General features: G+C 45.1%; 82 protein-coding genes and 1 rRNA gene (1 of these 83 only partly in view). 55 read left to right on the forward strand and 28 right to left on the reverse strand.

Annotated features, from left to right (window positions below; genetic code table 11):
- Together N6H06_RS19925 and N6H06_RS19930 are read left to right on the forward strand one after the other, a co-directional pair.
- Nucleotides 1–40 carry the end of a TetR/AcrR family transcriptional regulator gene (locus N6H06_RS19925; RefSeq protein ID WP_062750061.1) on the forward strand. The gene continues 551 nt to the left of window position 1, outside the view, so 40 of the gene's 591 nt are visible here — the last part of the coding sequence; its start codon lies beyond the left edge, outside the window; it ends in the stop codon at nt 38–40.
- On the forward strand, nt 37–1389 hold the full coding sequence (locus N6H06_RS19930) for an MATE family efflux transporter (protein ID WP_062750060.1): 1353 nt from the start codon (nt 37–39) through the stop codon (nt 1387–1389). The genes N6H06_RS19925 and N6H06_RS19930 overlap by 4 nt, the downstream gene beginning before the upstream one ends.
- Before the next feature lie 144 nt (nt 1390–1533).
- Here the strand turns inward: N6H06_RS19930 and proC are convergent, their stop codons facing one another.
- The 5 genes from proC to phnD all read right to left on the reverse strand — a co-directional run bounded on the left by proC (nt 1534) and on the right by phnD (nt 5833).
- The gene (proC, locus tag N6H06_RS19935) at nt 1534–2334 is read right to left on the reverse strand and encodes a pyrroline-5-carboxylate reductase (RefSeq protein WP_082808415.1); all 801 of its coding nucleotides are present in this window, start codon (nt 2332–2334) and stop codon (nt 1534–1536) included.
- Between the two features lie 83 nt (nt 2335–2417).
- The gene (phnE, locus tag N6H06_RS19940) at nt 2418–3221 is read right to left on the reverse strand and encodes a phosphonate ABC transporter, permease protein PhnE (RefSeq protein WP_062750059.1); all 804 of its coding nucleotides are present in this window, start codon (nt 3219–3221) and stop codon (nt 2418–2420) included.
- The gene (phnE, locus tag N6H06_RS19945) at nt 3218–4006 is read right to left on the reverse strand and encodes a phosphonate ABC transporter, permease protein PhnE (protein ID WP_263707807.1); all 789 of its coding nucleotides are present in this window, start codon (nt 4004–4006) and stop codon (nt 3218–3220) included. Before phnE (N6H06_RS19945) ends, phnE (N6H06_RS19940) begins: the two co-directional genes overlap by 4 nt.
- A complete protein-coding gene (gene phnC / locus N6H06_RS19950; RefSeq protein WP_062750403.1) occupies nt 3975–4775 on the reverse strand; it encodes a phosphonate ABC transporter ATP-binding protein in 801 nt (266 codons plus the stop codon). Before phnC ends, phnE (N6H06_RS19945) begins: the two co-directional genes overlap by 32 nt.
- Before the next feature lie 119 nt (nt 4776–4894).
- Entirely contained in the window at nt 4895–5833 is a 939-nt protein-coding gene (gene phnD, locus N6H06_RS19955; protein WP_062750057.1) for a phosphate/phosphite/phosphonate ABC transporter substrate-binding protein, read from the reverse strand.
- A 514-nt stretch (nt 5834–6347) separates the two neighbouring features.
- Here phnD and N6H06_RS19960 point away from each other — a divergent pair.
- From N6H06_RS19960 to N6H06_RS20000, 9 genes are all read left to right on the forward strand, one after another.
- Nucleotides 6348–8381: a HelD family protein gene (locus N6H06_RS19960; RefSeq protein WP_263707808.1), complete on the forward strand. Its 2034-nt coding sequence runs from the start codon at nt 6348–6350 to the stop codon at nt 8379–8381.
- A gap of 734 nt (nt 8382–9115) precedes the next feature.
- Nucleotides 9116–10834, forward strand: a complete 1719-nt coding sequence (locus N6H06_RS19965; RefSeq protein ID WP_263707809.1) for an ABC transporter ATP-binding protein — start codon at nt 9116–9118, stop codon at nt 10832–10834.
- Between the two features lie 2 nt (nt 10835–10836).
- A complete protein-coding gene (locus tag N6H06_RS19970; protein WP_062750054.1) occupies nt 10837–12714 on the forward strand; it encodes an ABC transporter ATP-binding protein in 1878 nt (625 codons plus the stop codon).
- A 77-nt stretch (nt 12715–12791) separates the two neighbouring features.
- A complete protein-coding gene (locus N6H06_RS19975) occupies nt 12792–14045 on the forward strand; it encodes an ATP-binding protein (RefSeq protein WP_062750053.1) in 1254 nt (417 codons plus the stop codon).
- Between the two features lie 128 nt (nt 14046–14173).
- Complete coding sequence (gene glpK, locus N6H06_RS19980; RefSeq protein ID WP_062750052.1) at nt 14174–15676, forward strand: glycerol kinase GlpK; 1503 nt, start codon at nt 14174–14176, stop codon at nt 15674–15676.
- Between the two features lie 277 nt (nt 15677–15953).
- On the forward strand, nt 15954–17612 hold the full coding sequence (locus N6H06_RS19985) for a glycerol-3-phosphate dehydrogenase/oxidase (protein ID WP_062750051.1): 1659 nt from the start codon (nt 15954–15956) through the stop codon (nt 17610–17612).
- A 3-nt stretch (nt 17613–17615) separates the two neighbouring features.
- The gene (locus tag N6H06_RS19990) at nt 17616–18158 is read left to right on the forward strand and encodes a glycerol-3-phosphate responsive antiterminator (protein ID WP_062750050.1); all 543 of its coding nucleotides are present in this window, start codon (nt 17616–17618) and stop codon (nt 18156–18158) included.
- Nucleotides 18159–18284: 126 nt separating this feature from the next.
- Complete coding sequence (locus N6H06_RS19995; protein ID WP_062750049.1) at nt 18285–19673, forward strand: alanine/glycine:cation symporter family protein; 1389 nt, start codon at nt 18285–18287, stop codon at nt 19671–19673.
- 115 nt (nt 19674–19788) lie between these two features.
- A complete protein-coding gene (locus tag N6H06_RS20000) occupies nt 19789–21123 on the forward strand; it encodes a polysaccharide biosynthesis protein (RefSeq protein WP_263707810.1) in 1335 nt (444 codons plus the stop codon).
- Between the two features lie 40 nt (nt 21124–21163).
- Here N6H06_RS20000 and N6H06_RS20005 read toward each other — a convergent pair whose 3' ends face one another.
- Nucleotides 21164–22696 carry a glycoside hydrolase family 10 protein gene (locus N6H06_RS20005; protein ID WP_404830368.1) on the reverse strand — a complete coding sequence of 511 codons (1533 nt, stop codon included), beginning with the start codon at nt 22694–22696 and terminating at the stop codon, nt 21164–21166.
- Nucleotides 22697–22879: 183 nt separating this feature from the next.
- Complete coding sequence (locus N6H06_RS20010) at nt 22880–24490, reverse strand: gamma-glutamyltransferase family protein (RefSeq protein ID WP_062750046.1); 1611 nt, start codon at nt 24488–24490, stop codon at nt 22880–22882.
- Between the two features lie 285 nt (nt 24491–24775).
- On the opposite strand from N6H06_RS20010, the gene treP reads away from it, so the two are divergent.
- The 9 genes from treP (at nt 24776) to N6H06_RS20055 (ending at nt 36103) form a co-directional block, all read left to right on the forward strand.
- Nucleotides 24776–26209 carry a PTS system trehalose-specific EIIBC component gene (treP, locus tag N6H06_RS20015; RefSeq protein WP_062750045.1) on the forward strand — a complete coding sequence of 478 codons (1434 nt, stop codon included), beginning with the start codon at nt 24776–24778 and terminating at the stop codon, nt 26207–26209.
- Nucleotides 26210–26311: 102 nt separating this feature from the next.
- A complete protein-coding gene (gene treC, locus N6H06_RS20020; protein WP_213029363.1) occupies nt 26312–27982 on the forward strand; it encodes an alpha,alpha-phosphotrehalase in 1671 nt (556 codons plus the stop codon).
- A gap of 9 nt (nt 27983–27991) precedes the next feature.
- Entirely contained in the window at nt 27992–28705 is a 714-nt protein-coding gene (gene treR / locus N6H06_RS20025; protein ID WP_213029362.1) for a trehalose operon repressor, read from the forward strand.
- A gap of 135 nt (nt 28706–28840) precedes the next feature.
- Entirely contained in the window at nt 28841–29326 is a 486-nt protein-coding gene (locus N6H06_RS20030; RefSeq protein ID WP_213029361.1) for a glutathione peroxidase, read from the forward strand.
- 52 nt (nt 29327–29378) lie between these two features.
- Entirely contained in the window at nt 29379–30455 is a 1077-nt protein-coding gene (locus tag N6H06_RS20035; protein ID WP_062750041.1) for a nitric oxide synthase oxygenase, read from the forward strand.
- Nucleotides 30456–30481: 26 nt separating this feature from the next.
- The gene (locus tag N6H06_RS20040; protein WP_263707811.1) at nt 30482–32365 is read left to right on the forward strand and encodes an ABC-F family ATP-binding cassette domain-containing protein; all 1884 of its coding nucleotides are present in this window, start codon (nt 30482–30484) and stop codon (nt 32363–32365) included.
- A gap of 155 nt (nt 32366–32520) precedes the next feature.
- Nucleotides 32521–33285, forward strand: a complete 765-nt coding sequence (locus N6H06_RS20045; RefSeq protein WP_062750402.1) for a DeoR/GlpR family DNA-binding transcription regulator — start codon at nt 32521–32523, stop codon at nt 33283–33285.
- Entirely contained in the window at nt 33282–34202 is a 921-nt protein-coding gene (gene pfkB / locus N6H06_RS20050) for a 1-phosphofructokinase (RefSeq protein WP_213029358.1), read from the forward strand. The genes N6H06_RS20045 and pfkB overlap by 4 nt, the downstream gene beginning before the upstream one ends.
- A gap of 8 nt (nt 34203–34210) precedes the next feature.
- Nucleotides 34211–36103 (forward strand): PTS fructose transporter subunit IIABC, encoded by a 1893-nt coding sequence (locus tag N6H06_RS20055; protein ID WP_263707812.1) that lies wholly within the window; start codon nt 34211–34213, stop codon nt 36101–36103.
- A 134-nt stretch (nt 36104–36237) separates the two neighbouring features.
- On the opposite strand, the gene mreBH is transcribed toward N6H06_RS20055, so the two are convergent.
- Nucleotides 36238–37245 (reverse strand): rod-share determining protein MreBH, encoded by a 1008-nt coding sequence (mreBH, locus tag N6H06_RS20060; RefSeq protein ID WP_213029571.1) that lies wholly within the window; start codon nt 37243–37245, stop codon nt 36238–36240.
- Nucleotides 37246–37835: 590 nt separating this feature from the next.
- Between mreBH and N6H06_RS20065 the strand changes: the two genes are divergently transcribed.
- From N6H06_RS20065 to N6H06_RS20075, 3 genes are all read left to right on the forward strand, one after another.
- Nucleotides 37836–39203, forward strand: coding sequence for a sodium-dependent transporter (locus tag N6H06_RS20065; RefSeq protein ID WP_213029356.1), 1368 nt, complete (start codon nt 37836–37838; stop codon nt 39201–39203).
- A gap of 39 nt (nt 39204–39242) precedes the next feature.
- Nucleotides 39243–39563: a hypothetical protein gene (locus N6H06_RS20070; RefSeq protein ID WP_263707813.1), complete on the forward strand. Its 321-nt coding sequence runs from the start codon at nt 39243–39245 to the stop codon at nt 39561–39563.
- 188 nt (nt 39564–39751) lie between these two features.
- Nucleotides 39752–40048: an AbrB/MazE/SpoVT family DNA-binding domain-containing protein gene (locus tag N6H06_RS20075; protein WP_062750035.1), complete on the forward strand. Its 297-nt coding sequence runs from the start codon at nt 39752–39754 to the stop codon at nt 40046–40048.
- Nucleotides 40049–40252: 204 nt separating this feature from the next.
- Here the strand turns inward: N6H06_RS20075 and N6H06_RS20080 are convergent, their stop codons facing one another.
- Together N6H06_RS20080 and N6H06_RS20085 are read right to left on the reverse strand one after the other, a co-directional pair.
- Complete coding sequence (locus N6H06_RS20080) at nt 40253–40504, reverse strand: hypothetical protein (RefSeq protein ID WP_062750034.1); 252 nt, start codon at nt 40502–40504, stop codon at nt 40253–40255.
- Between the two features lie 179 nt (nt 40505–40683).
- Nucleotides 40684–40824 carry a hypothetical protein gene (locus N6H06_RS20085; protein WP_193754525.1) on the reverse strand — a complete coding sequence of 47 codons (141 nt, stop codon included), beginning with the start codon at nt 40822–40824 and terminating at the stop codon, nt 40684–40686.
- A 68-nt stretch (nt 40825–40892) separates the two neighbouring features.
- Here N6H06_RS20085 and N6H06_RS20090 point away from each other — a divergent pair, with 68 nt between their 5' ends.
- From N6H06_RS20090 to N6H06_RS20115, 6 genes are all read left to right on the forward strand, one after another.
- Nucleotides 40893–41492, forward strand: coding sequence for a ribonuclease H1 domain-containing protein (locus N6H06_RS20090; protein WP_062750033.1), 600 nt, complete (start codon nt 40893–40895; stop codon nt 41490–41492).
- 73 nt (nt 41493–41565) lie between these two features.
- The gene (locus tag N6H06_RS20095; protein WP_213029355.1) at nt 41566–42927 is read left to right on the forward strand and encodes an aldehyde dehydrogenase; all 1362 of its coding nucleotides are present in this window, start codon (nt 41566–41568) and stop codon (nt 42925–42927) included.
- A gap of 12 nt (nt 42928–42939) precedes the next feature.
- Nucleotides 42940–44244, forward strand: coding sequence for a lysine N(6)-hydroxylase/L-ornithine N(5)-oxygenase family protein (locus N6H06_RS20100; RefSeq protein WP_213029354.1), 1305 nt, complete (start codon nt 42940–42942; stop codon nt 44242–44244).
- 426 nt (nt 44245–44670) lie between these two features.
- Nucleotides 44671–46137, forward strand: coding sequence for a catalase (locus tag N6H06_RS20105; RefSeq protein ID WP_062750030.1), 1467 nt, complete (start codon nt 44671–44673; stop codon nt 46135–46137).
- Between the two features lie 282 nt (nt 46138–46419).
- On the forward strand, nt 46420–48180 hold the full coding sequence (locus N6H06_RS20110) for a M3 family oligoendopeptidase (protein ID WP_263707814.1): 1761 nt from the start codon (nt 46420–46422) through the stop codon (nt 48178–48180).
- 134 nt (nt 48181–48314) lie between these two features.
- Nucleotides 48315–49112: a hypothetical protein gene (locus N6H06_RS20115; protein WP_062750028.1), complete on the forward strand. Its 798-nt coding sequence runs from the start codon at nt 48315–48317 to the stop codon at nt 49110–49112.
- A 79-nt stretch (nt 49113–49191) separates the two neighbouring features.
- On the opposite strand, the gene N6H06_RS20120 is transcribed toward N6H06_RS20115, so the two are convergent.
- The 3 genes from N6H06_RS20120 to N6H06_RS20130 form a co-directional block, all read right to left on the reverse strand.
- On the reverse strand, nt 49192–50229 hold the full coding sequence (locus N6H06_RS20120; RefSeq protein WP_062750027.1) for a cytochrome d ubiquinol oxidase subunit II: 1038 nt from the start codon (nt 50227–50229) through the stop codon (nt 49192–49194).
- Between the two features lie 16 nt (nt 50230–50245).
- On the reverse strand, nt 50246–51583 hold the full coding sequence (locus tag N6H06_RS20125) for a cytochrome ubiquinol oxidase subunit I (RefSeq protein ID WP_062750026.1): 1338 nt from the start codon (nt 51581–51583) through the stop codon (nt 50246–50248).
- A 283-nt stretch (nt 51584–51866) separates the two neighbouring features.
- Entirely contained in the window at nt 51867–52037 is a 171-nt protein-coding gene (locus N6H06_RS20130; protein WP_011246139.1) for an FbpB family small basic protein, read from the reverse strand.
- Nucleotides 52038–52294: 257 nt separating this feature from the next.
- Between N6H06_RS20130 and N6H06_RS20135 the strand changes: the two genes are divergently transcribed.
- The 3 genes from N6H06_RS20135 to N6H06_RS20145 all read left to right on the forward strand — a co-directional run bounded on the left by N6H06_RS20135 (nt 52295) and on the right by N6H06_RS20145 (nt 53877).
- Nucleotides 52295–52444, forward strand: coding sequence for a hypothetical protein (locus N6H06_RS20135; protein ID WP_193754524.1), 150 nt, complete (start codon nt 52295–52297; stop codon nt 52442–52444).
- 105 nt (nt 52445–52549) lie between these two features.
- Nucleotides 52550–52900, forward strand: a complete 351-nt coding sequence (locus N6H06_RS20140; RefSeq protein WP_062750025.1) for a hypothetical protein — start codon at nt 52550–52552, stop codon at nt 52898–52900.
- 173 nt (nt 52901–53073) lie between these two features.
- Nucleotides 53074–53877 carry a YfkD famly protein gene (locus N6H06_RS20145; protein WP_062750024.1) on the forward strand — a complete coding sequence of 268 codons (804 nt, stop codon included), beginning with the start codon at nt 53074–53076 and terminating at the stop codon, nt 53875–53877.
- 214 nt (nt 53878–54091) lie between these two features.
- Here the strand turns inward: N6H06_RS20145 and yfkAB are convergent, their stop codons facing one another.
- The gene (gene yfkAB / locus N6H06_RS20150; protein WP_263707815.1) at nt 54092–55201 is read right to left on the reverse strand and encodes a radical SAM/CxCxxxxC motif protein YfkAB; all 1110 of its coding nucleotides are present in this window, start codon (nt 55199–55201) and stop codon (nt 54092–54094) included.
- Nucleotides 55202–55371: 170 nt separating this feature from the next.
- Between yfkAB and N6H06_RS20155 the strand changes: the two genes are divergently transcribed.
- Nucleotides 55372–56019, forward strand: a complete 648-nt coding sequence (locus N6H06_RS20155; RefSeq protein ID WP_062750022.1) for a histidine phosphatase family protein — start codon at nt 55372–55374, stop codon at nt 56017–56019.
- Nucleotides 56020–56164: 145 nt separating this feature from the next.
- Here the strand turns inward: N6H06_RS20155 and N6H06_RS20160 are convergent, their stop codons facing one another.
- Together N6H06_RS20160 and N6H06_RS20165 are read right to left on the reverse strand one after the other, a co-directional pair.
- Nucleotides 56165–57532: a hemolysin family protein gene (locus N6H06_RS20160; RefSeq protein WP_213029350.1), complete on the reverse strand. Its 1368-nt coding sequence runs from the start codon at nt 57530–57532 to the stop codon at nt 56165–56167.
- 425 nt (nt 57533–57957) lie between these two features.
- On the reverse strand, nt 57958–58779 hold the full coding sequence (locus tag N6H06_RS20165; RefSeq protein ID WP_062750021.1) for a DUF368 domain-containing protein: 822 nt from the start codon (nt 58777–58779) through the stop codon (nt 57958–57960).
- Nucleotides 58780–58919: 140 nt separating this feature from the next.
- Here N6H06_RS20165 and pdaA point away from each other — a divergent pair, with 140 nt between their 5' ends.
- Nucleotides 58920–59699, forward strand: coding sequence for a delta-lactam-biosynthetic de-N-acetylase (gene pdaA / locus N6H06_RS20170; protein ID WP_263707816.1), 780 nt, complete (start codon nt 58920–58922; stop codon nt 59697–59699).
- Between the two features lie 128 nt (nt 59700–59827).
- On the opposite strand, the gene N6H06_RS20175 is transcribed toward pdaA, so the two are convergent.
- Nucleotides 59828–60724, reverse strand: a complete 897-nt coding sequence (locus N6H06_RS20175; protein WP_263707817.1) for an NAD(P)/FAD-dependent oxidoreductase — start codon at nt 60722–60724, stop codon at nt 59828–59830.
- 66 nt (nt 60725–60790) lie between these two features.
- Entirely contained in the window at nt 60791–61210 is a 420-nt protein-coding gene (locus N6H06_RS20180) for an Rrf2 family transcriptional regulator (RefSeq protein ID WP_213029347.1), read from the reverse strand.
- A 399-nt stretch (nt 61211–61609) separates the two neighbouring features.
- Here N6H06_RS20180 and N6H06_RS20185 point away from each other — a divergent pair, with 399 nt between their 5' ends.
- The 5 genes from N6H06_RS20185 to N6H06_RS20205 are packed head-to-tail and all read left to right on the forward strand — an operon-like array spanning nt 61610 to nt 67079.
- On the forward strand, nt 61610–62422 hold the full coding sequence (locus N6H06_RS20185) for a sugar phosphate isomerase/epimerase family protein (RefSeq protein ID WP_263707818.1): 813 nt from the start codon (nt 61610–61612) through the stop codon (nt 62420–62422).
- On the forward strand, nt 62397–63197 hold the full coding sequence (gene surE / locus N6H06_RS20190; protein WP_062750017.1) for a 5'/3'-nucleotidase SurE: 801 nt from the start codon (nt 62397–62399) through the stop codon (nt 63195–63197). The genes N6H06_RS20185 and surE overlap by 26 nt, the downstream gene beginning before the upstream one ends.
- Nucleotides 63194–64270 (forward strand): ABC transporter substrate-binding protein, encoded by a 1077-nt coding sequence (locus N6H06_RS20195; RefSeq protein ID WP_404830369.1) that lies wholly within the window; start codon nt 63194–63196, stop codon nt 64268–64270. The genes surE and N6H06_RS20195 overlap by 4 nt, the downstream gene beginning before the upstream one ends.
- Before the next feature lie 32 nt (nt 64271–64302).
- Nucleotides 64303–66018 carry an ABC transporter permease gene (locus tag N6H06_RS20200; RefSeq protein WP_263707819.1) on the forward strand — a complete coding sequence of 572 codons (1716 nt, stop codon included), beginning with the start codon at nt 64303–64305 and terminating at the stop codon, nt 66016–66018.
- A complete protein-coding gene (locus N6H06_RS20205) occupies nt 66015–67079 on the forward strand; it encodes an ABC transporter ATP-binding protein (protein WP_263707820.1) in 1065 nt (354 codons plus the stop codon). The genes N6H06_RS20200 and N6H06_RS20205 overlap by 4 nt, the downstream gene beginning before the upstream one ends.
- Nucleotides 67080–67628: 549 nt before the next feature.
- Here N6H06_RS20205 and N6H06_RS20210 read toward each other — a convergent pair.
- Entirely contained in the window at nt 67629–67991 is a 363-nt protein-coding gene (locus tag N6H06_RS20210; RefSeq protein ID WP_011246150.1) for a hypothetical protein, read from the reverse strand.
- A gap of 163 nt (nt 67992–68154) precedes the next feature.
- On the opposite strand from N6H06_RS20210, the gene rlmD reads away from it, so the two are divergent.
- From rlmD to N6H06_RS20225, 3 genes are all read left to right on the forward strand, one after another.
- Complete coding sequence (gene rlmD, locus N6H06_RS20215) at nt 68155–69570, forward strand: 23S rRNA (uracil(1939)-C(5))-methyltransferase RlmD (protein WP_263707821.1); 1416 nt, start codon at nt 68155–68157, stop codon at nt 69568–69570.
- A 114-nt stretch (nt 69571–69684) separates the two neighbouring features.
- Nucleotides 69685–70722, forward strand: a complete 1038-nt coding sequence (locus N6H06_RS20220) for a S66 family peptidase (RefSeq protein WP_062749964.1) — start codon at nt 69685–69687, stop codon at nt 70720–70722.
- A gap of 123 nt (nt 70723–70845) precedes the next feature.
- The gene (locus N6H06_RS20225; RefSeq protein ID WP_062749963.1) at nt 70846–71142 is read left to right on the forward strand and encodes a hypothetical protein; all 297 of its coding nucleotides are present in this window, start codon (nt 70846–70848) and stop codon (nt 71140–71142) included.
- 32 nt (nt 71143–71174) lie between these two features.
- Here the strand turns inward: N6H06_RS20225 and N6H06_RS20230 are convergent, their stop codons facing one another.
- Complete coding sequence (locus N6H06_RS20230; protein ID WP_263707822.1) at nt 71175–72077, reverse strand: TIGR01777 family oxidoreductase; 903 nt, start codon at nt 72075–72077, stop codon at nt 71175–71177.
- Nucleotides 72078–72179: 102 nt separating this feature from the next.
- Here N6H06_RS20230 and recX point away from each other — a divergent pair, with 102 nt between their 5' ends.
- Complete coding sequence (gene recX / locus N6H06_RS20235) at nt 72180–73001, forward strand: recombination regulator RecX (protein ID WP_062749961.1); 822 nt, start codon at nt 72180–72182, stop codon at nt 72999–73001.
- A complete protein-coding gene (locus N6H06_RS20240; protein ID WP_062749960.1) occupies nt 73001–73321 on the forward strand; it encodes a YfhH family protein in 321 nt (106 codons plus the stop codon). Before recX ends, N6H06_RS20240 begins: the two co-directional genes overlap by 1 nt.
- Nucleotides 73322–73360: 39 nt before the next feature.
- On the opposite strand, the gene N6H06_RS20245 is transcribed toward N6H06_RS20240, so the two are convergent.
- From N6H06_RS20245 to N6H06_RS20255, 3 genes are all read right to left on the reverse strand, one after another.
- The gene (locus N6H06_RS20245; protein ID WP_011246157.1) at nt 73361–73519 is read right to left on the reverse strand and encodes a YpzG family protein; all 159 of its coding nucleotides are present in this window, start codon (nt 73517–73519) and stop codon (nt 73361–73363) included.
- Between the two features lie 18 nt (nt 73520–73537).
- On the reverse strand, nt 73538–73693 hold the full coding sequence (gene sspK / locus N6H06_RS20250) for a small, acid-soluble spore protein K (RefSeq protein WP_062749959.1): 156 nt from the start codon (nt 73691–73693) through the stop codon (nt 73538–73540).
- Nucleotides 73694–73803: 110 nt separating this feature from the next.
- Nucleotides 73804–74784 (reverse strand): metal-dependent hydrolase, encoded by a 981-nt coding sequence (locus N6H06_RS20255; protein ID WP_062749958.1) that lies wholly within the window; start codon nt 74782–74784, stop codon nt 73804–73806.
- Between the two features lie 174 nt (nt 74785–74958).
- On the opposite strand from N6H06_RS20255, the gene mutY reads away from it, so the two are divergent.
- Together mutY and N6H06_RS20265 are read left to right on the forward strand one after the other, a co-directional pair.
- Complete coding sequence (mutY, locus tag N6H06_RS20260) at nt 74959–76041, forward strand: A/G-specific adenine glycosylase (protein ID WP_213029342.1); 1083 nt, start codon at nt 74959–74961, stop codon at nt 76039–76041.
- Entirely contained in the window at nt 76038–76787 is a 750-nt protein-coding gene (locus tag N6H06_RS20265) for an SDR family NAD(P)-dependent oxidoreductase (protein ID WP_263707823.1), read from the forward strand. The genes mutY and N6H06_RS20265 overlap by 4 nt, the downstream gene beginning before the upstream one ends.
- Before the next feature lie 201 nt (nt 76788–76988).
- On the opposite strand, the gene N6H06_RS20270 is transcribed toward N6H06_RS20265, so the two are convergent.
- Nucleotides 76989–77339 carry a hypothetical protein gene (locus tag N6H06_RS20270; protein ID WP_062749955.1) on the reverse strand — a complete coding sequence of 117 codons (351 nt, stop codon included), beginning with the start codon at nt 77337–77339 and terminating at the stop codon, nt 76989–76991.
- A gap of 15 nt (nt 77340–77354) precedes the next feature.
- Entirely contained in the window at nt 77355–77555 is a 201-nt protein-coding gene (locus tag N6H06_RS20275; protein ID WP_062749954.1) for a hypothetical protein, read from the reverse strand.
- A 106-nt stretch (nt 77556–77661) separates the two neighbouring features.
- Between N6H06_RS20275 and fabL the strand changes: the two genes are divergently transcribed.
- From fabL to N6H06_RS20295, 4 genes are all read left to right on the forward strand, one after another.
- Entirely contained in the window at nt 77662–78411 is a 750-nt protein-coding gene (fabL, locus tag N6H06_RS20280; RefSeq protein ID WP_263707824.1) for an enoyl-[acyl-carrier-protein] reductase FabL, read from the forward strand.
- Nucleotides 78412–78478: 67 nt separating this feature from the next.
- Nucleotides 78479–78631, forward strand: coding sequence for a gamma-type small acid-soluble spore protein (locus tag N6H06_RS20285; protein WP_062749953.1), 153 nt, complete (start codon nt 78479–78481; stop codon nt 78629–78631).
- Between the two features lie 213 nt (nt 78632–78844).
- The gene (gene ntdP / locus N6H06_RS20290) at nt 78845–79372 is read left to right on the forward strand and encodes a nucleoside tri-diphosphate phosphatase (RefSeq protein ID WP_011246166.1); all 528 of its coding nucleotides are present in this window, start codon (nt 78845–78847) and stop codon (nt 79370–79372) included.
- 46 nt (nt 79373–79418) lie between these two features.
- Nucleotides 79419–81167 (forward strand): ABC transporter ATP-binding protein, encoded by a 1749-nt coding sequence (locus N6H06_RS20295; RefSeq protein ID WP_213029341.1) that lies wholly within the window; start codon nt 79419–79421, stop codon nt 81165–81167.
- 23 nt (nt 81168–81190) lie between these two features.
- On the opposite strand, the gene N6H06_RS20300 is transcribed toward N6H06_RS20295, so the two are convergent.
- Both N6H06_RS20300 and N6H06_RS20305 read right to left on the reverse strand, forming a co-directional pair.
- Nucleotides 81191–82264, reverse strand: a complete 1074-nt coding sequence (locus N6H06_RS20300; protein ID WP_318527595.1) for an aromatic acid exporter family protein — start codon at nt 82262–82264, stop codon at nt 81191–81193.
- 81 nt (nt 82265–82345) lie between these two features.
- Nucleotides 82346–83650 (reverse strand): glutamate-1-semialdehyde 2,1-aminomutase, encoded by a 1305-nt coding sequence (locus N6H06_RS20305; protein ID WP_062749950.1) that lies wholly within the window; start codon nt 83648–83650, stop codon nt 82346–82348.
- Nucleotides 83651–83817: 167 nt separating this feature from the next.
- Here N6H06_RS20305 and bcp point away from each other — a divergent pair, with 167 nt between their 5' ends.
- The 4 genes from bcp (at nt 83818) to perR (ending at nt 86207) form a co-directional block, all read left to right on the forward strand.
- Nucleotides 83818–84288, forward strand: coding sequence for a thioredoxin-dependent thiol peroxidase (gene bcp, locus N6H06_RS20310; protein WP_213029340.1), 471 nt, complete (start codon nt 83818–83820; stop codon nt 84286–84288).
- On the forward strand, nt 84281–85243 hold the full coding sequence (locus N6H06_RS20315; RefSeq protein ID WP_263707825.1) for a D-2-hydroxyacid dehydrogenase: 963 nt from the start codon (nt 84281–84283) through the stop codon (nt 85241–85243). The genes bcp and N6H06_RS20315 overlap by 8 nt, the downstream gene beginning before the upstream one ends.
- Nucleotides 85244–85260: 17 nt before the next feature.
- Entirely contained in the window at nt 85261–85557 is a 297-nt protein-coding gene (locus tag N6H06_RS20320; RefSeq protein ID WP_062749947.1) for a cyclic-di-AMP receptor, read from the forward strand.
- 218 nt (nt 85558–85775) lie between these two features.
- Nucleotides 85776–86207, forward strand: a complete 432-nt coding sequence (gene perR, locus N6H06_RS20325) for a peroxide-responsive transcriptional repressor PerR (protein WP_062749946.1) — start codon at nt 85776–85778, stop codon at nt 86205–86207.
- Between the two features lie 72 nt (nt 86208–86279).
- Here the strand turns inward: perR and N6H06_RS20330 are convergent, their stop codons facing one another.
- Nucleotides 86280–86645, reverse strand: a complete 366-nt coding sequence (locus tag N6H06_RS20330) for a YgzB family protein (protein WP_062749945.1) — start codon at nt 86643–86645, stop codon at nt 86280–86282.
- A 372-nt stretch (nt 86646–87017) separates the two neighbouring features.
- On the opposite strand from N6H06_RS20330, the gene N6H06_RS20335 reads away from it, so the two are divergent.
- A 16S ribosomal RNA gene (locus N6H06_RS20335) occupies nt 87018–87233 on the forward strand; the annotation flags it as partial.

Raw genomic sequence — 87233 nt, forward strand, 5'->3', positions numbered from 1 at the left:
CGTTTTTTGGCGAGGAATTATGGCAGGTGAAGACATGTGAGTACACAACATACACAAAATCCTTTAGACACGCAACCAGTAGGAAAAATATTCCTCCGTTATTTAATCCCATCATTAGTTGGGATGATTTTAATGGCTGTCAACTTGGCGGTTGATGGAATTATGGTTGGAAATAAATTGGGCCCAGTTGCCCTTGCTGGCGTTAATATTGCTGGTCCTGTATACACCGTGTTTGTCGCAATGTCCCTTTGGCTTGGTATAGGTGGCGCGACCATGTACTCTCAGAGTATGGGACAAAAAGAGCCGGAGCGTGCCCGGTTTATTTTTACCCACTCCCTAGTCTTAATTGGGTCTGGCACGCTTATCATTGGCTTAATTGCTTGGATGTTCCATGAACCGCTTGTTTATGCGCTAGGCGCAAATAATGAAACGGCTCCGTTTGCCGCCGATTATATGAATGTATTTTTAGTGTTTGGCTTTGTTTTTACATTGGAAAATGCGTTTAGTATTTTTGTACGCAATGACGGCAATCCGAACTTGGCGATGGCAGCGCTTGTGACAACTGCTTGTTCCAATGTAGGGATCAACTATATGATTTTATACGTGTTTGATATGGGTGTTCGTGAAATTGCTTTTGGCACGATTTTGGCGGCAACATTAGGGTTGCTTGTGCTCACTTCCCATTTTTTTACGAAAAAAAGCAATCTCAAACTTGTTAAATTTACATTTGAAAAGCCTTTAATGGTCAAAGCGTTTACGCTTGGCTTCCCAAGTTTTCTTGCTGAAGTAGGCATTTCCGTATTTACCATTTCACATAACATTATGTTTGCCCGTTTGGCAGGCACAGTGGGCGTAGCGGCTTTTTCTGTTTTAAATTATGTTCACGGCGTCATGTTGCTCATGTTCTTAGGGATGGGATCGGCAATTCAGCCGATCATTAGCTACTTCCATGGAGCAGAGGAAGCTGCGAAAAAACGGGCGATTATGCGAATCGCTATAAGGACCGCTTTTATCGCCGGCGCGGCTTGCTTCTTGGTTGGCCAAGTGGCAGCTACCCCGATTGTCCATTTATTTGGGGATTTTCCGACTGAAGTAAAGGAAATGGCTACCCTTGGGATACGTTTGTTTTTCATCGCTTATTTTGTTATGGGTATCAATTTTGTCTTAATGAGTTATTTTCAATCAATTGGTTCTGTGGCAGTAGCGACGTGGATTACCGCAGGGAGAGAGATTCTGTTTATGCTGCTGTTTCTCCTTACAGTCCCGTTTGTGTTTGGCGCCAATGCGATTTGGCTGTCCATTCCGTTCGCTGAACTAGCGGTATTGACATTTATCTTCGTTTATTTAAAGCGGAACCGGATTGTTTTTAGGGAGGATAGAGGACTTTAAAAAGCGCGTATATAAGCGAATGTCATCGTTCAGTCGACGCCATTGGATGTTCAAAAAGAGTGCATAAAAAACGCTGATAACCGTCTTCGCTATCTTAGACGTTATCAGCGTTTTTTCGCTTTCTTCAAGAGATCCGTGGAGTATTTAATTTCGTCTATTTTTTGCGTGGTCTGTAACAGCGTGAACCGCACGTTGAAGCATCGCGGAAAATTGGTCATTGCCAAGGGAAATAAGCCCTGCTTCAGTCGCACCGCCAGGCGTCGTCACTTGGTCGCGCAGTTCTTGCGGGGGAGAGCCCGTTTCCAACATCTTTATGCTGCCAGCAAGCATCGTTTCCACCAAATGTCGTGCTTGTTTATCGGTGATGCCAAAGGATAGAGCCATTTTTTCAAGTTGCAGCGCGAATTCATAGACAAAAGCTGGCGCACTGCCTGTAATGGCGGTCAAATTATGAATTTGCTCTTCCGAAAGCTCTTCCCCTGCTCCGATGGCGTGTACAATCTCTTTCACTAGCAGCTTTTGCTTCCCAGATACGTTTTTCCCGAATGCGTAAAGGCTGATCGATGCGCCAACTTGTGCGGCGGTATTCGGCATAATCCATGCCGCCGCTGTTCCTTCCGGCAATTGTGCTTCCATGTCACTCGGCCCAATCCCAGCGGCAACAGTGATGATTAGTTGGTCGCGAATCATAGGGGCCAACTCGGAAAAGACTTCTCCATGGGCAGACGGGGGCATCGCTAACAGAAGGACATCTGCCTTTGCGGCAATCGATGCATGCTTGTCAACTGGCGTAATGGCATAACGCTGTGCTAGCTCGCCTAGGCGTTCTTTGTTTGTGCGATTGGTGACATAAATTGAGTCAAATGGTTGCTTAGGCTGGCGCAACAACCCGGAAAAAATCGCTTCAGCCATGCGGCCAGCGCCAATAAATAAAATCGATGGCAACGTTTATCCCCCTAAAAAGAATCATGCATATTAGTTAATTTGGCACCGGTCTCAGTCTTGGCTAACAAGCGTCAATCTGAAAATTACACGACTTTTTTGCGCAGTGCGCTAGAAATTAAATCAATAATCAATACAAATACGACTAAGCCAATCAAAATAATGCCGACACGGTCCCAACTTCTGCCTTGGATGGCAAATAAAAGCGGCGTGCCAATCCCTCCAGCAGCTACCACTCCAAGTGTCGAAGCCGAGCGCATATTGATTTCAAATCGATACAATGTCGCAGAAATAAAGCCAGGTAACACTTGGGGCACGACTGCGAACCAAAGGATTTGCAATTTGTTTGCCCCAGCAGCAACGAGCGCTTCTGAAGGACCAGGATCAATCGATTCAATTTCTTCGGCATATAATTTGCCGAGCATGCCAACGGCGCTAAAGCCAAGGGCGAGCATTCCAGCGTACGGGCCAGGACCTACAATCGCAATAAAGAGCAACGCCATCACCATATCAGGGAATGTGCGGAAAAAGCTCAAAAAGGACTTTCCAGATCCTGAGACAATTCGCTTTACGCTCAAGTTTCTCGCTGCCCAAAATGCAATCGGAAAAGAAAGAACAACAGAGAGGCTAATGCCAACAAGAGCAATGGCAAATGTTTCAAGCAAATTTGAGATTAAATCGACTTCGCCTGCACGGTATACATAAGACCAATCAGGGTTTAAAAATCCGTCCATGATCGCGCCTGTAATCACCCAGGCATTTTTCGTAATTCCGCTATAATCAATGCCGCTAAAGCCCCAAATGTAAATGAGTAACAGCCCAAGAATAATCGCGGCTGATTTGATCCGCTGCTTTTTTGGCTTTTCGATTGTGCTTCTTAAATCACTCATATGAGACGCTCCCGAATTTTTAAGCTAATAAAATCGATCAGCAATACAACTAAGAATGTATAAAGGATCAACGCCAATACTTGGTCAAAATTGTAAAAACCGATTGCCTGTTTGTATAAAAGTCCAATTCCTCCAGCTCCAACTAACCCTAAAATGGCAGCGGCACGGACATTAATTTCAAATGTATATAGAACATATGACGTAAATTGAGGCAACACTTGCGGAACGACCCCAAATACGATCCATTGGATTTTGTTAGCGCCAACCGATGTCATCGATTCCAATGGCCCCTGATCGATGTTTTCCACCGCTTCAAATGAAAGCTTGGCGATGATCCCGATCGAAAAGATGCTAAGCGCTACGACACCGGCTAATGTGTTGAAACCAAGAATAGCGGCAAAGATCGCTGCGAGCAACAAATCTGGCACTGTCCGCAGCATATTCAAGAGAATCCGGGCAGGTTGGTAAATCCAAGGCGTATTGACAATATTGTGTGCGCATAGGAATAAAATCGGGATGGAGATGATTCCTCCTATCGTCGTACCAATTAACGCCATCCGGATCGTATCAAGCATCGCCTGCGTCGCATTTATAAAAAAAGTCATGTCCGGTGGAAACATTTTAAAGACGAGTTCAAGCACATTTTGCCACTTGCTTAAAATAATGACCGGGTTTGCATCAATATACCAAGCGCTCGCGCCTATCAGGGCAAATAACAGCAACAATGTCATATAAAGCTTTGTTCGGGGGGGTTTATTGACTGGCAGGTTCGCTTGCTGGCTCATGCAATTCCTCCCCTAAGAGCTCGTCCTCTTGAATCGGACGCCCGTAAATTTCAGCAAATTTCTCGTCAGTTGCCTCTGAGACAGGGCCGTCAAATACGATTTCACCAGCACGGAGGCCAATAATCCGTGTCGCATACTCACGGGCCAAATCGATGAAATGCAAGTTGACAATCGTTGTAATTTTGTCTTCCTTATTAATTCGTTTTAAATCGTCCATAACTTGTTTCGTTGTTAATGGGTCGAGAGAAGCGGTTGGTTCGTCTGCTAAAATGACGCTTGGTTCTTGTGCTAGGGCTCTAGCGATCGCTACACGTTGTTGTTGGCCGCCAGACAAATCACTTGCTCGGGAATAGGCTTTTTCAAGGATATTCACACGGTTGAGCGCTTGCAGGGCAAGCTCGATATCCTGCTTAGGGAACAAATTTAAAACGGTCCGCAATGTTCCATGGTAACCGACACGGCCTGACAGCACGTTGCGCAATACAGAGGAACGTTTTACGAGATTAAAGCTCTGAAAAATCATCGCCGTTCTTTGCCGTATTTGCCGCAATTCTTTCCCTTTTGCTTTCGTAATCGATTGGCCGTCAATGAGAATTTCCCCATCAGAAATTTCATTTAAGCGGTTAACGGAACGAAGCAATGTCGATTTTCCCGCCCCAGATAGGCCAACAACGACGACAAATTCGCCTCGCTCAATCGTTAAGTTAATATTTTTTAAGCCTTTCGTACCGTTTGGATACGTTTTCGATACATTTTTTATTTCTATCATCGGCATCCCAACTCTCTTATAAACTGATATGATAGGGAAATGGCAATACAATACATAAGTGGAGAGCCCGCAAGGCGGACTCTCGCTATGAATAAATGAAAATAAAGTTATATTTATACTTATGGTTGTTGGATTCGTTCCGCATAATCACGGACGACGTCAAAATTGCTGTCCTCTGAACGCTCGTACCCTTCGTGGGAATAAATGTCAAAAATGATTTGGCGACCTTCTGGATCTTCGCCGATATCAATAAAGGCATCAGCAATTTTGTCTCGCCACTCTTGAGACAGATCAGAGCGAACGGAAACCGTATCATTCGGAATATCTTCTGTTAAAGCTACAACTCGGGTTTGCTCCCACACATCAGGGAATTCTTCTTTGATCGTATTACGTGCATCTTGGAAAGTTACGGCTGCGTCGACTTCGCCATTGAGAAGAGCAATAAGCGCAGCATCGTGCCCTTGAAATTCGACGCCATTTACGTCATTTTGCGGGTCAATGCCTGCGTCAAGCAAAGAAGCTGCTGGCCATACGTATCCTGCTGAGGAAGTGGCGCCTTGGAAAGCGATTGTTTTGCCTTCTAAATCTTCAAGCGACTCGATATCAGAGTCTGCCATCACAACGAATTGAGATTTGTACGAGCCAACCAGTTCGTCCGTTGGCGATCCGTCCTCTTCATTTACGCCATAGCGCAATGATTGGAGCAGTACATCTGCATAGCCTTCTTCATTGGCTGTTACATAGGCATTTGGCGGCAAGAAACCGACATCAATCGTTTTTGAACCCATGGCTGTTACAACAGATGGATAGTCTGTCGACACAGACACTTCTACGTCAATATCTAGCCTTTCTGAGAGCAGCTCTTCTAGCGGCGCTGCAATCACATCAAGATTTTCAGCGTTTTGTGATGGAACAAATTGCACTTTTAGAACATCTGTTGGCGAATAGCCGTCTTCACTGTCGCCTCCGTTACCTGCGTTCGTGTCATTTCCGCCGCACGCGGCAAGAACAAGTGCAGTAACAGCTACAAGTGACGAGCCAAAAACTTTCTTTTTCAATGTGATTGTCCCCCTAATTATTCATTAAAAATGTAGCTTTCTCGATAATTGTAGAATTTGTTTGTGAAACCGTCAAGAATCGTTTTTTCGACAATGAGTGCGATTGTGGCGTTAAGAAAGCTGGAGTAAGAGGCATGTAGCCACTTTTTTGGTTGTTCAATGGCTGTTCGACAAGAATACGGCAAAAGTCCTGTTATGTCTGGTATCAGCCTCCTAATCTACATATCTTTTTACAAAAGCAAACCCCATTTCATTATAGAGGAAAAGCAAAGACGGATTTTATAGAATCGATGTTTTTATTGTAAACATGCCTTAAAAAAGAATGGAAGATCATTAGACAACATACAAAAAACCTTCACCAAAAGAGCGAATCTTCGGTGAAGGTTTCCATATAATGGGATATTTATTTTTGGCACTTGAACTATATAAAGCTTACCAAAACGAAAAGAAAAAGTCTATTCTTTTTTTTCGTTTTTCGCGAAAATAGAGAAGAACTTTTATGAGGAGTGATACGATGTCCATATTTGAAGCCGAAGAGACGCAGTTGCAAACAACGCTTGCCCAACTGGATGAATTAGGTGACAAGTTGGAGCAGATGCCGCGCTACCGCGGTAGCGATTTTACGGAACAAGTGCTGGAAGATAGGCGTGAACATCTCCGTACAGCCCTTCATTCAGCTAGACAAGAACCGTATTTTGGCAGGCTCGACTTTTGTGAGTGGGACCAGGAAACAAAAGCGCTCTATATTGGGAAAGTCGGCGTTCACGATGAAGACAGCGGCGATCCGTTAGTGATTGATTGGCGCGCTCCAGTTGCTTCGCTGTTTTATTCGTTTACGGGAAGTGAAGAAGATGTTTTTTATCAATCACCGGAAGGCGTTGTCGAGGGTGAAATTTTGCTGAAACGAAACATTGTCATCCGAAATCGTCTTCTACAGCGTGTTGTTGACAGCTATGGGAAAGGCCAAGAAATGAGCGGCGGGGATGAATTTCTGTTATATAAGTTAAGCGAGCAAAAAGACAACAAATTGAAAGACATTGTCGCGACCATTCAAGCAGAACAAAACGCGATTATTCGCCATGCAATAAAAGAACCGCTTATTATCCAAGGAGCTGCTGGAAGCGGGAAAACGACAGTCGCTTTGCATCGCCTTGCCTATTTGTTGTATGAATTTCGAGAGCAGTTGCGGGCTGAAAAAATGGTGATTTTTGCGCCAAACGCGATGTTTCTCGATTATATTTCACACGTCTTGCCAGAGCTCGGAGTAGGGACGATTGCCCAAAGTACATTTGCCAACTGGGGGTTGTCGGTGCTTGGTTCTTCTTATCGGCTTTCTGACACTAAAAACCGCTTGGCCAATCAATTTGAAGCCAAACTTGATCGGCAGTCAGAAGATGTGCTTGCGTATAAAGGTTCGCTTGCATGTCAAAAGCAACTGCGTCATTTTATCGATGCCTATGTGGGGGAGAGGGTGCCGAAAAAAGATTTTTGCCCATGGGATGGCTGCGTGCTGAACAAAGAAACAATAAAACAGTGGGTTGAGCAAGATTTTGCCGCTTCGCCGCCAATGAAACGGCGAGAACGCCTCCATGCCCGGGCCAAACGATGGATTGAGATCGAAGCAAAGCGCTTTGAAGACAAAAAAGAACAACAGGCTTTTAAGTCAGAGGCGCTTAAGCGTTTGCGCTCCTTTCTTTCCTACTGGCCAAAGCCTGATCTCGCTAAGTTGTACACCGCTTTCTTAAAACAACAGCAACTGCCTGTACCTGCTAGACTGAAAGAGAAGCGGTTAGGTTATGCAGATATAGCACCACTTGTTTATATGCATCAGCAGCTTTACGGTATTGAGCGTGATGCTCGCTTCGACCATGTCGTTATCGATGAAGCACAAGATGTCTCCCCTTTTATGCTAGCTGTTCTAAAAGAGCGAACGCGTTCAGGAGGGTTTACGATTTTAGGGGATCTAGCTCAAGGGATTCACGGGGACGAAGGGATTTCCGACTGGGCTGCCTTTGAAGAGGTATTTACCAATAACGTTTCCTATGTACAGATGGAACGGAGTTACCGGTCAACAATGGAAATTATTGAATTTTCGAACCGGATTCTTCAACAAATGGCTTTCGCTCCTGCGCCCGCAAAACCTGTTTTTCGCAGCGGGCAAGACGTTGTTGTTGAACAGAAGTCCGAGGAACATGTTGCGCAATGGGTAAGCGCGATGCAGGATAAACAAACACACACCATTGCTATTCTTACACGTACGGAAAAAGCAAGCAAAGCCATTTGCAGGCAGCTACAAGCAACGGGTCTTGATGCCCATTTGCTTACAGCGGGAGGAGAAAGGTATGAGGGCGGCATTTCTGTTTTGCCTGTTTATCTTTCAAAAGGGTTTGAATTTGATGCTGTCTTGCTAGCTGATGTGACAAACGACCATTACCCTTGTGATGAACTCCATAAAAAACTATTGTATGTTGGCTGCACACGGGCCCTTCATGAATTGACTGTCTGGTATGACGGTGAGTTGTCCCCGATCTTGGCTACTGGATTGTAAAAAAGCCGACACCTCGTCTTTTTTACTGGATATATTTCAGTAGGAAAGCAGGTGTCTAGCTCATTTTTCGGATGTTCATACACGATTCTCCTATTAGTGGCGACAGCCGTCCTAGTTAAAAGTAAAGAGCTGCCAGTTTCCGAACGTTTTTTGCTAAATTTGGAGACGATAAAGATAAATTTACATAGTTTCTAAGTGCTAGCCGTTGTATACTTAAGAAAAGTGTCAAATAACGTCGAGCTGTTTGGTTAAGCGACTATTTCTTTCGTTCAAAGCTAGATTTGCAATGGGGAGTGACTTTAGTGAACGCAAAGTTTGTGAAAATCCTTTCAGCCGTTTTTGTGGTCGGTGTAGTAGGAGCTGTTTTAATTGCCATGTCGGCAGGGGCATAGTTTAGTAGGCAAAAAAATCTTACCGTTGTTCGTCGCAGCGTAAACTTTCTGTGGGATCTCCCCAGAAAGTTTTTTATTTCTAGGGAGATCGGGCATACAAACAGTTTAGCCAAGTCGAACTTTCGCTTCCTATTCAAGTAACCACACGGAAGATCGGAGGCTATGACAGAGCCAGTACGTTCTGTCTGAGGGGATCTCGAAATACAGATAGGACAAATGAATGGGCGATATTGCTTTCGGCTATAGGATAATATAATAGAACGAAGACAAAAAATAAGCTATGATAGGAAAATAATATAAAATAAGAACTGTGGTGATTGGTGCAGGAAGAGGGGCGTTACTGTGAGAACTGTTTTTTCCTATTTGCTTCCTTATAAAGCAGCAGCAGTGATTGCTTTTGCTTTTATGTTGCTTGAGTTGGCTGTGGAACTCATTCAACCGCTTTTGCTTGCCCGGATCATTGACGACGGGATTATCGAAAATGATTTGCAGACTGTTTTTGTGTGGGGGGGCGTATTGGTCGGCCTTTCGTTATTAGCGTTTGTAGCCGGCGTGCTAAACTCCTTTTATGCAGGTCACACCGGCCAAAGCACAGGGTTTGATATCCGCAATGCGATGTTTAAAACGATCCAGCGTTCTAGCCTTGAAAAGTTACAGCCATTTGAAACATCCTCTTTAATGACAAGGCTGTCCAATGATGTGACACAAATTCAAAATACGGTTTTTATGAGCCTGCGCATTATGGCTAGAGCACCGTTGCTTATTATTGGTGGAAGCGTGATGGCATTTGCCGTCAATGCCCGTTTAGCCTTGTTTTTATTCATAACGATTCCACCGATCATCCTCTTTTTAATGTGGATTTTAAAAAAAGGCGTACATATTTTTAGTGAGGTGCAAGCCAAAGTCGATTCAGTGAACCATGTGGTACGAGAAAATTTGACTGGCATTCGTGTGATCCGCGTATTTGTGCGCAAAGCCGAGGAGGCGAAGCGGTTTTTTCGGGAAAGCAGCAAGCTTATGGACCGGACTGTGAAAGCTTTTCGCCTAATGGAATTAACATTGCCTGTTTTGCTGTTTTTAATGAACGGCTCGATTTTGCTTGTCCTTTGGTTTGGAAGCACTGACATTGGCAGTGGCACCACCCAAGTTGGCGATGTTGTGGCGATTGTCAACTATGCAACGCGAATTACTTCCGCTTTAACCGTTTTTTCAATGATTATCATCGTCTTTTCCCGGGCTAGAGCCTCGGCAACACGAATTGAGGAAGTGCTGCTAGAGCCTGATGACGAACTGAAGGAAAGCGAGGAAAAGCCTGAGCCTCCGGCTATGAAAGGGGAGCTGCGCTTTGAACATGTATCGTTTTCTTATGCAGAGGGGGCTCCCTTTGTGTTGAAAAACATCGATTTCTCTGTAAAGGCGAATGAAACAGTTGCCGTCCTTGGGGAAACAGGTTCTGGAAAGTCTACTTTATTCCAGCTCATCCCAAAACTTTATGAACCGACCAAAGGAACGGTTCGCATTGATGGAACGCCTGTTACGGCGTGGCAAGTTCAAAAGCTGCGCAGGCAAATTGGCTATGTCCCGCAAGCGGTCCGGTTGTTCTCCGGGACGATTCGCGAAAACATTGCCTGGGGCTTTCCAGAAGCATCTAATGAAGAAATAGAAGCTGTTGCTAAAGTAGCGCAAATTCATGAGGCGATTGTACGTTTGCCAGATGGGTATGATACGATCGTTGGCCAGCAAGGCGTCAACTTGTCAGGAGGCCAAAAACAGCGGATTTCCATTGCCCGTGCCCTGCTAGGCAAGCCGAAAATGTTGCTTCTTGATGACAGCACAAGCGCCCTTGATGCGAAAACAGAAGCCCGTTTTCTCGCGGCGTTAGAGCAACAGCCATGTACGACGATGATGGTTACGCAAAAATTGTCAACGGCGATTCAGGCAGACCGGATTTTATTGCTTGAATACGGCGAACTGGTTGGCTTCGGCAGTCACGAAGAGTTGCTGCGGTCATCGCCGTTCTATAAAAGAATTTATAAGTCGCAATATGGCAAGGAGGCGTGAGGATGAGGCTTCGTTCCGCATTAACAGAGCCATTTCGTTATAAAACCATCAATTGGCGCGCGTCCCGCCAGTCTCAGGCAACAGGCAGCCAGCCCCAACATCCACACGCTGCCAGGGCTGGAGGACGGCCGGAGACCGCCAAGGATGGGAAAGGAGCGGCCAAAAGAATTTTCGCTTATTTGGCAAGGCAAAAAGGGGCGCTTTTTCTTGTTATGGCGCTTGTTTTTGCCAGCGCTGTATTGACGCTGGCCGGTCCTTTTTTAATCGGCGTTGTCATTGATGACTATATCATTCCTACTCATTTTGACGGTTTGGAGATCATATTGCTCTTTTTGCTTGGTTCTTACGCCGCTTTAAGCATTTCAACGTTTTTGCAAAACTTTATGATGGTCAAAATCGCACAGGCGACTGTGTTTGCGATCCGTAAAGATTTATTTGCCCAATTGCAAAAGTTGCCAATCGGTTTTTTTGACAAACACAAGCACGGAGATTTGATGAGCCGTATGACAAACGACATTGAGAATATTTCTGCGACGCTGAACTCGTCCATTGTGCAAATCATTTCAAGTGTCGTCACCTTTATTGGCATTCTAGCTGTCATGTTATACTTGTCGCCCTTGCTTACAGTGATCACTTTATTCATTGTGCCATTAATGGTTTTAGGAATGCGTTGGATTACAAAGCGAACAAAAGTGTTTTTTAAAGAGCAGCAAAAAAGCTTAGGGCAGCTTAACGGCTATTCGGAAGAAACCATTGCTGGCCAATCGGTTGTTAAAACTTTTTCACGTGAAGAAACGATTATCCAAGCGTTTGAGGAACATAATGGCGCGTTGCGTCATGCTGGTTTCTGGGCGCAAGTCTATTCTGGTTTTATCCCAAAACTAATGAATGTGTTGAACAATCTCAGTTTTGCCGTTATTGCCGGGATTGGTGGGTTTCTTGCTGTTCATGGAATGGCTGGGGTAACGGTTGGTGTGATTGTCGTGTTTGTCGAGTATTCCCGTCAGTTTACACGGCCGCTAAACGATCTTGCCAATCAGTTTAATGCGGTTTTATCAGCGTTAGCTGGTGCGGAGCGTGTATTTGCAGTAATTGATGAGCAGCCTGAATCGGATCAAGCAGGCGCTATCGCGGTCAAGCAAATAGAAGGAAATGTCTCCTTTCAAAATGTCTGTTTTTCCTATGGCGCTACGGAAACGCTCAAAAACGTCTCATTTACAGCGAGAGCTGGGGAGACGATTGCCTTTGTCGGCCCTACTGGAGCAGGGAAGACGACCATTCTCAATTTGCTGCTAGGTTTTTACCCAGTAAATGAGGGAGCGATTTTCATCGATGGAAACAACCTTGCTAACTTGAAGAAAGACGACGTACGCTCGCAAATGGGCGTTGTTCTTCAGGATCCTTTTTTATTCCAAGGCACCATTCGTGAAAACATTCGTTATGGTCGCCTCGAGGCATCGGATCAAGAAGTGGAAGACGCGGCTAAGCTGGCAAATGCACATGGGTTTATTTCCCATTTGCCGAATGGATATGAGACGATGCTTTTTCAAGATGGCAGTGGCATTAGCCAAGGGCAAAAACAGTTATTGTCGATCGCGCGAGCACTGCTTGCTAACCCTGCGATACTTATTTTGGATGAAGCGACATCCAGTATTGATACCGTGACGGAAATGAAGATCCAAGAAGCGTTAAAACGGTTGATGCATGGGCGCACAAGCTTTGTCATTGCCCATCGCTTAAATACGATTGAAGCCGCTGACCAAATTCTTGTTTTACAGGGAGGCGAGGTCACGGAAGCAGGAAGCCACCATGAACTGATGGCGACAAAAGGGTTTTATTACGAGATGCAACAAACAAAACAAATGGATGCAATCCTGTAAATTTTAGCAAAAAGCAGGATTGCCCCGAAAAGTGTCGAATGAGTTCAGAGAAATGGTGCGAGGGGAACGTGGAATGCATGGTTATTGAAAAGCTTCTTATCAATGTGTTTGTGATTATGGTTCCCTTAATCATTTATAGCTTAAAAGCCGAAGGGGGCTGGAAGATCCAGCGTTCGCTTACGATGTTTCATTTCATGAGTGGCGCTGTTATTTTATGCATGTCCTTTTCCATCCGCCAAGGAGACGTTTTCTGGGATTTGCGCTATATTCCCATTTTGCTCGCGTTTTTGTATGGTGGCAAACGGGCGGGCTGGGGCGTAACCGCCGTTTCAGCCGTTTTTCGGTTGATCATAGGCGGTGACCTTACCGGTTTTGCCCTCGTACATTTTTTGCTAAGTGCCGTGTTGTTTTCGATTTTTACGAGACGGTTTTACCAGTTGCCAAGCAAATGGCCCAGGCTCAAGTTTGTCAGCCTCGTGTCATTATGGCCAGTGCTGATCCAAGTAACTTTATCACTGATCATTATGCAGTGGCTATTCAGAGATAGCTACTTGCCTGCCATGTGGGGAGTGGCCGTTTATTATGCGGTTTTTGGCGTTGGTGCGATGTTTTTAATTACTTATTTATATGAAACGTTGCTTGAGAGAGATCGTGTCATTGCCGAATCGCTGCGTGCCGAAAAGTACAACAGCTTAAACGAACTTGCAGCAACGATTGCCCATGAAGTCAGAAATCCGCTGACCGTTGTGAAAGGTTTTGTCCAGTTGATGGCAGAAGGTAAGAAGAAAAATCAATACCACGCATTAATTGTCGGCGAATTGAACCGGGCGGAAGCGATCATTAATGAATATTTAAGTGCAGCAAAACCTAAAATGGATCAACAACGTGTTTTTTCAGTAGGGGAAACCGTTCATTCCGTTGTCTCACTGCTGAGGCCTTATGCTGCAAAAGGACAGGTCCAGTTGTCGGTCCAAAGCGGCGAAGAAACCCTTTGGGTATGGGCCGACCAAAATAAGCTCAAACAAGCGCTTCTCAATTTTATTAAGAATGGCATCGAAGCAACGCCTCCAAACGGATCGGTGTCGATTAAAATGGATAAAACGGCTAAAAAGAAATTGCTGTTAACAATTGAGGATACAGGGGTTGGCATGACAAAAGAGCAATTAAAACAAATTGGCACTGCCTATTTTACGACAAAAGACAGTGGGACGGGCATCGGAACAATGGTCTCCATTCGCATGATCGAAATGATGGGCGGCCACGTTTCTTATGCAAGCAAACCAAAAAAGGGCACATGCGTCCATATTATGCTCCCCCTTTACGACAAATAAGACTTTGTAGGTTAGTGTAAACGATTTCCAGGAATGAGAATAGACTTGTTTTAACAAGGTAGAAGGCAGGGTAAACAAATAAAAGGGAACATGCAACCGAAAAATCAAGGAGGTCCGAGGATTAACGGATGGAGAAAACATACATTTTGGCAATTGACCAGGGAACGACGAGTACACGGTCGATTTTATTTAACCACGAAGGGGAAGTCGTCCATACAGTCCAAAAGGAGTTTAAACAGTATTTTCCCCACCCAGGCTGGGTGGAACACAATGCAAATGAAATCTGGAATTCGACGCTTTCTGTTATTTCCGGCCTGTTTACAGAGACAGATGTGGAGCCGCGGCAAATTGAAGCGATAGGGATTACAAATCAGCGGGAAACAACGGTCGTCTGGGACAAAGAAACAGGCAAGCCGGTTTATCATGCGCTTGTTTGGCAGTCTCGGCAAACAGAAGACATTTGCAAAACATTGCGTGATGCTGGGCACAATGAAACGTTTCGCAGCAAAACGGGTTTGCTGATTGACCCTTATTTTTCAGGGACAAAAGTGAAATGGATTTTGGACCATGTGGAAGGCGCCCGGGAGCGGGCTGAAAACGGCGAATTGCTCTTTGGCACAATTGATTCATGGCTCATTTGGAAATTGAGCGGAGGTAAAGCTCATGTGACCGACTATTCAAATGCGGCGCGGACGCTTATGTATAACATTCATGATTTGCAGTGGGACGAAGAGCTGCTTCGGATTTTGGATGTCCCCAAGGCGATGCTGCCTGAAGTGAAGTCATCTTCAGAAGTGTACGCCAACACGGTGGAATACCATTTCTTTGGAGAGCAGGTACCGATTGCAGGCGTCGCCGGTGACCAAAGTGCGGCTTTATTTGGACAAGCTTGTTTTGAAAAAGGCATGGTTAAAAACACGTATGGAACAGGCTGCTTTATTTTAATGAACACAGGCAATGAAGCTGTTACATCGGAAAATGGCTTGCTCACGACGATTGCCTGGGGTCTTGATGGAAAAGTAGAGTATGCATTAGAAGGAAGCATTTTCGTTGCTGGTTCTGCGATCCAATGGCTCCGTGACGGCATCAAGCTGCTAGAGAACGCTGGGGATAGCGAAGCATATGCAAAGCGGGTTGAGTCATCGGAGGGTGTCTATGTTGTGCCTGCATTTGTTGGGTTAGGAACGCCTTATTGGGACAGCGAAGCACGTGGTGCCATGTATGGGTTGACCAGAGGAACAACGAGAGAACACATTGTTCGCGCTACGTTAGAAGCACTAGCGTACCAAACGAAAGATGTGATGGAGGCAATGGAATCGGATTCTGGCTTAGAGTCGAAAAAGCTTCGCGCCGATGGCGGTGCTGTGAAGAACGACTTTTTGATGCAGTTTCAAAGCGATTTGCTCGATGCCCCTGTTGAACGCCCAACAATTAACGAAACAACCGCACTTGGTGCAGCCTATTTAGCTGGCTTGGCTGTCGGAGTATGGGAAGACAAACAGGAAATTGCCGACAAATGGAAAATCGATCGTTCGTTTGAGCCGAAGATGGAAAAAACAGAGCGGGAAAAGCTTTATGGTGGCTGGAAAACAGCGATTGAGGCAACAATGGCTTTTAAGCCAACAAAATAAAAAGCCAATAATGTTTTCCATTTAGCAAAAACGCACAGGTGTTTTTTCCTTCGGGGGCCTGTGCGTTTGCTTTTTTCTATGGTTTCAAAGACGCGTTAGTAGGGAACACTGAGTGGAAAACAGCTAAAAGTTTACGTAGCGGCTTAAGTGCGCTATAATGAATGTAAGTTAATGAACGGATCTGAGGATTTGAGGGATCACAGCATTCAATAGGCGCAAAAAAGCCTGTTTTGTTTGTTGTGGTCCCTTTTTCCGTTCAAATATTGGAGGAATCGAGATGGCGTTTTCAGCAAAGACAAGAGAAAAAGCAATCGCAAGCATGGAAGACAAACAGTTGGATCTGTTAATTATTGGTGGTGGCATTACTGGCGTGGGTGCCGCTTTGGACGCAGCAACACGAGGAATCGATGTCGGCTTGATTGAAATGCAAGATTTTGCGGCGGGAACGTCGAGCCGGTCGACAAAGTTGATCCATGGCGGCCTTCGTTATTTAAAGCAATTTGAAGTAAAACTGGTTGCTGAAGTTGGGACTGAGCGGGCGATCGTTTATGAAAATGCGCCCCATGTTACAGAGCCAGTACGAATGATGTTGCCGTTTTACAAAGGTGGTACGTTTAATTCGTTCACAACGTCAATTGGGCTTGCTGTCTACGATCGACTTGCCGGCGTCAAGAAAGCAGAGCGGCGCACGATGATGAAAGCGAAAGACGCGTTAAAAAAAGAGCCGATTTTGGCAAAAGACGGCCTTCGTGGCGCCGGTATGTATGTCGAATACCGCACGGACGACGCACGCTTAACGATCGAAATTGCCAAAACCGCAGCTGAAAAAGGCGCGAAATTGGCCAACTATGTAAAAGCAGAAGGCTTTGTTTATGACCAGGGAAAAATCACTGGTGTCATTGCCCGTGATTTGCTGACGGGCGAAGCTGTAACCATCCAGGCAAAAAAAGTCGTCAATGCAACGGGGCCATGGGTTGACCATTTGCGTGAGCAAGACCGATCAAAGACAGGAAAAACGATCCACTTAACGAAAGGTGTCCACTTAGTGTTATCCAAAGAACGATTGCCTTTAAACCAAGCGCTCTATTTTGACACGCCTTTTGGCGATGGCCGCATGATGTTTGCGATCCCTCGCGGTGAAAAAGTTTATGTAGGCACAACGGATACAAATTATGAAGGCGATAAGCGGGAACCTGGTGTGACGAAAGAAGATGTCGACTATATTATGAAGGCAACAAATGCCCTATTCCCAGGATATCAGCTAACAAATGCCGATATTGAGTCGAGTTGGTCAGGGTTGCGGCCCCTCATTCATGAAGAAGGCAAGAGCCCTTCCGATATTTCACGCAAAGACGAAATTTTTCACTCGGAGAGCGGGCTTATGACAATAGCAGGCGGCAAATTGACTGGTTACCGAAAAATGGCCGACAATATTGTATCGCTCGTCGCAAAAGAGCTTGAACAAGAAACAGGCGCTGTCTATAAACCGTGCCAGACAAAAAACCTTGTTTTATCAGGCGGGGAAGTGGGCGGTTCCGACCAGCTCGACATGTTTAATGCCGCCCATATTGAAGCTGGAAAAATCCTTGGCTTAGAAGAGGCGGAAGCAGCTGAACTCGTCAAACGTTACGGCTCAAATGTCACGCACGTGTTTGCGTTTCTAAATGATGGGGAAGCAGAAAAATATGGGCTTCCAAAAGCGGTATGGGCGTCGCTCCGTTACGCGATGGCTTACGAAATGGCGCTAACGCCTGTCGATTTCTTAGTGCGTCGCTCTTCCTACATGCTCTTTGATATTGACAAAGCCAATGCATACAAAGACAAGATTGTTGAGGCAATGGCTTCTGTTTTAAAATGGAGTGACAAACAGCGGGCCATTTACGAGGGTGAGTTGGCAGAACAATGGCGAATACACACGCTTGAGGATATAGGCTAAGCGATGTTTGGTGGCCAAACGATTTTACCAGCAATTAAGACAATGAAAGATTTCGAGGCCATTATGAATAGCAGCCATGAATATTTTGTTGTCTTGGATTTGCACTTGTCTAAACTAGCGTCAGTGAAAAAAAGCGCACGCGAGGGAAATAAAAAACCGATTCTCCATGCTGATTTAATCCAAGGCTTAAAAAGCGATAAGGCTGCTGCTGAATTTCTTTGCCAAGTGATTCGTCCAGCTGGATTAATATCAACACGGGGCGATATGCTTCGGATTGCAAAAAAGAATGACATTCTTGCGATTCAACGTGTCTTTTTGCTCGACACGCTGGCTCTTGAAACGAGCTATCATCTTGCTGAAACAGTAAAGCCTGATGTGATCGAACTTCTGCCTGGCATTTTGCCTGACTACATTGGCCGTGTCCATAGGAAAACGGGGATCCCGGTCATTGCTGGCGGCTTAATTGAGACGATGGAAGATGCAAAGCAAGCGATTAAAGCGGGAGCTCAGGCAGTGACTGCTTCCAATCAAGAATTATGGCTTTGAAGAAAATGCCCTTTTGGACGAGTCGAAAAAAGTCTAAATAGGGCGTTTTCTTTTAAATAGCAAAAAATGTGATATGATGCTTAAGAAAAAAACCATATTTTTGGGAGAAGCAAAGGTGGAGCTTTTATGGAAGTCGTTCAACAAATCATAAATAGCATCAATGGGATTACTTCCTATTTTCTCGTATTCTCTTTAATTACAGTTGGCCTGTACTTAACGTTCCGGTCAAACTTTGTGCAAATCCGAATGTTTCCTGAAATGTTTCGAGCGGTCACCGAGAAAAAGAAGAAGGGAGAAGTCTCTGCTTTTCAAGCGTTTTGTATTAGCGCCGCTTCGCGAGTAGGCGCAGCAAACATGTCAGGTGTGGCGATTGCGATTACACAAGGAGGTCCTGGCGCTATTTTTTGGATGTGGGTGATTGCGATCATCGGCATGGCTACCGGCTTTATAGAGAGCATGCTCGCCCAAGTGTATAAAGAAAGGCGCAACGGCCAGTTCCGTGGCGGCCCTGCTTATTATATTGAAAAGGCGCTTGGCAAACGCTGGCTTGGCGTCGTATTTGCCTTATTAATTGCTGTCACATTTGGGTTTATTTTTAATTCGCTGCAAGCAAATACGATTACCGTTGCTATGGATGAAGCATTTGGATTAAACCGGCTAACTGTTGGCATTGTCATTGCGCTTGCAGTAGGGGTTATTATCTTTGGTGGCATTCGTTCGATTTCCATCTTTTCTGGAATTGTCGTACCGATTATGGCAGTTGCTTATATTGGTGTCGTCTTTTTTGTCGTTGTCAGCAATTACCAACAAATCCCTCATTTATTTGCTCTTATTATCGGTTCTGCTTTTGGTTTGAAAGAAGCGACAGTCGGCATTTTTGCTGGGCTCCTTGTCGGGGCGCAACGGGGATTGTTTTCCAATGAAGCTGGAATGGGAAGTGTCCCTAATGCCGCAGCGACAGCAGACGTGTCTCATCCTGTCAAGCAAGGGCTCGTGCAATCTTTGGGTGTGTTTTTTGATACGGTTATCATTTGTTCTGCGACTGCTTTTGTTATTTTGCTTACGAATATTTACCAAACCGCTGGAGAAGGAGTAGACGGCGTTGCCTTAACACAAGCGTCCTTGAGTGAGCTTGTTGGCGGTTGGGCTGTGCCGTTTATTGCGATTGCCATTTTCTTTTTTTCGTTCACTTCGATTGTCGGCAACTACTATTACGGCGAAACCAATTTAGCATTCATGAAAGAGGGCACCATTTGGCTGCAAGTCTACCGCTTGCTAGTCGTCGGCATGGTCGTTTTCGGTTCCCTTGCTGCAATCGAACTCGTTTGGTCTTTGGCCGATGTGTTTATGGCCTTTACGACAGTTGTAAATTTAATCGCGATTTTGCTAATCAGCGGGATTTCGTTTGCTGTTATTTCCGATTACCAGAGCCAACGTCAACAAGGCAAAAATCCCGTTTTTAAAAGCAAAAACATTCCCGGTCTGAAAAACGCTAGCACATGGGATGATAAATAAGCAAAACAGGGCTGCCTCTCATTAAGGGAAGCCCTTTTTCGTGCTTTCAAAAACATACCCATATTTTAAAAACTTGTCTCATAGCCTGTATAGAGAGAAAAAGGAGAGATGAGCGGTGAATACGTTTTTTCGAGGGGTTCTCGTGCTGAGCGCTGCGGCGTTTGTAGGGGAATGTTTGGAATTTATGATCAACGTTGTATTGGCAAGAGAGCTCGGCGATGAAGCGTTCGGTTTGTACATGGCGATTTTGCCAACAATGCTATTTGTTGTCGTCCTTGCAAGCATTGAATTGCCCGTTTCGGTTTCTAAGCTAATTGCAGAGAAAGAACCCGTTTACCATTGGCATGTACTCGGCAAAGCGCTGCAGCTTGCACTGGTTTGTGCCCTTGCCGTCATGATTGGTGCCTTGGTTGTATTGCCCCATTTAAGTGTGCTCCATTCTTATCATGCAGGCGTCAAATGGATGTTGGTGCTGCTCGTGCCAATCATTACGTTTTCGTCAGTGGCAAGAGGCTATTTGATGGGCGCCCAGGAAACAGGGAAAATTGCCGTTGCCAATTTATTAAAGCGCTCGACTCAGTTGGCTGGTTTGCTCATTGTGTTTAAATTGTTTTCCTTCGATAGCAACATCGCTATTTTTATGGCGTTGTTGGCATTGAAATTAAGCGAGTTGTTTGTGTTAATTTATTTGGTCATTGTATTTATAGGCAAAATACGAGAGACCAAAAAAGAACATGTCCAGAAAAAAGGCCCCAAAAAAGAGGTTTATCAAAAACTGTTGCAAGTGTCATTGCCGACAACGGGTTTGCGTATTTTTCACTCCGCCACATTTGCGATTAAACCTTTTTTGATTACGAAAGCATTGTCCAATGCGGGAATGATCGAAAGCGTGGCAATGGTCCAGTATGGCAAATTGTCTGGCATTGCCTTTACAATCGGCTTTTTTCCGGCTTTTATTGCCCACGCCTTGCTAGTTGTACTTATTCCAATCGTGTCTGATGCCTATGCAAAACGCGATTACGACGTGCTCCATCATTATTTGCGGTTGTCGTTGCTCGTAACAGTTGTTTATGGTGCACCTGTCGTGCTCGCCTTCTTTTTCTTTGCAGAACCGATTACAACCGCTTTTTTTGGGCCTTCGCCAGCAGCAGGCTATTTGCAAGTATTGATCCCTTATTTCTTATTCCATTATTTTTCAACGCCGCTGCAAGCCTATTTAATTGGCATTGGCTTAGTCAAAGACGCGTTCTTGCATTCGTTATACGCGACAACTGTTTCGTTTTGCCTCATGATTGCCCTTGGCTCGATGCCGACCTTGAAAATGGACGGCATCATATTAGGAATGAATATGGGGGCTGTGCTCCTTACGTTGTTGCATTACGTAACCATTTGCAAAAAGCTGAATTTAAACGCGCTGATGCGTCCAGGAGAAAGCTGGATATTTAAATAAGACACTCCCCCCTTTTTGAAAGCAAAGGGGGAAGCAACCTCTAATTTTGCTTAGCTTTCTTGCCGTTTTTGCTTTCATTATGAAGGCGGTCCAACGCAGTAACGACGTATGTGTACGTTTTATTTGCCGCTGCTTCTTGATCCGTATACGTTGTTTCCTGTCCATCTTTGCGGACAGTGGCGATCAAGTTTTCATTGCTTTCCAAAGAACCGGCTTTTTGGCCGTCAAATCGGTAAATGGCGTAATAAGCCGCATGCTCATTTTTAGGGTCTGAGATGGTGAGCACAGTGCCATTCTTTTGTTTCACCACATCGACGTTTGTCGGTTTTTTCGGTACAGTCCCAGCCAGCCATGGCATTTCTGGAATCAGTGCCGGACGCTGATATTCTGTTTCCGAAAGCCGGTCTTTAACGCCGAGGCGGTTAGCCCGCAAGTCTTTTAAGCTAAAGTGGATGCTGCCTTTTACATCTGGGCGTTCGCGCATGTAAGCAATTTGCCGCGGGTATTCTTCAGGATTATGCCATGCCGGTACATCATTAACACCGACTTTGTATGCAGCTTGCCCGACGTAAAAATGAGTATGGGAGCCAGCTGTTTCTGAAATCCACCAGTCTGTAAGGATGTCAAATGCTGCCGCTTCAAAACCTATATTCCAATAAATTTGTGGAGTAATATAGTCGATTGAGCGGTTTTGGATCCAATGGCGAGTGTCGGCGTATAGATCATCATAGTTTTCGACGCCGGCCCGTGTATTGGAACCAGTTGGGTCGGTGCTGCTGTTGCGCCAGACTCCGAATGGGCTAATGCCAAATTTTACATAAGGTTTTTCGTCTTTGATTGCCTGCTGGAGGGAGGCAACAAGCGTATTGACATTGTTGCGACGCCAATCTCCCCTGTCTGTAAAGCCGCTACCATGTTCCGCATAGGAGTCATCATCTGGGAAGTCTTGGCCGGCGATCGGGTAAGGGTAAAAGTAATCATCCATATGAATCGCGTCGATGTCGTAATGCTGGACGATTTCACTGACAGCGTCTACAAGAAATTGTCGCACTTCCGGCAAGCCTGGATCAAAATAAAGTTGGTTTCCATAGGCGACGACCCAATCTGGATGTTCTTTGGCAGGGTGGCCGTCGGCTAAACGGTTGATGTCTGTATGGTTCATTGTGATCCGGTACGGGTTCACCCATGCGTGGAATTCTAAGTTGCGTTTATGGGCTTCTTCAACCATAAAGGCGAGGGGATCGTAACCGGGGTCTTGGCCTTGTTGGCCTGTCAAATATTCAGACCACGGCCCGTACTCTGATGGATAAAAACTGTCTGCCGTCGGTTTTACTTGGACAACGACTGCATTCATCCCCATTTCTTTTGTTTCATCCAGCATAGATACAAACTCTGCTTGCTGCTGCTCAGCCGATAAGCCAGCACGCGACGGCCAATCAATGTTGTTGACGCTGGCGATCCAAACTGCACGCATTTCCCGTTTCGGCGAGATTTCTTCCTGTGCAAATGTGTCCTCTGTCCCAAAGGCAAGCAGCCCGAGTGTGAAGCAGAAGCCCATTCCCAATTGTTTCATATGATCGCCTCCCCATTTTTTTGCAGCAACCTGCTTACTTTCAAGTGTAGAGCAATGACTAGCTTCTTGGTATTGGGATAATGGGGAGACAACAAAAGACGAGCAAAGAAAATGGGCCAGAATTAGATAAAGCCAGCTGACAACATTTGCGTTTGTCAGCTGGCTAGCTGTTTTGTCAAGGCTTTACCAAGGCGCAACCGCCCCGTCTGTTCTTGACTCGCTTCCTCCTACGTAGGTGCCTTTTTCTTCATCTTTCCAAATGATTTGGCCACGTCCGAACGGCATCGTGTCATTAGCAATTGTAATGGTATGGCCTTTACGAGCCAACGCTTCAGCAATATGGCGAGGGAATGTCGGCTCTAATACAATGTGCTTGCCTTCGACCCACTGCCAACGTGGCGAATCAAGTGCTGCTTGTGGGTGCAGTTGAAAGTCAATTGTATTCATGATGACTTGAACATGTCCTTGTGGCTGCATAAAGCCACCCATCACCCCGAATGGGCCAATTGGTTTCCCATCTTTTGTGAGGAAGCCAGGGATAATCGTATGATAGGTCCGTTTATTAGGGGCCAAGCAATTGTCATGGTTTGGATCCATCGAAAAATTATGCCCCCGGTTTTGCATCGCAATCCCTGTTCCAGGCACAACTAGCCCTGACCCAAAGCCCATATAATTGGATTGGATAAATGAGACCATGTTTCCATCAGCATCGGCTGTACTTAAGTAGACCGTGCCGCTAGCTTTAGGCTTCCCGGCAGTTGGCAGCATTGCTTCATCTGAGATGAGGCGAAGCCGTTCTTTAGCGTATGTATCGCTCAATAAGTCTTCGATTTTTTCACTCATATTGTTTGTATCTGTAATATATTTTTGGCCATCGCTAAACGCCAGTTTGATTGCTTCAATTTGCATATGGTACGTGTCTACCGCTTCTTTATCACCAATATCAACTTGGTTAAGCATATTCAGTGCCATAAGAGCTACGAGTCCTTGGCCATTCGGCGGAATTTCCCACACATCATAGCCACGGTAGTTAACATGTATTGGCTCCACCCACTCTGGCTGGAAATTTTCCAAATCGGTTTTCGATAAGAAGCCGCCATGTTTCTCGAAAAAAGCAGCCGTTTTTGCAGCGAGGTCCCCTTTGTAGAAGGAAGCCCCTTTGGTTTCGCCAATGCTTCTCAATGTATCGGCATGGTGTGGCGATTTCCAAATCTCTCCTGCTTTTGGCAAGTGGCCGTTTGGAACAAATGTTTCGAACCAAGCTTGGAATTCTTCCGATTTATTCTCCGCTTTAAATTTGTCATAGCTTGCTTTCCATTGTCTTGCAACAGTAGGGGAGAGGGCAAACCCTTCTTCAGCATGGCGAATGGCGGGCTGTAACACATCAAGCAAAGGCAACTTGCCGAAACGTTCAGACAACGCTGCCCAGCTTGCAGGAGCGCCAGGCACAGTTACAGGTATCATGCCGTATTTAGGGATTTCCTCAAACCCTTTTTGTTTCACTTTGTCGATGCTAATAGAGGCAGGGGCAGGACCGCTTCCATTTAAGCCATGGAGTTTGCCCTCTGTCCATACAATCGCAAACGCATCTCCGCCGATCCCATTCGAACAAGGCTCGACAACGGTTAAACAGGCAGCAGTCGCAATCGCCGCATCAATCGCATTTCCTCCTTGTTTCAAAATCTCTAGTCCTGCTTGTGCTGCCAAAGGCTGCGATGTCGCCACCATTCCATTTTTTGCATAAACAGGCATTCGAGTTGATGGATACGGATGCAAATGTGGATCATAATTCATTTCATAGTCCCTCCTTATCATAAAGTCGATTGTACCATGGAATAGGAATCTATGTATATTGAGGCTAAACCGAATAGGCGCTGTTTTTTAACCCTTTTAGAAGTAAAATAAACCACTTTTGCTCAAAATAGAAAATGGAATTAGCCAAAGACCAAGTTGAACCCATTGACGAATTTGTATATACAGGTTATCATTAAAGCGTTATCATCCATATTTGTATATACAAATCCTGAGGATACATGGAAAATGGGCGTTTTGAAAACGCTGACAGAGGAGGAGCAACAGATGGCTATTAACTACCGTGAAACGGCAGAACAAATTCTCACCGCTATTGGTGGCGAGGAAAATATTTCTTCGGCAACGCACTGCGTAACACGGCTTCGGCTAGTGTTGAAAGATGAAAACGAAGTGGACACAAGCAGCGTAGAGGCCATTGACGCAGTGAAAGGAACATTTACTGCGAGCGGCCAATTCCAGATCATTCTTGGCAATGGCGTTGTAGATAAAGTATATAAGGAATTGATGGCTCTCACAGGGCGCGAGGAGCAAAGCAAAGATGAGGTAAAAGCGGAAGCAGCCAAAAAAGGAAGCCCTTTGCAACGGGCAATTAAAGTGCTGGCGGATGTCTTTATCCCCATTTTGCCGGCGATTGTCACAGCCGGTTTGTTAATGGGCATTAACAACATTTTAACGGGGAATGATATCTTTTACACAGGGGCGTCGATTATTGACGTCCACCCACAGTGGGCCGATTTTGCCGACATTATCCACGTTATCGCTAATACTGCGTTCACATTTTTGCCGGCATTGATTGGTTGGTCTGCAGTCAAACGTTTTGGCGGCAACCCATTGCTTGGGATTGTGATGGGGCTAATCCTAGTCCATCCTGCTTTGTTAAATGCATGGGATTATGGTGCTGCCCGTGAGGCGGGGGAAATCCCGACTTGGAATTTATTCGGTCTTGAAATCAATAAACTAGGCTATCAAGGGCAAGTGCTTCCTGTGTTTGTGGCATCGATCATTTTAGCGAAGTTGGAACTATTCTTGCGCAAACGGATACCAGACGCTTTCCATTTACTGACGGTCGCTCCGTTAGCATTGCTTATAACAAGTTTCATTACATTTATTGCTGTAGGCCCGCTTACATTTGCAATCGGTAATTGGATTGCTGACGGTTTTATTTGGCTGTTTGCGACACTGCCTTGGATTGCTGGTTTCTTATACGGTATTATTTATGGCCCCCTCGTTATTACGGGGATGCACCATACATTCCTTGCTGTCGATTTGCAACTCGTTGGTTCAGGCAACGGCACGTTCTTGTGGCCAATTTTGGCGCTGTCTAATATTGCCCAAGGTTCAGCTGCGTTTGCGATGTATTTTGTCGTCAAAAACGCCAATTTAAAAGGGCTAGCAGGGACATCAGGTTTATCAGCTTGGCTCGGCATTACAGAACCAGCGCTTTTCGGTGTCAACTTGCGCTTCCGCTTCCCGTTTTATGCGGCAATTGTCAGTGCTGGAATCGCCGGTATGTTTATTACAATGCAAAACGTCATCGCCAATTCGATTGGCGTAGGAGGCGTGCCTGGCTTTGTATCGATCCGTCCAACAGACTGGATCCCATTCTTTATCGGCATGGCGATCGTGATTGTACTGCCATTCCTCATTACGTTGCTATACGGCAGACTCCGTCATCCAAAAAGTTTGCAAGAAGACAATTAAGACAATCTCAAGGAACTGCTTAGCAGTTCCTTTTTTGAACTTGTATATACAAGTGTGCTAAACTGGTGGTAAATAGAGACAGAGAAAGGTGGATAAACACAAATGGAATGGTGGAGAACAAGTACGGTTTATCAAATTTACCCTAAAAGCTTTAATGATACGACGGGAAATGGCATTGGCGATTTGCAAGGGATCATTGAAAAGCTAGACTATTTAAAAGAACTAGGCATCGACGTGATTTGGTTAACGCCTATTTATGCTTCACCGCAAAATGACAATGGCTATGACATTTCCGATTATTATGCGATTCATGAAGACTATGGGACGATGGCTGATTTTGAAAAACTCCTAAGTGAAACCCATAAACGGGGAATGAAGCTAATTATGGACTTGGTTGTCAACCATACGTCGACTGAACATCAGTGGTTTAAAAATGCGAAGCTAAGCAAACAGGCGAAGTACCGTGATTTTTATATTTGGAAAGAAGGCAAAGACGGAGGCGCACCAACAAATTGGCAATCGAAGTTTGGCGGTTCTGCGTGGGAATACAATGAAGCGACAGATGATTACTACTTGCATTTGTTTGACGTCACGCAAGCAGACTTAAACTGGGAAAACGAACAACTGCGCAAGCATGTCTACGAGATGATGCATTTTTGGTTTAATAAAGGCATTGATGGCTTCCGTCTTGACGTCATTAACTTAATATCAAAAGACCAACGCTTCCCTGATGATGATGGGTCAGTAGCGCCAGGTGACGGCCGCAAATTTTATACAGACGGCCCCCGTGTCCATGAATATTTGCAGGAAATGAACCGAGAAGTATTAGCCAAGTATGATAGCTTAACCGTTGGCGAAATGTCTTCAACGACGATTGAAGACTGCATTCGCTATTCCAATCCAAAGCAGCGTGAACTGTCAATGACGTTTAATTTCCACCATTTAAAAGTGGATTATCCGAATGGAGAAAAATGGGCTGTCGCTGATTTTGATTTTAAAGCGCTAAAACGGATTTTATCGGAATGGCAAGTCCGCATGCATGAAGGCGGGGGATGGAATGCGTTGTTTTGGTGCAACCACGACCAGCCAAGGGTTGTTAGCCGTTATGGCGATGAGCACGAATACCATAACCAATCAGCGAAGATGTTGGCTGCGACAATCCATTTCATGCAAGGGACGCCCTATGTGTATCAGGGCGAAGAGTTCGGCATGACAAACCCGAATTTTACAAGCATCGATGATTACCGCGACGTAGAGTCATTGAATGTGTACGATCGCTTAAAAGGAGAGGGCGTGCCTGAAGAACACATTCTCGCGATCCTTAAACAGAAATCCCGGGACAACTCCCGTACACCGGTCCAATGGGATTCAAGCGAGCAAGCTGGTTTTACAACGGGAACGCCATGGATGAAGGTGAGCAGCAATTACAAGGAAATCAATGCCGAAAAAGCGCTCAGCGACCCGAATTCGATTTTTTATTTTTATCAAAAGCTCATTGCGCTGCGCAAAAAGCTGCCAATTGTGACAACAGGTGATTACCGCTTGCTTGTGCCTGAAGATGACCATGTATTTGCATACGTGCGCACGGATGGCACGGAAAAACTCCTTGTCGTTTCAAATTTTTACCCTGTAAATTGCGATTTTGAATGCCCAGAAGATCTGGTATCATTAAAAGCGACACAGTTAATAGGCAACTACAACCAAAAACGAAAACTGGAAAAAACTTTTTCGCTCAAGCCTTATGAAACGGTGGCATTCCAGTTGAAGGAGTAAGAGAAGCACGTGAAAAACAAGTTTCAATCGATTTATCAAGCGCTCACACAAGCAATCAATAGCGGTGTTTATGCTTCTGGCGAGACGTTGCCTTCTGAAAATGAACTGACAGAGATGTTCCAAGCATCGAGGGAAACGATTCGCAAAGCACTGAAAATGTTATCAGAACACGGGTATATTCAAAAGATACAAGGCAGAGGTTCTGTTGTGCTTGATGTCGCACGCCTCGATTTCCCGGTTTCAGGCGTTGCAAGCTTCCAAGAACTAAATGAAAAGCTTGGTTTGCAAGCTAAGACAGATGTTGTCTCCTTTACAGCTGCTAAAGCAGATGAAACCATGGCAAAGAAGTTGGAAATTGAAACAGGAGAGCAAGTTTGGCAAGTGGAGCGAATCCGCTTAATTGATGGGGAACGGATTATATTGGATAAGGACACATTTGTTGCAAGCTTAGTCCCTGGATTAACGAAAGACATTTGTGCGGGCAGCATTTATGCCTACATTGAGAAGCAACTAGGCCTTGCCATCAGCTTTGCCAAAAAAGAAATTGTCGTTGAAGCAGCGACGGAGGAAGACCAGGCCATGCTTGACCTCGATGAGAGTGGCCGCGTAGTCGTTGTTAGAAGCTATACGTATTTTGACAATGCCGTGCCTTTCCAATACACAGAGTCGCGCCACCGTGCTGACCGCTTCCGATTTGTTGATTTTGCCAGACGCAACCCTTAAAAGGAGGGCTGGGACGTCTTAAGCAGTGTTGATAAGGGGTCGATGTAGCAGACAGTTGTCCTTCGACTAGTGAAACAAATGGGTTTCCATTGCCGCAAAACAACAGTATACTAGAAAATAAAGGAGAGAATACATTTGTCTGTTTACGATTATTCGGTTAAGGCGAGTGATGGCCAAGAGGTTTCATTATCAGCTTACAAAGGCAATGTATTGCTCATTGTCAACACCGCCACTAAATGCGGCTTTGCTTCACAGTTTGCAGGGCTTGAAAAACTGTACAATAACTATAAGGAAAAAGGCTTTTATGTGCTCGGATTTCCTAGCAACCAATTTTTGAACCAGGAGCCGGTTGCTGATGAAGACATGGAACAGGTGTGTAAAATCAATTTTGGCGTTACATTCCCTCTGTTTGCGAAAACAGATGTGAAAGGCAAACATGCCAACCCATTGTTCAACTATCTGAAAGCGGCCAAAAAGGGAATGTTGAGCGAAGAAATTAAATGGAACTTCACCAAATTTCTCGTGAACCGTAAAGGCGAAGTCATTAAGCGTTATGCGCCTGCTACAAAACCGGAAACGATTGAAGCAGATATCATCGAAGAACTGAAGGCCGATGCATAGAAAAGGCTGTGCAGCATAGGACGCTGCACAGTTTTTTTAGGAGGATGGCAGTATGGCAAATCGTTTGGAAGATGAGGCTGTTCAGTTTCTTTCCCTTTTTTACGAGGAGCGTCGCTTAGACGGCAAAGAAGCGCGCATTCGCGCTGTTTGCGAAGCGATCCGTACGAACGGCACATACGAGCATACGGCTGAGGAGCTTGCCTTTGGAGCGAGGCTCGCTTGGCGTAACAGCAATCGTTGCATTGGCCGCCTGTTTTGGGAACGGCTTACCGTTATTGATGAACGGGAAGCACATACAGAAGAAGCGGTCGCACAAGCGCTTTTTAGGCATATGGAATATGCAACAAACGGTGGAAAAGTCATTCCGACCATTACGGTGTTTAAACAAGGGGCTTCGATCCGTATTTGGAACGCACAACTCGTTCGTTATGCAGGCTATCGCAGAGATGGCCGTGTAATTGGCGATCCTGCTTCCCTTGAATTAACGGACATTTGCAAGCAGCTCGGCTGGGTTGGCGCAGGTAGCGATTTTGATGTGCTTCCCCTTGTCATATCGGTGGGGACACGTTGTCCTCAACTATTCCCTATCCCAGAGCATCTTATTAAAGAAGTGGCGCTTGTCCATCCTGATAACAAAGAATTTGCTAGATTGAACCTTAAATGGTACGCAGTCCCGTTTATATCAAATATGCGTCTTGAAATCGGCGGTATTTCTTATTATACAGCCCCGTTTAACGGTTGGTATATGGGCACGGAAATCGGCGCCCGCAATTTAGCTGATGATTTTCGCTATAACCGCTTGCCAGAAGTGGCCGCCGTGCTCGGAATCAGCACGGAGCGGGAAGCATCGCTATGGCGCGACAAAGCGCTTGTCGAATTAAACCGTGCTGTTCTCTATTCGTATCAAGAGCAAGGCATAAGCATTGTCGATCATCATACAGCAGCAAAACAGTTTCAACGTTTTATTGAAAATGAAACAAAAGCAGGGCGTGACGTGACAGGCGACTGGACGTGGCTAATCCCGCCGATGTCCCCAGCACAGACGGACATTTTTCACCAATCGTTTGATAACCGCATCGTTTCGCCGAATTACTTCCACGAAAGACCACCCTATTGTGGAAAAGCATAATAGAAGAACATTAAAGGAAGATGCACATGAGTTTACTTCGAGCAGAAGGGTTGACAAAGTCTTTTGGCGACAAGACTTGTTTTGAATCGATTCACTTTAGTTTAGGAAAAGGCGACAGAATTGGCTTGCTTGGCGTCAATGGTACTGGCAAATCGACGTTGTTGAAAGGACTCGCCGGAATCGAAGGGTTTGATGCTGGTGCTTTGTTTCATGCCAATGATTTTACGCTAGAATACTTGCCGCAACAGCTCGACATGCCAGAAAACGAAACAGCCATTCGCTATATCTACAACAGCAAATCGACATTGATGCAAACGGTAGCGAGCTATGAAAAGGCGCTCCAAGACTTAGAGGCCCACCCTCATGACAACAAGCGCCAAGCTGAGCTTTTGAAATGGCAAGAGGAAATGGACCGCGTTGACGCTTGGGAAGCAGCCACACAGGCGAAAACCATTCTTAGCAAACTTGGGGTTGGGGCACTTTCGGCGAAGCTTGGCACGTTGTCAGGTGGACAGAAAAAGCGTGTTGCCCTTGCACGGGCACTCATTCAGCCAGCTGATTTGCTGTTACTTGACGAACCGACAAACCATTTAGACCACGCAACCGTTGAATGGTTGGAAGAACACTTAAAACAATATCCTGGTGCATTGATCGTGATCACTCACGACCGCTACTTTTTAAACCGTGTCGCCAATACCATTTTTGAGTTATCAGAAGGGGCGTTATACCGTTACATTGGCAACTTTGAGACCTATTTAGAAGAAAAAGCGGAACGCAAGGCGCAAGCAGAGCAAGCGGAGGATAAGCGCAAAAATTTGCTCAGGCGGGAGCTTGCCTGGCTAAAGCGGGGAGCAAAGGCGAGAACGACGAAGCAAAAGGCGCGTATTCAACGGGTAGAAGCATTAAATGCCCAAACTGGCCCAAGTGATAACAGACAGCTGGATATGCCGATTGGCCATAAGCGTCTTGGCAAACAAGTAATTGAGCTTCGCCAAGTTAGCAAATCGTACCAAGGAAAGATGCTTTTTTCCGACTTGTCTTTCTTAATGGGGAAAAATGAACGGCTTGGCATTATTGGCGAAAATGGCAGCGGAAAAACAACGTTGCTGAATATGATGGCCGGAAGAACCGCTCCAGACAGTGGGACGGTTGATGTTGGCGAAACAGTGCGGATTGGCTATTACCGCCAAGAAGATGCAGAGCTTGACGGCGATTTGCGCGTTGTTGATTACATTAAGGAAGTTGCTGAAGTGGTTTACACCACAAAAGGGGATGCTATTTATGCCGAGCAAATGCTTGAACGCTTTCTGTTTCCACGGTCGCAACAATGGACCTATATTCGCCGTTTGTCAGGCGGTGAAAAGAGACGTTTGTATTTGCTGCGCGTGCTAATGGGCGAACCGAACGTGCTGTTTCTCGACGAACCAACAAATGACCTAGATGTCGAAACGCTTGCTGTACTAGAAGACTATTTAGACACATTCCCTGGCGCGGTTGTTGTTGTTAGCCATGATCGCTATTTTCTTGACCGTGTCGTTGACCGAATGCTGATTTTTGAAGGCAATCGCCTGTTGCGCTATGACGGCGATTACAGTGATTATATAACAGGCAGAAACGACATCACCGATAAACAGCCTCAGCACGAACAATCGCCAACTCCACAGCCGAAAAAAGAACAAAAAAAGTTGTCATATAATGAGCAGCGCGAATGGGAGCAAATTGACGGACATATAGCAGCGCTTGAAGAAAAGCAGCAGATTCTTGAGCAGGCTATTGCCGACGCAGGCAGTGATTATGGGCGAATTGCTGATCTGCTAAAAGAAAAAGAGATGCTGGACAGTGAGTTGGAGGCTGCTCTTAACCGCTGGACGGAACTGGCTGAGAAAATAGAAGCATTACAGTCGAAATAGATCATACGAACGAGCAAAAACACAGGATCTTCAGGATTGCTGTGTTTTTTGCTTGCCGCCTGCACGGGGCAACAAAACGCTTACTTTTGGATGAAAATGATTGAATTTGAATGTTTTTGGTTGTATACTAAGCAAAGAGAGCTGAGGTGTGCGAAATGCTTACATTGGAAAGGCAAGAAAAAATCCTCGCCCTTCTCGCAAAGAACGAAGTGGTGAAAATTCAAGATTTAATTGTAGAAACTGGCGCTTCTGAGTCTACGATACGACGAGACTTGACGGAGCTTGAGCAGAGAAATAAATTAAAGCGCATTCATGGTGGTGCTACGTCATTGAGAAAAATGCGAGATGAGCCAACAATCGCGCAAAAAACGCTCAAAAACCGTCAAGAAAAAATAAAAATTGCCAAGCAGGCTGCTGAACTTGTACAAGATGGAGACTGCCTGTTTTTAGATGCAGGAACGACCACTTATGAAATGATCCCATTTTTGAAAGGCAAACAGATTGTGGTTGTGACGAATGGATTAACGAATATTGCTAGTTTACTCGATGCTGAAATTGAAACACATGTGCTTGGCGGATATGCGAAAAAAGGGACACACGCTTTTGTTGGCCGAAACGCTGTGGAGGCGATCGATGCCTTTCGCTTTGACCTCGTGTATCTTGGCACGAATGGCATTACTCCTAGTGATGGGTATACAACTCCTGATCTTGAAGAAGCCTATATAAAGGTACAAGCGCTAAAACGAGGGCGGCAAACATATGTGTTAGCAGACCATACGAAATTTGGCGACGTTTCGTTTTCAAAAATAGCCGATGTTGAGCGTGCCGCCATCATCACAAGCTCTTATACACGTGAAGAACATCCAGAGCTGTTTTCGCAACTTGCAGCTAAGACGACAATCAAGGTGGTAGAACAATGATTTACACAGTGACGTTAAATCCGGCAATGGATTACTTTGTCGCGCTCGATTCAATGAATACGGGAAGTGTAAACCGGGCAGCCCATGACCACAAAGCACCCGGCGGCAAAGGCATTAATGTCTCCCGTGTGCTAAAGCGGATCGGCCATCCGAGCACAGCGCTTGGCTTTATTGGCGGTTTTACAGGCGAATACATTAAAGCCAATGTAGAGGCGGACGGTGTCCGTACGTCTTTTATTGAAATAAGCGGCGACACCCGTATCAACATTAAGTTAAAAGCCGATGTGGAAACAGAAGTCAATGGCGTTTCTCCGGCGATTGCAGCAAGCGATGTAGCAGCACTTGAAGAGCAGTTGACACAACTGAAAGCAAACGATGTGGTCGTTTTCGCGGGCAGCGTCCCTCCAAGCCTTGAGACAAATGTATACGCGAAATGGAGCAAGTTGCTTAAAGACCGTGGCGTTTCTGTCTTTATTGATACAAGTGGAAAACCGTTAGAGGAAGCAGTTGCTGCACAGCCAGATTTCATTAAGCCTAACCAACATGAATTGGCTGAGTTTGCAGGCGAAGCGATCGATTCTCTCGAAGCGGCTGTTCCCCATGCCGAGGCGCTTGTGGCAAAAGGAATTGGCCATGTATTCGTCACATTTGCTGGGGATGGTGCGTTGCTTGCTACAGAACAATCGATTTTGTTGGCGACGACGCCAAAAGGCACTGTCAAAAACTCCGTCGGCGCAGGTGATTCCGTTGTAGCAGGGTTTATCGGCGCCACGGCGGAAGGGATGTCTCTTCCCGAGGCTTTCCGTTTTGCTGTTGCTTCAGGAAGCGCTACAGCCTTTTCAACAGGCTTTGCTGAACGCACGACAATCGAAGCGCTGATGGACGAGGTAGCGGTCACTATTTACAGAGAGGGGTAAACAAAGGAATGAAAATTTCTGATTTGCTCAAGAAAGAAACAATGATTCTCGACTTGGCGTCAACGACGAAAGAAGCCGTTATTGATGAATTAATCGCCAAGCTTGGGGAAGCAGGGCGCTTAAACGATGCGGAAGCGTACAAAAAAGCGATTTTGGCAAGAGAAGCGCAAAGTACGACTGGCCTCGGCGACGGCATTGCGATTCCACATGCTAAAACGGCAGCTGTCAAAACGCCAGCGATTGCGTTTGGCCGCTCGAAAGCAGGGATTGATTACGAGGCATTGGACGGACAGCCAAGCCATCTGTTTTTCATGATTGCTGCCTCTGAAGGAGCAAACAATGAACATTTAGCAACGTTAGCAAAGCTGTCGACTTATTTAATGGACGACGATTTTCGAAAAGGCTTGCTCAACGCAGCTTCATTGGATGACATTCTGGCATTGATTGATGAAAAGCAAGCACTGGAAGACAAAGAAGCGGAGCCGGAGGAACAAACCGAAAGCGCTTCCGAAGATTCTGGCAAATTCATTCTCGCCGTGACTGGCTGTCCAACTGGGATTGCCCATACATTTATGGCTGCCGATGCGATCAAGAAAGAAGCGACTGACCGCGGCTATAAAGTAAAGGTAGAGACAAACGGGTCTGGAGGCGTGAAAAACCGTTTAACAGCAGCGGAAATTGACGAAGCTGACGGCATCATTGTTGCCGCTGATACGAAGGTAGAAATGGACCGTTTTAGCGGCAAACGCGTTGTTATTGCTCCAGTAGCAGATGGCGTACGCAAGCCAGCAGAGTTAATTGATCGTTCCCTTTCAGGAAAAGAACCTGTTTACCAAGGGAGTGGCGGCAAAGGCGAAAACGAGCGAAACGAAGAGAAGAAATCAGGCGGCGCTGCTATCTATAAGCATTTAATGAATGGCGTTTCCAATATGCTCCCATTTGTCATTGGCGGCGGAATATTGATTGCCTTAAGCTTTGTATTTGAAACGGCATTTGGCGAAGATAACCCGATTCGCGAATTGTTAATGGCGATTGGTGGCGATAATGCATTTGCACTCTTTATCCCCGTTCTTGCTGCGTTTATTGCAATGAGCATAGCCGACCGGCCAGGATTTGCCCCTGGCTTAATTGGCGGGTTTATGGCCGTGAATGGCGATTCTGGATTTTTAGGAGGCTTGCTCGCTGGATTTTTAGCAGGCTACTTAGCTTTGTTTGTACGCAAATTGCTGTCTGGCATTCCTCAGTCTCTTGAAGGGTTAAAAACGATCTTATTTACGCCTGTGCTAAATATTTTGTTTACAGGCACGATTATGTACTACTTAATTGCACCCCTTGCTTGGGTGAACACAGGAATGCAAAATTGGTTAGGCGACCTCGGCACAGGCAATATGGTCATTCTAGGCGCTGTTCTTGGAATCATGATGGCGATTGACATGGGCGGCCCGATTAATAAAGCAGCCTATACGTTTGGGATTGCGATGATTGATGCTGGCAACCTTGGGCCGCAGGCAGCGGTCATGGCTGCAGGAATGGTGCCGCCACTAGGGATTGCCATCGCCACAACATTTTGGAAGCATAAATTTACGAAGCAACAACGAGAGTCAGGGCGGACAAACTATGTCCTTGGTGCTTCTTTCATTACAGAAGGGGCGATTCCATTTGCGGCAGCAGATCCCATTCGCGTTATCTCGGCAAGCGTTGTCGGCGCCGCTGTGGCTGGCGGTTTAACCGGGTTGTTCCATATACAGCTCCCTGCGCCACATGGAGGCATTTTTACAATGTTCCTAGTCAATGAGAGCAGATGGTCTTACATCGGCCTGTATGCGTTGGCTATCGCGATTGGTGCGATTGTGACTGGAATCATCTATGGACTCATTAAAAGGCCGCTTGAAAACAATTAACGAAAAGCCTGTTTTGACCGTAGTCAAAACAGGCTTTTTTACCGACAAAGGAAGCCGGTATTTGTCCTATAGGAGCAAGTAATAAAAAAGAAGCCCAGGCCTTAGGAAGCCTGAGCTTTGGCTAAATCGTGCTTTTACAAAGTCGCTTTTTGTAGTTTGTCAATAAAAGCGAGGGAACGCCCTGTGCCGATAGCGACAGATTCAAGTGGATTTGGTGCAACGTGGACAGGAACAACAATTTGATTGGCAATCCAATCTTGCAAGCCATTTAACATGGCGCCACCGCCTGTCAACAGAACGCCTCGGTCGACAATATCGCCTGACAGTTCCGGCGGGCAATCTTCCAATGTGGTCCGTAACGCTTCAAGCAATTGCCATAACAGCTCGCTTAAAGCGCCTTGAACTTCTTCTGAGTTTAATTCAATCGTTTTCGGCAAACCATTGACAAGGTCCCGGCCCCGTACTTCCATTGTTCGCGTTTCGTGGTCAATTGGCGCAAAGCCAATGTCGATTTTAATTTGCTCGGCTGTCCGTTCGCCAATGAGAACATTGTATTGCTTGCGCACGTATGAAATAATCGCGTCATCAAACTTATCTCCGCCGACCCGGACAGAATTTGAAGAGACTACGCCACCGTACGAAATGATAGCGACTTCCGTTGTACCGCCGCCGATGTCTACTACCACATTGGCTGTTGGCTCTTCTACAGGCAAGTCTGCACCGATCGCCGCTGCTACTGGTTCTTCAATAATATGGACTTGTTTAGCGCCGCAGCTGCGCACTGCGTCAAGAATGGCTCTTCGTTCAACAGACGTTGAGCCTGTCGGCGCACAAACAACAACCGTTGGCTTGCGGACAGCCATGCCCATATTTTTGCTCGCCTTACGCATAATCTCTTTTAAAAGGCTTGCTGTAACGTCAAAATCGGCAATCACACCGTCACGGAGAGGACGCATAGCAACGATATGGGCCGGCGTTTTGCCGACCATGTTTTTTGCTTCTATCCCAATAGCAAGAACATCGCGTGTTTCCGTATTTAGTGCGACAACAGACGGTTCATTTAAAATGATTCCTTTTTCTTTTGAGTAAACAAGAATATTGGCAGTCCCTAAATCAATTCCGATTTGTGAAGATGACCACATAATTTCCACCACGTTTCTTCCAGATTTCCTATGCTAACGTTTAGTTTATCAAGGACACGGTTTGCGAGAAAGGGGAAAAGGTTGGAAAATTGTTGTGGATTGATGTCGAAAGATGAGACGAATCACCTATTTTGTTACACAAATGTAAAGAGGCGCCTGGAAAAGGGCAAATGCTGTTGATAAAGTCGATAATATAAACTCAGACTGATAAAAAAGCGCTTGTCACTGTGGTGTAAAAACGAGTAAAGTTGCCAGTAAAACGGGATGAAGGTCCTCAGACTGATAGAAAATACTTGTCAAACGACGACGTATGCGAGCGTTTGTCAACAAGTCTGAAGCGCCTGGGAAAGGCGCTTCAGTAGTGGGGGAAGGGTTGTTTGCTTTTAGAAAACAATGAAGGGGTTTTTTCATTGCTTTCCTGTAGGGTTTCTATACCCGTTTAAAAGCGCGATAAACATAAGAGCAATAAAAAATGAAGAATTTTTCTGGATACTTACACTAGCCAAGGGTCCCCAAGTAAACGGGACAGGCTTGTTTCTTAAAGCTTCCTTTGGTACGATAAAAAAATCGTGTAATAAAGGAGCAACAACATGGCAACTTCACAACAATGGTCTTCAAAATTAGGTTTTTTATATGCAACCGCTGGCAGCGCAATTGGACTCGGCGCTATATGGAAGTTTCCTTACATTGCAGGAACGAGCGGCGGAGGCGCTTTTTTTGTGCTGTTCCTCGCATTCACTTTGTTGATAGGCGTTCCCTTACTTATTGGTGAATACGTACTTGGTCGCCATTCGGGCCGAGATGCGATTTCAACCTATAAAATGCTAGCGCCCCGTTCGGTCTGGAGTGTGACAGGATGGCTTGGCGTCGTCACTTGTTTCCTGATTCTTTCTTTTTACAGCGTCGTCGGGGGCTGGTCGCTTATTTATTTAGGCTCCTCCTTATTTGGCCAGCTGGGCGGCCTTGATGTAGAAGGATACCAAGCTAAATTTACGGGATTGATCGCAAATCCTTATTTGGCTGTCGGGGCACAGGCATTGTTTTTAGGGGTGACGGCTGCGGTTGTGCAAAAAGGGGTCCAGAAAGGAATTGAACGAGCAAGCAAATGGATGATTCCCGCTTTGTTTGTCCTTTTAGCGCTATTGTCGATTTATTCGCTCACACTTGATGGGGCTAAGGAAGGGCTGGCCTTTCTGTTTAAGCCAGATTGGGAAAGCCTTTCAAGCGAAGTGGTTTTGTTCGCCCTTGGCCAATCCTTTTTTGCGTTATCGATTGGTGTTTCGGTGATGGTGACTTTCAGTTCATATGCCTCAAAAAAGCAAGATTTACCTGTATCTGCTGCTACATTAGGGGTAATGAATATTTTTGTTGCAATGCTGGCAGGGATCGTTATATTCCCTGGTGTGTTTACTTTCGGTCTAGAACCAAGCGAAGGTCCGACGCTTATTTTTGCAGCCGTGCCAGCGATTTTTTCGCAAATGCCGTTTGGCGATATCGTGGTCGTCCTCTTTTTTATGCTTTTCTTCTTCGCTGCTCTTAGCACCGCTTTTTCGCTGCTAGAAATTGTAGTCGCTGCCTTTATGAGAGGAGATGGAAGCAAACGGGCAAAAGGAAGCTGGCTAATCGCTCTGTTTGTGTTGCTAATGGGCATTCCTTCTGCATTGTCATTTGGCGTGATGGGGGATGTTCACCTATTTGGTATGCCCTTTTTCGACTTGGTTGATTTTCTTGTGTCCAACTTATTGATGCCAATTGGCTCGTTGCTCATATGCATCTTTCTGCTCGTTAAAGTAAAACGACAAACACTCGCAGCAGAATTTCAAGTGGGAAGCGTCCTCGGCAAAAAAGGATTCGCCTTATGGTATACAATTATGACTGGTATCGTCCCTGTAGCGATTGCTGTTGTCTTGATCGACCAATTTTTTGGATTTAATCTATTTGCTCTCCTATTTTCTTGAAATATGTTATAATAGCAAAAAGCAAGAGGGGGCATCATTGTGAATAAGGACGAATTGCATGTTTATCTTGAGAAAAAGTTGAGCGATGCAAAAGTGCAATTTGAACGTACGATTGATTGCAAGCACACTGAATTCGATGACTTGTACCCATATATGACCGAACAGCCCCAATTTTTTTGGTATAAGCGCTACGTCGCTTGGCAAGAGCTCCTTACTCTTGTACAAGTCGCAAAAGACTTCGACTTTAACTGGCATAAACAGTTTTCAAAAAAGCAATCCAGGTATGTGGAAGCGCAAGTGCTTGATGCGAAAGTATTGGATAACTGGTATGAAGAAAAGACGGCAGATTCTATGCCTTAAACAAATCGCCCCTGGCCATGATGCCAGGGGTTTTTAGTAATGCTTACCGCTTAGTTTATTTCCGTTAAGTTCCATAAAATACAGCAAAAAGCACTGATTCGAGTAAATTAGTGGAGCGGTTATGGAACGAAGCGCCAGGACATGGTTTAATAGGAATGTGAATCGTTTGAATATAAGGAGGATGCTGAATGAAAGCGACGGGCATTGTCCGTAAAGTGGACCAGCTAGGGCGAATTGTCGTGCCAAAAGAATTACGGAAAACGATGGGAATTGATATTGGCAGCCCATTGGAAATCTATGTAGAAGATGACCGCGTGATTGTCCGGAAGTACGAGCCTTCCATTAAAACATGCATGGTGACAGGCGAATCTTCAGAAGAACATTTGCAACTTGCAAATGGCAACGTTGTGCTAAGCCAGGAAGCCGCCAAACAGTTATTGGACGAATTAAAACAAAAAGAGGGCAGTTTTGTAGGGAACGCTTAATCGGACAGCTCAGGCTGATAGAAGCCGCTTGTCAGACAAGCAGTGAAGCCGGGTGAGGACGCAATTAGAACATACGTTTATGAACAATGGTCTTCTTGGGCGTAATACTTGTTCCAAAAAGCATAGAGCCGCGCAAACGACAAAATATTCGAGCGTTTGTCTACAGAAAAAGGACATAGGCTGTTGCCTATGCCTTTTTCTGTATTATAAAAACGAAATGGTGGCGTGTTCTTGGTTGTAAATTTCTTTAATGTCTTCACCGATGTCCTCTTCCAATTCTTCTCTCGTTGGAATGCTGCTATAATTTTGTACAATTGAAAATGTGTCCAGGCATAGCAATAAATACGGGTAGCGTTCTGGTGGGTCGACGATAAGCACAAATAACTTGTCCGAAGATGTACAAATGAAGTCACCTGCCTTGTCAGCGGTCCGTTTCCGTTCAATATGGATGTCCAAGCTCGCTCACCTCTTTATCCTAAATCATCGACAGGTTGATCCCATTTTATACATCGTCGTGGTGGGAGCGCGCTTTCGTTGAAACGGAAAATCAAGTATGCTAAATGCAGGTGAGAGACAAACGTTCCTATTATGCGCTTTTGACCTTACCGTATGCTAACTAGGCTTTAACATTACCGTTACCGTTGTTTCGGTTTTTTGCTCGTTGATTTGTTTGTCCCGTTATCAATAAGTTCACTTGCAACTTCTTCATTAAACAGGGATTCAGTTGGCGTCTGGTTATTGGTCAAGGTTTTTTTTGCTTGTTGATTTCGTTTCAAGTTGCCTCACCTCCATCCATACGTTTTCCATGGCAGTCCGAAACTATACGATCCGAGGAGGTTAAAAAATGGCAAAGCAAAAATACTATGTAGTTTGGAAAGGAAGAAAACAAGGGATTTTCCGGTCATGGGCTGACTGCGAAGCTCAAGTGAAAGGGTACCCTCAGGCGAGGTTTAAATCATTTCCAACGCTTGCAGAAGCAGAAGCTGCTTTCCAAGGCAAAAGCTTGGCCTCTTCAGTGAGGCCAAAAGAAAAAGCGCAAAAAGCGCCTGTCTGGAACAGCGTTAGCGTTGATGTTGGCAGCCAAGGGAATCCTGGAAAAGTTGAATACAAAGGTGTTGATACGAAGACAGGGGAGATTTTATTTGAAAAGACGCCCATTAACGTTGGCACGAATAATATGGGCGAATTTTTAGCGATTGTCCATGGCCTTGCCTATGTACAAGGAACGGACAAGCCCGTCTACTCTGATTCTGCGACTGCAATTGGTTGGGTAAAAAAGAAAAAAGCCAATTCTACATTGAGCCGGACAAAAGAAACGGAAGAAATTTGGTCGCTTGTAGAACGAGCGGAGAAATGGCTGCGCGAAAACCCTAACCATAACCCGGTGTTAAAATGGGAAACGGATGCTTGGGGAGAAATAAAAGCCGATTATGGTCGAAAGTGATCGTCGTTAAAAAGGGGCGTTTAAGGGTATAGATATAAAAAATCCGTTGTTATGAAAAGGAGTGCAGGCTGTTATGTACGAGACGTTGCTGGCCGTTCAGCAGGAGCATGTGTTTACTGGCGCTACAAAAGCCGTTGCTTACCGAAAACGACAGCTCCAAAAGCTGAAAACGATGCTGCAAACGTATGAAAAAGAGCTGCTTTCGGCGTTACGAGCGGATTTGAATAAACAAGAGCCTGAAGCCATGATGGTTGAAATGGCTTTTCTCCATCAAGAGATCGATTTGGCGTTGGCGTCGATCGATGAATGGGTCAAGCCAATGAAAGTGAAAACGCCTACCAGCCATACCGGTTCAAGAAGCTGGGTGACTACAGAACCATATGGTAGCGTCTTAATCATTTCCCCTTGGAATTATCCCATTCAACTCACATTTGCGCCTCTAATTGGTGCCATTGCTGCTGGCAATGCCGCGGTGCTCAAGCCTTCTGAGTTGACGCCGCGGACTTCAAGTATAATGGCTGCCGCTGTCCGGGCAACATTTGCAAAAGAGCTCGTAACTGTGGTGGAAGGAGACGCGAAAACGGCAGAAACGCTACTCAATCTTCCATTTGACTCTATTTTCTTTACTGGAAGTGCCGCAGTCGGAAAAATCGTGTTAGAAAAAGCAGCTAAACATTTGACGCCATGTACGCTTGAGTTAGGCGGGAAAAGCCCGGTGATTGTGGATGGCGAAGCAAAGTTGAAAGTGGCGGCCAAACGGATTGCTTGGGGAAAGTTTTTAAATGCTGGGCAAACTTGCATTGCTCCCGATTATGTCCTTGTCGATGAAGACGTGTACGAACCGTTTCTCGAGCAGCTAAAAGCGCAAACATATACGCTTTTTTCGGAGAAGACAAAAGAGGGAACCTATACGCAAATTGTGAACGACAAACACTTTGAGCGCCTGCGCCGCTATTTAGATCAGGGGTGTATTGTCCTTGGCGGTCAACTTTCACCAAAAGCGCGTTTAATGTCTCCAACGATCTTAACCGATGTTCCTTGGGATGCGCCGATCATGCAGGAGGAAATTTTTGGCCCAATCTTGCCTGTATTTCCATACAAAACGCCTGCCGAAGCGATTCAAAAAGTCCGATCATTGCCGAATCCACTTGCACTCTATGTATTTTCTGAAAACGAGCGTGTACAACGGCTATTTACGGAGCAGCTTTCGTTTGGCGGCGGCTGCATCAACGACACACTTATGCACGCAGCAAACCCGTACCTTCCTTTCGGCGGCAAAGGAACGAGTGGCATTGGTGCTTATCATGGCTATGAAAGCTTTCGCACTTTTTCCCATCAAAAAAGCTTGTTAAAGCAATCGACAACGTTTGACGTGCCATTTCGTTACAAGCAAGGGAAAATCGCAAATACATTTATCCGTAATCTATGCAAATAGGAGTGGGCCGAAATGGAGGACATATTTGACGTTGTTGGCGTAGGGATTGGACCTTATAATTTGGGACTTGCAGCAATGATTGCAGAAAGCACGGATATCAAAGCGGCTTTTTTCGATGAAAATGATGCCTTTTTGTGGCATCCTGGCATGCTGATTGATGGAACCGACCTTCAGGTTCCTTTTTTAGCGGATTTAATAACGTTGGCTAATCCACAGAGCCGCTACACGTTTTTAAATTATGCTCATGCGGAAAAAAGGCTGATGTCCTTTTATTTTTTCAACCGCTTTGACATTCCAAGAATGGAGTACAATGCCTACTGCCAATGGGTGGCAGGGCAACTAAGCAACTGCCATTTTGGCACAAAGGTGTTGGATGTTCAGTATGAAGCGAAGAAAGCAGCGTATCGAGTCGTACTATTAGCGGCTGGAAAAGAAAAAACGGTTTATGCAACCCATATCGTTGTTGGTACTGGAAGTGTGCCGCTTCTTCCAGGCAGCCTAGAAAAAGCATGCAACGAAGACATCATCCATTCAAGCGACTATCGCTTCTATGAACAAGGCATAAAGGAAGCACAGTCGGTAACGGTAATTGGTTCAGGGCAGAGCGCTGCTGAAATTTTTTACTCCCTTTTACAGGACCAACCGAATCACCATTATACCCTTAACTGGTTTACAAGATCGCCAGGCTTTTTCCAACTAGAGGAATCAAAGATGGGGCAAGAGCTTTTTTCGCCAGATTTTGTTTCTTATTTTCATGAACTTCCCTATGAAACAAGGAAGGACACCCTTTCACTGCTCGGGCATTTGCGCAATGGCGTGCAAGCTAAAACACTCCACAATATTTATGACCTATTGTACCATCGCAGCATTGCCAAAAAAGCTTCGCCTGCTTTAATACGCGCCAATATGGAAGTGACAACGATTGAGAAAAAGGGTCCGCGGAGCTATCAAGTGATCGGAGAACAAACACAACAGAGGCAGGCGTTTGCCTACCAGACAGAAAAAGTCATTTTAGCGACTGGCTATAAGCCGAATGTCCCCCGCTGGTTGGAAGCAATGCAGCCTGAGCTGGAAATGGAAGGCAAAAGCGAGTTTAAACTAACGCGTAATGCAGAACTCCTTTTTAAAGATAAGCGCAAAAACCGGATGTTTTCCTTAACGAATCTCGAACATGCGTTAGGGACAAGTGCCACCAATCTGGCTTTATCGGTTGAACGGAACGCACGGATTGTAAATGAACTATGTGGCAATGACGTATTCCAAGTAAACCCAGGATCTGTTTTTCAACAGTTTGGCAATGAAGAGGACGGAAGCTGACCGGGGCAGCTTCCGTTTTTTATTGGGATAACAACCTTTATCGCCATTTTGAAACGTAGCAATCATTTGTGCATGCGTATCACTCCTACCATTCTCATAAATCGTTTTAAAACCCATCATATTTTTTGTCCAAACGGAATAAAATGGTTTCTCAAGTAAGAAGCGCTAATTGTGAAAAGACAGCTCTTGTACTAGCTGTAGCGACTGCTTCGTAAGCACAAGAGCAAAGAATTGAAACAACTTACGTTTACAATTTGTATAAATTCGTTCTTAAAAATTATTATAAATAACATTGACTTTCCACCTCAATCGACGTAAACTATATTTAACGATAATGATTCCAATTAAGGAATAAGTTTCGTTTTATCGTTCATTTGCCAACGATGACATATTGGTAAAGCCTATTGATCAAAAGGGGGATTACATATGCCACGATTAACAGATAATCAAGGACATCCAATTTATGACAACCAAAACTCGCGTACAGCTGGCCAACATGGCCCAACTTTGTTAGAAGACTACCACTTGGTGGAAAAGCTCGCCCATTTTGACCGTGAACGGATTCCAGAACGGGTTGTCCATGCGCGGGGGGCTGGTGCCCATGGCGTATTTAAAGTGAAAAACAATATGAAGCGCTATACAAAAGCAAACTTTCTTTCTGAAGATGGGAAAGAAACGCCTGTTTTCGTCCGCTTCTCAACTGTTATACACGGCGGTACGTCCCCAGAGACGCTTCGCGATCCACGGGGATTTTCCGTTAAATTTTATACAGAAGAAGGAAATTATGATTTTGTCGGCAACAACTTGCCTGTTTTCTTCATCCGTGACGCGATTAAATTTCCGGATGTGATCCATTCTTTAAGGCCAGATCCACGTACGAATATCCAAAGCCCTGACCGGTACTGGGATTTTATGAGCTTAACGCCAGAATCAACAAACATGCTTACCCATCTATTTACGGACGAAGGCATCCCTGCTTCTTACCGGGAAATGCGGGGTTCAAGCGTCCATGCGTTCAAGTGGATCAATGAACACGGAAATATGGTTTATGTCAAGCTGAACTGGGTCCCGAAAATGGGCATCCGTAACTTATCAATGGAAGAAGCCGCCAACATACAAGCTCATGACTTTAACCATGCAACGAGAGACTTGTACGAAGCGATTGAACGTGGCGATTATCCAGAGTGGGATTTATATGTACAAATCCTTGATCCAGCCGATCTGGACAATTTCGATTTTCATCCACTTGATGCAACGAAAGATTGGCTTGAGGAAGACATTCCTTCTCAATTAGTAGGGACGATGACGCTGAACCGTAATCCCGAGAATGTCTTTGCTGAGACGGAGCAAGTTGGCTTTAACCCTGGAAATCTTGTCCCTGGCTTTGAGCCATCGGAAGACAAAATGCTTCAAGGCCGCATCTTCTCGTATTCAGATACACAACGTTACCGAGTCGGTGCCAACTACTTGGATCTCCCAATTAACTGCCCATTTGCGCAAAAGGCAAACAATACAAGAGATGGGGCAATGCCGATCGGCCAACAAACAAACCGGATAAATTATGAACCGAACCGTTATCAAGATACGCCAAAAGAAGCGGAAGGCTATGAAGACTACCGTGCGCCTATTAATGGCACTATTGGACGAATAGCGATTGAAAAGAAAAACAACTTTGGCCAAGCGGGCAAAATTTATCGAAACTATCCAAAAAGTGTCCAAGACACGCTTATTAAAAACATTGCAAATGATCTAAAACAAGTTGCTCCAGAAACGGCGCTCCGAGCCATTTGCAATTTCTACCGTGCTGATGAAGACTATGGCCAACGCCTTGCGGATGCAGTTGGAATGGACATCTCTGAATACGTGAAACACGGATCAGAGAACAACGCCTAAATCGAACAACCAGCGTGACTATTTAGTCCGCTGGTTTTTTTATAATCACTAGCATAGCCTTGCCTTTCGTCTCATAAAGTAGCAATAACGAAAGGAGTTGGTACGAGTGAGACGGTGGACGAGCTATTCAAATCAGGAAAAAAGTTTATTGTTGCTCGGAGTGGCAACGCTATTCGCCATGGTCAGCAGCTTTTTCTTTGCCATCTAACGTGCAAAATGCAGCCAATAGTGATAGTATTTTAATTGTTACGGTAGACGAAATAATTTGACAGGAGGCTGTATATGCATTATCCAATAACATGGGATTTAGAATCGATTTTTGCAGGCGGGAGCCAGTCTGAGGCGTTTAGCGACTTCTTAAATGAAACGAACCGTTTGCTCGACCATTGGCAGGAAACAGAAGCTGCTTCTGTGGACATACAAGAGCTCGTTACGGTAATTGAACAAATTTTTCCTCGTCTTGCCCATGCGAGTGCCTTTGTTTCTTGTTTGCTAGCACAAAATGTAAAGGACGAAACGGCACGTTTACGCCAAGAACAAGTACAAGAGCTTGAAGTCAAATGGCAAAAATTAAACTTGCTCCTTGAAGAAAAACTGAAACCGATTGACGATCAAGCCTTTGCCTCTCTTCTTGAAGAAGAAGCAATGAAACCATCAGCTTTTATGTTGGAAAAAGCGAGAAAACGGGCAGCTGACAAAATGAGCGCAGACAAGGAAGAATTGGCGGCAAAGTTGGCTAAAGACGGCTATCACGCCTGGGGATCCGTTTATAATGAAGCAGTCGGGCGAATGGAAATCCCGTTTGAAGAAAATGGGGAAGTGAAACATCTGTCGGCCGGACAACTCCATAACCGTTTATCGAATGAAGACCGTTCCGTGCGCAAACGTGCTTATGAAGCGTCGCTACAAGCATGGGCTCAGGAAGCGCCATTGTTTACACAAACATTAAATCGCCTTGCTGGTTTCCGTTTGAAGCTGTACGAAGAGCGGGGTTGGGACAATGTCTTGAAAGAACCATTGGACGTAAATTTAATTTCCGAAGAAACATTAACAACGATGTGGGATACGATTACAAAAAACAAGCCAAAATTATACCCATACATGGACAAAAAGGCAGAATTGTTAGGTTTGGAGAAACTGAGCTTGTTTGATGTCAATGCTCCTTTGCCAACAAGCGAAACGTCTAATAACGATATTCCGTACGAAGAAGCTTGTGAGCTGATCATCAAGCATTTTAACCGTTTCAGCCCGAAAATGGCTGAATTTGCTGAAATGGCGCTTAGCAACGGTTGGGTCGAAGCTGAAAACCGCGCCGGAAAACGCCCAGGCGGCTTTTGTACGACTTTTCCACTCCGTCAAGAATCGCGCATTTTTATGACCTATGACGGCTCAATGGACAATGTTGCAACGCTCGCTCACGAACTGGGCCATGCGTACCATAGCTGGTGCTTAAAAGACATGCCCGTCACGTCGCAAAAACAGTATCCAATGAGCATCGCCGAAACCGCCTCTACATTTGCCGAAATGATTGTCGCTGATGCACTTGTGTCTGAGGCAGAAAGTCCAGAGTTAAAACGATATCTGCTGGAAAACAAACTTTCTCGTTCATTAGCCTTTTTCATGAATATCCATTCCCGTTTTCTGTTTGAAACGCGTTTTTATGAAGAACGGAAACAGGGAATTGTACCGACTGAACGTTTAAATGAATTGATGGTTGAGGCGCAAAAAGAAGCATATGGCAATAAAGTGGAAGCATACGACCCTTATTTTTGGGCATCAAAATTGCATTTTCATATAACGAAACAACCGTTTTATAATTTCCCTTATACATTTGGCTATTTGTTTAGTATGGGCCTATATGCACGGGCTTTAAAAGCAGGCGCTTCTTTTGAAGATAACTATATTGCGTTGCTGCAAGACAGTGGCAGCATGACGGCCGAACAACTAGCACAAAAGCATTTACAAGTCGATTTGACAAAACCGGACTTCTGGCAAGAAGCGATCGATGTCGTTCTCAAAGACACCCATCAATTTGTCCACTAAAAACAGCGGGGGTTCGCCTCCGCTGTTTTTTTGTGCAAGAATTAATAGTAGAAGGGGAACTTAGGTTTGAAGTAAAATAACAATAGAACATAGAAATCGATGCTTAGGAGCTTCAAAGAAGGAGGCCTTCTTGAATGAAAATGAAGTGGATGGCGATGTTATCGGTACTTGCCATTCTCTCTGCCTGTGCAGGAGATACAGAAACAAAACAAAAACCGGATAATGAGACAAATGAAGATCAGGAAGCAGCATTACAAAGCGATAAAAAGGAACACAATCAACTGGCTGAAGAAGAAGGTGAGGCGGAAATGGTTGAAGGGATAACAGCCGAATCCGTTATCGAGGAAGCGATTGCTGCAGAGAAAAAATTGGAGCATTTTAGCCTAGAGTGGCAAAAACACGAAGTAGCGGAAGATGGGACTGTAATGGAAGCGTATGCTTTTGAGCGGTTGCATGTATACCGATCTGACAATGGCCCAGATTACTTTTTTAAGCAATCTGAAGACATTGATGAGAATGGGAATGACGTGGAAACAATCGAAACACAAACGCCTGAAGGAAGAAACGTGTACCGGAGCACAGATCGCTTTGCTGTACTGAGCGCAGCTAGCGATGACCATGTTCCGCCGTTTTCAGCAGAGCCACTTGAAGACCTAATAGCTGAGCAATCACCTTATGCTCTTACATATCAAGGCATTTATGAAATCAGCGGCTACCTCGCACATCATGTGCAAGCGACGGCAGAAGAACGGGGTGTAGAAATCAATTTGTGGTTCGATACCGAAACAGGATTGCTAGTAAGGGAAAATGCATTTTATCAAGGCAAGCCAGGCCAAGTTTCGATCTTAACAATGTTTGAAGAAGACATTGACTTCGATCCAGAGCTGTTTGATTTCCCTGTTGATGGGATTCCAGTCCGAGATGAGCGATAAGCACCACTCAGACTAGTCGAATTCCAGTCTGACGCCACTGTTAGTTAAGCGATGTTATTGCTAATATCAGGGGCGTCTATTAATAATCACGTTGACCGCTCTGCAAGTACGCTTTATCTTTAAAGAAAAGTCGCCAAAAGTAGAGAAAGACCGGGACGAGAATGGCGAGCCCGATTAGGAAGCCAATGAGCAAATAGCGGAACATGGTTTCATTTGTAAAGGCATCATAGATCGTGACATTCGGGTAAAGCAAATACGGGAGATGGGCGCTCCCATAAGCAATGCTCGCTAAACCAAACTGGACAACAATGAGCAATAAGGCGGCACGAGGTTGGCCGAGTTGGCTTGTTTTTGACCGCCACCATAAGGCGCTGTACCCTAACGCAAAAGCAAACAGGGATAAAGTATACCAGTGCCAAAGCGACAAAAATTTCTCAAACATCCACGGCGCTTCGGGAATAAGCGTAAAGATAGCAGCTACCGCAAAAACAAGGGTAACAGGGCCAAGGAAAATCGCGTTTTTTCGGTAAGAAGAGGCTGTGCTCTCGTCTCCCGCCTCTTTTGCATAGTCGCACATAAACAACGCAGAAATAAACAACTGGGTGACGAGGCCAAAGCCAACATGTGTATAAAAGGCCGGGCTTAAAAATAGCTCGTTTACTAGGATGTATTGCTTGTCGCCAGCGACGACAACAAATCCGCCAATTGCTGCAGGTAAAATGCTGACAAGAATGGCCGGTATGAACAGCCCGCATAGCCCTGAGACGAGCGTCAGCATGCGCGAATATTTTTTTGTGCTGTACGCGTAGACCAAAAAGGCGCTGCGGATTGTAAGCAACAGCAGGACAAGGCAAAAGGGCACAATCATCAATGTGCCGAGCGTAGGGGCTGCCCCTGGAAAGAGGGCCACAAACGCAACAACGAGAAGGACAAGGAAAACGTTTGTTACTTTCCATGCAGGCGATAAAAAGTTGTTTGCAATCGTTGCTGCTTTGTAATGATTCTGGCGACTATAATACATGGCCCAAAAACCTGTGCCAAAATCAATCGATCCAGCAACAGCATAAATGAACAGCAATGCCCATAACAGCAGTACCGCAACATAGACAGATTCCATAAACCCCTCCTAATACCTAACGGAACGCGCTCATATCTTGGCGGAGCGGATTTCGCTTGAAATAAAAATACATAACAAAACTCGTTAAAATGAGCAGAACAAGGTAAAGCATTGAGAACAAAAAGAATAACAAGCCGAGGTTCCCGGAAGTTGTAGCTGCCTCGGCGGTCGTTTGCACGCCGAAAATAATCCAAGGCTGGCGGCCAGTACAGCTAAAAATCCAACCTGTCTCGATGCCGATCATCGCAAGGGGGCCAGCAGCAACAAGTGCGATTAAAAGCCATTTAGGAAACCGGATGCCGTCGTGATTGCGTCTGAAAAACGAAAACAGCAGGCCAATGCCTGAAACGGCAATCAATGCAAAACCAATGCCGACCATCACGTTAAATAGTGTATGTACAAAGAGTGGAGGCCACTGTTCCACAGGAAAATCATTTAACCCTTGGACGACCCCGTCCGTTGAGCCAGTCGCGAGCCAGCTTAGCAAACCAGGGAATTCCAGTCCGCCGATCACTTCATTCGCTTCTGGGCTTGGCGTTCCTAAAATCGTCAATGGTGCATTGGTTTGTGTGTCAAAAAGCCCTTCAGCTGCTGCTAATTTGATTGGGATTTCCTCATAAAGCATGACCGTTGTATCATGGCCGGTAAAACCAGTCCAAACAGACATCAAAAATCCAAAAACGAGCGCCAACATTAATCCTTTTTGGTGGTAGCGGATTTCTGCTGCTGTAATGGATGGTTTTAACAACTTAAAAGCAGCAACAGCACATAACACGAAAGCACCTGTCATGTAGGCGGTGCTAACGACGTGGTACGAGGTCGACCAAAAACTTGGCGACAAGGCAGCCGCAAGGGGATTTACGTTTTCAATTTGGCCGTCAATGATGTCAAAACCTCTGGGGGTATTCATCCAAGAGTGTGCGCTAGTGATCAAAACAGCAGAGGCAACAGCGCCAAAGGCAATAAAAAAGGAACTGATGATTCTCATAGCAGGAGAAAGACGATCAGCAGCATATACATAAATAGCCAAAAACAATGACTCTAAAAAGAAAGCAAAAATTTCAATTTGAAATGGCAGCGCAATCACTTGGCCGACGATTTCCATAAAGCCTGGCCAGAGCAGGGAAAGCATGATCGCTACAATCGTACCAGTTGGAATCGCTACGCCAAGAAGGATGGCAAGCCCTTTTGTCAACCGCTTGGCGAGGACGGCATAATCGAGATCGTTGCGTAGTGCCCTCATCCATTCTGCAAAAAAAATCATCAGCGACAGGCCGACTGTTAATGTCGCGAAAATAATATGAAAGGCCATTGACGTGCCAAACAGCATGCGCGCAAGCAGCACATGATCCATGAGGTACCCCCGCTTCCCGTTTTTTATATGAAATTACTTTGTGCGATTGCCAAAAAAATATACATAAAGGGGAAGATGTGGAGTTCCATAAAAAAAACGAGCCTTAAAAACGGCTCGTTCCAGACTGTAGAAAAACGCTCGCATCCTTCGTTGCTCACCTCGTTCATATGCTCATGAACCCATGTTCTATTCGCATCTTCACTCGGTTTCGCGTCTCGGCTGACAAGCGTTTTCTATCAGCCTGGGTGATTTTGTCGACTCTGTCGACAACCTCAAACGAGCCTTAAAAACGGCTCGTTCTTGTTGGTTTTGCTTTTTTGAGTGAACGGTTTTTCTTTTGGGCACGTTCATCCAATTTATCATCAATTTTGGACAAAGCCTCAGGATCGTTTAAAAGTTCATCTCTATTTTGGGCCATTAAGTCCTCAAAACGGATTAAATGACGTTTACGCATATGATCACCCTTTTTGTGTCTGAATATTTCCTATCATTAGTATACCATGAGAACGTAATTTTACAAGCGTAATTTGTTACAAATTTTTGATAAAGATGAAATTTGTCGAACAGAGTCTAGATAAGCAGAAAATCCTTTTAGGGAAGACACTTTACATCAAAGAAAAACACTGGTAGAATATTTCTAACTTATAGGGATCTTTTTTACTGGTGATTGAGCGCTTGTTCGGGCAAGCTAAAAGTGGGGAGGGACCAACAATGACACAATCAGAAAAAGAAAAATTGATTGCCCTTGAAAAACAACTAAAAAAACTTTCTGCACAGGTGGATGAGCTAAAAAACAGCAATCATCAAACTAAATTTGAAATCCTTGAAACAGACCGTTGCCTTGTGCAAACATACAATTAATGCTGGCCCGTTGAGGCTGGCATTTTTTTGTGAAAGGGTGCAGCTTTACAAATGCGAGAAAATCTGTTTTAAAATAAAAACAGGATACATAAAGGAGGAATAAAAATGGCCAGCAAAAAATGGGGGATTTTGATTGCAGGTGTTGTCATAGGGGCCGTACTTGTAAAAAAAGATTGGCGAAACCGCGTCTGTCAAGAAGCGAAGGAACTAAAACAGCAGGCAGGGGAGACGTATGCATTTTTGCGGGACAATCGGGAAAACATGGTTGGACAAGCAAAAGAAGTCATGGAGGATGTCCGCTCGATTTGGAAAGACATTTCCGAAGATGTCCGCACGCTGACGCAAACAGCAAGCCATATGAAAGAAACGTCTGAGGAAGCGATCCAGGCGGCAAAAGAAGCTGCTGACGAAATCAAGCTGTTAAAAAAACAGCGTGAGATGAATAACGAAAGATAAGAGAGGGGATTCTTTGAGTAAGGACGGCAGCAACGGTTGGCGTTCTTTCCTATAGATCGGACTTAGGTAAAAAGCAGCAGCGATATGCTGCTGTTTTTTTATTGCTTTGATGGATAAAACGAAAAGAGATGTCAAACAATACCTTTACAAACGATAGAAGGAGGGTACTTCTTATGAAACGAATTGCGTTTTTATTGTTGGCTTTTATGTTGGCAATCACGGCTCCTGCGTACGGAAAGTCGGAAGCAAATGAACCTGAACAAACATCTTTTAAAATTCCTGACTCTGTCTTATCCATTTCTAAAGAAAACACATATAAAAATGCAACACAAGACTTGCCTTATTTGCAGCCAAGCGAGTTTGCCGAACAATTGCTCCAATCAACGGAAGAGCAAATTCAAAATCCAGATTTAATCCGGCTAATGAATGAGTCGTCGATTCAATTTCCACGATTGGGATTTGCGATGAGAGCTTCCATTTATTTAGGGGAATGGCCTTTGGCTTACCAATCGAAAGGAACGGAAGTCAATTGGGAGTATCAAAAAGTCAATACAAATTACATTGACAACCGTGGCGGAAATGCGCCAAAGAGCATGTCTTACCTGCAAGAACAACAGAAAAAGGTGACAGGCGGCTTGAGCGCAAAAATACCGAACGGAGAAGCAGTCAAAAAGATGATGATGATTAGCGCTGCTGAGAAAACAAGCTTGCCGCTTGCTTTTGATACAGTTGTTGGCCAAGGGACGAAAAAGAACCAAAAATACAATGTGCCCTCACGCCAAGTTGGCTACCTATACGGCTATGTTCCTGCAGTCCAAGAAAAAGGCAATGTGACCTATGGGGAAGTGTATTTAACGATAAAAGGCGGAAAGCCGAAGTTAGATGTTAAAAATGTAACCGAGCAGGGCATTAGTGCTTGGATTCCTGTACAAGACAATATCTCTTTTACGTTTATGGCTTCTACACAGCCAAAATAAAAGAAAACCCATGCCCTTGTTGTGAAAAGGGCATGGGTTCAGCTTGCGCATACTTCGTCGTTTGCCTCACTTATCTGCTTTGAAACGGTCGTTTCAAAGCAAGGAAACCATTGCTCATGAACCCCCGTTCATTCCCATCTTCCCTCGCCTACACTCCTCCTGACAAGCGTATTCTATCAGTCTGAGCGCGGTTTTCGCTCCTCGTTTACATGAATCAAAAATGAGCAGAGCGTTTTGAAAAATCGGTTTCGCGATAATAGGTATTTTTGACAAGCAAATTCGGCCCTAAGCATTGCACTGAAGGACAATGACAAGAGAGAGAACGATTGATCGCTGAATCGCGCCACCGGGCGTAAGCTTCATCAAAACGGCTATCTTGAATGTTCCCAAGCTTAGGAACGTCGCCAAAGTCAGTGACAATGATATCGCCGCTAAATAAGTTTACATTTAAGCGCGACCGTCCATCAGGGTCATTGCGGACGGTCACATTCGGTTCGCTGTACAGGCGTTTTTGGAGCTGCAAGTCGTCTTCGTTGTTGCTGCAAGGATAAAATGGCAGTGTGCCAAAGAGCATCCAAACGTGTTTATTGCGGCAGTCAAGGAGGCGATGGATTCCTGATTTGATCTCATCCAAGCTGGCTACTTCTAAACTGCTAGCAAAGTCGCTTGGGTACATAGGATGCACTTCATGGCGTTGGCAGCCCATTTCGACAATTTGCTGATGGATGTTCTCCAAATGGGGAAGTGTCCGTTTATTTAACATCGTTTCAGCTGAAACGATCACTCCTCTTGCCGTTAACGCTTTTGCATTTTCGATCATTCGCTGAAACATCGCATGGCGCTGTTCTTCTTTCGGTTTATGCTTGGAATGGGCAAAGCCAATGAGCGAAAAATCATCCACACTGCCGTAGTTGTACGAAATATGCAAGACATCCAAATAGGGCAGGATCAAGTCGTAACGTTCAAGAGGCATCGTCAAATTTGAATTGATTTGCGTTTTTGCTCCACGCTCGTGGGCGTATTTAAGCAAAGGAACAACATATTCCCGGACTGATTTCATGTTCATCATCGGTTCGCCGCCTGTAATGCTAAACGCACGGAGGTGGGGAATTTCATCTAAGCGCCGAATGAGTAAATCAAGCGGAAGGGGGTCTGGGTCTTTTGGCGATAATGTATAGCCGACAGCACAATGCTCACAGCGCATATTGCATAGCGTAGTCGTTGTGACTTCAATGTTTGAAAGGATCAGTTCGCCATATTGCTCGATATCCCTATATGCTTCCCACGGATCAGTGTGAGGGGCAATGGTCTGTTGCACATTCATTTCATCAATCTCCTTTAAATATCCATCCCCTATCTTAGCGTATCTTTGCTAAAAGAAAAAGACCAATTGAGGATGTCCGTAATGTTTGGTACACTTGCGATGCAAGGCTAATGATGTCGCAAGTGCGTTAATAGAGGCAATGGAAGCTGCCTCTAATTAAGGAGGATACAATGAAATTATATATGATACGGCATGGGGAATCAGAAGGGAATCGACTAGGAAAAATCCAAGGTTCAATGGACTTCCCGCTATCGGATCTTGGGAAAAAACAAGCGCAGGCAGTGGCTGGTTTTTGTACAACACTTGCTGCTGACTATTTGTATACAAGCGACCTAACGCGGGCTGCTGATACGGCACAAGCGATTTCTGAAGCAACATACCTTCCCCCACGAAAATGGGAATTGTTGCGTGAAGTCAACCTTGGCCCGTTGCAAGGGTTGACGCGTTCTGAAATTGCGGAGCGCTTCCCTGAAACAACAGGAAAGCCATTGATTGCCTCAGGAATCGAAGGCACAGAGTCTGCCCAAGCGCTAACAGAGCGTTGTTATTCATTGCTCAGTCAATTGAAAAAGGCACACCGTGATGATGAGTCGGTCATTCTTGTTTCGCATGGTGGCTTTATTAGCTGCCTGCTTATGTATGCTATAGTTGGAGAACAGTGGGCTGCATTTGAACGTCCATTTATCATCGGCAATACAAGTGTGACTTTGCTTGAGTGGAAAGAAAAAGACGAACGCTACCTCCTTCACTATACAAACCGCACAGCGCACCTCGAAACCGTTCGTGCCGATTTAACAGCCAAGCACGGTTTGCTGTAAGAAAAAAGGCAAACGCACGCATACGCGTCGTTTGCCTCGCTTTTTGCAAGAGTTGTTCGAAAGCACGAAACTTAGCTCGTCAATTCATATACGACTGCACTTTCACTTCTCGCAACAAGCCATTTCTATTAGATTGATAGATTTATTAGGAGCCAGACGCTTCATACGGGGTATCCAAACGGGTTTCTTCGTCCTTCTTTAAACGGTTTTCTTCATCCTTTTTTAAGACTTCGATTCGTTTAATTTGACGCCCGTCAAAAGCTTTAACCGTAAACACATAAGGCCCGAATGTTAGCGTTTCGCCGACAGCAATGTCGTATTTCTCTGTTAAGAGCCAGCCGCCAATCGTGTCAACATCTTCTTCGCTAATCTCGACATTTAAAAGTTTGTTGACTTCTGAAATGAGCGTTTTGCCGTCAAGCAAATAATGATCCTCGTCAATTTTGCTTATGAGTGGATCTTCCTCCACATCAAATTCATCGCGAATTTCACCAACAATCTCTTCGATGATGTCTTCCGCTGTAATAAGCCCTGCGGTGCCCCCATATTCATCGTACAAAATCGCCATATGCGTTTGTTTTTTTTGCATTTCGACAAGCAGGTCATTAACAGGAATGGATTCAATCACGCTAATGACTGGACGAATATAATTTTCTAGCTTTATCTCTTCTGTCACATCAGGGGCGACGATATCTGATAAAACTTCCCGCACATTTACGATTCCGAGGATATGATCCTTATCGCCGTTTACAACTGGATAGCGGGTGAACTTTTCTTCCCGCATAATCGCTAAGTTGTCTTCAAGCGAGTCTTCAATCGAAATGGCAGAAATTTCCGTCCTTGGAACCATGATTTCTTTAGCAATCCGGTCGTCAAAGTCAAAAATTTTGCTTACGTATTTAAACTCGGATTGGTTGATTTCGCCGCCTTTGTAACTGTCAGAAATGATGAGGCGCAGCTCTTCTTCTGTATGCGTCACTTCATGTTCTGACATTGGCTTAAAGCCTAACATTTTTATTAGAAGGCGGGCAGAGCCATTCAAACTCCAAATTAATGGGAAAAGCATACGGTAAAACCATACAAGCGGCCGCGCAAAAAGAAGCGTAACCTGCTCAGCTCTTTGGATAGCGATGGTCTTCGGAGCCAATTCCCCAATGACAACATGCAAAAATGTCGCAAAAAGAAATGAAACCGCAATCGATAATGATGTTACTGCCGAAGCTGGCACCACCTCTTCAAAGAAAGGGTGAAGCATTTGTTCGAAAGTCGGCTCTGCAAGGCGGCCGATCCCTAGTGCAGTAATCGTAATTCCAAGCTGACAGGCAGAAAGGTATTCATCCAAGTTCGAAGTCACTTTTTTAGCGTATATCGCCGATTTTTTGCCTGTAGCAAGGTGCGGTTCAAGCTGTGTGCTACGTATTTTTACAATCGCAAATTCAGATGCTACGAAGAAAGCGGTTAACGCAATAAGAATGGCGACCGCAAGTAAGCTTAATCCCTGTTGTATGTCCAAATATTCCCCTCGTATAAGAGGGAGTCACCTCCTGTGTGTCCTTCAAAATTAGGAATAACGTTTCCTAGTTTGGAACCAGAGGGCAACGCGCAATTCTTTAAAAACGGTTTACCTATGGAAAGGCAAGCTGCGTACACAATTACTTTTAAATGGTAGATGGTTTCGCAAGAATAGCGGAAGCCCGACCCGATTGGAAAGCAATCGAGAAGTTCCAAACGGCATGTACGCACGATACCGTTTTTCTATCTACTTTGTACTCTCCACCATCGAATCACCCCGCTCTCGCATGAACTACTTTCATTTTAGGGCAATTAATTGAGAACGTCAAACATTTTAAACAAATTGATGCACAATTCAAAAAAGTACCTTGTCCATAGTGGATAGGCACTTTTTGTCGATTAATTAACAGAGCCGTTTTCCATTCGTCAACGCTCCGCTTTTCCAAATGTTAAGGCTGTTACAAGGCCAAACAAAAGTGCCATAATCGAGACAAGCCAATAGAGAAACGTTCCAGGCAGCTCAGTTGGAACAATGACAACAAGGGAGCCGGCAACAAGCCCAATCATGAGCGCATAGGTTGCTTGTGTGTAATGGTTAAGGAAGAAACGGACGAGCCGGCTTGTTACAAGGAGTCCAAGGACAACGCCACACCCAATCGCAATAATAACAGGGATATTAATGGATGAGAGGGCAGCAATAGCTGTATGGTACACGCCAAGAATCAAGAAAACGAGCGAACCGCTAATACCAGGTAAAACGAGGGCTGTGCTAGCTAGCCAACCTGAAAAAAATAAATAAATATAGTCTGTCAGTGAGAGGTTTTCCATCACTGCTTGGTTTGATTCGTTGACAAAACTGGTCATAGCAATAAGCACAAACGCCCCAACCAGCAACACATAATGGAGGGGTTTAAACGAATGATTTGGTTCTGAATGGGCAGAGCGCCATAAAAACGGCAAAATTCCAAGAACGAGCCCTGCAAATAAAAACATCATCGGCTGGTTATGTACATGAAGCAAATATTCAATGATTTTCACAAATAAAGCAACGGCGGCTACCATGCCAATGCCGAGCGGGATTAAAAAGCGGAAAGCACGCTTTATATGGCCTGTTGTCAAGTCGCTTATTGCTTGAAGCAGCTGTTCATAAAAGCCCAAAAGCATGGCAATCGTGCTCGAACTCACACCTGGCACAAGTTCGGTAATGCCCATAGCGGCACCTCGAAAAAGATTTTTCCAGTTAAACATTTAGCATCCTCCTAGTTGAATCGCAAAACAGCATCATGCTAATGAAACCACAGCCTATTAAAACATGCAACAAAAAAGAACGCATAAAAGCCTTTCTGCTGACGGAAGCTACGGATAAACAGCATGAAAGGGAGAAACGTATGAAAAAAGCATTTTGTCTATTGCTTTTGCTTTCCTTGATCATCGGGCAAACTTCATTTGCTCTCAGTTACGAAAACAAAACATACAATTGGAGTTACAAACCGGCTCCAGCCCATACGCCAGCAGATACAGAACCATTGTACAAAAAGCTGCTAGAGCAAGCTGATGGTTACTTTATCGGTGATCGAGACAGCAAGTCTTTATATTTAACGTTTGACAACGGGTATGAGAACGGTTATACCGAAAAAGTCCTTGACGTTTTAAAAGAAAAACAGGTCACTGGCGCTTTTTTTGTGACAGGCCATTATTTGAAAACGGCGCCGGAGCTTGTGAAACGAATGGTGGCGGAAGGACACATTGTCGGCAACCACTCATACCACCATCCGAGTTTGCCACAAACAAGCGATGCCAAGCTAGCGGCTGAACTCGATGACGTGAAAACATTGTTTACCGAAATAACAGGCGAGACGGAGATGCGCTATTTACGGCCGCCAAGAGGGGAATTTAGTGAGCGCACGCTCATGAAATCAAAGGAGCTTGGCTATACGAATGTATTTTGGTCCCTTGCGTATAAAGACTGGGAAGTCGATAAACAAAAGGGTGGAAAGTATGCCTATGACCAAGTGATGAAACGAATCCACCCTGGCGCGATTATGTTAATCCACGCCGTATCGCCGGATAATGCGGAAGCATTGCCTGATATCATTGATGAATGCCGGCGCCAAGGCTATACATTCCGCAGTCTTGACGAATTGTCGCTCCATTCTCCTATGCCTTAGGCGATTTCCGAAGTAACGGGAACTGTAAAAAAGCAACAAAAAAACCCTTGATAAGGGTTTTTTTGTTCTATTGCATCATCCTAGCCCGGTAACTCTCCTTTCCAGACAGAAAGAACCTTTCCCGCTCATTAAAACTCTTCATCGACCAAATCCATTACGATGCCTGCCCCAACTTTGCTGCCTTCTGCCGCCGCTAAAATCAGTTGCTGTGGCCCGTTAAAGGTAGTGTCGCCACTGGCGTAAACGCCTTCGACACTGGCTCTGCCAAACGTATCGGTTTTGATGCCGCCTTGCTCGTTGTATGTGCAGCCAAGTGCTTCCCCAAAGGATGCGGCTTGCTGCAAATCGACAGCCACAAAGCCGCCTTCTCTTTTGATTTCTTTGCCATCGGTAAAGCGAATGTTTTGTAGTTGGCCGTCTTCACCTTCGAGAGCGGCGATTTCTTCTTCAATAATCTTGATGCCGTTGGCTAGAAACGCAGTTTTTTGCTCATCTGTTAAAAAGCGTTGGCCGTTTGTGCAAATGACTAAGTCTTTGCTCCAATTCCAGATAAGTTTTCCTGAATGGAGCACGCGCTTATCTTCACAAATGACAACAAGAGGCCGATCGCGTAGTTCCCAGCCATCACAAAACGGACATGGGAATAAGCTAGAGCCGTAAAATGGCTCAATTCCCGCTATATCTGGCAATCGATCTTTTAAACCTGTGGCAAGCAAGATTTTCCGCGCTTGATACGTTTCCTTATTTTCGGTGTCAACAGAAAAGCCGCCTTGTTCTTTTGTAATTCCGCTTACCCGTACATATGCCCACTCTATATTTGGATATTTCCTTAAATCGGTGTATGCTGCCTCTTTAAACGCGCTCGGTTCTATCCCGTCTCTTGTTAGAAAACCATGTGATGCATGGGTGACGGCATTCCGTGGTTTGTTTTCATCCAATAGCAGTACCTTTCGTTTCGCTCTGCCTAATACAAGTGCTGCGTTTAGCCCAGCTGGGCCTCCTCCTATAATGATGCAATCAAACATGGCTTTGGCTCCTTTATTGTATATATTAGAGACTCTTTATATCTAGAATTAGAACAAAAAAGGAGGCTAGGCCCTTTTTTCTTTCATCTGTCTAGCGATGTCGGCAATGTAAGTCGCATCGAGATCCGCTTTCATTTTTGCCTCGGCGTTCATCATGACTTGCTCAATCAAGCAACCATGATTGCGTGGGAGCTCTTTGTGGTCGAGCGAACAATGAAACAAGCTCGTTTGACCTTCAATTGCTTGGATTACATCAAGAAAAGACGTTTCTTTTTGGCGCTTTAAAAGGCGGTAGCCGCCTTTTACACCAGGCGTTGATTCAATTAACCCGGCTTTAACCAGCTTAGTTAAAATTTTAGAAAGATACGTAGGCGAGAGATTTTGCATTTTTGCCAACTGTTCAACGCCAATCGCTTCGCTTTTTTCATATAGCATCAAAAAAGCCATTGTATGCAATGCATAGTTCGTTGCCTTTGAATATTTCATCGCTACAGTTCCTCCAATTTTGCCATTATTCCAGATCTATTGAGTCCGTAATTAACTATACGCCATATTGATTTTGAATGCAACAAGCATGCTTGCAGGGGCTACTAATATGAATGTTTGATTAAATCGCAACAGAATGTTTACAATTTTGCGCAATGTATCGAAGGGAATCGAAAGGAAATCCCATGTACAAGGTTTTCCGTTATTCCTGTTCAAACGCAGGATTCTTTACAAAAGGTTTAGATAATGAATAGCTTTGTTTAAATCTCTCTTGAAATCGTGCTGCTACACTATAAATAAATGGCCGAAAGGGGTGGAGCGGATCATTGACTTGCCCATGTATTTGAAAAAAGTGGTGCGATAAAAAGGAAAGGACACGAATAAAAAGGAGAATTATACATGAATGTATATGCGTCAACCACGCTTCTTTGGTCCAAGCCAATTCCAGAAGTGCTGGGTGAATTTGCTAAACTTGGGCTTTATGGGGCTGAGATTTGGGCAGAACAGATGAACTGGCACAGTACGAGCGTCTTGGAGATTAAACGAGCTCAACGGGGCTTGCCGCTCGCATACACGTTTCACGCCCCGAGTTGGGATTTGAATCAAATATCGATTAACAAAGCCATCCGTGAGCAGTCGTTGGGGGAGTTGGAGCGGTCTTTTGAAACAGCAGCAAACCTAGGGGCAAGCAATGTCACTGTCCATCCTGGGCGGTTAAGTTTAGATGGCGGATGGCTTGAATGGCACCAAGAACAACAAATCGCTGTTACAGAGACATTAATTGAATTAGCGGAGCAGTATGGGGTGTTGTTATCGCTAGAATTGATGGAGCCAAAAGGAAAAGAGTTGATTACAACGCCAGACGAAATGAATACGTTGCTTGAAGCAGTCAAGGGACGTTTTTCAGTAACATTTGATGTTGCCCATATTCCGTTGCACATGGATGTGGTTGAAGCGTACCTAGCAACGAAGCAAATTAGTAAAGTTCATTTAAGTGACTCTTCCAGTTCGGCTTACCATTTGGCGCTTGGGGAAGGGGACATTCAGCTGGGGCCGATTCTCGCTTTATTGGAAGAGGTGACCATACCTGTTGTGCTTGAAGGCATGGATGCCTTATCAAATCGCAAGCTGCTCTGTCACCTTCACTATTTGGAGGGCGTTCGACAAAAGCAGAAAGAGGGGTTGTATGAAATTTCTGGTTACCAACGATGACGGTATTTTTGCGCCAGGCGTACAGGCTTTAATTGAGACATTGCAGCATTTTGGCGATGTATTGGTTGTTTGCCCTGACCAAGAACGGAGCGCGATTAGCCATTCGATTACACTCAGGCAGCCGATTAAGGCGACGCCTGTGTCGATTTTTGGACAGACTGTACCCGCTTATGCGGTGAACGGGACGACAGCCGATTGCGTTAAGTTAGGGCTAGAAGTATTGTGTGATGCGAAGCCGGATTTTGTTTTTTCAGGCATGAACATTGGCCCTAACTTAGGCCGTGATCTATTTTATTCTGGCACAATGGCTGGCGCAGCTGAATCTGTCCTCCACCATGTTCCTGCCGTAGCCGTTTCGATTAATAAGCTTGACGAACCAATCAAATTGCACTATCCGAAAGAACTATTTTACGGCGTGCTAGAAGTGTTGTTCCAACGAAAATGGAAGCCAGGCCTGTTTTTAAACATTAATTTGCCGTATTTGCAAAAAAGCTTTGTAAAAGGCTTTGCTGTTGTACCGATGGACTTGGCGGTTACACGCTACCGGTACGTTGGCTTAAATGACCCACACGGGAACGTGTATTACTGGCTAAAAGATCACTTGAACCAACTAAAGGAAGAAGAATTAGCAGAGGAAAGCGACTACGCTAAGCTGCGCGAGGGCTACATTACGATTACGCCCATTGAACATAAACGGGTTAACAAAAAAGAAATTCAACGGATTGAACGATTGTTCGCGCAACCACAGGAACATACAGGAGGTATCATCCAATGATAGAAAAAAAACGAATGGTTCCATTTGCTTTATTGGTCTTTAGTGCTGTTAGTTTGGCAGGATGCGGAGCAGAAAACGTCCAAGAGCAAGTGAACTCCGCGGCAGAGACATCTGAAACAAATGAAACGGAACAGGCGGAAGAAACGGATGGAATTGCTGGAACGCTTTCGTTTTACACGTCCCAGCCAGATGCTGATGCAGAGGCGCTCGTCGCTGGCTTTCGTGAACAGCATCCTGATGTCGACGTTACGATTTTCCGTTCTGGGACAGAAGAAGTTGTCAGCCGCTTGTTGGCGGAAGAGGAGGCAGGATCGGTACAAGCGGACGTGCTTTTGCTAGCGGATGCAGTGACGTTCGAAAACTTAAAAGAGAAGGACTTGCTGTTGCCATACGAGTCCCCGGAGCTTGTCCACATCCCTGCTGATTTTGTTGATCAAGACTATATGTATATCGGCACAAAGCTAATGGCGACTGTGCTCGCTTATAACACCGATTTAGTAGAGGAGGCGCCAACATCTTGGTTCGACTTAACCGCAGACAATGCCAAAGGGGAACTGACAATGCCAAGCCCCCTTTATTCAGGCGCGGCCGCATACAACGCAGGTGTATTTAGCCGAAACGACGATTTTGGCTGGTCGTTTTATGAGGCGCTTTATGAAAATGATACAACAGTCGTTCAAGGAAATGGCGGTGTTGTCCAAGCAGTAGCGGGCGGCGAGGCTTCTTATGGAATGGTCGTTGATTTTGTAGTAGCCAATGCGAAAGAACAAGGGTCTCCGATTGATTTTGTTTATCCGGAAGAAGGCGTGCCAGTCATTACAGAGCCGATTGCGATAACGAAAAACAGCAAAAATGAAGCAGCAGCGAAAGCATTTGTCGATTTTGTCCTCTCTGAAGCAGGGCAGCAGCTAGGCAAAGACGTTGGCTACACGCCGATCCGTGAAGGGATGGACGCACCAGCTGGACTCAAGGGAGGGGACGAGCTACATGTGTTATCAACCGACCTTGCCGACTTGTTGAAAGGGCGAGAAGAAGATAAAGAACAATTTCAATCTATTTTTGGAACCCATTAAATGAACGACATGATTGACAGGGGGGGAATAGGGTGGGCGTACAACTAGATGGAGCTCATCAACGCTTTGCCTTTTTTCAGAAGAGACGCTTGCTGGCATGGGTGCTTGCGCTGCTCATTTTTTGCTTGTTTGTGCTACCGATTATCCGACTGTTTTTACTTAGTTTTTTTCAGGAGGGCCAGCTAACATTTTCCCATTATACGCAAATCTTTTCTGAACCAAGGACGTGGACGATTTTTCGCAATACCGTTGTGATGGTAGCGGGGGCGACAACGCTCGCGCTCGCGTTAGGGTTAATTTTTGCCTGGCTGGTTGCCTATAGCGACATTCGCTTAAAAAAATTATTGCAACTGATGATTTTAGTCCCTTTTATCATTCCGTCCTACATCTTGACATTGTCATGGACACAGCTTATGAGCAGCAACGGGTGGGTGGCATCGTTGCTTCAGCTCCTTCCATTCTCGCTCGAACCGTTGCAAATGTATTCGATGGAAGGCATCATCTTTACACTTGCTTTGTCCCATTTTCCACTTGTTTTCTTATTTACAGTAGGCGTGCTGCGAAAAATTCCCCGTGAAATGGAATGGGCTGCACGGGCAAGTGGGGCAAACAGTTGGCATGTATTCAAACAAGTGACCTTTCCTCTTGCGCTTCCGGGACTTGCCGGCGGTGGCCTCCTTGCCTTTATCGCCAATTTAGACAACTTTGGCATCCCGGCGTTTCTCGGCATTCCGGCGCAAATTACAGTGCTCAGTACGGCTATTTACCAAGAAGTGGTTGGATTTGGACCGTCTGCTTTTGCGCGGGCGGCAACGCTCTCAGTCATTTTGGCCGCTGTTGCGTTACTTGGCACATTTGCGCAATGGTGGCTTGTACGCAAAGCGAAGCAAACCGAAACGATCCAGCAAGATCATGAGCCCCGCTACCGACTCGGGCGGCTACGCCTGCCAGTTGAAGTCTCTATATGGGCATTTTTGTTGATGATCACGGTTGTTCCGATTGCGTCCATGTTGCAATCGTCTTTGATCGAAGCATATGGCTTGCCGTTTTCATGGGACAATCTCACGCTTGATCATTACCGCTTTATTTTGTTTGAGAATGATCGTGTCCAAGGCGCGATTGGCAACAGCTTGCTTTTAGCAGCAGGCACAACGGCGATTTGCCTATTCGTCGGCACTGGACTCGCCTATATGCGTGCCCGTCACCCAAATGCACTTAATCGGTCGCTTGAAGTTTTTGTCGGCCTGCCGTATGCACTACCAGGAATGGTGCTTGCTCTGGCAATGATTTTTATGTGGCTCGAGCCGATCCCTGGCTGGAATCCTGGCGTGTATGGAACGATAGGGATTTTGTTTATTGCCTATATCACTCGGTTTATGGTGTTGCAAGTCAGGGGCAGCTATACAGCGATGGTCCAAGTCGATCCGTCGATGGAAGAGGCGGCTAGCTTATTCGGAGCGCGGCCAGTGGCGAAGTGGCGCCGCGTATTAGTGCCTCTGCTACTGCCAGGAGTTCTAAGTGGCGCGTTTCTTGTGTTTTTGACGGCGTTGACGGAACTGACTGTCTCCTCATTGCTATGGTCGAGTGGGTCAGAAACGATTGGGCTTATGATTTTTAACTTTGAGCAAGCTGGGTACTCGACTCATTCTACCGCTTTTTCGATGCTCATTGTCACGGCCATCGTGCTTGTAATGGTCAGTATGTATATGCTTCAGCATGTTCGGGACAGGAGGATAAAGGACGTATGACAACGAAAATCACAGGCTTACGGAAAGCATTTGACGCATTTGAAGCGTTGCGCTCGATCGATTTGTCGATTGAGGCTGGCGAATTTGTGGCAGTGCTTGGGCCGTCAGGCTGCGGCAAAACAACACTCCTTCGGTTAATCGCCGGTTTTGAACGGCCAACAAATGGGGAGATTTACATGGACGAGGTTTGCGTTAGCACAAAAAAACATGTCATCCCACCTGAACGCCGGAACATCGGCATGGTCTTCCAATCTTTTGCATTATGGCCTCATATGAGTGTACAGGAACAGGTGGAATTCCCGTTGCGCCATCATCCCCATGCGCCTGTTGCTCTGAAAAAGCACTATAAAGAACGGGCTCTTGACGTTTTAAAGCTTGTAGGGCTTGGCCATTTAGGAAAACGAATGCCAAATGAGCTGTCTGGCGGACAAAAACAACGGGTAGCGCTCGCCCGGGCCATGGCCCACCAGCCATCTCTTTTGCTTATGGACGAACCACTTAGCAGTTTGGATGCCGAGCTGCGGGAAGAGATGCGCCGCGAAATTCAGAATGTGCACCGGCATACAAACAGTTCCGTCGTTTATGTCACACATGACCAAGGGGAAGCATTGGCGATGGCAGACAGAATTGTCATTATGAAGGAAGGGAACATTGAACAAGTAGGGACGCCAGAAGATATTTTCCTTTATCCCAAAACCACGTATGTCGCGACATTTGTCGGCAAAGCGACAATTCTATCTGGAAAATGGAATGGCAACCATTTTCATCCTGACGCTGACCCTACATTACGTTGGGACGGAACAGACATTGCTGCTGCGTTTAAACAACAGCAAACGTATCCAGTTCGCCCTGACCAATGGCGAATCAACGATGAGCAACGAGGGATTAAAGCAACAATAGCGAATGTGCTTTATCAAGGAAGGGAGATCCAATATGCTGTTCAATTAGGAGAGGAAACGGTAACGGTTTACGGCTCACTAAATGAGCGTTATCGGATAGGCGATACAGTCTGTTTGCAAAAGCAAGAAACGCCAGTACCGCGCAAAGCACAAATTGGGTAACGCGTGTACCAGCGCATCTAAGCAAGGAAGCTGATAGGAAGGAATCAAGCCTAGCTCCAAAGCCAGGCTTGATTCCTTTCATTTCTTTTTCAAAAACATCTTGACGGCTACTAAATAACCCGTTACAACAATAATGAGACCACGGATGAAATTTCCTACAATAAATTCAAAAGAACCACTTTCCTGATTGGCAACATATCTACTTACAAAATAGAACATCGTCGTTGCAATAAGGAAGTACAGTAAAAAGCGTAAATATCTCATTTCGTTATTTCAATCCATCCATTGTTTTTATACCAATCCCTACGACCAGTAAACTTAACGGGCGATCGTTCAATGAAAAAAACAGTCTTTGCTTAGGCTGTAGCTACATTTGAAAGAGAATGCTTGAGTATCTAGATCCGTATCACAGCAATCATGGCAAGAGGAGTACTGACTAAAAGAGGGCATAAGGAGTGATCACAAGCATGTCCCGTAAAGGAAACTGCCGATTGTATTTTTCTAGGGCAGTTCCCTTTTTATTTAGAGGCTATAGGGACAGTCTCTTCGTTAATTTAGGCTATATTCATGGCCAATGGCACTTGCAATCGTTTCAAGCGTTGCCACATCTGTCACATCGAAGGCGATCGCTTCTTTCGTGCGCACAACCATGACGCCGATTTCCGTACTGTTTGCATTTTTAACAGGAAATTTTAATTCGCCGTTGCATTCCCAGCGCAAATCATTTTCAAAGCATGAGGCAGCAACAAGCTTATGGTCGAGATTTTCATACATATAAATGCCGACCCAATCAATATATGGAACGGTGTCGACTAAGCTTTCCACTGTTTTGGCGAATATGGAGTAAACATCCTTTTTCTTGTATACATGGGCCATTATTTTTAGCGATGCGATATCGGTAGGTATAGACAACCCACTCACCCCTCTTTATGCAAAATTCCTTCTCCATTCTAACAGAACTGCAGGCAAGATGGATTAGAAAGTTTAGGAAAGCTGTCGATTTTGTTATACTAGATAAAGAAGCGAGTTGGCAATCAACAAAAGTGCGACCGCCTCCACTAACAGGAGTGAGACGATGAAAACGAACAATAAACAAAAAACGTCTTCTCGATCAAGCCAAGGCGTGTCTGTAGTCAAAGGGCAAAAGTTTCCGTTGACGATCAAGCGTATAGGCATTAATGGAGAAGGCGTTGGGTATTATAAACGCCATGTTGTCTTTGTAAAAGGCGCCTTGCCAGGGGAAGAAGTTGTCGCTGAAGTGACAAAGGCAGGGCGCTCTTTTTCAGAAGCGAAAATAAAGAAAATCCGCAAGCGATCAGATGACCGTGTTAAAGCGCCGTGCCCCATCTATGAAGAGTGCGGCGGCTGCCAACTGCAACATATGAATTATGGGGCGACATTGGAAGGCAAGAAGGACATCGTGCGCCAAGCGTTTGTCCGCTACACCAATGTGCCAGAGTCAAAGCTGCCGCTAAACCATACGATAGGCATGGACAACCCTTGGTATTACCGCAATAAAAGCCAGTTGCAAACGCGCAAACAGAAAGACGGCAGAGTGGCAGCAGGGCTGTATCGGGAAAATAGCCATGATTTAATTGATTTGTCCGCTTGCATGGTGCAGCATAAGAAGCTGAACCGGGTGGCACAAATCGTTAAGCAGCTGCTCGGAGATTTGCAAATTCCTATTTATGATGAGAAAACGCATAGCGGTGACATTCGGACGATTGTGACTCGAATTGGCTTTGAAACAAAGCAAATCCAACTTGTGTTTATTACAAGAACCGAAGCACTCCCGAAAAAAGAGCTGCTTATTAAACAAGTGCGGGAAAAACTGCCTGAAGTGACGTCAGTGATGCAAAACGTGAACCATGAGAAAACGTCGCTTATATTCGGCGAGAAAATGGTTCATTTGTACGGAGAAAAGACGATCCATGAGCGTCTTGGAGAATACAGCTTTGACCTATCGGCACGGGCCTTTTTCCAATTAAACCCGAGCCAAACGGTTAAATTGTACAATGAAGCGAAAAAGGCAGCCCATTTAACGGGAAAAGAAAAGCTCGTTGACGCCTATTGCGGTGTCGGTACAATTGGCCAATGGCTTGGCGATCAAGCCGAAGAAGTCCGTGGCATGGATATTACCGAAGAAGCGATTGAAAATGCACGCAGCAATGCCAAAAAGCATGGAATCGCTGCTGTATATGAAGTCGGTCCTGCAGAAAAATGGCTGCCGTTGTGGCTAAAGCAAGGATTTAAACCAGATGTTATTTTGGTAGACCCTCCACGCAGCGGCTGTGACCGCCAATTATTAAAAAGTATGCTAAAAGCGAAGCCGAAACGAATTGTCTACGTCTCATGCAATCCATCTACTCTTGCTAAAGACGTACAGCATCTTATTGAAGCTGGCGGCTATGCGATTCAATCCATCCAGCCTGTCGATATGTTCCCGTGGACCGCACAGGTGGAAAGTGTGACTGAGCTGATTCTCAAATAAAAAAGGCTTCCTAAAAGATCGAAAAGCACCAAGCTGCTTTTCGATCTTTTAAAATATTGTTTGCTTCCAATAGGAAAATGAAAAGAGGGCCAATCGAAAAAGGGAGGGAATGGCGTGCTTAAACTTTTACAGCCTGCTAGACTGCAAAAAGGGGATAAAGTCGCAACTGTGAGCCTTAGTTGGGGAGGAGCTGGAGACGAGGCGATTCGTTGGCGTTATGAACAAGGGAAGCGGCGGATTGAGGAAGTGTTTGGTCTTGAGGTGGTAGAGATGCCCCATACGTTAAGCCCTCCTGACGACATATATCGCCACCCAGAAAAGCGAGCGGCAGATTTCATGGCTGCTTTTGCCGATCCGTCCATTAAAGCCATTATTTCCTGCATTGGCGGCAATGATAGCATTCGTATGCTGCCTTACATAGATTTTGAACGGATTCGCGCAAACCCGAAAATCTTTACAGGCTATTCGGATAGCACAGTTGCTCATCTTATTTGCCTGAAAGCCGGGCTTTCTAGCTTTTATGGCGTTTCTGTGCTCAATGACTTTGCAGAGAATGGTGGGATGCATCCTTACACAGTCAAATGGATTGAAACGGTATTGTTCTCTGGCACCCCAGTTGGCCATATCCCAGTCGCTCCCGAGTGGACAGGGGAATGGCTTGAATGGGCGGTTGCCAACAAAGAAAAGCGGCGTACATACAAGCCTAACTGTGATTATGAAGTTGTACAAGGGGAGGGAGTCGTGCAAGGGCGATTAATCGGTGGTTGTTTTGAAGTGCTAGAATTTCTAAAAGGCACGCCGTTGTTTCCCGCTCATTCGCAATTTGATGGAGCAATTTTGTTTCTAGAAACGTCCGAAGTACACGCGCCTGAGTGGCTCCTTGAAGACGGGCTTCGCCAATACGGGGTATGTGGGATTTTAGAACGGATAAACGGCATTCTGTTTGCCAAACCTCAAAATGGCCAGTTTTATAAAGAATATAAACAAGTAATCAAAAAAGTGCTAGCTGAATTTAATTGCGGACAGTTGCCTGTCCTATACAATGCTAGTTTCGGCCATAATGAGCCGAAATGTTTGCTGCCCTATGGGGCACTTGCGGAAATCAATGCAAGCAATGGGACGTTTGCGATTTTGGAGCCGGGAGTACGGTAGCACTAAAAAAGCTACGGCTAAAAAAAGACGCAAAACTAGGCGTTCATAGTTGACCGCAAGCGCTTGTTTTCCATACGATAAAGAAGAAAGGTGGCCTGTGCACCAACAAGGGGGGCTTCACGCTTGAACTTATACAAAACGCACATCATTCATCCACATACGCATGTGCCACTCATTGTCTATTTTAACCAAACAGAAGGGTTCGTCAGTTTTGAACGGGATGAGCGCGTATTAAATGCCATGTATAATGTAAAGCGGGATTTGGCGTTGAATAAGCAATTTCAGGAAAGCCTGCGCAGAGCCACCCTGCTTTGCGAAACGCAATACCCGCTTGATACGCTTAAAGAAGCTGAAGAGTTTTTGCGCAAGATCGGAATTGATGAAAAAAACATTTATTTTGAACAAGTGCTCGTCCATTAAAAAAGCTTAGGTTCACATACACCTAAGCTTTTTTACATTAGCACTTGTTTGAGCGCAGCGTCAATATTGGTATACATAAAAGGGTAGTCATGCATGACTGCCTTTTTTGGGTAAGCGTATGTGCCATCTAGCACCAATGTGCTCATTTCCCCGAGGGCAACTTTAATGGCGAAAGCGGGAGCTGGCAGCCAGTAAGGCCTTCCTAAAACGTTGGCGACTGAACGGTTGAGGTGCTGCATGCGCACTGGATGGGGCGCTGTTACATTGAGCGGGCCTTTTATCGATTTCGTTTGGATAGCAAAAGCCATTAAACCGACGGCATCATCAATGTGGATCCATGACATCCATTGCCTGCCAGAACCGACTTTGCCGCCTGCATAAAGTTTGTATGGAATGATCATTTTGGCTAATGCGCCTTCCCGTTTATCAAGAACAATGCCAATCCGGGTTAACACGGTACGGACCCCATGGGCTTCAGCTAGAACAGCAGCATTTTCCCATTTTCTCGCTACTTCAGTTAGAAAGTTGTTGTTAACTGGTCCGTCTGCTTCCGTAAATGTAATGGAGTCTGAATGGCCATAATAGCCGATAGCAGATGCTTGAATAAGCACGCTCGGTTTTTGATCCATCTTGCTGATGAGCGCCACTACTTCGTTCGTAGCCTCAAGCCTGCTAGCGACAATCTGAGCTTTTTTGCTTTTTGTCCACCTGCCCATTAGCGGCTCGCCAGCAAGATTGACAAATGCTTCTGTCCCCTCAAGCTGCTCGAGTGGCGAGGCCGCTGGATTCAGCCATTCCACGAATGTCAGGCGTTTTTTGTTTTGCTTATTCTTGGCGTTCCGCGTTAAAATGTAAATATCATGGCCTTGATCATAAAGGCGCTTGGCTAGTTTAGAACCAATAAACCCTGTACCACCGGCTATAGCGATTTTCATAGCATATCCCCTTTTTCGTTTTGGATGGAACTTGTTCTACACGATACCCGCTTATGCTGTTATTCACACATGTTTGGCTACAAAGAAGGGAGGCGTGCCTACGTGGCGACGATTTCCAAAATCACCGTCCAAAAAAAAGCAAAACAGCGCTACAACGTTTTTATCGGCAAGCCAGGAGCAGAACGGTTCGCGTTTAGTGTTGACGAAGCCATCTTAGTGAAATATGGCTTGAGAAAAGGACTGGAACTGGACGAAAATGAGATCAAGGCGCTCATTGAAGCAGACGAACTAAAAAAAACGCATCATCTTGCACTTCATTATTTATCGTATCGCATGCGTACAGAAAAGGAAATACGCGATTATTTAAAAGAAAAGGACCGTCTAGACGAGCATATTGAAAAAACGATTTCTTCCCTAAAAGCGGAAAAGCTCATCGACGACCGCGCCTTTGCCGAAGCATTTGCCCGTTCGAAAACAGCACAAACGGTGATCGGCCCGAATAAAATAAGGCAACAGCTCTTGCAAAAGGGTGTAAATGGCGAAGCAATCGCGAAGGCGCTTTCGCCGTATCAAATAAAGTGGCAAATCGACGTGTTAACAGCATGGTTAGATAAACAGGAAAGGCGTGCTGTCAATCGGCGCGAATCAAATGAGCAATTAAAGCAGAAACGAATGCAGCAATTGTTGGCTAAAGGGTTTGAATATGAGGCGATTCAGGTCGCACTTGCAAACCGAGAAGCAGATGAGGACAATGAGTGGGAGGCTCTTGTGTACCAAGGGGAGAAGCTCTTGAAATCATATGTAAAAAAATATAGTGGACGTGAACTGACTTATAAATTAAAACAGGCGCTTTATCGGAAAGGATTCGCGCTTTCGAAGATTGACCGTTTTTTACATACTGAAATGGAGGGGGAAGAGACGTAATGGAAAAACGATTTAGCGACATGGACGAATACGAATTAAAGCTGGAAATCGCGATGTTAAACGAAAAAGCAAAAAAAGCGGAGCAGCTAGGAAATAGCAATGAATACGCCGTTTATGAACGCCGGAAAACACTTGCGCAAGCGTACTTAATGGACCCGGCGGAGATTGAGCCAGGACAAGTTTACCATATGACTGATGGGGAGTCTTTTTTTGAAGTCTCCTATTTAAATGGACGCTTCGCTTGGGGCTACCGCGCCGGTGAGCGTGAGTTAGTCGGGGTGCCGATCTCATTGTTAGGCGATAAAAAAACAGCAAATTAAAAACGGGTCTCCATTTCTGGAGACCCGTTTTTCGCACGGTTACGTGCGTTTGCGCATTTGCGCTTCAAGCACAATATTGTGTTGGCTTTGTTGGGTTTCGCCATTCACTTGGTGGAAAGCGTGCTTTGCATTGGCACGCGGTGACATGAACGGATCAGTATACAAACTGTGTGAGAAACGCGAGTTTTCCTTGCCCATGAGGCATTCCTCCCAAAATTAAAGCGAGTTAAAGTGGTTGGACGATCTCATTCGTTCTTGCGGGTGGTCGCGCGTCGTACCGTCAGGACGCTTAGACGCGTGCTCATCGGCATTATTCGCTTTATTCCCGTTGAACGAAATCGGGTTTGGGAAACCTTTAGCTTTGTTTCGCATCGGTGAAACCCCCTCGCCATATCGGCTTATCTCTAGTATGTCCAGGATATCGAGTGCTATCGGTGGCAAAGCTAACCAGTTTTATCGCCATCGTGTAAAGGCAATAGACATTACGTAATGATTTTTAATTTTTTCTGCAGTGCTTCTTCACTGTAAACCCATCCAGTGTATGAGGTAACAATATTTAAATCGCCATCAAGTTGCACAATGGCTACGAATGGGTAATGGCCTTTACTGCGGTAGCGTAAATCGAAAAAACGAACTTCATAGCCACCGTCAGTTGTCGCCTCCATTTCCCAGCGATACGTTGGCGAAAATGACAGGAAAGCAGCAAGATTTTTGTCTGAGCAAGCTGCTTGCATGACAGGATCAGTTGGAATTGGGTCAAAGGCATAACGTTCAAAGAAAATGATTTTTTTATGTTTTGATTGGGCTACATAAAGCATATCAGGTGTCCGAATAACAAGATGCCATTTGTTCCAGCGAATCGTCGGCGATACAAAGATATGGGTAGCATTTGGATGGTGTTGCCTTGCCCGCTTGACAACATCTCTTTTCTCGCTGATTCGCCATAGATAGTATAAAACCAATCCTACATAGATAACGACAAAGGATGGACCTGGGGGAAAGCCCAATGCCCATAATAAAATCCCGGCAACATGAGCGCCAAAGACGACTGGGTCAAAAATATTAATGACGCCGAGTGCGATCCAGCGATTCGAAAATGGCCAGAGCGCCTGTGTGCCATAGGCATTAAAAATATCAACAAACACATGTAAAAATACAGAAATTGCAGCCCACAGAAGAATCGTCGGCCAATGGGCATCTTGAAAGAACAGCATCATTCCGCCAGAGATAATGAAAGGCCAAAGCAATAGTGCCGGAATGGAGTGTGTCACGCCGCGATGATGGCGAATGTATTCTGCATTGTTTTTTAATTTTAAAACGGTATCGAAATCTGGCGCATTGGAGGCAACCAGTGTGGTGGCTAGGACGGCTGTCATCAAATAAGGCGATGAAGCAACATGGGCATCAAGCGTCGCCAGTCCAGCCAGTCCAGCCCCCATTACAATATGTGTGGATGTATCCATATGAAGAGAGCATCCTCCTTTTGCAACCAATCATGCACATATTTCGTAATTGGCGGCTGTGCCTAAAAGTAATTTATGCTATAGTTATACCCGACGTTAGTGGAAAATAAGCGTCTCTTCATCATGAAGGCATTTGCTTTTCAGGTCAAGTCAAAGGGACATCAGGTGAGAAGAGTGACAGAAACATACAATGAAAACATATCATACAGCGATTTTAGGCGCCAGTTAATCGAGTGGTATCAGGCTCATAAACGGGAACTGCCTTGGCGTGAGTCGAACGATCCCTACCATATATGGGTGTCGGAAATAATGTTGCAACAGACAAGAGTTGATACGGTTATTCCTTACTATGAACAATTCATGCGTAAATTTCCTGAGATGGAAGACCTTGCTTACGCTGAAGAGGAAGAGATATTGAAAGTATGGGAAGGGCTTGGCTATTATTCCCGTGTGCGCAATTTGCAGGCCGCCGTAAGGGAAGTCGTGGAACAATACGGCAGCGTCGTGCCCGACACGCGCAAAGAAATCGAACAATTAAAAGGAGTCGGCCCTTATACCGCCGGCGCGATTTTAAGCATTGCTTATGCAAAAGCAGAGCCTGCCGTTGACGGCAATGTCATGCGTGTGTTGTCACGTGTTTTTTGCATGGAGGATGATATTGGCAAACCGCAAACGAGAAAAAAACATGAAGCGATTTTATACGAACTGATTGATAAGAGCGATCCATCAAGCTTTAACCAAGGATTAATGGAGCTAGGCGCTCTTGTGTGTACACCTACCTCGCCAGGTTGCCTGCTTTGTCCCGTGCGAACGCAATGCCTCGCCTATGAACGAGGACAACAAGAGCGACTGCCGATAAAAATGAAAAAGAAAAAAGCAAAATCAATTGAGCTTGAATCGTTTTTATTGAAAACGGAAAAGGGCGAGCTACTAATCGAGAAGCGTCCAGACAAGGGGCTATTAGCTGGCTTATGGCAACTTCCTGTGCTTGAAGGGCGGTTTGATCAAGGGAAGCGCCAGCAAAAACTTGCTGAAAAATATCACGTCGAAGCAGAGCCCAGTGCTGCTAATTTTCAAGTGAAACATGTGTTTAGCCATTTAATTTGGGAAATTGAGTTATACGTAGGCATGGCGAATCGAAATGCTGAACTACCGGCGAATTGCCGGATTATAAAAGCGGCAGAACTAGAGCAGTATGCCTTTCCAGTTTCACAGCAAAAATTGTTGAATCATTGCTTGAAGGAGGGATTGCTATGAATTTAGGCTTAACGGGAAAACGCGTATTCGTAACAGGAGGAACAAAAGGGATTGGCAAAGCAATTGCCAACGCTTTTGCTGCAGAAGGAGCCAAAGTTGCTGTTTGTGCAAGAGTGACAGAAGGCATAGAGGGACTAAAAGCAGAAATTCATACGATTAGCGGCGATGTGACCAAAGCGGCTGAACGTGAGCGAATGTTTGCCGAAGCATCAGCTGTGATCGGACCGATTGACATATTGGTTAACAATGCAGGGGGCAGCAATGGCGGAACAATTTCCGAAACGGACATGGATTTGTTTTATGAAGCGTTCGAGCTTAATTATTTTTCCGCTGTTCATTTCTCAAAGCTTGCATTGCCAGCGATGGAATCGGCAGGGAAAGGAACGATTATCAATATTTCTTCTATATTTGGCCGTGAGTCAGGTGGGAAAGCGACTTATAATAGCGCAAAAGCGGCGCTCATTAGTTTCACCAAAGCTCTTGCTGACGAGACGGCAAAACAAGGCCTTCGCGTCAACGGCATAGCCCCAGGCTCCATTCTTCATCCGACTGGGAATTGGCAAAAACGTCTTGACGCCGATCCAGAGGGGATCACCGAATTTGTGAATCGTGAAATTCCAGCCGGTCGGTTTGGAACACCAGAAGAAGTAGCGGATGTGGTCGTGTTTTTAGCATCCGATAAAGCGAGCTGGGTGACTGGGGCTACACTTGTCGTAGACGGCGGCCAGTCAAAATCGAATATATAGGACAAGCACACCGTCCACACCGGTGTGCTCAGACTGCAGGCAAACGCTCGCATACGTCGTCGTTTGCCTCGGTCATAGGGCTCATGAACCCCCGTTCTATTCGCATCTTCCCTCGTCTGACAAGCGTTTTTTATCAGTCTGAGTGACGTTATCGACTTTGTCGACAACCTCAGCACACCGCCGAGACCGTGGTGTGCTATTTTAGATGCCTGGCTCGGTGTCATCTTCATTCAGCAAGTTAATTTCTTTTATTTTTGCTTTTGTTTCTTCTGTGCCAAGTTGGTATAGGCGTTCGTATATATCATTCATGCCAACTTGAAATTCATTTTTATCCGCATCGCCGGCGCGATCGTCAAAATGTCTAAACGAAAAAAGGTTGCCGAGCTCGACATCGTGTTTATTGACTTGCCTGAGCAAGTCTTCAAACTGTTTTTTCTCTTCTTCAGTAGCGGCGATTTCGTATTCGATTAATTGGCCGTCATTTACACGCACATTGCTAATCGTGTCCATACTAATCGGGTTTAAATTAACGTAATACAATTGTTTATCCATTTTATTACCTCCCTGTTAAGAAAAGGATTGGTCCAGCTTTTGCAAGCCGCCACGGCGTTCAATTTCTTGTAAAATTTGTTTATGGCGCGAATTGCCTTGAATGTTCAAATAGGCACTAAGCTGTTGCATTCCATGGTGGAAAAAAGCAAGTTCTTCGTCTGTCCACATTTGGGGCGAAAGGCCTTCTAACTCAGTTAAATCCCTGCCGTCATACACACTAAAATGCTCCTTTCCTGTGCTTTCGTGTAGTTTGGCTGTTCGACCGCCCACCTATGCGTTATAATGGATAAATCCGTACTGACTTAGCAAGGAGCGTGTAGACATGGAAAAGAAAGTGGCATTAGTGACAGGAAGTAGCCGCGGGATCGGAAAAGAAATCGCGATTTCCCTGGCAAAAGAAGGATATAACCTCGTAATCAATTACGCACGAAGCCGCTCGAATGCAGAAGCAACGGCAGCGGAAATTCGCGCACTTGGCGTTGACGTGCTTGTTGTAAAAGCAAATGTCGGCAAGCAGGAAAAAATTAAAGCGATGTTTGAACAAATTGACGACACTTTTGGGCGTCTTGATGTGTTTGTAAACAACGCTGCTTCTGGTGTGTTGCGGCCGCTGATGGAACTTGAAGAAAGCCATTGGGATTGGACGATGGACATTAACGCCAAAGCGTTGCTATTTTGTGCCCAAGAAGCGGCAAAAAGAATGGGAAAAACTGGAGGAGGTAAGATTGTCAGCTTAAGTTCATTAGGGGCAATCCGTTATTTGGAAAACTATACGACAGTTGGCGTGTCTAAGGCGGCTGTAGAATCATTAACGCGCTATTTGGCTGTTGAACTGGCACCAAAAGGAATTGCCGTCAATGCTGTCTCAGGTGGAGCAGTGGACACAGATGCATTGACACACTTTCCAAATCGGGATGAATTATTAAAGGACGCAGCAGAGCGGACGCCTGCAGGACGGATCGTAGAACCAAAGGACCTTGCTAAAGCAGCTATGTTTTTATTGTCAGATGAAGCAAGTATGATTCGCGGCCAAACGATTATCGTTGATGGTGGTATCTCCTTGTTGGCCTAACGTTTTATTTTTTTTTGCATAGAAAAAAACTCCACGGGAAAAGTATATAGCGTGGAGGTGATAAACCATGGACAAAGCATCAAAAACAAACAAAAACCAAGTAAGGAAGCAAAACCAAGCTTCTGAACAAGGACTTAATGCTGAATTTGCGAGCGAAACAGACGTACAAGAAGTAAAACAACAAAACGCTCAATCAGCAGCTAAAAAGAACCAACAATAATTAGTGAAACGCGAGCGCTTTGGCGCAAAAAGACACCCTTTGCCAACTAGGTTAAGGGGTGTCTTTTTTTGTCAAAATCAAGCTACTTTCGCCGTTACAAGCCTTAACGTTTTAAATACGAACTGAACCTTGTATAATAGAGGATGTACATTCAAATTGTGAAGGATAGCAGAAGAGTCTGCGTGTGTGGAAATTGAGAGAAAGGAGCCCGCTATGAGCTTTCCTAAGGAAGGCAGCACTATCCAAATACACAGCTACAAGCATAATGGGAAGCTTCACCGCATTTGGGAAGATACGATTGTGTTGAAAGGAACGTCTAAAGTCGTAGTAGCAGGAAATGACCGTATCATTGTCAGGGAAGCGGACGGAAGAAATTGGCGGACGCGTGAACCAGCGATTTGTTATTTTGATGCCGAGCAATGGTTCAACATGATTTGCATGCTTCGCGCTGACGGCATTTATTACTACTGCAATCTTGGAACGCCTTTTACATGGGACGAAGAAGCGTTGAAGTATATTGATTATGACTTGGACATTAAAGTGTATCCGGATATGACGATGAAGCTGCTCGATGAAGATGAATACGAACTGCATAGCAAGCTCATGAAGTATCCGCCAGAACTTGATGTTATATTACGAAAAAGTGTAGACGAGCTTATATCGTGGATTCACCAGAGAAAAGGGCCGTTTGCGCCTCAATTTGTAGAAAACTGGTACGAGCGGTATTTGCAATACCGCTAAAAGCCTGAGCCTTCAGGCTTTCTTTAAAGAAAAAGAAGGGGTTTACTTGAAGACAATCAAAAGGTATTTGGTGTTTGTAAAGCCGTACCGTAAAGAAATTATTGGAACGATTTTAATTGGGTTGCTCAAATTTGGCATTCCACTGTTATTCCCGCTTGCTATGATGTACATTATTGACGATGTTCTTCTCAATGAAGAGTTGTCTATCACTGAACAATCCTCACAACTTTATTGGATTATTGGCGGCATGGCGTTTTTGTTTATCGTCTTGCGGCCGCCCATCGAATACTACAGGCAGTATTTTGCCCAATGGATCGGCAACAAAGTCCTTTATGATATTCGTGACCATCTGTTCACGCATATTCAAAAGCTGAGTTTGCGTTTTTACTCAAACCGCAAAGTGGGGGAAGTCATTTCCCGGGTCATTCATGACGTCGAGCAAACGAAAAACTTTGTGATCACTGGCCTTATGAACATATGGCTGGATTTGGCGACGATTCTAATCGCGATTGCAATTATGCTTCAATTAAACGTATGGTTGACGCTTGTTGCTATTTCGATGTTTCCGTTTTACGGATTTTCGATTAAATATTTTTACCAACGGCTGAGGAAGCTGACACGAATTCGTTCACAAGCTCTTGCTGACGTACAAGGCCATTTGCATGAGCGTGTCCAAGGGATGAATGTGATCCGCAGTTTTGCCAATGAAGACTATGAACAAACACAATTTGCCGTTCGCAACCAACGTTTTTTAGCGAAAGCACTTGATCATACGTCTTGGAACGCAAAAACGTTTGCCGTCGTCAATACGGTGACGGACATTGCCCCGCTCCTTGTTTTGTTTGTATCGGCACTGTTTGTGCTAAATGGCAGTTTGGAGCTAGGGGCAATGAGTGCTTTTGTCCTTTATATGGAACGGCTATACGGTCCGTTACGACGCCTTGTCAATTCATCGACAACGTTAACACAGTCCATTGCTTCGATGGACCGCGTTTTTGAGTTTATCGATGAGAAATATGATATTACAGACAAAGAAGGAGCAGAGGTGTTGACCAATGTCAAAGGAGCTGTGACATTTGAACATGTGACATTTTCCTACGACAATGACGAGACACCGGCACTACAAGATATTCATTTAAACATTCCAGCTGGGCAGACGGTTGCCCTTGTTGGCATGAGCGGTGGAGGGAAAAGCACGCTCGTCAGCCTGATACCGAGGTTTTACGATGTTACAAAGGGACGGATTCTTATTGATGGCAAAGATATTCGTGACCTCGTCGTGAGAAGTGTGCGCGACAATATTGGCATGGTACTGCAAGATAATATCCTGTTTAGTGACAGCGTGAAAATGAACATTAAAATTGGGAAGCCTGATGCAACAGATGAAGAAGTCATTCGAGCAGCAAAAGCAGCCAACGCCCATGAATTTATTTGCAAGCTGGAAAATGGTTATGATACCGAAGTTGGCGAACGAGGAGTAAAATTATCTGGAGGGCAAAAGCAGCGCATTGCCATTGCCCGCGTATTTTTAAAAAATCCACCTGTGCTCGTTTTTGACGAAGCGACATCAGCGCTCGATTTGGAAAGCGAGCATTTTATCCAAGAAGCACTTGAGAAGCTGGCCCGTGACCGGACAACGTTTATCGTTGCACATCGTTTGTCAACCATTACGAATGCCGACACGATTGTGGTTATAGAGGACGGAAAAGTGGTCGAACAAGGCACTCATAAAGAATTAATGGAAAAGCAAGGTTCCTATTACAAACTATACAGCGTCCAAGAATTGGAAGCGTAAAAAACCGCCAACAAGGCGGTTTTTTACGTGGTTCCATCGTCTTCAGTTGTGTGGATTTGATGGTTTTCGACAAGTGTGTCAAGGTGCTCCAGCTCTTGCTGGTATTCAATAATGGCTGAGATCGCTGGCAGGAACGAATGCCATTGTGCCAAGTCAAATGCTTCTTCTTCATAAAGAGTGACAAACAGATTCGTCATTGTCGATTGCCCTTCTTCAATTTCGCTCACATAATCTTCAGGCGCATTGATGCTAACCTTCCCGTTGTAACGCAAAACAATGCGGCGATGATAATCGGTCAACGATGTAATTTGCTCTTCGATTCTGCCTTTAACACGGTCAGGGAGATTGCTAAAGTCTTCAGAGCGGTGCTCAAGCATTTCCAAGACGCGGTATGCTTTTTCGCTAGTAGAAATCATTTGCCTAAACACGACGACTTTCCGGCGTTGGTTAAATGTTTTCGAGCGAAAATAATTACGCTCTTCCCTGAACAAATTAAACAAATCGTTCGTTTTATCCAAATGGACTTTTTGCGCTTTCATGTCTTCACGCAAAGCGATCGTATCAGCCTCACGGCGAGCAACAAGTTCTAGCCACTCGAGCAAGCTGTCTGTCGTGGAAGACAGTTTGTCATACACTTTGTTCTCATACCGTGGCGGTATAAAGGCTAAATTCACAAGAAAAGCGGCAAGGATTCCTATCAAAACAAGGATAAACCTTTGTGCTGCAAATTCTAGGAAATTATCGGACGGGCTTTCCATAATGATAATCACAGTCACAATCGCTGTTGGGATAATAGCCGGCTCCAATTTCAATTTAATAAAGATAGCAATTGAAAGCATCACTACAACGCCAACTACAAAAGGCGCATGCCCGAATGTCATCACAAAGAGGACGCCGATAATAGCGCCAATCAAATTGGCTTGCACTTGGTGGCTGAATGTCCGCAATGTCCGAAACAGCGAGGGCTGAATCGCGAAAGCGGCAGCAATCGCCGCAAATGTCGGTGGATTAAATTGGAGCCAATTGGCCAGATAAAGGGCAAGTACGACTGCAAGCCCCGTTTTCAAGATACGAGCTCCTAGTCTCATGTATCGCATTGTCCTTTCTCAGTTTAAAAACATTGCGTTCCGCTATGGACCTTTCTAGTATATTTGAGTCCCGGGTGTTTCATGCGCTTATCAGCTGTAGAAATGCTCAGAGACTGTTTTAAATGAACGGTACGCAGCTTCAATCGTTTCATCAATGTCGTTTTTCGTATGGGCAATCGTCAAAAACCAAGCTTCATATTTCGAAGGTGCCAAGTGAATCCCTTCATCTAACATCGCTTTGAAAAAGACGCTAAATTGATCGCCGTTAGAACGTTTGGCCCCTTCATAATCAATGACGGGCTCATCGGTGAAATAAACGGTTAGCGCTCCTTTTAGCCGGTTAATTGAAATCGGTACATTCGCTTTTGCGGCCGCTAAATAAAGTCCTTCTTCAAGGCGTGCCCCAAGCTCATCAAGTTTTTCGTATACGCCTTCTGTTCGCAATACTTCGAGACAAGCAATACCGGCGCTCATGGATGCAGGGTTTCCGGCCATTGTTCCTGCTTGATAGGCGGGTCCAAGTGGCGCGACTTGCTCCATAATATCCATTCGGCCGCCGTATGCGCCAATTGGCAAACCGCCGCCAATAATTTTTCCTAGTGCGGTCATATCTGGCTTCACATTCAAGTAGTCTTGAGCGCCTCCGTACATAAAGCGGAAAGCCGTAATGACTTCATCATAGATCACGAGAGCGCCGGCGCTATGAGCAAGGTCATTAACAGCCTCTAAAAAGCCTGGCTCAGGTTCAACAATGCCAAAATTGCCAACGATTGGCTCAACAAGGACAGCTGCTGTTTCGCTGCCCCAGTGGGTTAGCGCTTCTTTAAATGCCTCGATGTCATTAAAGGGAACGGTTATGACTTCACTTGCCGTTGCAGCTGTAACGCCAGCTGAGTCTGGAGTGCCGAGAGTAGAAGGGCCTGATCCAGCAGCTACGAGAACAAGATCAGAATGGCCATGGTAGCATCCAGCAAATTTAATGATTTTTTCCTTGCCTGTATACGCTCTGGCGACACGAATCGTCGTCATGACCGCTTCAGTCCCCGAATTAACAAAGCGTACTTTTTCAAGGGATGGAATGGCGTTTGTTAGTGCCTGTGCAAATTCATTTTCAAGCCGTGTCGGTGTACCGAAAAGAACGCCTTTGGCGGCCTGGTCTTGTATAGCTTTTGTAATGACTGGATGGGCGTGACCGGTGATAATGGGGCCGTATGCCGCTAAATAATCAATATAGCGGTTGCCGTCAACATCATAAAAATAGGCACCTTCTCCCCTTTCCATGAAAACAGGCGTGCCGCCGCCCACCCCTTTGTAGGCTCTAGAAGGGCTATTTACACCACCTACAATTAAATGTTGAGCTTCCTGGTAAAGGGATTCTGATGTTTTGCGATTCATAAGGACCTCCATCTGCTAATAAACTTCTCACGCTTATCATAGCATATGTCCTATAGCAAGTCAGAGAAAAGGGCATTTGCCAGCAGAAAAATCTCTTCATTGAAGAATTTCGCCAATTCCGCTAATCTTTTAAGAGAGAGTAACTGATCGAAAAGGAGCGTAATAGAATGGTACGACAAGGAGAAAAAGCACCTGATTTTGAACTGCCGGCTAATGGCGGAAAGACGATTCGTTTGTCTGATTACAAAGGCTCTTACATCGTCCTTTATTTTTATCCGAAAGATATGACCCCTGGCTGCACGACAGAAGCGTGTGATTTTCGCGACCAAACAGAAGCCTTTAAAAAAGAGGGAGCGATCGTACTAGGCGTAAGCCCTGATCCGGCAGACAAACATGACAAATTTGCAGAAAAACATGGTCTACCTTTTCCGCTTGTAGCAGATGAGGACTTGGAGGCGGCAAAAGCGTACGGAGTTTGGCAGCTTAAAAAGAACTTTGGCAAGGAGTACATGGGCATTGTTCGCTCTACGTTTGTAATTGGCAAAGACTTTACGGTTCTCAAAGAATGGCGCAATGTAAAAGTCAAAAACCATGTTGATGATGTACTCGCTTTTGTTAAGGAACAAAATGATGAATGAGAACGTATCGGTTGTTTTCTTTATGAAACAAACAGAGGAAAGGCAGGAGCTACTTAAACACTCTTTTACAAATACGTCCTTTTCCTTTCCTGATAAAAAAGCTCTTCCTAACGATCAAATCTTAAAAACGGCGGATGTTCTTGTTACGTTTGGCGACGACATTACGGAATCGCTTGTAAGCAAAGCCCCTTCGCTTAAGTGGATTCATGTCATGTCTGCTGGCATTGAAGGGTTGCCTCTTCGCCTTTTGCATGATAGAGGCGTGTTGGTGACCAATAGCAGAGGCATTCATGCTGAGCCGATGTCAGAACACGCCATTTGGGCGATGCTTGATTACGTAAAAAACGCTACTCGTTATCGGGCGTTGCAACAAAACAAAGAATGGGATAAAAGCATCAAGCCGAAAGAACTTACAGGGATGACAGCCGTTTTTCTTGGCACAGGCGCCATCGCTTCAAAAACAGCTAAACGGGCAAGCATGTTTGGCATGCAAACAATCGGCGTTAATACAAATGGTCGTCCGCAAAAGTATTTTGAGCAGACATTTAGCATGCAAGAGTGGCATAAAGCATTGAGGAAGGCAGATGTTCTGATCAACATTCTTCCTTATACAGAACAGACGCATGGTATTTTGAATAAAGAGGCGTTTAGGCAACTTAAGGGGCGCACAGTGTTTATTAATTTAGGTAGAGGAAAATCGGTAGTTGAAACCGATTTGCTCGATGCATTAAAATTAAAGCAAATTGACCACGCTTATTTGGATGTATTTGCAGAAGAGCCGCTCCCCATTGATTCGCCTTTGTGGGACGATGAAGCAGTGACGATTACCCCCCATGTTTCGGCAGCAACATCCCAATACATGAAAAGGGCTCTTGCTATTTTTATGGAAAATTTAAAAGCCTTTATAAACAATGAAGACCTTAAAAACCACGTTTGTTTTGAAAAAGGGTACTAAAGGGAGGGATCATAACGATGAAGCTGTTAGTATGCATTATTGATGATTTTTACGCTGATGATGTAGAAAAAGATTTGCGCAAACAAGGGTATCGGATGACCGAACTTTCTAGTTCAGGTGGCTTTTTAAGAAAGGGCAGCACCACGTTTTTGTTTGGCGTTCATGAATCGGACTTGGAAAAGCTTCAAGCTGCCCTAAAAAATGCATGCTTAAGTGTTGAATCAAAACGGCAGCGAAAAGACAAAAAGACACATCGTTACACCTCTTTTCTCGTGCCAGCTGCAAACGCAACGCCGTTGTCCGTGCAGACATGAACACCATAAAAACGCTTGTCAGACGAGGAGTGTAATCTGAATAGAACGTGCTGTTCATGAGCAGAGGCAAGGTGTTTGCCTCTAGTCTAAGAACCGCCCATGTAGGGTGGTTCTTTTGCTTCGAAACAGCAAATTTTTGCCTGCTCTTGCTTAAAGCCAAGTTACAACTTATAATTAATATAAAGAAAGAATAGTTTTCCGAAAGAGAGGCGCATAGTATGGCTAATCGAGGCTTATCGGAAGCAATTGATGCGCTAAAAAGCACACGAGTACGTATGACACCGCAGCGCCACGCGATTTTGGAGTTTTTGTATGAATCAATGACACACCCTACAGCGGATGAAATTTATAAAGCATTAGAAGGGCGCTTCCCGAATATGAGCGTAGCGACTGTATATAACAATCTGCGTGTTTTTAAGGAAGTTGGCATTGTAAAAGAGTTATCGTATGGCGACGCTTCAAGCCGTTTTGATTGCGTGACAAGCAACCATTACCATGTTATTTGCACGCAATGCGGAAAAATTGTTGACTTCCATTATCCTGGACTGGACGAAGTGGAAACCCTTGCAGAGCATGTGACAGGTTTTGAAGTTGACAATCATCGCATGGAAATTTACGGCGTATGCCCAGATTGCAAAAAAGCGCATTAAGAGCACCTGATAGGAAAGAAAAAAAAGAGGAAATAGCTAGCGCTCTTTCCTCTTTTCCTTGCCGTACCTTCTTTATGTTTGTGACCTTTTGGAGGCGGGAGAATTATAAGCTTCGTCAAATTCCTTCCCTTCAAGTGAACGGTCCATCGTTAGTGGCTGGTCGCAATGCATGCACGCATCGACACGGCCAAGCACTTTTGTTTGTTTTTCGCATGACGGGCAGATGACAGGAACGGCCCGCGTCGAAAGAAGGCCGATAAAAAAATAGACAACTGTACTGGCGATAACGGCTAGAAAACCGAGTATCATAGCAATGACCATAATGACTGGATACTCTTTAAAGAAGATGCCGACGTACATAATGAGGATCCCGACAAACACTAAGCTTAGTGCGAATGTGCGTATTTTGTTGATTTTGTTTGTATACTTCAGCTTCATTGCTTGCCCTCCTGATGTTTATCTGAAATAGCAGCTTACTTTCAATAAATCGAATCGAGTATAGTATAACATAGGTTAACCAATTCCGTTAAAGCGCTTCTATAAACAGAAGGAGATCATTCCCAAAAAAAAATCGAAAAAAAGTGTTGACCGATTTATATAGCCGTGATATATTATTTGATGTCGCCAACGAACTGGCGATTCACTGAAAAACAAATTGACTGAATGGTCTTCGCTATGTTAAGATCATGAAGTCGTAACCGAGTCCTTTGAAAACTGAACAAAAGCCAAGCGTAAAAGAGATACAAGGTATCTCGTCAATGAATGATAGTGAGCCACAACTTCGGTTGTGCAATGAGCAAGTCAAACTTTTTAACGGAGAGTTTGATCCTGGCTCAGGACGAACGCTGGCGGCGTGCCTAATACATGCAAGTCGAGCGGACAGAAGGGAGCTTGCTCCTGGACGTTAGCGGCGGACGGGTGAGTAACACGTGGGCAACCTGCCCCTTAGACTGGGATAACTCCGGGAAACCGGAGCTAATACCGGATAATCCCTTTCTCCACCTGGAGAGAGGGTGAAAGATGGCT

It is taken from the genome of Shouchella tritolerans, from assembly GCF_025770735.1.
Classification (GTDB): domain Bacteria; phylum Bacillota; class Bacilli; order Bacillales; family Bacillaceae_D; genus Shouchella; species Shouchella tritolerans.

Excerpts from the sequence above, each read along its gene's own strand:
- N6H06_RS20320 (WP_062749947.1), top strand. The coding sequence starts at position 85,261 with ATGAAGCTGTTAGTATGCATTATTGATGATTTTTACGCTGATGATGTA.
- N6H06_RS19990 (WP_062750050.1), top strand. The coding sequence starts at position 17,616 with ATGTTTGGTGGCCAAACGATTTTACCAGCAATTAAGACAATGAAAGAT.
- N6H06_RS20270 (WP_062749955.1), bottom strand. The coding sequence starts at position 77,339 with ATGGATAAACAATTGTATTACGTTAATTTAAACCCGATTAGTATGGAC.
- N6H06_RS20075 (WP_062750035.1), top strand. The coding sequence starts at position 39,752 with ATGAAAGCGACGGGCATTGTCCGTAAAGTGGACCAGCTAGGGCGAATT.
- N6H06_RS20175 (WP_263707817.1), bottom strand. The coding sequence starts at position 60,724 with ATGTTTGATTGCATCATTATAGGAGGAGGCCCAGCTGGGCTAAACGCA.
- N6H06_RS20240 (WP_062749960.1), top strand. The coding sequence starts at position 73,001 with ATGGAAAAACGATTTAGCGACATGGACGAATACGAATTAAAGCTGGAA.
- N6H06_RS20110 (WP_263707814.1), top strand. The coding sequence starts at position 46,420 with ATGCATTATCCAATAACATGGGATTTAGAATCGATTTTTGCAGGCGGG.
- N6H06_RS20095 (WP_213029355.1), top strand. The coding sequence starts at position 41,566 with ATGTACGAGACGTTGCTGGCCGTTCAGCAGGAGCATGTGTTTACTGGC.
- perR (WP_062749946.1), top strand. The coding sequence starts at position 85,776 with ATGGCTAATCGAGGCTTATCGGAAGCAATTGATGCGCTAAAAAGCACA.
- N6H06_RS20010 (WP_062750046.1), bottom strand. The coding sequence starts at position 24,490 with ATGAATTATGATCCACATTTGCATCCGTATCCATCAACTCGAATGCCT.
- N6H06_RS20255 (WP_062749958.1), bottom strand. The coding sequence starts at position 74,784 with ATGGATACATCCACACATATTGTAATGGGGGCTGGACTGGCTGGACTG.
- N6H06_RS20315 (WP_263707825.1), top strand. The coding sequence starts at position 84,281 with ATGAATGAGAACGTATCGGTTGTTTTCTTTATGAAACAAACAGAGGAA.
- N6H06_RS20145 (WP_062750024.1), top strand. The coding sequence starts at position 53,074 with ATGAAACGAATTGCGTTTTTATTGTTGGCTTTTATGTTGGCAATCACG.
- glpK (WP_062750052.1), top strand. The coding sequence starts at position 14,174 with ATGGAGAAAACATACATTTTGGCAATTGACCAGGGAACGACGAGTACA.
- pdaA (WP_263707816.1), top strand. The coding sequence starts at position 58,920 with ATGAAAAAAGCATTTTGTCTATTGCTTTTGCTTTCCTTGATCATCGGG.
- N6H06_RS20330 (WP_062749945.1), bottom strand. The coding sequence starts at position 86,645 with ATGAAGCTGAAGTATACAAACAAAATCAACAAAATACGCACATTCGCA.
- N6H06_RS20305 (WP_062749950.1), bottom strand. The coding sequence starts at position 83,650 with ATGAATCGCAAAACATCAGAATCCCTTTACCAGGAAGCTCAACATTTA.
- N6H06_RS20120 (WP_062750027.1), bottom strand. The coding sequence starts at position 50,229 with ATGGAATCTGTCTATGTTGCGGTACTGCTGTTATGGGCATTGCTGTTC.
- N6H06_RS20180 (WP_213029347.1), bottom strand. The coding sequence starts at position 61,210 with ATGAAATATTCAAAGGCAACGAACTATGCATTGCATACAATGGCTTTT.
- rlmD (WP_263707821.1), top strand. The coding sequence starts at position 68,155 with ATGAAAACGAACAATAAACAAAAAACGTCTTCTCGATCAAGCCAAGGC.
- N6H06_RS20265 (WP_263707823.1), top strand. The coding sequence starts at position 76,038 with ATGAATTTAGGCTTAACGGGAAAACGCGTATTCGTAACAGGAGGAACA.
- N6H06_RS20130 (WP_011246139.1), bottom strand. The coding sequence starts at position 52,037 with ATGCGTAAACGTCATTTAATCCGTTTTGAGGACTTAATGGCCCAAAAT.
- fabL (WP_263707824.1), top strand. The coding sequence starts at position 77,662 with ATGGAAAAGAAAGTGGCATTAGTGACAGGAAGTAGCCGCGGGATCGGA.
- N6H06_RS20035 (WP_062750041.1), top strand. The coding sequence starts at position 29,379 with ATGGCAAATCGTTTGGAAGATGAGGCTGTTCAGTTTCTTTCCCTTTTT.
- N6H06_RS20300 (WP_318527595.1), bottom strand. The coding sequence starts at position 82,264 with ATGCGATACATGAGACTAGGAGCTCGTATCTTGAAAACGGGGCTTGCA.
- N6H06_RS19970 (WP_062750054.1), top strand. The coding sequence starts at position 10,837 with ATGAGGCTTCGTTCCGCATTAACAGAGCCATTTCGTTATAAAACCATC.
- N6H06_RS20005 (WP_404830368.1), bottom strand. The coding sequence starts at position 22,696 with ATGAAACAATTGGGAATGGGCTTCTGCTTCACACTCGGGCTGCTTGCC.
- N6H06_RS20090 (WP_062750033.1), top strand. The coding sequence starts at position 40,893 with ATGGCAAAGCAAAAATACTATGTAGTTTGGAAAGGAAGAAAACAAGGG.
- phnE (WP_263707807.1), bottom strand. The coding sequence starts at position 4,006 with ATGAGCCAGCAAGCGAACCTGCCAGTCAATAAACCCCCCCGAACAAAG.
- N6H06_RS20205 (WP_263707820.1), top strand. The coding sequence starts at position 66,015 with ATGACAACGAAAATCACAGGCTTACGGAAAGCATTTGACGCATTTGAA.
- N6H06_RS20245 (WP_011246157.1), bottom strand. The coding sequence starts at position 73,519 with ATGGGCAAGGAAAACTCGCGTTTCTCACACAGTTTGTATACTGATCCG.
- N6H06_RS20135 (WP_193754524.1), top strand. The coding sequence starts at position 52,295 with ATGACACAATCAGAAAAAGAAAAATTGATTGCCCTTGAAAAACAACTA.
- N6H06_RS19985 (WP_062750051.1), top strand. The coding sequence starts at position 15,954 with ATGGCGTTTTCAGCAAAGACAAGAGAAAAAGCAATCGCAAGCATGGAA.
- pfkB (WP_213029358.1), top strand. The coding sequence starts at position 33,282 with ATGATTTACACAGTGACGTTAAATCCGGCAATGGATTACTTTGTCGCG.
- N6H06_RS20115 (WP_062750028.1), top strand. The coding sequence starts at position 48,315 with ATGAAAATGAAGTGGATGGCGATGTTATCGGTACTTGCCATTCTCTCT.
- N6H06_RS20040 (WP_263707811.1), top strand. The coding sequence starts at position 30,482 with ATGAGTTTACTTCGAGCAGAAGGGTTGACAAAGTCTTTTGGCGACAAG.
- phnE (WP_062750059.1), bottom strand. The coding sequence starts at position 3,221 with ATGAGTGATTTAAGAAGCACAATCGAAAAGCCAAAAAAGCAGCGGATC.
- N6H06_RS19995 (WP_062750049.1), top strand. The coding sequence starts at position 18,285 with ATGGAAGTCGTTCAACAAATCATAAATAGCATCAATGGGATTACTTCC.
- bcp (WP_213029340.1), top strand. The coding sequence starts at position 83,818 with ATGGTACGACAAGGAGAAAAAGCACCTGATTTTGAACTGCCGGCTAAT.
- treC (WP_213029363.1), top strand. The coding sequence starts at position 26,312 with ATGGAATGGTGGAGAACAAGTACGGTTTATCAAATTTACCCTAAAAGC.
- N6H06_RS20185 (WP_263707818.1), top strand. The coding sequence starts at position 61,610 with ATGAATGTATATGCGTCAACCACGCTTCTTTGGTCCAAGCCAATTCCA.
- N6H06_RS20195 (WP_404830369.1), top strand. The coding sequence starts at position 63,194 with ATGATAGAAAAAAAACGAATGGTTCCATTTGCTTTATTGGTCTTTAGT.
- N6H06_RS20230 (WP_263707822.1), bottom strand. The coding sequence starts at position 72,077 with ATGAAAATCGCTATAGCCGGTGGTACAGGGTTTATTGGTTCTAAACTA.
- yfkAB (WP_263707815.1), bottom strand. The coding sequence starts at position 55,201 with ATGAATGTGCAACAGACCATTGCCCCTCACACTGATCCGTGGGAAGCA.
- treP (WP_062750045.1), top strand. The coding sequence starts at position 24,776 with ATGGCTATTAACTACCGTGAAACGGCAGAACAAATTCTCACCGCTATT.
- N6H06_RS20065 (WP_213029356.1), top strand. The coding sequence starts at position 37,836 with ATGGCAACTTCACAACAATGGTCTTCAAAATTAGGTTTTTTATATGCA.
- N6H06_RS20285 (WP_062749953.1), top strand. The coding sequence starts at position 78,479 with ATGGACAAAGCATCAAAAACAAACAAAAACCAAGTAAGGAAGCAAAAC.
- N6H06_RS20045 (WP_062750402.1), top strand. The coding sequence starts at position 32,521 with ATGCTTACATTGGAAAGGCAAGAAAAAATCCTCGCCCTTCTCGCAAAG.
- N6H06_RS20125 (WP_062750026.1), bottom strand. The coding sequence starts at position 51,583 with ATGGATCATGTGCTGCTTGCGCGCATGCTGTTTGGCACGTCAATGGCC.
- phnC (WP_062750403.1), bottom strand. The coding sequence starts at position 4,775 with ATGATAGAAATAAAAAATGTATCGAAAACGTATCCAAACGGTACGAAA.
- N6H06_RS20155 (WP_062750022.1), top strand. The coding sequence starts at position 55,372 with ATGAAATTATATATGATACGGCATGGGGAATCAGAAGGGAATCGACTA.
- N6H06_RS20100 (WP_213029354.1), top strand. The coding sequence starts at position 42,940 with ATGGAGGACATATTTGACGTTGTTGGCGTAGGGATTGGACCTTATAAT.
- N6H06_RS20105 (WP_062750030.1), top strand. The coding sequence starts at position 44,671 with ATGCCACGATTAACAGATAATCAAGGACATCCAATTTATGACAACCAA.
- N6H06_RS19960 (WP_263707808.1), top strand. The coding sequence starts at position 6,348 with ATGTCCATATTTGAAGCCGAAGAGACGCAGTTGCAAACAACGCTTGCC.
- ntdP (WP_011246166.1), top strand. The coding sequence starts at position 78,845 with ATGAGCTTTCCTAAGGAAGGCAGCACTATCCAAATACACAGCTACAAG.
- N6H06_RS19975 (WP_062750053.1), top strand. The coding sequence starts at position 12,792 with ATGGTTATTGAAAAGCTTCTTATCAATGTGTTTGTGATTATGGTTCCC.
- sspK (WP_062749959.1), bottom strand. The coding sequence starts at position 73,693 with ATGCGAAACAAAGCTAAAGGTTTCCCAAACCCGATTTCGTTCAACGGG.
- surE (WP_062750017.1), top strand. The coding sequence starts at position 62,397 with ATGAAATTTCTGGTTACCAACGATGACGGTATTTTTGCGCCAGGCGTA.
- N6H06_RS20055 (WP_263707812.1), top strand. The coding sequence starts at position 34,211 with ATGAAAATTTCTGATTTGCTCAAGAAAGAAACAATGATTCTCGACTTG.
- N6H06_RS20165 (WP_062750021.1), bottom strand. The coding sequence starts at position 58,779 with ATGTTTAACTGGAAAAATCTTTTTCGAGGTGCCGCTATGGGCATTACC.
- mreBH (WP_213029571.1), bottom strand. The coding sequence starts at position 37,245 with ATGTGGTCATCTTCACAAATCGGAATTGATTTAGGGACTGCCAATATT.
- N6H06_RS20140 (WP_062750025.1), top strand. The coding sequence starts at position 52,550 with ATGGCCAGCAAAAAATGGGGGATTTTGATTGCAGGTGTTGTCATAGGG.